Annotated in this window: 113 protein-coding genes and 5 other annotated features (1 of these 118 only partly in view); of the genes, 98 read left to right on the top strand and 15 right to left on the bottom strand. The window is 40.5% G+C overall.

Annotated elements, in window-relative coordinates; genetic code table 11:
- The 6 genes from pdxR to AC4HCY_RS18105 form a co-directional block, all read left to right on the top strand.
- Positions 1 to 148, top strand: the end of a protein-coding gene (pdxR, locus tag AC4HCY_RS18130) for a MocR-like pyridoxine biosynthesis transcription factor PdxR (RefSeq protein ID WP_491094816.1). It extends 1,304 nt beyond the left edge of the window; the window shows 148 of its 1,452 coding nt (coding positions 1,305-1,452); its start codon lies off the left edge, out of view; the stop codon is at positions 146 to 148.
- 70 nt (positions 149 to 218) lie between these two features.
- On the top strand, positions 219 to 785 hold the full coding sequence (locus tag AC4HCY_RS18125; RefSeq protein WP_491096146.1) for a biotin transporter BioY: 567 nt from the start codon (positions 219 to 221) through the stop codon (positions 783 to 785).
- Between the two features lie 221 nt (positions 786 to 1,006).
- Positions 1,007 to 1,996 (top strand): acyl-CoA dehydratase activase-related protein, encoded by a 990-nt coding sequence (locus AC4HCY_RS18120; RefSeq protein ID WP_491094815.1) that lies wholly within the window; start codon positions 1,007 to 1,009, stop codon positions 1,994 to 1,996.
- Positions 1,997 to 1,998: 2 nt separating this feature from the next.
- Positions 1,999 to 3,090 carry a hypothetical protein gene (locus AC4HCY_RS18115; protein WP_491094814.1) on the top strand — a complete coding sequence of 364 codons (1,092 nt, stop codon included), beginning with the start codon at positions 1,999 to 2,001 and terminating at the stop codon, positions 3,088 to 3,090.
- 12 nt (positions 3,091 to 3,102) lie between these two features.
- Positions 3,103 to 4,068 (top strand): acyl-CoA dehydratase activase, encoded by a 966-nt coding sequence (locus tag AC4HCY_RS18110; protein ID WP_323430565.1) that lies wholly within the window; start codon positions 3,103 to 3,105, stop codon positions 4,066 to 4,068.
- 63 nt (positions 4,069 to 4,131) lie between these two features.
- Complete coding sequence (locus AC4HCY_RS18105) at positions 4,132 to 4,584, top strand: hypothetical protein (protein ID WP_323430566.1); 453 nt, start codon at positions 4,132 to 4,134, stop codon at positions 4,582 to 4,584.
- A 150-nt stretch (positions 4,585 to 4,734) separates the two neighbouring features.
- On the opposite strand, the gene perR is transcribed toward AC4HCY_RS18105, so the two are convergent.
- Positions 4,735 to 5,151 (bottom strand): transcriptional regulator PerR, encoded by a 417-nt coding sequence (gene perR / locus AC4HCY_RS18100; protein ID WP_491094813.1) that lies wholly within the window; start codon positions 5,149 to 5,151, stop codon positions 4,735 to 4,737.
- A gap of 335 nt (positions 5,152 to 5,486) precedes the next feature.
- Here perR and AC4HCY_RS18095 point away from each other — a divergent pair, with 335 nt between their 5' ends.
- From AC4HCY_RS18095 to AC4HCY_RS18085, 3 genes are all read left to right on the top strand, one after another.
- Positions 5,487 to 6,734 carry an argininosuccinate synthase gene (locus AC4HCY_RS18095; protein WP_323430567.1) on the top strand — a complete coding sequence of 416 codons (1,248 nt, stop codon included), beginning with the start codon at positions 5,487 to 5,489 and terminating at the stop codon, positions 6,732 to 6,734.
- Positions 6,731 to 8,119 carry an argininosuccinate lyase gene (gene argH / locus AC4HCY_RS18090; protein WP_323430568.1) on the top strand — a complete coding sequence of 463 codons (1,389 nt, stop codon included), beginning with the start codon at positions 6,731 to 6,733 and terminating at the stop codon, positions 8,117 to 8,119. The genes AC4HCY_RS18095 and argH overlap by 4 nt, the downstream gene beginning before the upstream one ends.
- Positions 8,120 to 8,278: 159 nt before the next feature.
- The gene (locus tag AC4HCY_RS18085) at positions 8,279 to 8,788 is read left to right on the top strand and encodes a GNAT family N-acetyltransferase (RefSeq protein WP_323430569.1); all 510 of its coding nucleotides are present in this window, start codon (positions 8,279 to 8,281) and stop codon (positions 8,786 to 8,788) included.
- 38 nt (positions 8,789 to 8,826) lie between these two features.
- Here AC4HCY_RS18085 and AC4HCY_RS18080 read toward each other — a convergent pair whose 3' ends face one another.
- Positions 8,827 to 9,711 carry a nitroreductase family protein gene (locus AC4HCY_RS18080; protein ID WP_491094812.1) on the bottom strand — a complete coding sequence of 295 codons (885 nt, stop codon included), beginning with the start codon at positions 9,709 to 9,711 and terminating at the stop codon, positions 8,827 to 8,829.
- A gap of 315 nt (positions 9,712 to 10,026) precedes the next feature.
- Here AC4HCY_RS18080 and AC4HCY_RS18075 point away from each other — a divergent pair, with 315 nt between their 5' ends.
- The 3 genes from AC4HCY_RS18075 to AC4HCY_RS18065 all read left to right on the top strand — a co-directional run bounded on the left by AC4HCY_RS18075 (position 10,027) and on the right by AC4HCY_RS18065 (position 12,441).
- Entirely contained in the window at positions 10,027 to 11,010 is a 984-nt protein-coding gene (locus AC4HCY_RS18075) for a tyrosine-type recombinase/integrase (RefSeq protein WP_323430571.1), read from the top strand.
- Between the two features lie 87 nt (positions 11,011 to 11,097).
- Complete coding sequence (locus tag AC4HCY_RS18070; RefSeq protein WP_491094811.1) at positions 11,098 to 11,433, top strand: hypothetical protein; 336 nt, start codon at positions 11,098 to 11,100, stop codon at positions 11,431 to 11,433.
- A gap of 63 nt (positions 11,434 to 11,496) precedes the next feature.
- Positions 11,497 to 12,441 carry an IS982 family transposase gene (locus AC4HCY_RS18065; protein WP_491094810.1) on the top strand — a complete coding sequence of 315 codons (945 nt, stop codon included), beginning with the start codon at positions 11,497 to 11,499 and terminating at the stop codon, positions 12,439 to 12,441.
- 438 nt (positions 12,442 to 12,879) lie between these two features.
- Here AC4HCY_RS18065 and AC4HCY_RS18060 read toward each other — a convergent pair whose 3' ends face one another.
- The 4 genes from AC4HCY_RS18060 to AC4HCY_RS18045 all read right to left on the bottom strand — a co-directional run bounded on the left by AC4HCY_RS18060 (position 12,880) and on the right by AC4HCY_RS18045 (position 16,416).
- Entirely contained in the window at positions 12,880 to 13,428 is a 549-nt protein-coding gene (locus AC4HCY_RS18060; protein ID WP_491094809.1) for a flavodoxin domain-containing protein, read from the bottom strand.
- Complete coding sequence (locus tag AC4HCY_RS18055; protein WP_491094808.1) at positions 13,403 to 13,867, bottom strand: MarR family winged helix-turn-helix transcriptional regulator; 465 nt, start codon at positions 13,865 to 13,867, stop codon at positions 13,403 to 13,405. Before AC4HCY_RS18055 ends, AC4HCY_RS18060 begins: the two co-directional genes overlap by 26 nt.
- A 211-nt stretch (positions 13,868 to 14,078) precedes the next feature.
- Complete coding sequence (gene pdxS / locus AC4HCY_RS18050) at positions 14,079 to 14,957, bottom strand: pyridoxal 5'-phosphate synthase lyase subunit PdxS (protein WP_323433926.1); 879 nt, start codon at positions 14,955 to 14,957, stop codon at positions 14,079 to 14,081.
- A gap of 340 nt (positions 14,958 to 15,297) precedes the next feature.
- Entirely contained in the window at positions 15,298 to 16,416 is a 1,119-nt protein-coding gene (locus AC4HCY_RS18045; RefSeq protein ID WP_491094807.1) for a DUF4932 domain-containing protein, read from the bottom strand.
- Positions 16,417 to 16,587: 171 nt separating this feature from the next.
- On the opposite strand from AC4HCY_RS18045, the gene AC4HCY_RS18040 reads away from it, so the two are divergent.
- The 21 genes from AC4HCY_RS18040 (at position 16,588) to lpdD (ending at position 37,500) form a co-directional block, all read left to right on the top strand.
- Positions 16,588 to 17,274 (top strand): response regulator transcription factor, encoded by a 687-nt coding sequence (locus AC4HCY_RS18040; protein ID WP_491094806.1) that lies wholly within the window; start codon positions 16,588 to 16,590, stop codon positions 17,272 to 17,274.
- Positions 17,271 to 18,401: a sensor histidine kinase gene (locus AC4HCY_RS18035; protein WP_491094805.1), complete on the top strand. Its 1,131-nt coding sequence runs from the start codon at positions 17,271 to 17,273 to the stop codon at positions 18,399 to 18,401. The genes AC4HCY_RS18040 and AC4HCY_RS18035 overlap by 4 nt, the downstream gene beginning before the upstream one ends.
- Before the next feature lie 147 nt (positions 18,402 to 18,548).
- Entirely contained in the window at positions 18,549 to 19,460 is a 912-nt protein-coding gene (locus tag AC4HCY_RS18030; protein WP_323433930.1) for an NrtR DNA-binding winged helix domain-containing protein, read from the top strand.
- Positions 19,461 to 19,474: 14 nt separating this feature from the next.
- Complete coding sequence (locus AC4HCY_RS18025) at positions 19,475 to 20,146, top strand: cysteine hydrolase family protein (RefSeq protein WP_323433931.1); 672 nt, start codon at positions 19,475 to 19,477, stop codon at positions 20,144 to 20,146.
- Positions 20,147 to 21,589: a nicotinate phosphoribosyltransferase gene (locus AC4HCY_RS18020; protein WP_323433932.1), complete on the top strand. Its 1,443-nt coding sequence runs from the start codon at positions 20,147 to 20,149 to the stop codon at positions 21,587 to 21,589.
- A 47-nt stretch (positions 21,590 to 21,636) separates the two neighbouring features.
- Positions 21,637 to 22,653, top strand: a complete 1,017-nt coding sequence (locus AC4HCY_RS18015) for an SPFH domain-containing protein (protein ID WP_491094804.1) — start codon at positions 21,637 to 21,639, stop codon at positions 22,651 to 22,653.
- Positions 22,653 to 23,594 (top strand): diacylglycerol kinase catalytic domain-containing protein, encoded by a 942-nt coding sequence (locus AC4HCY_RS18010; protein WP_491096145.1) that lies wholly within the window; start codon positions 22,653 to 22,655, stop codon positions 23,592 to 23,594. The genes AC4HCY_RS18015 and AC4HCY_RS18010 overlap by 1 nt, the downstream gene beginning before the upstream one ends.
- Before the next feature lie 185 nt (positions 23,595 to 23,779).
- Entirely contained in the window at positions 23,780 to 25,030 is a 1,251-nt protein-coding gene (locus tag AC4HCY_RS18005) for a hypothetical protein (RefSeq protein ID WP_491094803.1), read from the top strand.
- A gap of 291 nt (positions 25,031 to 25,321) precedes the next feature.
- The gene (locus AC4HCY_RS18000; RefSeq protein ID WP_491094802.1) at positions 25,322 to 26,209 is read left to right on the top strand and encodes a DegV family protein; all 888 of its coding nucleotides are present in this window, start codon (positions 25,322 to 25,324) and stop codon (positions 26,207 to 26,209) included.
- 243 nt (positions 26,210 to 26,452) lie between these two features.
- A complete protein-coding gene (locus tag AC4HCY_RS17995; protein ID WP_323433934.1) occupies positions 26,453 to 27,217 on the top strand; it encodes an IclR family transcriptional regulator in 765 nt (254 codons plus the stop codon).
- Positions 27,218 to 27,392: 175 nt separating this feature from the next.
- Positions 27,393 to 28,172: a 2-keto-4-pentenoate hydratase gene (locus AC4HCY_RS17990; protein ID WP_491094801.1), complete on the top strand. Its 780-nt coding sequence runs from the start codon at positions 27,393 to 27,395 to the stop codon at positions 28,170 to 28,172.
- Between the two features lie 19 nt (positions 28,173 to 28,191).
- Positions 28,192 to 29,070, top strand: a complete 879-nt coding sequence (locus AC4HCY_RS17985; RefSeq protein WP_323433936.1) for an acetaldehyde dehydrogenase (acetylating) — start codon at positions 28,192 to 28,194, stop codon at positions 29,068 to 29,070.
- Positions 29,063 to 30,073, top strand: coding sequence for a 4-hydroxy-2-oxovalerate aldolase (dmpG, locus tag AC4HCY_RS17980; protein WP_491094800.1), 1,011 nt, complete (start codon positions 29,063 to 29,065; stop codon positions 30,071 to 30,073). The genes AC4HCY_RS17985 and dmpG overlap by 8 nt, the downstream gene beginning before the upstream one ends.
- Before the next feature lie 32 nt (positions 30,074 to 30,105).
- Positions 30,106 to 30,900: a quinolinate phosphoribosyl transferase gene (locus AC4HCY_RS17975; protein WP_491094799.1), complete on the top strand. Its 795-nt coding sequence runs from the start codon at positions 30,106 to 30,108 to the stop codon at positions 30,898 to 30,900.
- 18 nt (positions 30,901 to 30,918) lie between these two features.
- Positions 30,919 to 31,806, top strand: coding sequence for a molybdopterin-binding protein (locus AC4HCY_RS17970; RefSeq protein ID WP_491094798.1), 888 nt, complete (start codon positions 30,919 to 30,921; stop codon positions 31,804 to 31,806).
- Between the two features lie 23 nt (positions 31,807 to 31,829).
- On the top strand, positions 31,830 to 32,456 hold the full coding sequence (locus tag AC4HCY_RS17965; protein WP_491094797.1) for a 4Fe-4S binding protein: 627 nt from the start codon (positions 31,830 to 31,832) through the stop codon (positions 32,454 to 32,456).
- Positions 32,449 to 33,891 (top strand): hypothetical protein, encoded by a 1,443-nt coding sequence (locus AC4HCY_RS17960; protein WP_491094796.1) that lies wholly within the window; start codon positions 32,449 to 32,451, stop codon positions 33,889 to 33,891. Before AC4HCY_RS17965 ends, AC4HCY_RS17960 begins: the two co-directional genes overlap by 8 nt.
- Positions 33,892 to 33,930: 39 nt before the next feature.
- Positions 33,931 to 35,277, top strand: a complete 1,347-nt coding sequence (locus tag AC4HCY_RS17955) for a UbiD family decarboxylase (protein ID WP_323431543.1) — start codon at positions 33,931 to 33,933, stop codon at positions 35,275 to 35,277.
- An 11-nt stretch (positions 35,278 to 35,288) separates the two neighbouring features.
- Complete coding sequence (locus AC4HCY_RS17950; RefSeq protein WP_491094795.1) at positions 35,289 to 36,395, top strand: M24 family metallopeptidase; 1,107 nt, start codon at positions 35,289 to 35,291, stop codon at positions 36,393 to 36,395.
- A gap of 116 nt (positions 36,396 to 36,511) precedes the next feature.
- A complete protein-coding gene (locus AC4HCY_RS17945) occupies positions 36,512 to 37,087 on the top strand; it encodes a UbiX family flavin prenyltransferase (protein WP_323431541.1) in 576 nt (191 codons plus the stop codon).
- Positions 37,088 to 37,131: 44 nt separating this feature from the next.
- Complete coding sequence (gene lpdD / locus AC4HCY_RS17940; RefSeq protein WP_491094794.1) at positions 37,132 to 37,500, top strand: prenylated flavin chaperone LpdD; 369 nt, start codon at positions 37,132 to 37,134, stop codon at positions 37,498 to 37,500.
- A gap of 194 nt (positions 37,501 to 37,694) precedes the next feature.
- Here lpdD and pheT read toward each other — a convergent pair whose 3' ends face one another.
- Positions 37,695 to 40,076, bottom strand: a complete 2,382-nt coding sequence (gene pheT, locus AC4HCY_RS17935; protein WP_491094793.1) for a phenylalanine--tRNA ligase subunit beta — start codon at positions 40,074 to 40,076, stop codon at positions 37,695 to 37,697.
- A 12-nt stretch (positions 40,077 to 40,088) separates the two neighbouring features.
- The gene (gene pheS, locus AC4HCY_RS17930; RefSeq protein ID WP_491094792.1) at positions 40,089 to 41,120 is read right to left on the bottom strand and encodes a phenylalanine--tRNA ligase subunit alpha; all 1,032 of its coding nucleotides are present in this window, start codon (positions 41,118 to 41,120) and stop codon (positions 40,089 to 40,091) included.
- A gap of 67 nt (positions 41,121 to 41,187) precedes the next feature.
- Positions 41,188 to 41,521: a binding site (T-box leader), on the bottom strand.
- 601 nt (positions 41,522 to 42,122) lie between these two features.
- Between pheS and AC4HCY_RS17925 the strand changes: the two genes are divergently transcribed.
- The 18 genes from AC4HCY_RS17925 (at position 42,123) to AC4HCY_RS17840 (ending at position 61,603) form a co-directional block, all read left to right on the top strand.
- Complete coding sequence (locus AC4HCY_RS17925; protein WP_491094791.1) at positions 42,123 to 43,181, top strand: M24 family metallopeptidase; 1,059 nt, start codon at positions 42,123 to 42,125, stop codon at positions 43,179 to 43,181.
- An 85-nt stretch (positions 43,182 to 43,266) separates the two neighbouring features.
- Positions 43,267 to 43,647, top strand: coding sequence for a DUF6809 family protein (locus AC4HCY_RS17920; protein ID WP_323431536.1), 381 nt, complete (start codon positions 43,267 to 43,269; stop codon positions 43,645 to 43,647).
- Positions 43,648 to 43,723: 76 nt separating this feature from the next.
- A complete protein-coding gene (locus tag AC4HCY_RS17915) occupies positions 43,724 to 44,257 on the top strand; it encodes a nucleoside-triphosphatase (RefSeq protein WP_491094790.1) in 534 nt (177 codons plus the stop codon).
- Positions 44,247 to 44,996, top strand: a complete 750-nt coding sequence (locus tag AC4HCY_RS17910; RefSeq protein ID WP_323431534.1) for a class I SAM-dependent methyltransferase — start codon at positions 44,247 to 44,249, stop codon at positions 44,994 to 44,996. Before AC4HCY_RS17915 ends, AC4HCY_RS17910 begins: the two co-directional genes overlap by 11 nt.
- A gap of 21 nt (positions 44,997 to 45,017) precedes the next feature.
- Positions 45,018 to 46,031, top strand: coding sequence for a FecCD family ABC transporter permease (locus AC4HCY_RS17905; RefSeq protein WP_491094789.1), 1,014 nt, complete (start codon positions 45,018 to 45,020; stop codon positions 46,029 to 46,031).
- Positions 46,022 to 46,819, top strand: a complete 798-nt coding sequence (locus AC4HCY_RS17900) for an ABC transporter ATP-binding protein (RefSeq protein WP_491094788.1) — start codon at positions 46,022 to 46,024, stop codon at positions 46,817 to 46,819. The genes AC4HCY_RS17905 and AC4HCY_RS17900 overlap by 10 nt, the downstream gene beginning before the upstream one ends.
- Before the next feature lie 14 nt (positions 46,820 to 46,833).
- On the top strand, positions 46,834 to 47,922 hold the full coding sequence (locus AC4HCY_RS17895; protein ID WP_323431531.1) for an ABC transporter substrate-binding protein: 1,089 nt from the start codon (positions 46,834 to 46,836) through the stop codon (positions 47,920 to 47,922).
- 187 nt (positions 47,923 to 48,109) lie between these two features.
- Complete coding sequence (locus AC4HCY_RS17890; protein WP_323431530.1) at positions 48,110 to 49,057, top strand: ROK family protein; 948 nt, start codon at positions 48,110 to 48,112, stop codon at positions 49,055 to 49,057.
- Between the two features lie 266 nt (positions 49,058 to 49,323).
- The gene (locus AC4HCY_RS17885; protein ID WP_323431529.1) at positions 49,324 to 49,908 is read left to right on the top strand and encodes a manganese efflux pump MntP; all 585 of its coding nucleotides are present in this window, start codon (positions 49,324 to 49,326) and stop codon (positions 49,906 to 49,908) included.
- 83 nt (positions 49,909 to 49,991) lie between these two features.
- Complete coding sequence (locus AC4HCY_RS17880) at positions 49,992 to 51,209, top strand: 2,3-bisphosphoglycerate-independent phosphoglycerate mutase (RefSeq protein ID WP_491094787.1); 1,218 nt, start codon at positions 49,992 to 49,994, stop codon at positions 51,207 to 51,209.
- 18 nt (positions 51,210 to 51,227) lie between these two features.
- Positions 51,228 to 51,509, top strand: coding sequence for a YkvA family protein (locus AC4HCY_RS17875; protein WP_255226387.1), 282 nt, complete (start codon positions 51,228 to 51,230; stop codon positions 51,507 to 51,509).
- A gap of 13 nt (positions 51,510 to 51,522) precedes the next feature.
- A complete protein-coding gene (locus tag AC4HCY_RS17870) occupies positions 51,523 to 52,593 on the top strand; it encodes a CapA family protein (protein ID WP_323431527.1) in 1,071 nt (356 codons plus the stop codon).
- A 138-nt stretch (positions 52,594 to 52,731) separates the two neighbouring features.
- A complete protein-coding gene (locus AC4HCY_RS17865; protein WP_323431526.1) occupies positions 52,732 to 53,439 on the top strand; it encodes a PrsW family glutamic-type intramembrane protease in 708 nt (235 codons plus the stop codon).
- Positions 53,440 to 53,622: 183 nt separating this feature from the next.
- Entirely contained in the window at positions 53,623 to 56,601 is a 2,979-nt protein-coding gene (locus tag AC4HCY_RS17860; protein ID WP_323431525.1) for an AAA family ATPase, read from the top strand.
- Between the two features lie 119 nt (positions 56,602 to 56,720).
- The gene (locus tag AC4HCY_RS17855; protein ID WP_323431524.1) at positions 56,721 to 58,046 is read left to right on the top strand and encodes a YjiH family protein; all 1,326 of its coding nucleotides are present in this window, start codon (positions 56,721 to 56,723) and stop codon (positions 58,044 to 58,046) included.
- A 64-nt stretch (positions 58,047 to 58,110) separates the two neighbouring features.
- Positions 58,111 to 58,779, top strand: coding sequence for a class I SAM-dependent methyltransferase (locus tag AC4HCY_RS17850; protein WP_323431523.1), 669 nt, complete (start codon positions 58,111 to 58,113; stop codon positions 58,777 to 58,779).
- A gap of 147 nt (positions 58,780 to 58,926) precedes the next feature.
- Positions 58,927 to 60,306, top strand: a complete 1,380-nt coding sequence (locus AC4HCY_RS17845) for a TldD/PmbA family protein (RefSeq protein ID WP_491094786.1) — start codon at positions 58,927 to 58,929, stop codon at positions 60,304 to 60,306.
- A gap of 1 nt (position 60,307) precedes the next feature.
- Positions 60,308 to 61,603, top strand: a complete 1,296-nt coding sequence (locus AC4HCY_RS17840) for a TldD/PmbA family protein (protein ID WP_491094785.1) — start codon at positions 60,308 to 60,310, stop codon at positions 61,601 to 61,603.
- Between the two features lie 11 nt (positions 61,604 to 61,614).
- Here the strand turns inward: AC4HCY_RS17840 and AC4HCY_RS17835 are convergent, their stop codons facing one another.
- From AC4HCY_RS17835 to AC4HCY_RS17820, 4 genes are all read right to left on the bottom strand, one after another.
- On the bottom strand, positions 61,615 to 62,694 hold the full coding sequence (locus AC4HCY_RS17835) for a CoA protein activase (protein ID WP_491094784.1): 1,080 nt from the start codon (positions 62,692 to 62,694) through the stop codon (positions 61,615 to 61,617).
- The gene (locus AC4HCY_RS17830; protein WP_491094783.1) at positions 62,691 to 63,650 is read right to left on the bottom strand and encodes an acyl-CoA dehydratase activase-related protein; all 960 of its coding nucleotides are present in this window, start codon (positions 63,648 to 63,650) and stop codon (positions 62,691 to 62,693) included. Before AC4HCY_RS17830 ends, AC4HCY_RS17835 begins: the two co-directional genes overlap by 4 nt.
- 253 nt (positions 63,651 to 63,903) lie before the next feature.
- Positions 63,904 to 64,437 carry a chromate transporter gene (locus AC4HCY_RS17825; protein ID WP_323431518.1) on the bottom strand — a complete coding sequence of 178 codons (534 nt, stop codon included), beginning with the start codon at positions 64,435 to 64,437 and terminating at the stop codon, positions 63,904 to 63,906.
- Entirely contained in the window at positions 64,437 to 64,970 is a 534-nt protein-coding gene (locus AC4HCY_RS17820) for a chromate transporter (RefSeq protein ID WP_491094782.1), read from the bottom strand. The genes AC4HCY_RS17825 and AC4HCY_RS17820 overlap by 1 nt, the downstream gene beginning before the upstream one ends.
- Before the next feature lie 394 nt (positions 64,971 to 65,364).
- Between AC4HCY_RS17820 and AC4HCY_RS17815 the strand changes: the two genes are divergently transcribed.
- The 20 genes from AC4HCY_RS17815 (at position 65,365) to AC4HCY_RS17720 (ending at position 89,196) form a co-directional block, all read left to right on the top strand.
- Complete coding sequence (locus AC4HCY_RS17815) at positions 65,365 to 66,615, top strand: adenosylhomocysteinase (protein WP_491094781.1); 1,251 nt, start codon at positions 65,365 to 65,367, stop codon at positions 66,613 to 66,615.
- Positions 66,616 to 67,911, top strand: a complete 1,296-nt coding sequence (locus AC4HCY_RS17810) for an amidohydrolase (protein ID WP_491094780.1) — start codon at positions 66,616 to 66,618, stop codon at positions 67,909 to 67,911.
- Between the two features lie 13 nt (positions 67,912 to 67,924).
- Positions 67,925 to 69,637: a glycosyl hydrolase family 18 protein gene (locus AC4HCY_RS17805; RefSeq protein WP_491094779.1), complete on the top strand. Its 1,713-nt coding sequence runs from the start codon at positions 67,925 to 67,927 to the stop codon at positions 69,635 to 69,637.
- 269 nt (positions 69,638 to 69,906) lie between these two features.
- Positions 69,907 to 71,112 (top strand): DUF401 family protein, encoded by a 1,206-nt coding sequence (locus AC4HCY_RS17800; RefSeq protein ID WP_323431513.1) that lies wholly within the window; start codon positions 69,907 to 69,909, stop codon positions 71,110 to 71,112.
- 13 nt (positions 71,113 to 71,125) lie between these two features.
- Positions 71,126 to 71,392 (top strand): GIY-YIG nuclease family protein, encoded by a 267-nt coding sequence (locus AC4HCY_RS17795; RefSeq protein ID WP_323431512.1) that lies wholly within the window; start codon positions 71,126 to 71,128, stop codon positions 71,390 to 71,392.
- A complete protein-coding gene (locus tag AC4HCY_RS17790) occupies positions 71,389 to 71,763 on the top strand; it encodes a CoA-binding protein (protein ID WP_323431511.1) in 375 nt (124 codons plus the stop codon). Before AC4HCY_RS17795 ends, AC4HCY_RS17790 begins: the two co-directional genes overlap by 4 nt.
- A gap of 20 nt (positions 71,764 to 71,783) precedes the next feature.
- Positions 71,784 to 72,545: a class I SAM-dependent methyltransferase gene (locus AC4HCY_RS17785; RefSeq protein WP_491094778.1), complete on the top strand. Its 762-nt coding sequence runs from the start codon at positions 71,784 to 71,786 to the stop codon at positions 72,543 to 72,545.
- Positions 72,546 to 72,608: 63 nt separating this feature from the next.
- Positions 72,609 to 73,157 carry a hydrolase gene (locus tag AC4HCY_RS17780; protein WP_491094777.1) on the top strand — a complete coding sequence of 183 codons (549 nt, stop codon included), beginning with the start codon at positions 72,609 to 72,611 and terminating at the stop codon, positions 73,155 to 73,157.
- Positions 73,158 to 73,168: 11 nt separating this feature from the next.
- On the top strand, positions 73,169 to 73,486 hold the full coding sequence (locus AC4HCY_RS17775) for an MGMT family protein (RefSeq protein WP_491094776.1): 318 nt from the start codon (positions 73,169 to 73,171) through the stop codon (positions 73,484 to 73,486).
- Between the two features lie 79 nt (positions 73,487 to 73,565).
- The gene (locus tag AC4HCY_RS17770; protein ID WP_491094775.1) at positions 73,566 to 74,498 is read left to right on the top strand and encodes a DMT family transporter; all 933 of its coding nucleotides are present in this window, start codon (positions 73,566 to 73,568) and stop codon (positions 74,496 to 74,498) included.
- Between the two features lie 19 nt (positions 74,499 to 74,517).
- Positions 74,518 to 75,828, top strand: coding sequence for a patatin-like phospholipase family protein (locus tag AC4HCY_RS17765; protein WP_323431506.1), 1,311 nt, complete (start codon positions 74,518 to 74,520; stop codon positions 75,826 to 75,828).
- 103 nt (positions 75,829 to 75,931) lie between these two features.
- Complete coding sequence (locus AC4HCY_RS17760; RefSeq protein ID WP_323431505.1) at positions 75,932 to 77,590, top strand: Na/Pi cotransporter family protein; 1,659 nt, start codon at positions 75,932 to 75,934, stop codon at positions 77,588 to 77,590.
- A 31-nt stretch (positions 77,591 to 77,621) separates the two neighbouring features.
- Entirely contained in the window at positions 77,622 to 78,368 is a 747-nt protein-coding gene (locus AC4HCY_RS17755) for a YwaF family protein (protein ID WP_323431504.1), read from the top strand.
- Positions 78,369 to 78,483: 115 nt separating this feature from the next.
- Positions 78,484 to 78,678 (top strand) — a binding site (T-box leader).
- Positions 78,679 to 78,876: 198 nt separating this feature from the next.
- On the top strand, positions 78,877 to 80,139 hold the full coding sequence (gene leuC / locus AC4HCY_RS17750) for a 3-isopropylmalate dehydratase large subunit (RefSeq protein ID WP_491094774.1): 1,263 nt from the start codon (positions 78,877 to 78,879) through the stop codon (positions 80,137 to 80,139).
- Positions 80,136 to 80,636 carry a 3-isopropylmalate dehydratase small subunit gene (leuD, locus tag AC4HCY_RS17745; protein ID WP_323431502.1) on the top strand — a complete coding sequence of 167 codons (501 nt, stop codon included), beginning with the start codon at positions 80,136 to 80,138 and terminating at the stop codon, positions 80,634 to 80,636. Before leuC ends, leuD begins: the two co-directional genes overlap by 4 nt.
- Positions 80,629 to 81,702 (top strand): 3-isopropylmalate dehydrogenase, encoded by a 1,074-nt coding sequence (gene leuB / locus AC4HCY_RS17740; protein ID WP_491094773.1) that lies wholly within the window; start codon positions 80,629 to 80,631, stop codon positions 81,700 to 81,702. The genes leuD and leuB overlap by 8 nt, the downstream gene beginning before the upstream one ends.
- Positions 81,703 to 81,757: 55 nt before the next feature.
- Positions 81,758 to 81,953: a binding site (T-box leader), on the top strand.
- Between the two features lie 51 nt (positions 81,954 to 82,004).
- The gene (locus AC4HCY_RS17735) at positions 82,005 to 83,552 is read left to right on the top strand and encodes a 2-isopropylmalate synthase (protein ID WP_323431500.1); all 1,548 of its coding nucleotides are present in this window, start codon (positions 82,005 to 82,007) and stop codon (positions 83,550 to 83,552) included.
- A gap of 27 nt (positions 83,553 to 83,579) precedes the next feature.
- Positions 83,580 to 83,812, top strand: a binding site (T-box leader).
- Positions 83,813 to 83,867: 55 nt separating this feature from the next.
- Positions 83,868 to 84,866 (top strand): tryptophan--tRNA ligase, encoded by a 999-nt coding sequence (trpS, locus tag AC4HCY_RS17730; protein WP_491094772.1) that lies wholly within the window; start codon positions 83,868 to 83,870, stop codon positions 84,864 to 84,866.
- A 447-nt stretch (positions 84,867 to 85,313) separates the two neighbouring features.
- On the top strand, positions 85,314 to 87,272 hold the full coding sequence (locus AC4HCY_RS17725; RefSeq protein WP_323431498.1) for an endonuclease MutS2: 1,959 nt from the start codon (positions 85,314 to 85,316) through the stop codon (positions 87,270 to 87,272).
- Positions 87,273 to 87,423: 151 nt separating this feature from the next.
- Entirely contained in the window at positions 87,424 to 89,196 is a 1,773-nt protein-coding gene (locus AC4HCY_RS17720; protein WP_491094771.1) for an S-layer homology domain-containing protein, read from the top strand.
- 32 nt (positions 89,197 to 89,228) lie between these two features.
- Here AC4HCY_RS17720 and AC4HCY_RS17715 read toward each other — a convergent pair whose 3' ends face one another.
- Positions 89,229 to 89,474 (bottom strand): hypothetical protein, encoded by a 246-nt coding sequence (locus AC4HCY_RS17715; protein WP_323431496.1) that lies wholly within the window; start codon positions 89,472 to 89,474, stop codon positions 89,229 to 89,231.
- 175 nt (positions 89,475 to 89,649) lie between these two features.
- Between AC4HCY_RS17715 and AC4HCY_RS17710 the strand changes: the two genes are divergently transcribed.
- Genes AC4HCY_RS17710 through AC4HCY_RS17695 form a run of 4 tightly spaced genes read left to right on the top strand, consistent with a single transcriptional unit; the run spans position 89,650 to position 92,521 of the window.
- The gene (locus AC4HCY_RS17710; RefSeq protein WP_323431495.1) at positions 89,650 to 90,315 is read left to right on the top strand and encodes a histidine phosphatase family protein; all 666 of its coding nucleotides are present in this window, start codon (positions 89,650 to 89,652) and stop codon (positions 90,313 to 90,315) included.
- A gap of 48 nt (positions 90,316 to 90,363) precedes the next feature.
- Complete coding sequence (locus tag AC4HCY_RS17705) at positions 90,364 to 91,269, top strand: EamA family transporter (protein WP_491094770.1); 906 nt, start codon at positions 90,364 to 90,366, stop codon at positions 91,267 to 91,269.
- Positions 91,270 to 91,281: 12 nt separating this feature from the next.
- Positions 91,282 to 92,082, top strand: a complete 801-nt coding sequence (locus tag AC4HCY_RS17700) for a hypothetical protein (RefSeq protein ID WP_323431493.1) — start codon at positions 91,282 to 91,284, stop codon at positions 92,080 to 92,082.
- 22 nt (positions 92,083 to 92,104) lie between these two features.
- Positions 92,105 to 92,521 (top strand): VOC family protein, encoded by a 417-nt coding sequence (locus AC4HCY_RS17695; RefSeq protein ID WP_491094769.1) that lies wholly within the window; start codon positions 92,105 to 92,107, stop codon positions 92,519 to 92,521.
- Between the two features lie 24 nt (positions 92,522 to 92,545).
- Here the strand turns inward: AC4HCY_RS17695 and AC4HCY_RS17690 are convergent, their stop codons facing one another.
- Positions 92,546 to 93,010 (bottom strand): superoxide dismutase family protein, encoded by a 465-nt coding sequence (locus AC4HCY_RS17690; RefSeq protein ID WP_323431491.1) that lies wholly within the window; start codon positions 93,008 to 93,010, stop codon positions 92,546 to 92,548.
- A 103-nt stretch (positions 93,011 to 93,113) separates the two neighbouring features.
- On the opposite strand from AC4HCY_RS17690, the gene AC4HCY_RS17685 reads away from it, so the two are divergent.
- The 5 genes from AC4HCY_RS17685 to AC4HCY_RS17665 all read left to right on the top strand — a co-directional run bounded on the left by AC4HCY_RS17685 (position 93,114) and on the right by AC4HCY_RS17665 (position 97,261).
- On the top strand, positions 93,114 to 93,443 hold the full coding sequence (locus tag AC4HCY_RS17685; RefSeq protein ID WP_323431490.1) for a DUF6054 family protein: 330 nt from the start codon (positions 93,114 to 93,116) through the stop codon (positions 93,441 to 93,443).
- Positions 93,444 to 93,555: 112 nt separating this feature from the next.
- The gene (locus tag AC4HCY_RS17680; RefSeq protein ID WP_323431489.1) at positions 93,556 to 94,071 is read left to right on the top strand and encodes a GNAT family N-acetyltransferase; all 516 of its coding nucleotides are present in this window, start codon (positions 93,556 to 93,558) and stop codon (positions 94,069 to 94,071) included.
- 139 nt (positions 94,072 to 94,210) lie between these two features.
- Positions 94,211 to 95,260, top strand: coding sequence for a M42 family metallopeptidase (locus AC4HCY_RS17675; protein WP_323431488.1), 1,050 nt, complete (start codon positions 94,211 to 94,213; stop codon positions 95,258 to 95,260).
- On the top strand, positions 95,251 to 96,279 hold the full coding sequence (locus AC4HCY_RS17670; protein ID WP_491094768.1) for a M42 family metallopeptidase: 1,029 nt from the start codon (positions 95,251 to 95,253) through the stop codon (positions 96,277 to 96,279). The genes AC4HCY_RS17675 and AC4HCY_RS17670 overlap by 10 nt, the downstream gene beginning before the upstream one ends.
- Positions 96,272 to 97,261, top strand: coding sequence for a M42 family metallopeptidase (locus AC4HCY_RS17665; protein WP_491094767.1), 990 nt, complete (start codon positions 96,272 to 96,274; stop codon positions 97,259 to 97,261). Before AC4HCY_RS17670 ends, AC4HCY_RS17665 begins: the two co-directional genes overlap by 8 nt.
- 85 nt (positions 97,262 to 97,346) lie before the next feature.
- Here the strand turns inward: AC4HCY_RS17665 and AC4HCY_RS17660 are convergent, their stop codons facing one another.
- Entirely contained in the window at positions 97,347 to 98,237 is an 891-nt protein-coding gene (locus tag AC4HCY_RS17660; protein WP_491094766.1) for a LysR family transcriptional regulator, read from the bottom strand.
- Positions 98,238 to 98,430: 193 nt separating this feature from the next.
- Here AC4HCY_RS17660 and ilvD point away from each other — a divergent pair, with 193 nt between their 5' ends.
- The 18 genes from ilvD to AC4HCY_RS17570 all read left to right on the top strand — a co-directional run bounded on the left by ilvD (position 98,431) and on the right by AC4HCY_RS17570 (position 114,939).
- Positions 98,431 to 100,125 (top strand): dihydroxy-acid dehydratase, encoded by a 1,695-nt coding sequence (gene ilvD / locus AC4HCY_RS17655; protein ID WP_323431484.1) that lies wholly within the window; start codon positions 98,431 to 98,433, stop codon positions 100,123 to 100,125.
- Positions 100,126 to 100,155: 30 nt separating this feature from the next.
- The gene (locus AC4HCY_RS17650; protein ID WP_323431483.1) at positions 100,156 to 101,034 is read left to right on the top strand and encodes an alpha/beta hydrolase; all 879 of its coding nucleotides are present in this window, start codon (positions 100,156 to 100,158) and stop codon (positions 101,032 to 101,034) included.
- A 36-nt stretch (positions 101,035 to 101,070) separates the two neighbouring features.
- Positions 101,071 to 102,180, top strand: coding sequence for a YkvI family membrane protein (locus AC4HCY_RS17645; RefSeq protein WP_323431482.1), 1,110 nt, complete (start codon positions 101,071 to 101,073; stop codon positions 102,178 to 102,180).
- Positions 102,181 to 102,193: 13 nt separating this feature from the next.
- Complete coding sequence (locus AC4HCY_RS17640; RefSeq protein ID WP_323431481.1) at positions 102,194 to 103,009, top strand: carbon-nitrogen hydrolase family protein; 816 nt, start codon at positions 102,194 to 102,196, stop codon at positions 103,007 to 103,009.
- Positions 103,010 to 103,087: 78 nt separating this feature from the next.
- Positions 103,088 to 103,957, top strand: coding sequence for a DUF6282 family protein (locus tag AC4HCY_RS17635; RefSeq protein ID WP_491094765.1), 870 nt, complete (start codon positions 103,088 to 103,090; stop codon positions 103,955 to 103,957).
- A gap of 46 nt (positions 103,958 to 104,003) precedes the next feature.
- Positions 104,004 to 105,284, top strand: coding sequence for an aconitase X catalytic domain-containing protein (locus tag AC4HCY_RS17630; RefSeq protein WP_323431544.1), 1,281 nt, complete (start codon positions 104,004 to 104,006; stop codon positions 105,282 to 105,284).
- Positions 105,284 to 105,709 (top strand): aconitase X swivel domain-containing protein, encoded by a 426-nt coding sequence (locus AC4HCY_RS17625; protein ID WP_323431479.1) that lies wholly within the window; start codon positions 105,284 to 105,286, stop codon positions 105,707 to 105,709. Before AC4HCY_RS17630 ends, AC4HCY_RS17625 begins: the two co-directional genes overlap by 1 nt.
- 131 nt (positions 105,710 to 105,840) lie before the next feature.
- The gene (locus AC4HCY_RS17620; protein ID WP_323431478.1) at positions 105,841 to 106,314 is read left to right on the top strand and encodes a MarR family winged helix-turn-helix transcriptional regulator; all 474 of its coding nucleotides are present in this window, start codon (positions 105,841 to 105,843) and stop codon (positions 106,312 to 106,314) included.
- A complete protein-coding gene (locus tag AC4HCY_RS17615; protein ID WP_491094764.1) occupies positions 106,305 to 107,696 on the top strand; it encodes an MATE family efflux transporter in 1,392 nt (463 codons plus the stop codon). The genes AC4HCY_RS17620 and AC4HCY_RS17615 overlap by 10 nt, the downstream gene beginning before the upstream one ends.
- Positions 107,697 to 107,744: 48 nt before the next feature.
- Positions 107,745 to 107,957, top strand: a binding site (T-box leader).
- Positions 107,958 to 108,142: 185 nt separating this feature from the next.
- Entirely contained in the window at positions 108,143 to 109,534 is a 1,392-nt protein-coding gene (gene asnS / locus AC4HCY_RS17610; RefSeq protein WP_491094762.1) for an asparagine--tRNA ligase, read from the top strand.
- Between the two features lie 349 nt (positions 109,535 to 109,883).
- Complete coding sequence (locus AC4HCY_RS17605) at positions 109,884 to 110,132, top strand: HD domain-containing protein (RefSeq protein WP_323431475.1); 249 nt, start codon at positions 109,884 to 109,886, stop codon at positions 110,130 to 110,132.
- 122 nt (positions 110,133 to 110,254) lie between these two features.
- On the top strand, positions 110,255 to 110,836 hold the full coding sequence (locus AC4HCY_RS17600) for a GNAT family N-acetyltransferase (RefSeq protein ID WP_491094761.1): 582 nt from the start codon (positions 110,255 to 110,257) through the stop codon (positions 110,834 to 110,836).
- Positions 110,837 to 111,139: 303 nt separating this feature from the next.
- Complete coding sequence (locus AC4HCY_RS17595; protein ID WP_323431473.1) at positions 111,140 to 111,898, top strand: sugar phosphate isomerase/epimerase family protein; 759 nt, start codon at positions 111,140 to 111,142, stop codon at positions 111,896 to 111,898.
- A 310-nt stretch (positions 111,899 to 112,208) separates the two neighbouring features.
- Positions 112,209 to 112,514 (top strand): hypothetical protein, encoded by a 306-nt coding sequence (locus AC4HCY_RS17590; protein ID WP_491094760.1) that lies wholly within the window; start codon positions 112,209 to 112,211, stop codon positions 112,512 to 112,514.
- A 176-nt stretch (positions 112,515 to 112,690) separates the two neighbouring features.
- Positions 112,691 to 113,326 carry a DJ-1/PfpI family protein gene (locus tag AC4HCY_RS17585; protein WP_323431471.1) on the top strand — a complete coding sequence of 212 codons (636 nt, stop codon included), beginning with the start codon at positions 112,691 to 112,693 and terminating at the stop codon, positions 113,324 to 113,326.
- A gap of 151 nt (positions 113,327 to 113,477) precedes the next feature.
- Entirely contained in the window at positions 113,478 to 114,008 is a 531-nt protein-coding gene (locus AC4HCY_RS17580; RefSeq protein ID WP_491096144.1) for a penicillin-binding transpeptidase domain-containing protein, read from the top strand.
- 131 nt (positions 114,009 to 114,139) lie between these two features.
- The gene (locus tag AC4HCY_RS17575) at positions 114,140 to 114,388 is read left to right on the top strand and encodes a hypothetical protein (RefSeq protein ID WP_491094759.1); all 249 of its coding nucleotides are present in this window, start codon (positions 114,140 to 114,142) and stop codon (positions 114,386 to 114,388) included.
- 98 nt (positions 114,389 to 114,486) lie between these two features.
- Entirely contained in the window at positions 114,487 to 114,939 is a 453-nt protein-coding gene (locus AC4HCY_RS17570) for a hypothetical protein (protein ID WP_491094758.1), read from the top strand.
- Positions 114,940 to 115,343: the final 404 nt, after the last annotated feature.

The raw sequence follows: 115,343 nt of genomic DNA, 5'->3' as shown, positions 1-115,343 counted from the left end.
TTATAACGACGGCAGGGGACAGGACCATATCAGAATGAGCTTTGCCGCTTCAGATATCGACAGGATATGGGAAGGCATATCCGTCATAAGCATGGAAGCTGAAAAGATGAGGAATTCTATTGTTAACCAAAATAGAAGTGGGAGTTGACAAATCTAAACTAAAGTCGTATTCTCATAATGTAAACTTATTTAAAATAGAACGGTTAACAATAGAAAGGATGGTCAATTTGAAATTTACAACAAAAGAAATCACTCTGGTATCCCTCTTCGTTGCTCTTATCACTATAGGCTCCAAGATCACAATACCATCGCCCATAGTACCCTTTACCATGCAGTGGATGTTCGTTGCATTATCCGGCCTGCTGCTGGGGTCCAGACTCGGCAGCATCAGCGTAGCCGTATATGTTATTTTAGGGCTTATAGGATTGCCTGTTTTCACAAAAGGAGGAGGTATAGGATATATATTGTCCCCAACCTTTGGATACCTGGCAGGCTTCATAGCTGCTGCGTATATTATTGGAAAAGCCGCTGAAAAGATGAAAGGCAATATGAGCTTTATAAAGGCTTTGGGTGCTATGCTTTTGAGCTTGCTGCTGGTATATGCCATAGGTGTCACCTATATGTACCTCATAGTCAATGTTTACCTTGGCAGGTCTATACCGTTAGCAAAGGCTGTCTGGACTGGTGCGTTGATTTTTATGCCCACTGATGTGCTTTCGGCGGTGCTGTCATCTTTGCTTGGGGTGCGAATTGCCCGTCAGGTTAAAACAATTATACAGAATTAATTTCCTAACATTTTTTAAGACTTCAACAAAATTTTATTGAAGTCTTGATATATAGAGATTAATTGAATTATATCGCAATACACGAAGCAACCGTCATGCCATTTGCTATTAGAAGCGCAATATACAATATTTGTCATGATATCAGTCTTAATCTCAGTTTGTAGTTTAATTAGCCAGAGTATAGAATTGATATATATTGTATTAGAAGGGGGGTAACTTCCTTGAAGATAGGTATCCCAAGAGCGCTATTATATTATTATTATCATCCTTTATGGAAAACATTTTTTGAGAGACTGGGTTTTGAGGTAGTTACATCAGGAAAGACCACTAAAGATCTTATTGATAAGGGAATCAAGGCGTCGGTGCCTGAAATATGCGTTCCCATCAAGATATTTAACGGTCATGTTCTGGAGCTTTTGGATGCAGATGCAGACTATCTTTTTGTACCCAGGATGATGAACATAAGGAAGGGTGAATTTTTTTGCCCTAAATTCATGGGACTTCCCGACATGGTCAGATATAGCCTGCCGGGGACTCAGGACAAAATCCTTTTTCCCAAGATTGCATCATCGTCCGATGATATTTCGGATGTCCATATATACTCCGAGATGGGAGAAGCTCTGGGCGTATCACACAAGCAGATAAGGGATGCTCTTCTGGACGGACAGAAATCCTGGGAAGAGTTCAGGCAAATATCAAAAAAAGGCTATACCGCCCTGGAGGCTTTGGATTATGTTGAGACGGGAAAGAAGCTTGATAAGCCGATGGAAGCTTATAAGGTGACCATAGGGCTTATGGGCTATGTATATGATGTGTATGATGAATTTGTAAGCATGGGAATAGTAGACAGGCTGAGAGAGATGAATGTAAGGGTCATAACCTTCGAGATGATGGACGAAGAACTGCTGGACAGAGAATTGACGGATATGAATAAAAGGCTTTTTTGGACATTTTCAAACAAGCTCCTTGCATCGGGCTATAAATTTCTCAAAGATGATGAGGTGGACGGCATCATTCATGTCACAGCCTTTGGATGCGGGCCGGACTCATTGATAGGGAAGCTTATGGAGCTGGATTCCGCTGAATACGGCAAGCCCTTCATGACCATCAGAGTGGATGAGCATACAGGAGAGAATCACCTTCAAACCCGTATTGAGGCGTTTATAGATATGATCTACAGAAAAAAGGCAAAGGCTAAGAAGGAGGCATAAACATGAAAGTAGCGTTTCCCTACATGGGAACCACAGTGATCTATAAAAAACTTTTAGAGCTTTTAGGACATGATGTCATTGAGCCTCCTGAGCCCACTCAGAGAACCATCGATTTGGGTGTAAAATACAGCCCGGAGTTTGCCTGCTTTCCTCTCAAGGTTGTCCTTGGGAGCTATATAGAAGCCGTTGAGCTGGGAGCCGAGACACTGGTAACATCCGGGGGACATGGGCCTTGCAGAGCCGGTTTCTATGGAGAAACCCACAAGAAGATATTAAAAAACCTGAATTACGATGTGGATATAATTATATTTGATGATTACAAAAGGGATGTTTGGGGAACAATTAAAAAGGTGCTCAAGATAAAAAACGGCAGATCATGGCTGTACCTGTGGCGAGCCATTAAAACAGTGTATTCCATGGCTAAAGCCCTGGATGATATAGAGAAAAGAATTGAGAGAATGAGAGCCTATGAAGTGCATAAAGGCGAGTGCACCAAAGCATGGGGAACCATAAAAAAATGGTTCGATGAGGTTAAGAATGTTGAAGACGTGCGCAATGCTGAGGCGGAGAGCAATAAGCTTTTGGACGGCATAAAGCTTATTGAGGTTCCCGACGCTGATAGGATCAGGATAGGCATAGTAGGCGAAATTTATGTTGTAATGGAGCAATCCATCAATTTGAGGATAGAAGAGATGCTGGGAAACCTCGGCGCAGAAGTTGAGAGATCCCAATATCTTTCCCAATGGATAGATTTTAATCTGATACCCGGGGCTTCGGCCAAAGCCCATGAGCTGGAAATACTGAAAAAGGGTGAAAAATATATACAGGAAATCATAGGCGGCCATGCAAAGCAAACCGTGGGCCATATAGCAGATTATGCGGAAAGAGGCTTTGACGGGGTAGTCCACCTTATGCCTTTTGCCTGTTTGCCGGAGCTCATAAGCCAGAGCATAATACCGGCCATCAGCAAAGAGCATAATATTCCGGTCATAACCTTGTCTATCGATGAACAAACCGGGGCTGCCAATACCCTGACCAGGCTGGAAGCCTTTATGGATCTCATAAGAAATTTTAAAAGGACAAAAATTGCATGATGGAGGAAGCATATGGATAGAGTGTTCGTAGGTATTGACGTAGGTTCCGTCAGTACCAATGTAGTTGCTTTGGATGTAGAGGGAAAGATTGTTTCGGTTCAGTATCTGAGGACCAATGGGCAGCCCATAGAAGCAGCAAGATGCGGCCTAAGGAATTTAAATGATGAATTCAATAAAGAGATCGAAGTCCTGGGAATGGGGACCACGGGCAGCGGCAGACAGCTTACCGGAATAATGGTGGGCGCCGATGTGATAAAAAATGAAATAACCGCTCATGCGACTGCAACCATAACGCTTGTTCCGGAAACCAGAACCATATTTGAAATAGGGGGACAAGATTCCAAGATAATATTTCTAAGGGACGGGATGGTCACCGATTTTGCGATGAATACCGTATGCGCGGCAGGCACAGGCTCCTTTTTGGAGCATCAGTCGGAAAGGCTTGGGATTCCCATTGAGGATTTTGGGGATCTGGCTCTGACGGCCCAAAAAAATGTGCGAATCGCAGGACGCTGCACCGTATTTGCGGAATCGGATATGATAGCAAAGCAGCAGTATGGTTTTTCTAAAGCAGAAATAATCAATGGGTTATGCGAAGCCCTGGTGAGAAACTATATCAATAATCTGGGCAGAGGCAAAAAATTAGAACCGCCCTATGTCTTTCAAGGCGGAGTGGCCGCCAACAAAGGCATAGTTGCCGCCTTTGAAAGAGAGCTTGGCCATGAGGTCATCGTGCCGCCCAACTTCAATGTCATGGGCGCTGTGGGAGCAGCGATTCTGGCTAGGGAGCATATCGAAAGGACCGGTAAGGGCACAAGCTTCAGAGGATTTGAATGTGCAGATCTGGAATTTACCCCCACCAGCTTTATATGCAGCGGCTGTGATAATTCCTGCGAGGTAATAAAGGTTCAGATGGCCGGAAGGACCATGGCGATGTGGGGAGACCGCTGCGGCAAATGGACAAATTCAGTAGTGTAAAATAACATATTGTATGCATATATTAAGCCCTTCCATAATAACTTATATAAGAGATAGAGTTAGATGGGAGGGATTTTTATTAAACATAAAATTATATTGCTGACCAGAAAAAGAATAATGATTTATGCACTGATTATTGTTGTCCTTATTTTAGCAATTATTGCGCTGACAAACTTAATGAGAAATAGAGAAGAACCCGCGGCATCTTCAAACAGCTTTATTTATTTGCAATATAAAGATGGGAAATACATAGGCAATGAGAAAACGGATAAAGGGAATATTCAAGTGGAGGTTACAATAAAAAAGAATAAGATCAAGGATATAAAAATATTGGAATTTCCCCAGGAATACCTGTCGGCTCGCAAGGAACTAAAGGATGAAACGGCTAAAGTGATAGAGAAAATAATAAAAACTCAGGAGATAACCAGCATTGAAGGTATGGAAGAGTCATCATACATAGTGAACAAGCTCTTGAAAGCCGTAAGAATTGCGCTTGATCAATCCTTGCTGCAATAGCTGATTTTTAGCAGCTATGTTGTGCTAACTGATAACGATTTCACTCTTATATCAGTCAGGACAACAAACTCCAATCAGAGTTATCACAAGTAAAATAAATGCTAAAAAACCCTGTCAGATCGTGCTCTGACAGGGTTTTATTCTGCGCTTTTAATGGGTCTGCTGACAGTGAGGGCAATAGCCGTAGAAATAAAGCTGCTGCTTTACGAGGGTATAGCCGGTTCTTGCCTTAACATTATCCAATAAGTCATATATCATGTCGTCATTGACATCATCCACTCTGCCGCATTTTAAGCAATGTATATGAGGATGCTGTGTAGTGTTGGCATCATATCTGAAGCTTCCTTCCCCAAGGTTAAGCTCCTGGACCAAACCGATGCTTTTGAATACTTCCAAGGATTTGTATACCGTAGCCAGGCTCATGGTGGGGTACATGGGGAGCAGCTTGTTATAAATCGCTTCAGCTCCGGGATGGGCTTTTGTTTCCTTTAAAGCACTATATATAGCCAACCTTTGCGGTGTTACCTTAAAACCGTGATCTTTCAACATTTTAGTGACTTTAACCATGATATTCCTCCAGGAAAATATACTATACTAAAAGAATAGTTTAAATAAAAGTTTTTGTCAAGGGTCTGTTTGGATGCAGCATTAATAAGTATACTAAAGCTATGAATATATTAGCCTGATGTTCACTCATACATATGCACAAGTTATATCTGAGAAAAACTGAATAACGGCTAAAACTCTTGGAATAAAAGAAATCATGGATATCTGGGATATAAATATTATTTAATATTTATACATATATATAAAAAAATATAGAAAATTTATGAAATGTACTTGCATAAATATACTGAAATCATTATAATTATAATTAACTTTAAAGATGGGGAGTAGATATCATGAAAGTGTCAAAGAAAAAAGTAATCCTGGCTTATTCGGGCGGTTTAGATACTTCGGTCATTATACCATGGCTAAAGGAAAACTATGACCTGGAGGTCATTGCCTGCTGTGTTGATGTGGGCCAGGGCGACGAAACAAAAATAGTAAAAGAAAAAGCTATAAAGAGCGGAGCATCAAAAGTTTATGTAGAAGATGTAAAGAAGGAGTTTGTGGAGAATTATATATTTCCCACTCTCAAAGCAGGTGCGGTATATGAAGGCAAATACCTGTTGGGCACTTCCTTTGCAAGGCCGTTGATCGCAAAGAAACTGGTTGAAGCAGCCGAAAAAGAAGGGGCTGAATACATAGCTCACGGCTGTACAGGAAAAGGCAATGATCAGGTTCGATTTGAACTTTCGATAAAATCCATGAGACCGGACATTAAGATAATTGCTCCATGGAGGATCTGGGATATAAAATCCAGGGAGGATGCGATAGATTACGCCGAAAAAAGAGGAATACCGGTTCCTGTTACTAAGGCGAAGCCGTACAGTATGGACAGGAACCTATGGCATCTGAGCCATGAGGGCGGAGACCTGGAGGATACCTGGAACGAGCATCCTGCCGACATGTATCTGATGACAACGCCGCCGGAGAAAGCACCGGATAAACCCAGCTATGTGGAGATCGGATTTAAAAAAGGCATACCCGTGTCAATAAACGGCGTATTTTATGACCCTGTAGCATTATTGGAGAAGCTGAACAAGATAGGCGGAGAGAATGGGATAGGTATATCGGACATGGTGGAGAACAGGCTCGTGGGCATGAAATCCAGGGGCGTATATGAAACTCCCGGAGGCACACTGCTGTATACTGCCCACAAGGAATTGGAATACCTGACATTGGACAGGAACACCATGCAGTTTAAGGATATGGCGGCTCAGAAGTATGCCCAATTGGTATATGACGGCCTTTGGTTCACACCCTTAAAGGAAGCCCTGGATGCCTTTGTAGATTCCACACAGGAGTGTGTTACTGGAGTTGTTAAGCTGAAGCTTTATAAAGGCTTGTGCTCCAGTGTAGGCTCCAAGTCCCCGTATTCCTTATACAACAAGGATTTTGCCACATTTGGAGAAGATGAGGTATATAATCAGAAGGATTCAGAGGGCTTCATAAATCTATTCGGGCTTCCTTTAACCGTAAGAGCTTTGATGAACAAAAAAAAGATGGAGGAAATGCTTGAAGCTTCAAGCAAAAAGGCTATATGAAATTATGGGGCGGCAGATTTGAAAAGAATACCAATGAGATTGTAGATTCCTTTCAAAATTCCATAAAGTTTGATTACAGAATGTATAAGCAGGATATAAAGGGAAGCATGGCTCATGCCAGGATGCTTGGATATAAAGGAATAATCAGCCAGAAGGATGCAGAAGCCATCATCAAGGGGCTGGCTGAAATATTGGAGGATATCGAGGCAGGCAAGGTAGAATTTAAGCAGGAGGCCGAGGATATTCATATGAATATTGAAAGCCTCCTCATAGAAAAGATCGGCCAGATAGGGAAAAAGCTGCATACCGGAAGGAGCCGAAACGATCAGGTGGCATTGGATTTCAGGATGTACCTGAAGGAAGAGATGGATGAAATAATATATCTGATAAAAGAACTCTGCAGCCTGCTTTTAAGAAAAGCAGAAGAAAACGCTGAGCTCATAATGCCCGGATATACCCATATGCAAAAAGCCCAGCCCATAACCTTAGGCCATCATTTGATGGCTTATTTCTATATGTTCTGCCGGGATATGAATAGATTTCATGATTGCTATGGGAGGACGGATGTGATGCCTTTGGGCAGCGGTGCGCTGGCCGGCACCACCTACGACCTGGATAGGGAGATGGTAGCAAAGGAGCTGGGCTTCGGCAGCATCAGCGGCAACTCCATGGATGCGGTGGGAGACAGAGACTTTGTCATAGAATTCATAAGCGGCTGCTCGATACTTATGATGCATCTGAGCAGGTTCTGCGAAGAGCTGGTGCTATGGAACAGCCATGAATTTGGATATATAGAAATGGATGACTCCATGAGCACGGGCAGCAGCATAATGCCCCAGAAGAAAAATCCCGATGTGGCTGAGCTTATCAGGGGCAAAACAGGAAGAGTATATGGGGATCTGATGGCTATCCTCACGATCATGAAGGCATTGCCTCTGGCCTATAATAAGGATATGCAGGAAGACAAGGAAGCCGCTTTTGATGCGGCAGATACGGTAAAAAACTGCATAGCTGTATTCATACCTATGTTTGATACCATAACCTTTAATAAGGAAAAGATAAAAGAAAAGCTCAAAGGCGGATTCCTCAATGCGACGGATGCGGCAGATTACCTGGTATATAAGGGAGTTGCCTTCAGGGATGCCCATGAAGCCATAGGCAGCATGGTCAATTATTGCATCAAAAATAAAAAAGCTTTGGAAGATTTAAGCATGGAAGAGATGAAGGCCTTCAACTCCTTTTTCGAATCAGATATATATGAATATATAAGCATGGAAAGCTGTGTGTTGAGAAGAAATACAGCCGGAGGACCTTCGCCGGAAAGAGTTCTGGAAGCCATAGAAGAAGGAAAGAGGTATTTAAGTATCATTGCTTGTAAGGATTGAGGGAAATGGCAGCATAATAATATATTTGGCATAATATAGCGATATGGATAGTTGAAAAGTAGCGGCATATAGGATAATATTAACTATGAGGATATTTTTCATGATTATTTGAGCTATATTTGAAGCAAATGCATTATTATGATATGGAGGCCTATTATTGTGGACAATAATATTATCGGTCAGAAATCTGTCCTTATCCCGATGACCCAGGAGGACTTAAAAATGGTGCATGCGTGGGCATGTGATCCTTTGGTATGTCAGAATTATCATAAATGCCTGACGGATGAAGAGTCTATGTTGAAGCAGCTGCTCTGCAAGCCTAATGGCAATATTGAACTGTATACAATAAATACAAAAGACAGCGTATCCATAGGCAAGCTTTCAATAGAGATAGCGGATGATAATACTGCAAACCTTGATATGCTTATTGGAGAAAAGATATATACAGGAAAAGGCTATGGCAAGGATGCGCTGAAAGCAACAGTAAAGCATTGCTTTGAGGATCTAAACCTGGATGCGGTCAAGATGGTTATCAAACAGGATAACATGAGGGCAGAATATTGCTGCTGGTCCTGCGGCTTGAGAGAAGATAAGTATTATGTTTCGGAGAAAGAAAACAATAATACATCCAGAATGGTAATTTATAAAAAAGATTACACAGGATATTAAAAAGGATATTAAAAATAGCAGGCGTGGGCCTGCTATTTTTAAAGCTCTATTTTGGCTATGATGCGATATTCCTTATTATAAGCGCTGTCTTCAACGAAGCTCCATTTTCCCGGAATCCCCAGGTCCTTGGACAGGCCTTCCGCCGTGTACATCATTATGCCTGCATCCACATAGTTTTCTTTGTTTTCCGGGCTGAGGATGGCCAAATATGCTTCCCCGTCCTTTAGTATGAAGCGGCATGGCTGAATATTCTTATAAGAAGGAGCATTTCTCACATATAAGAATAAGTCTGCAATACCTCTGGTCTCCAGCTCCTCATAGGAAGCCTCATTCCCCCATTCATGCATATAAACGACTTCTCCTACTGCAAGCCTTGCATTATCAAGGCCGGTGGTCTCGATGATCTGAGTTCCATAAGGGTCCGTCTTATGTGATGAAGATACATTCTGTACAAACATGGACGGGGCTTTTTGCTTCAGGGCTTTTTCATCTACTTTTCCAAAAGCCAGCAAGTAGTTTATATTATTCTTATCATCCTTCAAGATATCAGCTTTTACTTGGGAGGGCACATTCCTTATATTTATCCAGCAGCTTCCCAGATCCGTTTCAAATAGCTTTTTTACTATGGACTGCATAAAATATGCGCCTAAAAACTCGGTTTCAAGCTTTTCATTTGCCAGAGAAAGGCCTATATAATATGGGCTTTTGATCATTACACCGCTGTAACCGCCCACCCCTTCAAGCTTTTTAAAAATATCTGAACCATTTTCAAACAATATGAATGAAAAGCCTTTTTCTCTGCCGACAGTAGTATTTATTTCGCCCAAATATGCTCTAATATCGCCGAGAACAATGCTTTCTACACTGCTTTCTTCATAATCTCTGATAGACTGAAGATTGGCTAAAAATTCTCTAAAATTCATAGTTGCGCCTCCTTGTTAAACATTTCTAATTTATTATATATTAATCCATCTAATAAAAAATATCAACAAATTTGAAAGGCTGAGCATTCAAAGGGCTATGTAAATAAAAGGAATAATATGTTGAAAAATGGTGAACGATATATAAAGGTAAATAATGATTTATATAGAAAATGTTAGTATATCGAAAAATGTATTTGACCATTGTATTACAAGCTTTAAATTGACAAAAACTTATAAATTATATATTTAAAAACCATAATTACCCAGTGTGTTATATTGGATATGTATATTATTAATCGATTTGGAGGGGCAATTATGGAGAAAGAAATCAAAAACTTTGGGTATCATCTGTCTATTGAAAAAAACTTAAGCAAGAAAACTGTAACTACATATACGAATTGTCTCTATTGTTTCACTTCATATGTAACAAATATAGAAAAACTCGAAGAAATCACTATTCCGGATATCAAAGCAGAAATGGTTAAAAGATATTTGATATATCTAAAGGATGTAAAAATAAATCAAATATCAACGATCAGCTTGAAAATATCTGCGCTAAAATCCTTCTATACATACCTGGTTGAACAAAAAAAGATAAAAAACTATGAAAATATAATGCTGGAAATAAAAAAGCCTAAGCTTCCTAAAACTTTACCTACATACCTGACAGTTGATGAAGCTGAAAATTTTTTGCTCGGCATCAAGCTGTTATCTAATAATGTGGTTAGAGATTATGCCATATTTTCACTATTCTTGCTGACCGGGGCAAGGCTTTCTGAATTGCAGCATTTGCGGCTTGATCAAATAAACTATAGAAATCATACAGTAACCTTCTATGGTAAAGGCAGCAAAGAAAGAACGGTGCCGCTGCCCGAAAGAGCAGAAAATGCTTTAAAAGATTACATAAATGACTCAAATATATATAAAGCCAAGAATATGCATGGACGCGTACCAAAAGAAGAAACAAACATTGTATTTCTAAACAAGTATGGTTTGCCATTCAGCGAAAGAGGAGTACAGGATTTGTTTATACGGTTAGCAAAAAAAACCGGCATCTATCGCAAAGGGCTATCCGTGCATAAGCTGAGACACACTTGCTTTACCTTGCTATATGCGAGCGGTATGGAGCTCTTAAAGCTGAAATCGATAGCGGGCCACGAAAACCTTAGAACAACTGAAATCTATACGCATATCGATACTACTGACCTGTATAAAGATATGCAGCATCACCCATTAAACCATAATAATATTGATACTGCAGCAATTTATCGTATAAAAGAGACGCTTTTAAAGAAATAAAAATGGAAATTTTCTAAGAAATGGTGAAGCATAAATATTCATACAAGAATTGGCAAAAAATCTTCATCTAATAAACATTTTCTACAGTTGGGGATAGGGGAGGTTGAGGCAGCTGGAGAGTGGATTAAAGTAACTGATTCTAATTATCTTAAAAATACTGAGTATTTTAATGGAGCAGGGGTAGGGCGCGGAGAAGAATATTATTATGTATTAGAAAATAATTATTTAAAATATAAACGTGCAGAATTATACTCAACTACGAGTACTACAATTGATTCTTATCGTATTGATAATAATACAGAGTATAAATTAGTTGTAACAAATTTTTCAAATCCTTATTATAATTCTTATGGCATCTGGACAAATTTATTTGTTAACTTAACTCGTTGTGCTAGCTTTGATTTACCAAAAATCTACGAATGAAAAACTCCAACATATTATGTAACCTATCATTAATAGCGACAAAAATGATAGGGGGTCACATATATGCTGGAGCTTGATAGAACTTATTCTATCAAAGAAATTGGAGATTTAAAAGACTTTGTAACTGTCGCTTATGTCATAATTGACGACATTTGCCAGGATGTTACTCCAACACATATTAAAAATCGTTGTAATATCAATACTTCTAAGATGAGTGATAGTGAAATAATTACCTTAAGTATTGTTGCTGAATTACTAACCATTGATTCCGAAAATGCCTGGTTTGGTTTCTGTAAGAAGAATATGAGAGACTTGTTTCCAAGGCTCTGCAGTAGGTCTAGGTTTAATAGAACAAGAAGAAACCTTCATGCAGTAATAGAAGAAATCAGAAAGAAGATTTCTGCTCTTACAGAACATATAAACCAGCCATACAGGATTATTGACAGCATTCCTATTCCAGTATGCAAGTTTGGAAGAGCGCATTTTCATAAGACATTTAAAGGATTTGGCGCTACTTATGGTAAATGTGCCTCCAAAAAGGAAACATATCTGGGATATAAACTACACATGCTTGCAACCATAGATGGTTTCATAACTGATGCTGTAATTACCTCTGCTAACATTGATGACAGAGCAGCTACCTGGGATTTAATCAGTGGCTATAGCAATATCACTATGTTTGGTGATAAAGGTTATATAGGTGATGATTTTGCTGCAGACCTAAAAGCTGAAAAAGATATTAATATCTTGCCTCTTAAAAGGAATAGCAGCAAAATCCAATTCCCTAAGGAACTGCGTCAAACCATCTTTAGATTAAGGCGAAGGATTGAAACATCAGCGTCCCAACTAGTTTGCCAACTCAATATTGAAAGAGTACTTGCGAAGTCTTTTTGGGGGCTGCAAACAAGGATTAAAACCAAGCTATTAGCGTATAACTTGTGTTATTACATCAATAAACTTATAGGCCGTGAGTCACATTCAAGAATCAAAGAGTTAGTATTTGGATAATTAATCCACATAGGTACTATCTATCAGGGATTTTATATCCTCATTCATTGGTATAATATTCCTTTAGTTGAAATCAAATTACCTAGCACAAGAGGTTAATTTATTATATTTTTATAGATTAAGATGTTTTTGTTTATAGAGACTTGGGGGCATGCCCCCAGAGACTGTGAAAAAAATGGACCTTAACGTTACGTAACCGGGGTAAGGTCTATGGGGAGCTGTCCATCATGTATGAAGGCAGGCTTTCTGAGTAGCAAAAAACAAACGGCATATCAAGAGTAAATAAACGCCCTTTCCAAGGGCGCTCCTGGCATGCCATTCGTTTTTCACTAAAGTGTAGTTAGGGATTGCATGCCAAACTCTGGCCTGCAAACTCACACAAATATTGTCATAAAAAGCTATTTACAGAGAAAATTTCATACCGCCATGAAAATGTGATTACGTTCGGGCTTTTATTGCATCAATCATGTCACCGATGGCGGATTTGTCCGTAAAATCCACAACTTGACCATAGGTTGCCAGCATATCTTTCTCTTCCGTACTCAATTCGCTTTCCGATTTCTTTCTGATCGTTTTCACCATCATACTCATCATGATGCGATGAATAAAATTGAGCCTCGGGTAATCAATGCCGCCTCTAAAATGGAAGATATTAATTTTGCTCTCCATTTCAGGAGTAAGCACCTTCGATAACGAACTGCGGATGCTGTTTATATTCTTTTCATCGCTTACATCAGCAGCGCCTACAGTAAAAAGGTACAGCGACTTATTCGCAATAGATTGAAACGACTTGGTGATCAACGAAACGCCGTTTACGCCGCCCGCATAAAGGCCGCCGCCATAAATAATGACATCATAATTTCGTAAATCCGAAGGTTTTATCCTTCCGGCTTCCATTAGCTCCGCGCCTAACTCCTGCGCAATCCACTGCGCATATTTTTTGGTAAAGCCATACTTGGATTTATATATGACGATCGCTTTTTCCATATTGCATTTTCATCCTTTCGAGATTGTTAAAAAGTGTTTCCATCGTGATTCTGGCGCTTTCCTGAAGATCAGCGTTAATTCCATCAAAAAGCTGTTCTAAAAAGGCAGCACCCTTGGTCTCAAACTGGGTGAAGAACAGAAATGTCTTTTCAGTCAGAGCTACGGATAAATTCCGTTTATCCTGTTTGTTTACGCAAAGCGTAACATAGCCTTTAGCAGAGAGAACCTCCAGCATTTTTCGTACATTCTGCCTGGTGCTGCCAATAAACTCTGCTATTTCTGTTACGGATGGCTGTTTCTTCTCCATATTAAAAATCATGATAAGCAGTAACCATTGCTTTAATGTCATATGCTCCAAGACAGCGTCTCCCAAAGTTTGCAGCTTATTTGCGAGAAGAAAAATACTGCCAAAGAGGTATTCTTTGGTCGGAATATCCATATTGTAATCCTCCAAATCATTACGCAACTTATTGCTTATTATTATACGCAATAAGTTGCGCTTTGTCAAACATATTGAAGGGTCAATAATTTTAAGAAGCATTGGGGACGGTTATTTTTGCTTCTGATCATATATGCATATTCATGACGGCAGTATTATTACCTGCCCTATGTCTTTAAAATTGAACATATACAATAGTTACAATTACCCTTTACCAACCTCTATTGGCAAATTGGTTCTCTTGAGATAAGGTATTTATTTCAATGCCTGACATAGCTTCTCCCAAATCCTCCGAAACTTCTGCCAAAACCTTAGCATCGTTAAAATGTGCTGTGGCTTTTACTATTGCTTTTGCTCTTTTTTCTGGATTACCTGATCTGAATATCCCTGAGCCAACAAATATTCCATCACAACCAAGCTGCATCATGAGGGCTGCATCAGCAGGTGTAGCAATACCGCCGGCTGCAAAATTTATAACGGGCAATTTGCCTTTTTCTGATACGTATTTTACCAAATCATAGGGAGCGCCCATTTCTTTTGCAGCTGTCATCAATTCTTCATTTGGCATTAATTGAAGTTTTCTGATATCTGACATGATTGTCCTCATATGTCTTACTGCTTCAACAACATTTCCAGTCCCTGCTTCACCTTTTGTTCGTATCATTGATGCTCCTTCTCCGATACGCCTTAGGGCTTCACCCAAGTTTCTTGCGCCGCAAACAAAAGGTGTCTTAAAACTTTTTTTGTGTATGTGATATAATTCATCAGCAGGTGTTAATACTTCGCTTTCATCAATATAATCAATGCCTAAATACTCTAATATTTGTGCTTCAACCAAATGACCGATGCGCACCTTAGCCATTACAGGAATTTTTACTGTATTCATAATTTCTTTAATCATTTTAGGGTCTGACATTCTAGATACTCCGCCTTCTTTTCTTATATCTGAAGGAACCCTTTCCAAAGCCATAACAGCTACAGCCCCCGCTTCTTCGGCAATTCTTGCTTCCTTTGCATTTGTAACATCCATTATGACTCCGCCCTTTAAAAGCTGAGCTAAGTCTTTGCTTGATTCATTAATTTTATCCATTTGTATTCTCCTCCTACATTACTTGTAATTCAATTATATTCAAAGGGTGGTATAAAACAATATTGTAATGCCACATTATGGGAGAAAGGCTCTGGTATTCCATAAGTGTATCGGTACATTATAGGATCAAAAATGTTCTTAAGCGCAGACAGCGGGGTATTAGGGCGAAAGTTGAGGATATATTGGCTTCCCCGGGTGCCAATTCTAAAATTGAATAGCAGCCATATGTATTTCGTCCACAATCATTACAGGCGTTATCCTCTGCTCACAGTATAGATTCTTGATGCAATTTTGTATTTATTGAAACAATGTAACCTTTTTGCAGGGTGGCCTTTTATATTCATTGTGGATATGTGACAATCAAATCTTCAATAATTACAGGTATAAACGTATTGAAATTTTTATATATGGCACGGTTGGCAAGATATTTGTTAATGCTTTTGCAAACGGTATCGATATAAATAAATCCATTTTCTCGCTCTTCTATCAACAATTGCTCTGCTCGTCTCGGATTGTAATATTTCATCATCTCAATTACACAAGCTCTCAGAATCAGTTCTTCCAGAACGGTATCCCAATTAGAATAAGCGAGGCCTGCCATCTCTCTGGAAATTGGCTCCAATAAATGCTCGCTCTTTTCAATCCATTCGGCAAAATGCTCTTCACCGGAAATCGGGATAAAGCTGTGGCCAAATTCGTGGGCTTCCAGTTCCGTAAAATAGTCACAATCCCAAAAGGCAGGGATGCGGTCTGCTACATCATTGGGTCCCAGCAAAGAATAAATAAATCGCTGCTCGCCTTTGGCTATTGAGGGACCAAAGCCTCCGGTGTGGAACAGGGTGACCAGCACCACATTATACTCGTCAAACTTCTGACCATAGAACTCTTCCATATAGCCAAGCAGGTTTTCTTCGGGCAAAATCGCCAGAGTATTGTTCAATATAGTTTGGTAGTAATCTATATGCTTTTTAAAGAATGATTCAAAATCGCTGGCTAAATAGAAATCTTTCAGCAGGTCGAAAAACTCCTGCAGTTTTTCTATTTCATCAAAGTAGAAGTCATTTGAGTCAAACTGTTTGATATAGCTCCGATAAGCTTCTTCATCCACCGTAAAGTCCGGTCTCATAAACAGAATCATGGCAGGCGGTTCATCGATGGCACTAAAGGCGGCATTTTCATAATACTGCACGGCCGGATGATTATCATATTTTCGAAAATGGTCGTCAATGTCCTTTTTATAATTCGTATAAAAACGGCTGATCAATCCATAACGGATATTCATATTATCCTTGCCCATGTATTGGACAATTGTCAGCAATTCCAGCTCCGGCCTTACCGACATAATGAGACCATTGCGGGTAACGGTAATAGGCTTCGGCAGCTGCGGTTCTCCGCTGGCTTGTATGCTTCCAGAAAAAAGCAGAGTAAAGCAGCAAATGGCTATTATCATTTTTTTCATTATAAAACCTCCTCGTAAATTTTTAATCTTTAAAAGTATTATATAAAACAGCAGGTTAAGAAAAGGTTAAGCTCAGAAATGTTTTGGTGTCTTAACTCAAAATTAACCATGGCACTGCTATACTATAATTATGATATTGTAAAGGATAGTCTTGACAAAGGAGGAAAGAAAATGCGGCTATTGATTATAGAAGATGAAAATGATTTGCGCACTGCTTTGCTGCGAGGATTTCGGAAGCTGGGATATCTGGCGGATGGAGCGGCAGACGGAGTGGAGGGGTTGGAACTGGCTCAAATAAATTCATATGATCTTATTATACTTGACTTGAACCTGCCGGGTATGGATGGTTTGGAAATATTGCAGGCCATCCGTAAAACAGATTGGCAGCAGAGAATTATCATTCTTTCAGCCCGTTCCGGCTTTACCCACCGTATTGAAGGATTGAATTTGGGTGCTAACGATTACCTGATAAAGCCCTTTGATTTTGGCGAATTGGAAGCCCGTGTGCGCAATTTGCTAAGACGGTCCTTCGTGCAGAAGGAAAGCGTACTGCAATGTGAGGGGATTTTACTGGATACGGTGAAGCGTATTGTTAGGACTGCCGCAGGTGCAGTAGTCGAACTTCCACCCAAGCAATACGCAATTTTGGAATACCTGCTTTTAAATCAAGACAGACCGGTCAGTGCCGAGGAATTGCTTGAGCATGTGTGGGCCGAGGATGATGTTTTATTTTCCGGCACTGTCAAAGTACATATAAGTTTGCTGCGGAAAAAAATGAGTGATACCGTGGGATATAATATCATTCAAAATATACGAGGGGCGGGCTATCTGCTGGGAAAGGAGAGGGATCAGGGATGAAAAGACTTTCTTTACGCATGCGGCTGACGCTGGTTACGGTCGTAATCATAATTATTTTAGCCTTTATCTTGACCGGCAGCTCTATTTACAATGCAAGTTCCATATTCAAAGCGGCCCAATCCTCTGATAATTCCAGTACAATATATAATGTCAATTCGGCTAATGAGAGCGGTTATGCAGGCGAATATACAGATCAAGATACAATAACCATAGCTCAGGCCAGTGAAGAATTTAATGATCAGAGCATCATGCTTATGTGTGTCGTAATTGTGATGGGCGGCTTTTTTACTTATTTTGCCTTAGGTTATGCTCTGAGGCCTGTGCATGAATTGAGCGAAAAAATCAATAGCATAAGCGAACATGATCTCTATGTGCGCATCGATAATTTTCAAGCCGGGGATGAAATCAACCGGCTGGCGGATTCTTTCAATATGCTTTTATCACGTTTGGAAAAAGCTTTTCACATGCAAAAAAGTTTTGCTTCTGCTGCCGCACATGAATTGAAAACGCCGTTGGCTGCTATCAAAACCAGCTTGGATGTGCTGGGACTGGAAGAAAACCCTTCTTCGGAGGAATATGCCTGGACGGTACAGGTAGCAGAGAAGCAGACCGAACGAATGATCAAACTGGTAAACGACTTATTTACGATGTCTATGCAGCACGATTATAGTTTTGAAGACAATGTGGATTTGAATTTGATGCTTCAGGATATTTTATGGGATTTACAGCCGCAAATAGAAGAAAAACAGCTTACTACAAGTATAACCGACAAATTCCAACGGCTTTTGCCTGCTAATGCAGCCATGCTCTATCGCGCTCTGGCCAACTTGGTGGAAAACGCAGTCAAATACAATGTTAAGGGCGGCAGTGTTGAAATTTGCCTTGCTGCAGAGGAAAGGCACGTGTCCGTCAGGATCGCCGATAGCGGCATTGGCATCAGTCAGCAGCAGCGAGAGCGGATATTTGAGCCTTTTTATAGGGTGGATACTTCGCGTTCCCGCAAAACCGGTGGGGCCGGACTAGGTTTGGCGATTGCTAAAGATACTATAGAGCGCCACGGCGGTCAAATCGGGATTGAATCCAATGGCAACCAAGGTACAGTATTTGTGGTGCGCCTGCCTATTTAGCAAATCAATAAATATCTTTATTTATGATAAATGCAGGTATTTTTATTAGATAATAAAAGGGTATTGACAAGAAAATACACATAGTATTATAATGATAATAACAAAATGATATTATCATTATAATAAATAAAAAATGTAGGTGATGTAATGTCGGATAATGTAATAAAAAATAAACAAGGTCTTACCGAAGAGCAATTCTTAGCCACATATGATGCGAGTAAATATGAGAGGCCTTCGGTGACAGTAGATATGCTGATTTTTACAGTGACTGATGAAGAAAAGAAAAACTACAGGAAGCTTCCTGAAAAAGTCTTAAGGCTTTTAATGATTAAAAGAGGAGACCATCCATACATAGGACAATGGGCTCTGCCCGGTGGGTTTGTAAAAATGGGTGAAAGCTTGGATGAAGCTGCTATAAGGGAATTAAAAGAGGAGACCAACATTGATGATATATATATGGAGCAGCTTTATACATGGGGGGATGCAGCCAGAGACCCGCGTACAAGAGTGATAAGCACCTCCTATATGTCATTGGCTGATAGTTCGACGCTTGAAATCAGAGCCAGTGATGATGCGGATGATGCAAAATGGTTTACGGTTTCCTGTAAATTGTATCAAGAACAAAAGACAGTAACTGAAAAGGGATATATCCTTCAAAGACTATTCAAATTGAGTTTGTCCAGCGATGAGGATAGCCTTTCTGCAATTCTAAAGATTATAAAGACTGTCGAGGGGAAAGTAACAAGAGTGGAGAGAGAAGTAGTTGAATCAAATGGAATAGCTTTTGATCATGCAAAAATCATAGAGTATGGAATTGAAAGGCTGCGCAGCAAAATTGAGTATACGGATATAGCATTTAATCTAATGCCGGAACTATTTACTCTTACTGAGCTCCAGAAAGTATACGAGGTTATCCTTGATGCGGAGCTGTTAAAAGCAAATTTCAGAAGGAAGGTCGCCGAAATGGTGATTGAAACCAATGAATATACCAAGGATGCAGGCCATAGGCCTTCAAAATTATTCAGGTTTAATCCTAACTGGTCTAATATTTCGAAGTGAGAGGAGAAATCTATATGAGAATAATGAATAGAGATGAGTTTTTGAAAAGAAGCGGTGAGACTCTTGAAGAAATATATGCTATGCTGGCAAAACTCCCTGTTATCCGATTGAAAGATTTACAGGGGAAACAAACAGCCATTGTAATAATTGATATGGTAAATGGCTTTGCCAGGGAAGGGGCGTTAAGGAGCCCGAGAGTGGAAGGCTTGATCCCGGAAATAGCAGGATTGTTAAAGGCTTGCAACGAATTGCAGGTTGCAAAGCTTGCATTTGCAGACTGCCATACAAAAGCTTCGCCGGAATTTGATGCTTATCCGGCACATTGCATGATAGGAACCAGCGAAGGGGAAATCGTTGATGAGCTTAAGGAGATCGGAGGTTATACCCTTATCCCTAAAAATTCTACAAACGGTTTTCTTGAAGAAGAATTTCAGAAATGGCTTAAGGAAAATGAACATATAAATACCTTCATAGTTACCGGTGACTGCACAGATATTTGTATACAGCAATTTGCGATAACATTAAAGACCTGGTTCAATATGCAGAACAAAAAAGCAAGAGTGATCATTCCTGTAAATGCGGTTGAAACTTATGATTTCGGCTTGCATAACGGTGACCTGATGAATGTATCGGCCCTATACAATATGATGATCAATGGAATAGAAGTGGTTAAGGGAGTGAAATAAATGGATAGGATGAACTTGGCCATGCTGACGGATTTTTATGAATTGACCATGGCAAATGGATATTTTCAGAATGGCTTAAAAGATAAAATTGCATATTTTGATATGTTTTTCAGAAAGGTTCCCGATAATGGAGGTTTTGCGATAATGGCTGGAGTTGAGCAGCTTATACAGTATCTGAAAGACCTAAGATTTGATGATGAGGATATCGAATACCTAAGGAGTAAAAATCTGTTCAGTGAAGAATTCTTGCGATATCTTAAAGCTTTTAGATTAAGCTGTGATGTCTGGGCTATACCTGAGGGCACTCCGATATTTCCCAATGAGCCTGTAGTAACAGTCAGAGGACCTGTTATAGAAGCTCAGTTTATTGAAACAATGATTCTATTGACAATAAATCATCAAAGCCTGATAGCTACAAAATCAAATCGCATCGTCAGGGCTGCCCAAGGAAGGGATGTCATGGAGTTTGGCTCAAGAAGAGCTCAAGGCTATGATGGGGCTATATACGGTGCAAGGGCTGCATACATAGGCGGGTGCGTTGGCACTGCATGTACGATCGCAGAGAAAGAATTTGGTATTCCGGCTATGGGTACGATGGCGCATAGTTGGATTCAGATATTTTCAAATGAATTAGAGGCGTTCCGTGCTTATGCAAGAACATATCCTGATAATTGCACACTTCTTGTAGATACCTATAATGTATTGAAATCCGGTGTTCCCAATGCAATAAAAGTATTTAACGAGGAAATACTTCCGAGAGGCTTCAGGCCTAAGGGGATCAGGATCGATAGCGGGGATATCACATATCTTTCGAAAGAGGCCAGGAAGATGCTGGATGAAGCCGGGTTTCAGGATTGCAGAATCGTTGCGTCGAATTCACTGGATGAATTTATTATCAGGGATATACTTATACAAGGCGCACAGGTGGATTTGTTCGGTGTCGGGGAGCGCCTGATCACTTCCAAGTCAGATCCTGTGTTCGGCGGGGTTTACAAGCTGGTAGCAGTTGAAGAAAATGGTGAAATTATTCCTAAAATAAAGCTTAGTGAAAATGTAGAGAAAATAACCAATCCGGGATTTAAACAAATCTGGAGGCTTTTTGACAAGGGAAGCGGAAAAGCAATTGCAGATGTGCTTACAAAGAATGATGAGACTATAGATGAAAGTGAGCCTTATGAACTCTTTGACCCTGAATATACATGGAAAAGGAAGACTGTATCTAACTTTATTGCGAAAAGGCTTTTAATCAGGATTTTCGATAAGGGCACTTGTGTATATGCAAGTCCAAAGTTAGGGGAAATAAAGAGTTATTGCAAAGAGCAAATCGATACATTGTGGGATGCGGTAAAAAGATTTGAAAACCCGCATAAATACTATGTCGATTTGTCAAAGCCATTGTGGGATATAAGAGAAAGGTTACTGCAAGAGTGTTCGGCAAAATAGAACGGGAGAGTTTGCCATTCAACATTTAAGTAAAGGAGGGTCAAAGCATGTTTGGTTTCAGATTTATTAAGTTCCAGCCAAGTGAGTATGTCCTGAAGTACAGAAACGGTAAGATAGTAAAAGAAGGTGCAGGAATATCGTTTTACTACTATGCTCCTGCTACGTCAATTGTTGTTGTACCTGTAGGAAGCGTAGATGCGCCTTTCATTTTTGAAGAAGTAACCTCAGATTTTCAAACTGTAACAGTTCAAGGTCAGATTACATTCAGGATAGTTGATCAAAAGAAGATTGCACAATTTCTCAATTATACCCTTGATATGAAAGGGAAGGGGTATATCTCCGATGATCCTCAAAAGCTGTCGCAAAGGGTTATAAACATAGTAAGAGTGCTTACAAAGAAGATGCTGGAGGGTTTGCAGCTAAAGGATGCTATTAAGTCCAGCGAAGCTCTGGCAAAAGGAATATTGAACGAAATAAGAAAGAATGAAGAGATAAACCTTCTTGGAATAGAGATATTAGGCCTTTCAATACTTGCCATCCTTCCCAATAAGGAAACTGCCAGAGCCCTTGAAGCCCAAGCAAGAGAACAGATACTTAAAAAAGCCGATGAAGCTATTTATGAAAGGCGGAATGCATCAATTGAGCAGGAAAGGCGTGTAAAGGAAAATGAATTCAACACAGAAATTGCAATTGAAAATAAGAAAAAACAAATAAGGGAAACTCAGCTAGAGGCAGAAAGATCTGTTCAGCAGAAGCAAAACCAGCTTAAAGAAGAACAATTGAATTTTGAAACTACTCTGGAGGAAAAGCGAAAAGACCTTATTGAGCTCACAGTCCAGAACTCAAAGGCAGAAGCAGATGCAAAAGCCTATGAATTGTCTGCAGTTATGAAGGCCTTGCAAGGGATAGACACAAATGTAATACAATCTCTTGCAAGCATAGGTATGCAGCCCAATAAGCTTATTGCAATAGCATTCCAGGAGTTGGCTGAAAAAGCGGGGCAGATAGGCCAGCTTAATATATCACCGGACTTGCTTCAGCAATTGATGAAGGAATCAAAATGATTATAGAAAGATTAACTGAAAATAAGATAGTGTTGGTAAAAAGAAAAACAAGACTCGAAGATTTGATTGCCAGATATAACACCATAGCTCAAGCTAAGTTTTATATTGAACATATGGGTAGTGATTTTTCAGACTATATCCTTGAGGACGAACAGTATAAGAGAGCGATATCCCAAGCTCATATCCAGTTAGAAGCACTTGGGAGGATTCAGGTCGTTGATAGAGAATATGTGCCCAATTTCATATTCGGAGATAATGATATCGTAGTGGTTATAGGCCAGGATGGACTTGTAGCAAATACATTAAAGTATCTTTCAGATCAGCTGTTGATTGGGATAAACCCGGACCCTGCCAGATGGGATGGCGTATTGCTTCCATTTACGGTGGGTGATTTAAAACTAATCGTCCAGGAAGTTTTTAAAAAGAGAAGGCAGATTAAAGAGGTTTCTATGGCAAAGGCTACTTTAAATGACGGGCAGACTATTTTCGCAGTTAATGACCTTTTCATAGGTCAAAGGACGCATGTATCTTCAAGATATCATATTCAATTGGGAAATCGGCATGAATATCAGTCTTCAAGTGGAATTATTGTATCAACAGGACTTGGCTCAACCGGCTGGTTAAAGAGTATCCTCGCAGGTGCTGCGAACATAGTAAACGAAATCTCAGATAAGAAAATAAAGGTGCAGCAGGAAAGAAGCTTACCGTGGAATAGCGATTACTTATATTTTTCTGTGCGTGAGCCTTTTCCGAGCAAAACATCTAAAGCAGATATTGTCTTTGGAAAAGTAACCAAAGCAAGTCCTCTTAAGATATTATCTCAAATGCCGGAAAACGGAGTGATATTCAGTGATGGCATTGAAAGGGACTATCTCCAATTTAATTCTGGTATAGAAGCAACGATTACGGTTGCCGAAAAGAAGGGGCATTTAGTGGTCTGATCATATATGGCGTCAGGCACCGCACTATCGCACTTAATTTGTATAATTGATGTTATTAATTATGTATAGGATGATAGGCTCCTTATAGATTTCTATATAAATCTTTACTAAATTAAATGTTAAAATTGTTAGGAAACTTTTTCAAGGGGCTTTCGTCATAATGATAGAATGCTGGGGGTGGATGTATGAAGAGATTGACTATATTATTGACTGCTTTTTTTATGTTTTTAGCAATGGCGATCAGCTGTTCTAATTCAAATGAAGGAAATAATAAGGTATCATCGGATTTTAAGATATATTTAGTGAAGGAAACGGACTTTTCAAATGCAACTGAAATTGAAGAAAGTATGCTCAAAGATCAGGAATTAATCAGAAGCTTGGATGACTTGTACAAATCTTATCACTCTTTGAAGATCCAGAAAAATAGCGAAAACGCTGTCTATAGTGCAGCCAAACCTCTCGTATACATATTTGATGATATGCTTTCAAAGGTTCAGGAATCGAACATGAATCTACAAGAAGAAGGGGAACTGACAAAGGGATTTGATTACACATATTGGGATTATCGGTTGAAATTTGAAGGAGCAGCCGACATATTGTTTACATTAAAAGGAAATATATTTCACTTTGAAGGGAAAAAACAGCTTTATACTCTGTGGGGAGACAGCAAGCCCTTATGGGACAGCCTTGTTTTTGATAACAGAAATAAGACCGTTAATATTTGTAAAGAGAAAATACAGGTGATGGTTAAAACCTATACAGAAGATATAAATGGTGATGGAATAGATGAAAATATTGAATTGTCCTATGAAAGAGGCAGAAGAGAAGATCTAAAGGGTGATTTAACCGTAAGCATAAATGGAAGCAAAGCTATTGCATTGAAAGATGAAGAATGGTTTACTAAGCCTTATCGTACTACTGGAGAAATGCCTGAACTAAAGTTTCAGCAGGAGCAAAACGGAAAAAGAAAAGCAGTACTGTTGATATACTCTTGGGCTACCAATGGAATAGGCTCTACAGGGATAATAAATGCGTATGAGTACATCGAGGGGAGTATTAGGGAGGTTCAGATCAAGGATGCGGAACGAGCTATAAAGTATATGGGAGAAAATAATGTGAATGTCAGCTTTCCAGCTCTTAATAGGGATATTATCGTGAAGATTGACACAGATGAATTTAAAAGGTTTTTAGGAGAGAAGGACTCTTTTAAACAGCAATTAGAAGCAAAGGATACATTCTATTCCCATCCGCTTTGGTACATTGTTAAGGACTATGATGGAGACGGACAGCCAGAACTTTGCAGTGTTTCTATTTTACGTTGTCCTCCTCTTGCATTGTGCAGGTTGTATACTTATTATAAATATGAAAATGGGGAGATTAAACCTGTTCAGGTGTTTGCTGCTTCGCCTTATAATGATGAGAACGAATTTAAGTGATTGCATTCAAGAATAAAAGCATTGGGGATGGTATTTTCGCTTCTAAGTTATATATGCAAGTGCTTAAAATGTGAAAAACAAAGTGTATTCATATTTTTGCTCTGCCTCTGTTTAACAGGGAGAATACTTATACAAATTTTGAAAAAGTAGAAAATTTTACATTGATGTGTTATAATAACTTACTAAAACCAATTAAGTTTCCGGCATTAATGTACACTTATTAACAGAACAAAAATATCGTGTATAAAAAGTATAAAATAATAATTACCGTGGTATAAAGGAGCATTGAATATGTCTGATTATGTTCTTACTTGTTGTTCTACAGCAGATATGCCATATGAATACTTTCAAAAAAGGAATATCCCATTTGTTTGTTTTCATTACAATATAGATGGGAAGGAATATTTGGATGATTTGGGACAAACCATGTCTTTTGAAGAATTTTATGGTAAAATTGCGGCAGGAGCGATGCCAACTACATCCCAGGTGAACGTGGAGCAGTTTATTAGATTTTTTGAACCGTATTTAAAGGATGGCAAAGAAATCTTACACATTTCTCTTTCCACGGGTTTGTCCGGAGCTTACAATTCAGCTTGTGTAGCGAGGGAGGAGCTTTTAGAAAAGTATCCGGATCGGAGTATCCTGATTGTGGATTCGCTGGGTGCATCATCGGGTTATGGACTGCTTACCGATGCGGCTGCTGACATGAGGGACAATGGTGCAACACTTGAAGAGGTGTACGCTTGGGTAGAGGAAAATAAACTGAATGTGCATCATTGGTTTTTTTCCACCGACCTTTCACATTATAAACGCGGCGGCCGTATATCAGCTGCATCTGCAATTGCGGGAACTTTGCTGAACATATGTCCCCTGTTAAATATGAGTTATGACGGAAAACTAATTCCTCGCATGAAGATTCGCGGGAAAAAGCACGTCATCGCCCAGATTGTGAACATGATGGAAGTGCATGCGCAAAATGGTACCGAATACTCTGGCAAGTGCTTTATATCCAATTCAGCATGCTATGACGATGCACGCAAGGTGGCGGACCTGGTCGAGAAAAAATTTCCCCACCTCAACGGCCCGGTCATGATCAACAGTGTGGGCACCGTAATCGGTGCACATACAGGACCTGGGACTGTTGCACTTTTCTTTTTCGGTGACAAGCGCAAGGATTGATCTTTCTTTCAGAGAATTCTATATGTTTTTGTTTATAGAGACTTGGGGGCATGACCCCAAGTTTTTTTAAGTTTACAATTTATATAAATCTATACTAGATTAAATGCTTTTGCTGCTTTGCCTTAGCAAGAGTATTCGGCAAAATAGAACGTCGTTCATTATTGTAAAATTTTTTGGATTTTTCCGTTTACTTTTTGAGATGTACATGGTAAAGTTTAATTGAGAAAAACAAGGAGTACGACAATGGAAAATTATAAACGAGTACAATCGATTGACAGAGCGGTTTCAATTTTGAAATGCTTTTCTAAACAAAGAAAAGAAATGAAATTGTCAGAAATTGCAGATGAATTGAGTTTGAATAAGAGCACAGTTCATGGGATAATCAGCACATTAAAATATAATGGATTGATAGATCAGGATGAAGAAACGCAAAAATACAGGCTCGGACTATATCTTATGAAATTAGGAGATACAGTTGCCAGCTCAATAGATATAAGAGATATAGCCCATCCGATCATAAAAGAAGTTTCGCAGCAATTAAATGAAACTGTTCATCTTAGTAAGTTAGATGGTGATGAACTTATATATTTGGACAAAGTAGAGTCTAACCAATCCATGAGGATTTTTACCACCATTGGCTCCAGGATGCCTGCCTATTGCACCGGCATGGGGAAGGCTATGCTTGCTTATATAGACGATGAAAAAATCAATAATTTGTTGCCTGATGCTTTGGAGCCTATGACAGAACATACCATAACTGACAAGAACGAGCTTTTGAAACGATTGGCAGATATAAGAGAAAAAGGATATGCTATGGATAATGAAGAGAATAGCATTGGCTTAAGGTGTATTGCCGCGCCAATATTTGATCATAAAGGGAATGCCAAATATGCCATAAGTGTATCCGGACCAACAGTTAGAATGACAGATAAAAGGATGGAGAATATCATCAGCATCATAAAGGATTCAGCACGAAAAATCTCATATAAGCTTGGCTATGAAGAATAATAAGGCGTTTGCCTTTATTATTATAACCACAAATGAGAACGCCGTTCAGCAATGACAAACTTCAAAACTTATATCATTGACTCAAACATAAATCACTGGTCTATCACAACTAATAAAATCCAAAAGGAACATGTTCATCCTGAGCTCTAAGATCTATTTTAAGGAGGAAAATATAGTGAATAATTCAAAGTTTGAGGAGATTGCATCATCTCTCAAAGAGGCAGAAAAAACTTGTATGGCAATAGATGCAGTATCGAAGTCAAATCCAGAGCTGGAAATTAAAGATGCCTATAAGATTCAATTAATCAACGTCAATAAGGAAACCTTGTCCGGGAAAAAAGTAACAGGGAAAAAAATTGGCCTGACATCCTTAGCCATGCAAAACTTGCTTGGTGTAGACCAGCCTGATTTTGGTCATTTGCTGGACTATATGGAGGTAAAAAGCAACAAAATAGATAGAAGTACGATGCTGCAGCCGAAAGTAGAGGGTGAGATTGCATTTGTTCTAAAAGATGATATTCAAGGTCCAAATGTGACTATAGAAGATGTAATCAATGCAACCGATTATGTAGCAGCAGCTATTGAAATAGTGGATAGCAGAATCACAAACTGGAAAATCAATATTATTGATACAATTGCTGACAATGCATCATCCGGCAGGTATGTTATCAGCGATAAAAAGGTAAACCCTAAGGATATGGATTTAAAGAAAGTAACTATGAAATTGTATAAGAATGGTGAAAAAATCAATGAAGGTGTTGGAGCTGATGTGTTAGGCGATCCGGCATATGCTGTTGCCTGGCTGGCCAATACTTTGTATGAATATGGAGTTGTTCTCAAAAAGGGAGAAGTGGTATTATCCGGGGCAATTACGGCAGCATTGCCTGCAGAATCCGGTGAAGAATATAAAGCAGTATTTTCAGAATTAGGAGATATAGCAGTAAGATTTATATGAAAAATGGGAGGCAGCTAAATTGGAGAAAGTTAAAGTCGGCATAATAGGACCTGGGAACATTGGTCTGGATTTATTATATAAAATAAAAAGAAGCCCTTATTTGGAGGCTGATTGTATAGTTAATGTCAGGCATTCAAAAGGAATTGAATATGCACAGAAGATGGGAATTGAAACATCGACTGATGGAATTCAACACATTATAAATAAAGGAGATATTAAGATTGTATTTGACTGCACGTCTGCTGCAGCTCATTTAGTCCATGCTCCTATCCTAAAAAAAAGCGGTAAGTTTGCAATTGATTTGACACCGGCTGCAGTGGGGCCTTATGTTGTTCCTTCGGTTAATTTAACACATGAGATACTGGAAGGAGACAATGTAAATTTAGTCACTTGTGCAGGACAAGCCACGGTACCGATAGTAGCGGCAATAAATAATGCAGCTGATGTCACATATGCTGAAGTGGTCTCATCGATAAGCAGTAAAAGTGCAGGATCGGGAACCAGAAAAAACATAGATGAATTTACTGTGACAACGAGGAAAGCGTTAATAGATGTTGGAGGTGCTGATGAAGCTAAGGTAATAATAATACTTAATCCCGCCGAACCTCCAATCTATATGAGAAATACGATTTATACAAGGGTAAAAAATACGGACATAAACGTAATAAGAGGAGCAATTAACGAATGTATAGAAAGAATTAAGAAATATGTGCCCGGATACAAAATATTATTAGAGCCAATCATTCAAGATGATATTGTAACGACAATGGTTCAGGTCGAGGGACTGGGGGACTACTTGCCCGTATACTCGGGCAATCTCGATATAATTAATGCAGCAGCGATAAATATAGCTGAAAACTATGCGAAAAAATTGATTGGAGGTGCTGCAAATGCCTAAAATATTTTTAACGGATACGACTCTTAGAGATGGCAGCCACACAGTGTCCCATCAATTTACACCGGATGATGTGATGAGGGTAGTGTCAGCATTGGATGATGCCGGGATAGATATGATTGAACTTGGACATGGTGACGGACTTACAGGTTCAAGTATAAACTATGGTTTTGGGAAATATGATGACTATTCCTTAGTAAGAGCAGCAGCATCAGTAATAAAAAATGCAAAGCTGACAGTTCTCTTAATACCGGGTATTGGAACGGCAGAGACGTTGGAAAAGGCAAGGGAATGCGGTGCAACAGCAGTAAGGGTAGCTACCCACGTGACAGAGGCGGATATTGCAGAGCAACATATAAAAGCTGCAAAAGATATGGGATTATTTACGGTGGGATTTTTGATGATGGCTCATATGGCAGATGTTGATAGAGTGGTAGAGGAAGGGTTAAAGATGGAATCCTATGGAGCAGATGTGGTATATGTAACCGATTCAGGCGGTGCAATGCTTCCAAAGGATGTCACAGAAAAGATTTCTGCCATGAGGCGTAATCTAAAGGTGCCGATAGGACACCATTCACATAACAACCTGGGCGTTTCTATTGCTAATAGCTTGGCAGCCATTGAAGCGGGTGCCACATATATAGATGGGTCCCTGTCGGGATTGGGGGCAGGGGCCGGCAATACATCGACAGAAACATTGGTTGCGGTATTAAACAGAATGAATATAGAGCATAATGCAGATCTTTATAAGACAATGGATGCAAGCACAAAAGCATTAATCCCCATATTAGAGGAAAAAGGGGTCAGAACTCAATTAAACCTGGATGCGATGATGATAGGCTATGCCGGAGTTTATTCAAGCTTTTTACTGCATACTAAACGTGCAGCAGAGAGATTTAATGTTGATGTAAGGGATGTTTTGGTAGAGCTTGGCAGGCGTAGAGCAGTGGGCGGCCAAGAGGATTGGATAATAGAAGTTGCATACGAGATGAGCAAGAAAAAATAATAACTGCTGGTGGCAAATATGGGAGGAAGCACATGAAGGACATAAGAGATGTGATCTTTAAAAACATTATAGATAAGAAATTTCAAGCCCAGTTAATCCCTGAGAAGGATGGGTGCCTTTCAGGAATTGATGATGCTCTGCAGCTTGCAAAGGAAATCGGTGCGGAGCTTGAAATTTATCACAAAGACGGAGATTGGGTTGAAAAGGGAAAGATCATCGGCATGATAGCAGCCACTCCCAAAAACATGGCATTAGCCGAGGAAAAAATCATAGGTACTCTATCCAAGTTTTCCGGTATAGCAACTGCTGCACGAAAAGCGGTAGAGCTTTCAGAGGGAAAAATCCAAATAGTGTCGGGAGCATGGAAAAAGATGCCCCCGGCGATTAAAAACAGCGTAAGAATGGCAGTTGCGGCAGGAGGTGCTTCCTTTAGAGTCACTCAAGATGATATGATCTATTTAGATAAAAATTATATAAAGATGTTGGGGTCTATTCCGGCAGCTTTGAGTTCTGTAAAAGAATTTACTCTGCATACTAAGGTAATTCAAATTAAAGGAAAGCAGTATACCGTAGAAGAGGAGACAATACAAGCCCTAGAAAATGGCTGCACATTTTTGATGGTGGATACAGGAAATGCAGAGGATGCCAATGCTTGCTCCAAAATCGTAAAAGCTATGGGCTTAAGAGAACAAGTAAAAATTGCCTTTGCTGGAGAAGTGAAATTGAGTCAAATAAAAGAGCTGACTGAGCTTGATATAGATGTTATTGACATAGGTAAAGAAATTATTGATGCACAATTATTAGATATCAGGCTTGATGTTATATAGAAGGATAGGGGTGAGGAAATGGGATTAAATCTGTTGGAAAAAACAGAATTATGGATAAATAATATAAGCCTGGACAATGTCAATCTTACCCAACTGGCAGAAACTGCAGCAAGAGTTCTGGGTTTCGATAGTGCTAATGTTCTGGTTGTGGATGTACGTCCCCGTCATATCACCCTGGATATTCTTGAAAGAGATATTGTAGAAGAAAAAATTATGGGAAAAGAGACAGTTCTTCTGCAGGAACTGTCAAAATTAGAAGGAGTCAATATTACAAATGAAACTTACATTCATTCCAATGGCATTTTAGGGATGATTTGTCTGGATGTAGAAAACCCAAAAGAAGTCATCGATAAGATTAAAACAATGACCGGTGAGATGAAAGAAAAAATTTCTAAGCGGGCTATTGTATTTCCTACCGGTTTTGAATTGAAGCAAAATCTGATAGAAGATACCAATACTCCATACTTGAAAAATCTTTTAGAAGAAGAAGGTTATAATGTTACTCCAGGAGATATCATCGAAGATGATATTGATGATATGGTATATAAACTCTCAGATGCTGTTTCCAGGGCATTTGGCCTCATTATCACTACCGGAGGGGTTGGTGCTGAGGACAAGGATATATCTGTGGAAAGCGTTTTAAGGATTGATCCGGATGCTGCAACACCCTATATTGTTAAATTCCAACAGGGAACAGGCCGGCATGTAAAGGATGGGGTAAAGATTGCTGTAGGGCAGGTTGGACCTGCTTATATCATTTCTTTACCAGGGCCTAATGATGAGGTCAGAGTCGCTGCTAAGGTTTTGACGGATTGTTTAAAAAATCATTGCAGCAAGGCAGAAATCGCACAGCAGATCGCAAATGCTCTGGCAAAGAAATTATCACAGAAAAAATTTCATCACTGAAGCGAAAAAGGAGGTTTTATGCAATGAAACAAGTTACACTTGCAGCAAAAGTAGACAAAGATAAATGCACGGGATGTAAAATTTGCACAAAAGTCTGCCCTGTATTATCCATAACGGTGGAAAATAAAAAGGCTGTTGTTAATGAATCTGATTGCAGAGCATGTGGTAACTGTGAGCAACGTTGCCCTTTCTATGCCATCAAAATGGTACCGCGGGAGACACCGATGAAAATTGGGATAGATGTATCAAAGTTTGACAAGGAGAAGATTAAAGAAATTTGTACTAAGGCTCATTTTAATCCGGAGCAGGTTCTTTGCTATTGTACGGGAGTCAGAGCTGATGAAGTGGCGGCTTCTATATTAGCTGGAGCGGATACGCCTGAAAAAGTTTCACTTATGACCGGTATCAGAACAGGCTGTACGATAGAATGTATCCAACCAATTTTAAGGATATTGGATGCAGCCGGCCATGAATTGAAGCCTGTTGAAGGTGGCTGGCAATGGTATGGGAAAACCGCAACCGCATGGACGGTACCAAAGGATGTGACAGAGAAATATAACAGCAGAGGATTTTATTTTGAAGAGGACAAAGAACTTTTAGATGATATTGCAAAAATTGATATGGAAGGGAGAAAAAGTAATAATGCATAAACCAATCACTCCAATACCGGCAAAACCTTCTCAATATGGAATTGAGCCATCATTGGTAAAAAAGAGAGCTTCAGAATTACCTGATATCCGTTCTCTTAAATTGCAGGATTTGTTTCCGGATCTCCCAAAAGTCATTTATCCGGACGGAGAAAACGGCATTAAGGCTGTAAGGGAAGCTGCAATTGACTCTTTAAGAAAAGTAGATATGAGCATGATCAAGCCTGAAGATTCTGTAAACGTTCTTGCATCCCATCATGGTTTTACTCTTTTCGGAGGAGAACCCTATGCAGAATTGCTGAAAGCCATTAAGGATGTTGTAGAAGAAAAAACAGGCAGCAAGAACATTAGGCTTCGTGCCGGAGTGGGGATGAGATTCCGTGAAACCGAAGAATATATAAAAAGCTACGGACTGGATACCTATTATAATGGTAAAGCTATAGGCTTAGCGCCGGTGGATGAAGGGATTCCCATTGAAACTGAAATTGGAACATTATACGGGCTGAAAAAGATTTATGATGCAGATTGGGTTATCCATGCTCACCATACTGATGTCCGGGAAGTTCATTTCCACAGGCAAGTAGATAAAGCAGTAAAACCCTTTGGAATGTCCTATGCCCGTATCGAGACCAGAAGCACTTATCATCAAAATTTAGGGCCAAGAGCTGCTAACTTTACCGCAAGAGCTATATTTGAGTCTGATTTTGTCCAAAGCAAATTTGCATTTGCTTCATTTTTGGATGTAGGGCCCAATGGAATTGTTGGAGTAGATTCTGATAATGATTTATACGCATTAAATGACAGAGCTACCTTTATCGGATGCCAACGCTATGGAAAGGTTATGACCTTGTTCGGAGAAGTGGATGAATGTATCGCAGTGCTTGATTTCCCCTGCCCTGTACCATATGTATTTTCCGCAGGAGTGATCTATGCTAATTTTACGGGAGCTAATGTAGACCTCTATGATCTTAAAAGTCCCTTGCCGCCCTATACATGGTATACAGAAGCATTCTATGGAAAGAATGACAAGCCAATATTAGAGGATACTCCGCCAATTAATCCTGCTATAAAGATGTGCGTTCATAATTATGCCTGGACTGGTTATCCTTCTGCATTTTTCTCCAGGCATATACCTACCGTAGTAGTTGGCCGGGATCAAGGGGAATTATTTGACAGAGACCCCATGAACCTGGAATATATGGATTATGCTGTGATCAATAGAACCCTGGAGGGGGCTATGGATTTTGCATATAATGCCACAGGGACAGATAAGGTCATTATTTTTGATGGAGCTATGGGTGGAATGAATGTAAGCGAATCCATGGCTAAGCTATTGATAGAAAAAGCACCGATAGTAAGTAAAAAAGTTGATGAGGAATTGCTTCCGAAGTGGTTGAAGCAAAGAGGCGTGGATATTTCAATATTAGATATGTTATAATAACATGTTCAATTGATATAAAGAAATGGAGGAATATTAATGCGTTACAAGTCGATGCGTGAATGGTTGGACATCTTAGAAGATATGGGCAAGCTTAAACATGTAAAAAAAGCAGTTTCGATTGAGCATGAAATTGCTGCGGTAGGGAAAAAAGCATGCGGCCGATATGCGATAATGTTTGACAATCCTAAAGGGAGCAATATTCCTATTGTTACAGGTCTAACAGGATCAAGAGATTTCTTTTCAAAGGCGTTAAATGTACCTGTGTCAGAACTGGCATCTCATTTTGAAAAAGCTCAAACAAACCCTAGGGAATGCAAAATAATAGAAAAGCATCTTTCGCCTGTAAAAGAGGTCATTACCAAAGACGTTGATCTTGGTAAGCTTCCAATTCCTGTACACCATGAGAAGGATAGCGGTCCATATATAACTGCGGGTCTTTTAATTGCAAAAAATCCTGAAACCGGAGAAAGAAATGTTTCGATACATAGACTCCAGGTTACTGATAAGAACCATCTGGGAATACTTATGCTGCCCAGACACCTGATGCATTATTATAGACTTGCTGAAAAGAAGAATCAACCCTTAGAGATTGCGATAGCAATCGGGTTGGATCCGATTGCTATGCTGTCCTCCCAGGCGTTAACACCATTGGGACAAGATGAATTTTGCATAGCAAGTGCCCTTTATGGAGAACCTATGGAACTTGTTAAGTGTGAAACAGTTGATATTGAGGTTCCTGCTCACGCAGAAATAATACTTGAAGGCGTAATTCTTCCAAATGTCAGAGAGCTTGAGGGGCCTTTTGGCGAATACCCCAAATATTACGGTCCCCGCGGCAAGCGTGAATATATAGAGCTTACATGCATGACAACAAGAAAAGATCCAATTTTCCAGACTATAGTTCCTGCCACTGATGAACATCTTTTATTAGGTGGAATTCCCAGAGAAGGGGGTATTTTGCAGCTGGTTAAGAATGCAGTACCTACTACTACCGCTGTGCATCTTACTCCAGGGGGCACAGGGAGATATCATTTGGTCATACAAATGGAAAAGAAGAATGAAGGGGAAGCAAAGAATGCAATGTTTGCGGCGTTCGGCAGCAGCCAGGAAATAAAACATGTAGTCGTAGTGGATAGGGATGTTGATATATTTAATCCGGTGGAAGTTAACTGGGCAATAGCAACACGATGTCAAGCTGCGAGAGATGTTATGATCATAAGCGGTGCGTGCGGAAACAAGCTTGATCCTTCAACAAAGGATGGATTAAGCGATAAGATGGGCATTGATGCTACAGTTCCATTGGGCGAACCCGAAGGGAAGTTTGAAAAGATCAGAATACCCAATGAGGAAAATATTGATCTTGAGGATTATATAGAAGGATAGGAGGCATGAAGATGAGAGAAGAGATTGCTAAAAGGATAAGCGCTTTGCAAAAAGAATTGAAGCATCTGCAAATGGATGCAGCTATAATCATGGATAGAGAAAACCTGATCTACTTTGCAGGCATTGAAGACTTAGAAGGTGGCTCTTTGGTTATTCCTTCAGAAGGAGAACCCCAGCTTTTTTGTTTATGGCTGGAGGCAAGCTATGTAAGAGAAGCAAGCGGAATAAAGAATGTTATTCCCTATATGTTTCCAAAGGAAAATGTTAGTTTAAAAACAGCCCAGTGGCTTAAGAGCTTGAACATCGATAATCCCAAGGTAGGTTTTACCCGCTACTTCATAAGCTTGAAGGATTTTCAATGCTTGAAACAAGAAGTACCGGAAATCATTATAGGAGATATTGCAGAAACTTGCTATAAAATCCGTTCTATTAAAAGCGAAAAGGAAATTGAATATATAAAAAAATCGTCGGAATTTTTATCCCATGGAATGAAAGCCGCAATCGATGCAGTAAAGCCTGATGTAAAAGAGACAGATATCCTTGCGGAAGCAGAGTATGCCATGAGAAAAGCGGGTTCAGAGGGTTCCAGCTTCAGAATGCAGGTGCTCCGCCATGACAGGCAGCTCCTAGTTCACCCCTATGCGGGAGATTATATTATTGAAAATAATCAACCTGTAGTTATTCACTTAGGAGCCTCTTATAAGGGATATACGGCGAAGATGTGCCGTACGGTGTTTATGGGAGATGTTAAAGAGGAAACCATAAAGATATATGAGGCGCTGATCAAAGCACAAGAAATTGCGATTAATGCTCTGGCTCCCGGGGTGAAAAGTTCACAGGTCTATGATGCTGTATATCGATATATAGACGAACAGGGATATGGCAAAATGTTTATCGAGCATATCGGCTATGGTGTGGGAATCCGACAATCAGAGTTTTATCCTATTTTAGGAAAGAACTTGGATCAAACAATAGAAGAAAATATGGTAGTAGATATGCTGCTTCCCACTATATATAAACCTGGAATAGGAGGACCAAGGATTACGGATACTATTCTGGTAAAAAAAGACGGATGTCAGTATCTGACTGATTTTGATAGAAGGCCCATATGTAAATAATGGTCGGAACTCAGGATTTAAAGCTCAGGATTTGCAGATCCTTCATTCCTCTTGCATTCATTCAGGATGACTAAGAGGTCTGGTCTGTAACTAAATGATTAAATATGAGGTATAAGATGAAAATAGTAATTGGAATAACCGGAGCAACAGGAACTATTTATGCTGTAAAGCTATTAGAAGCACTAAAGTATATGGAGCATATAGATACTCATCTTATTATGAGCACATGGGCTATAAAAAATTTAGAAATTGAAACCGACTATTCTTTAGATTATGTAAAAAGCTTGGCAACAATTGTGCATGACAATCAAAATCTGGGAGCAAGCATTTCCAGCGGATCATTCTTAACAGATGGAATGATTATCCTGCCATGCAGCATGAAAACACTTAGCTCCATTGCGAATGGTTATGATGATAATTTGATTTCAAGAGCAGCCAATGTCATGATAAAAGAAAATAGAAAATTAATATTATGTCCGCGTGAAACCCCATTAAGTGTAATACATCTTGAAAATATGCTGAAGCTATCAAGGCTCGGGGTTAAAATGATACCGCCAATGCCTGCATTTTATAGCAAACCGGAATCTATAGAAGATATTATAAATCATACAGTTATGAAAATTCTTGACCAATTTGGTGTTGACTATGATAAAGGGAAAAGATGGCGGGGCATCTTGAAAGAGGACTTCTAAAAGTTGTGGATAAATCGATCATAATTTAAAACAGAGGTGAATGTATGAAAGTACTTTCATTAGAAAAAGAAAGAATTAAGATCACTATGCAGCTAATTGGGGTGGGAGAAGACATGTGTGTAATCATCACGGGAGGCGATAAGCCCCATATAGGCTGCGTGACCTTAAGCACTCCAAGGCAAAGCTTAGCGGATAAAAACATTATCAGTGCCACAACCTCTGTACTCAATTTAATTGGACATAAGGATGATGAGGTAGCAAGGTATGTTTCACACAAATTATCTTCCGCATTAAATAAAAATGTGGCCGCTTCCTGCGGAATACATGTAGATAATGCTGAGAAACGAGAAATAGAACTGATAATGAAAATTACGGAAGAATTGACAGAAATGATAATCAATGAGTCATTATAGAAGGCGTTGGGCGGCTCTTTTTGAAATTTTTTCAAGGGGCGGACAGGCAGAACTTTGCAGCGTTTCTATTTTAAGCTGTCCGCCCCTTGCATTGTGTAGATTGCATGCTTATTATGAATATGAAAATGGGGAATTAAATCTGTTCAGGTGTTTGCTGCTTCGCCTTATAATGATGAGAATGAATTTAAGTGATTTTACCTCAACGGATAATCTACTGCTCTCATATAATCTATAAAACTCTCTGAAAATGCGTTTATATCATCACTGGACAAGGTCTTTTCATTTGAGCCGATGACAAATCTGAAGGTCACGCTCTTCTTTCCCTCCGGGAGACCTTTTCCAGTGTAAATGGTTACGAATTCAAAGCCATTGAGCAGGTCCGACTTGTATGCGCTTATATCTTCTTTCAGCTTATCAAAAGTGATTCCGTTATCGACAAGGAAGCTATAATCCAATACAACTTCAGGGAATTTCGAGGGCTCCCTGTACTTAATTACCTCTGAATTTATGGCTTGAAGCGCATCTCTATTGATCTCAAGAACGGCGATATTAAGCTTCTTGCTTATATTATTTTTAATAAGGGGATGCACAATCGTAATATATCCCATCAGATTTCCATTATGGCTTATATCAACGGACTTCAAAGGATGCACCCAATTATATTCGCTTGTGCAGGGCGCAAAATCAAGCCGGGTATTCTTTATAGCTTTTAAAGTAAAGGTGATCATGCCCTTCAAATCATAGAAAAGCTCATCTTCGCTTTTGATTTTGCTGGCAGCAAGAACACATATATTTTTATGTTGTTCACATTTATCCTTTGGAGAAGTTGCCTTAAATACGCTGCCGATTTCAAACAGCGAGAAATTATCATAAGCTCTCTCGTTCTTTTCTGCAAAAGCCAGCATTCCAGGAACCATGCTGTCTCTCAGGGTGTTTGAGTCCTGGGACTGGGGATTTAAGATCTTGACCTGACCGTTGGTCTCTATGCCTGCTCTGCTGTTGAAGGCATTGTCATACCAGATGTAGCTATTTACCTCACTGGCACCGAACCTTTCTGACAGCAGCTCTTTTATTTTGTGGTCTGTCAGCCTTCCCTCATTGTATTGAAGGGGTTTTAATGCAGTATCCAGGGTTTGTGGCTGAATATTGTCATAGCCGTATACTCTGGTGATTTCCTCTATGATATCCACCTTCATAGTGATATCCTTAGTAGCTCTGAAGGTTGGAACTTTGATATTCAAGGTATCATTGTCAACATCAACCTTGAAATCCAATGATCTTAAAATATCAACCATCTTTTCCATGTCCAAGGTGTTTCCTATATATCTGTCAATGTATGCTTTTGTGATTTCAATATCAATAGGTTCAAGCTTGTTGCAGTAGATGTCGGTTAAAGCAGATGCAAACTGAACATCTGGCTGTATATCCTTCAACAGCTTGATAAATCTCTGTATTGCAGCAACAGTCATATTGGGGTCAAGCATTTTTTCGAAGCGGGAGCTTGCCTCGGTGCGAAGGCCTATTCTTGTTGAGCTCTTTCTGGTGGAAGAGCCTTCAAAGGCAGCGGATTCCAAAAGGATAGAAGTAGTTTTATCATGTATTTCTGAGTTTTCTCCGCCCATTATTCCTGCTATCGCCACAGGCTTTTCCTTGTTGCAAATAAGCAAAACATCTTCGGGCAGCATTCTTTCCGAGCCGTCAAGGGTTTTAAAAGCTGTAGCTTCCTTTGTGGTCCTCACAACTATACCGCTTTCAACCTGGCTGCTGTCAAAAGCGTGCATCGGCTGACCCATTTCGAGCATCAGATAATTCGTCAAATCGACAAGGGGTGAAATGGACCTCATGCCGCAGTAGAACAATCTTACTTTCATATTCATTGGGGTTTCAAGCTTCTTGATCCCATCAATTTTCAAACCTGAATACCTCAGGCATTTCTTCGTATCCTCGACAGTTATATCAAGCTTTGGTTTATCCTTTGCAGCTTCCAGACTATCCAGCTGCATGGGCTTCAATTTCTTGCTGCATATCGCTGCAATTTCACGGGCGATACCGTAGTGCCCCCACAGATCGGGCCTGTTTGTAAGCGATTTATTATCAATCTCCACAATGACATCATCAATATCTATTATTGACTTGATGTCGGTTCCGGGCGCATGATTGCCATCCAGTATAAGGAGACCGCTGTGGTCATCGCTGATGCCCAATTCCTGAGCTGAGCACAGCATTCCAAAGCTTTCCACTCCGGCTAATTTAACTTTCTCCAGATTTGGAAGCTTCTTTACCGAGCCGCCTATCTTTGCCAGAGGGACTAAAATACCTTCAGCAATATTTGGAGCTCCGCAAACTATCTGTAGTATTTCATCACCTGAATCAACCTTAGCTATTTTAAGCTTCTTTGATTCGGGATGAGGAACAACTCTCAAAACCTTGCCGACGACAACATTCTGTATATCCTGACCCATGAATTCAATCTCTTCAACTTCAGCTGCAGACATTGTAAATCTGTACCACAGCTTCTTTATATCGATGCCTTCCAAATCAACATAATCTTTTAACCAATTTAATGATATCTTCAATTTACTTCCCTCCTACCTTACCGAAAATTGTTCCATTGTCCTCAAATCACCCGAATTGAGAACGCGTATATCATTTATTCCATATTTCATCATTGCAAGCCTGGTAAGTCCCAGGCCAAATGCAAAGCCTGTGTATTCCTCGGGGTCGATGCCGCCGGCACGCAGAACATTTGGATGGACCATTCCGCAGGGCAGCAGCTCTACCCAGCCTGAGTGCTTACATGTGGGACAGCCTTTGCCGCCGCATATCATACAGTTCAGATCCAGCTCAAAGCCTGGCTCGACGAATGGGAAAAAGCCCGGCCTGAGCCTTATTTTCACATCTCTATTAAATACCTCCGACAGTAAAAGCTTCATAACATATATGAGGTTGGCGATAGATATATTTCTATCTATCATCATGCCTTCCAGCTGAAAGAATGTGTTCTCGTGGGAGGCGTCGGTGCTCTCATTTCTGAAGCATCTGCCCGGTGCAATGATCTTTAACGGAGCTCCGTATTTCTGCATTGCTCTGACCTGGCAGGGAGAAGTATGCGTCCTCAGCAGCGAGCCGTTCTCAAGCCAGTAGGTGTCCTGCATATCCCTTGCGGGGTGATGCTTGGGTATATTTAATGCTTCAAAGTTATAGAACTCTTCTTCTGCTTCAGGCCCATCAACAATATTGAAGCCCATTCCTGTAAATATTTTTTCAATTTCTTTCTGGACAATAGTTACAGGATGCAGTGAACCCAACTTGAACTGAGTGCCCGGTAATGAGATATCGAAGCTTGAGCTGCTGTTCAAGGATCTTTCCACATCATTTGCGCTTAGCTCCTTAAATTTTATCTCCAAGGATTCACTTAGCTCATTTTTCAACGCATTTGCTTCTTGACCGAACAGTTTTCTTTCCTCTATAGCCATGTTTTTGAGATCTTTAAGCATTTCTGTCAATTCACCTTTTTTTCCCAGAAGCTTTACTCTGAGTTCTTCAACCTCTGCATTGCTGACGGCTTCTTTGATTTTACAAAGAGCAGTTTCTCTTAAAATACGGATTTTCTCGATCATGTCTATTATCCCCTTCCATTAATCCAATTGGTGTAATTCAAAAATAAATAAAGCCTTCATCCCCAAAAAAAGGGACGAAGGCATTTTTCGTGGTACCACCCGGATTCTTCAGATAATACTGACGGTTTTCTTCTATCTCCGGTATAAATACCCTGTGATTTATGAAAACGGTTATATTCTCCAAACTCTCTGCAATATAACGGTTTTTACCGGCAGCTCCTACATTTGAAAGACTGCTTGATACTTACAAATAGTTTTTCACAGTCAATCCTGATAACAGTTCAGAGCAGCAGCTCAGGAGGGAACTTGGGCAAGCAGTCTGTTAAAGGTACTTTCAGCCGATGATACCTTCTCTCTGCAATAAACTCTTCTTGCTTACTTTTCTCCGTCATTGCTTTTAATGCATATAATGTTCAATAATCTTAGTATTTTGATAGTTATTATAGCAGTATGAGATAGATTATTCAAGGAAAATCTCATACTTCATTCCGGACCTCCGCTGCCAGTTCTTTAAAACTTGAATAGCGTTTTGCATTTGGGTCACGTTTTATTCTATTGGCTTTGTTATTGTTTCAGCGTTGGAAATATTTAAAGAAATTTCAAAAGGTATCTTTTCCTACCGAACAGCCTGTCGAACGAGACCGGTGAATGCCGTTGTCATTTCATGCCCAATTCAGAAAAAAGCTGTTCTGCCTGTTCCCTGAGTCCTCTGTCCATGCGAATGGTTAATTTTTTCCTTTCAGAAGCTCGATTACTATTTGTGATTTCACTTTGCCAGGTAAAATGTAAGAACTTTGGTAAAGTTTTGTATTATAGGGTCCCTTATTTTTGGGCATGTTGTATAATGCTGTTAGAAGCATTTGTGTCATACGATGATTGCCTTTGTGACCGCGGCGCTTTTTAAGCTGAAGTTAGTGGTTACTAATATAGGATTACATACTTGAAGCCAAGGTCGTACATATAGTTTTGGGCCTTGAGCGAAATGAAAGGAATGATATAAATATGATGAAACGTGTAGAAAAGCTTAGAAAATTATTGAGAGACGAAAAGATTGATGCGTATTTATCTGTAAATCCAATCAATAGGAGATATATAAGCGGCTTCACAGGCAGTACAGGCTATGCCGTTATAAGTGAAAAAAGCAGTGACTTTGCAACGGATTTCAGGTATTTTGAACAAGTAGCCAAAGAGTGCCCCGGATATGAGCTTATTGAAATCGGAAAGGACTATACGATTTATGATTATTTAAAGGAGAAATCTTACAAAACTGTAGCTGTTGAAGAAGATTTTATGACTGTTGAAGCCTTCAAAAGCTTTGAAAAAAATGTACCTGAGACAGAATTTATACATGGAGCAAAGATGCTAAATAAATTAAGAGTGATCAAGTCGGAAGATGAGCTGGAGCTATTTAAGGAAGCATGCAAGATCACAGATGAAATCATGATGCATGTAATCAAAACAATAAAAGCAGGAATGACTGAAAAGGAAATCAATGCGCTTATATTATCCAAGATCATAGAGCTTGGAGGCGAGACCTATTTCTTTATGCCTATTGTAGCATCAGGCGAAAGGTCTTCCATGCCTCATGGGAAACCTACGGATAAAAGGCTTGAAAACGGAGATTTCGTTATAATCGATATGGGAATCATATATGAAGGATATTTTTCCGATATGACGAGAACAATAGTCATTGGGAAGGCTACGGACAAGCAAAGGCAGATATACGATACGGTCCTTAGGGCTCAATTGGAAGCAGTCAAGCTTATCAGAGCAGGCATGACGGGTACTCAAGCTGATAGAACAGCAAGGGATGTGATTGAAAAAGCGGGATATGGACAATATTTCGGACATGCTTTGGGTCACGGCTTTAATGATGGGCTTGTATTGTCAAGGGATTCTAGAGGAGATACCGTACTTGAAGAAAATATGGTGTTTACGATAGAGCCTGGCATATATATTGAGAATTATGGCGGTGTAAGGATTGAAGACACGGTGATCCTAACGAAGGACGGCTGCATTCCACTTTATAACACGTCAAAGGAATTGATAGAAATATTGTAAAAGATAAGAGCATGATGACCTTATGATTTATGCAAAATACCAAAAAAAGAGTACGCTTTAAAACGGAGCCTCTGACAGCATTGAGTTGTTCAAGGGATTTTTTCAGTCTTGCCTGATTTTTTTCCGAATAAAAAGGATCGTCACTGGCTGCAATTTCAAATGGAATGCGTCTTTCACGGATGACCGCCTTTGCAAAAAGATTGATGGCAATATATATCCGGATGAATCGATCATTTCTAAAGATCTGGAATATTGGCCATTAAATCAAAAAATATCCGATACTATGGAAGTTTGGAGAGAAAAGCTATCAAAGGATGACTACTTAGCTCTTGAAGAATTGCTGGACATACGTTTTCAGATCGATCACATGCACTCTGCATCCTCATTTATGTATGGCTTCAAATTGGGGACAATGATTATGCTTATTGAAGCACTAAGGCGGCTGCTGGTTAGAAAATCCCCTTAAAGGTTTACAAAGCTTTGACTTTGCGTTATACTTTCATTAGTATAACGAAGTATTATTTGACTCAGGAGGATAAAGGTTGAAGAACATATTTTTAGCGGGCAGCATACATATCGGCAAAACTACAGCATTAAATGCTTATTTAGACAGCTTCAGGGGGACTGTCGGAGGATTCAGTACATTTCGCATGACCCATGACGATAAGTTGATAGGTTTTTCAATGAAGCCTTTAAGCATCAGCGGTACTGCCATGCCCGCATATATTGCAAAGCAGGATGAAAAAGGCAACTGGATGCCTATACCGGACACCTTTAATGATATGGGCGTCCGTATATTAAAAAAAGCTTTAGAGGATAAGGTTGACCTAATCATAATGGATGAATTAGGTTTTTTTGAGGAATATGCCTATCCTTTTCAGGAAGCGGTTTATGAATGCTTGGACTCGGACATACCTGTATTGGGAGTGATTAAAACGGCGTCATCAAGCTTTTTAAATCATTTAAGGGAAAGAAAAGATATACAAATACTTGAAATAACAAAAGAAAACAGAGGCGAAATACCGAATAAAATTTCAAAATTGTTAGGATATGAAGGACATGTTTGTGTGGAATGAATATAAAATCAAATGGTTTGAGAAGGCAGCCCATTTGACGGATTTCTATGAAGGTATAGCAAGGAAGTGCAATGAGAGAGACCTTCTGAACAAGAGCTCGAATGTATTGGATGTAGGATGCGGCTTAGGCTATTTGTCCGTAGCCTTGTCTCCTTATGTAAATTCTGTTACGGCTTTGGATATCAGCGAAGAAGCCATTGGATTCCTGAATAAAAAGTGCAGTGAACAAGGGACGAGCAATATAAAGCCTATAACCTGCGATTGGAAAAAACACAAGCCTGAAAAAAGATACGATATAGTTTTTATATGCTACTGCGGCGGATTTGGTACAGAGGAGTTTTTTAAATTGGCCAGGCTTAGCAGAAAGTATGTAGTAGGCATCATTCCTACTAGCTCATTTGGAGATAACTTTGGCATTAGCCGCTTTTTTAAGCCGGTTAAGGCCCATATGAAGAGAGAAAACTTAAGCAGCGTATCTGATTTTCTTGAACAGAACAATATAGTGTTTGATAATATTGAGCATAACTGCGAATTTGGCCAGCCTATTGACAGCATGGAAGAGTACAAAAGCTTTATGGAGCATTACTTTGATATAAAAGATGATGATTTGTTGAAGAAGCATTCTGAAGCTTGTCTGAAGAAGAAAGGAAAGGCCTACTATCTTCCTAATATTAAACGCAGCAATATAATAATAGTCGAAAACGGCTTATGCTCTGATAATTATAAAGCTTTTCAGTGAAAATGGCTAAAGGAGTATAGTATGTTGGATGAAGCTTATAAAAGGAGAAAATACTTTCTGATACTCATACCTATCATAGTTTTTATAATGTCTATAATCCTTGGAAGATATCCCATGAGCTTGAGAGACATATGGAATGTGCTTGAAAATAAACTATTCGGTCTCAACAAGCCTGTTGACGAGGCATTGGAGACTGTTATTTTCCAAGTCCGCCTGCCAAGGGTTACAGCAGCATTTTTGGTTGGAGGCGCATTAGCTGCTTCAGGTGCTGCATATCAGGGCATGTTCAGAAACCCGCTGATATCCCCTGATATACTTGGAGCTTCTGCAGGTGCAAGCTTTGGGGCCTGCATAGGGATTTTGTTTTCCTGGTCAATTGCAGCTATACAGCTTTCTGCATTTGTATTTGGCCTGGTATCGGTTTTTATTACTTATATCATAAGCAAAAGCATAAGAGGAAGGGATGCCGCCCTTATGATAGTGTTGACAGGCATTTTGGTAGGGACTATTTTTTCATCTTTAGTCTCATTGACCAAGTTTGTTGCAGATCCTTATGGGAAGCTGCCGGAGATAACCTTTTGGCTTATGGGAAGCCTGGCTGCCGTAAAAGACACAGATGTCTATATGCTTCTGCCTTGCTTTATTATTGGGATTATGCCTCTTTACCTGCTGAGATGGAAGCTTAATGTCCTATCTTTCGGGGAAGAGGCTCAAACAATGGGCTTAAATATAAACAGATTAAGGATGATCGTGATCATCTGTGCAACTCTAATGACAAGCTCCTGCATCGCGGTAAGCGGATTAATAGGCTGGATAGGCCTTGTGATACCTCATCTTGCAAGAGCCGTTGCAGGCCCTGATTATAAGAAGCTTCTGCCTTATGCTGTCGTAACCGGGGGAACATTCCTGCTCATTATCGATGATATAGCAAGATGCGCAAGCTCTCTTGAGGTTCCTCTCGGTATATTGACCTCGATCTTGGGGGCGCCGTTTTTTATTTACCTTTTGATGTATTCAAGGAGGGGATGGAATTGAAGCTCGAAATAAGAGATTTGACCTTCGGCTATGGTAAAAAGGTTGTAGGACGCAAGTTGAATATCAATGTTGATGAAGGCCAGTCTTTATGTATTTTAGGATCAAATGGAGTAGGGAAAACAACGCTTTTAAAAACAGTATTGGGCATATTGAAGCCTATGGAGGGAGAAATACTGATCGATGGCATAAGCACCGGGGGATGGTCGCCCGCAGAATTCGGCAAAGCTATAGCCTATGTGCCGCAGCAGCATATTCCGCCTTTTCCTTTCTCTGTTTTGGATGTAGTGTTGATGGGAAGAACAGTACATATGAGCACTTTCGGAATGCCTAAAAAGCAAGACAGAGATATAGCTTGTGATATTTTAAGGAAAATGGGAATCGATGATCTGAAAGACAAATCCTATACGGAGATCAGCGGAGGGGAAAGGCAGATGGTATTGATTTCCAGAGCCCTGGCTCAGAAACCTCAAATACTTATATTGGATGAGCCCACATCGAATCTTGACTTCGGTAATCAGGCAAGGGTGCTTGAATATATTATAAAGCTGGTAGAAGAGGGGTTGACTGTGGTTATGACGTCCCATCGACCGGAACATGCCCTGGCTGCTGCGTCTAAGGTTGTTCTGATGAAGGGAGGGGATGCAATAGATTACGGACCGCCGGAGAATGTGATCACCGAAGAAAGCATGAAAAGCCTTTACGGCATAGACGTGGTGATGGTGGATGCAGACATGCCCAATAGGAGAAAAGCAAAGCTATGCATACCTCTTATGAATTCTTATAATTAGGAAGGAGAAGAAGAATGAACAAAAAATCAATCAAAGCATTATCCTTATTGATAGCGTTTACACTTATATTCTCTGTTATTACAGTCAATGCATCTAAAACTGAAAATCAAACCCGAACCATAGTTGATATGGCGGGAAGAAAGGTAGCTGTTCCTGAAGCAGTAAACAAAGTATATTCAATGGGTCCTTCAGGCACTATACTTTTATACACTCTGTGTCCCGATAAGATAGTGGGAGTTAATTATGAATTTACCCCAAGGGAGCTGAAATTCGTACCGGACAAATACAAAAAATTGCCTGTCCTCGGCGGCTGGTTCGGCAAAAACAATACCGGCAATATCGAGGAGATACTGAAGGCCAAGCCTGATTTTATATTGTCATATGGCACTATCAATAAAACCGCGATCTCTACTGTGGAGAAGATCCAAAAACAACTTAACATACCTATTGTGATGGTCGACTCCAACCTTGAAAAATCCTATAAGGCCTATGAATTTGTAGGCGATATTGTAAATGAGAAGGAAAGAGCAAAGGCTTTAGCTGATTATTCAAAAGCGATAATCAATGAAGTTAAAGAAAAGGCCGGCAGGCTGCCGCAAAAAAAGGTGAGGATATACTACGCCGAAGGCGCTGAAGGCTTGCAGACAGAAGGAAGAAACTCCATAAGAACACTGGTTTCCGATATGGTAGGCGGCCTGAACGTAGCGGGAATAAGCACCACAACGGATTATGGCAAGAGCCCTGTATCCATTGAGAATGTGTTGGCCTGGGGCCCTGAGGTGATACTTGTAGGGTCAGATCCAAGCGGCGAGCATAAAGTTCAGAGCAAGATAATGAATGACAAAAGATGGGCAGGAGTAAAAGCGGTAAAGAATAAGAAGGTCTATGAGATCCCCCATGGCCCCTTTAATTGGTATGACAGGCCCGATTCAGTCAATAGGCTTATCGGCCTGAAATGGATGGGAAATCTATTTTATCCTGATGTATTCGACTATGATATGAAAAAAGAAGCGAAGAAATTCTACAAAGAGTTCTATCATATAGATTTGACGGATGACCAGTTGAAGGACTTGCTGGGTAACGCATATAACCCTATAAGATAATTTTGCAATATATAAGAGTTTCTAGCCTTTAGGTAAAATTATTGCAAGTAAAATACTATATGAAAATGCTTAATGTTTAGATACAATGATATTGTAAGCAAAAGCCGGAAGTTGAGGAGCCGGATGAAATGAGCTTGCTGATTATATCGGAAATATTATTTCCGGGCATTAGACAAGAGGTGTAAATATGAGTAAGATCGCTTGCGGCATAGACTTAGGGGGAACAAAGCTGGAAGTAGGCATCGTAGATGACAAGGGCAATATTATAGCCAGAGTGAAAAGGCCTACGGATGCACATAAAGGGCCGGAAGGTGTGATAGACAAAATAAATGACAGCATAATGACCGCTCTTGAAAAATCCAATATCAAACAAAAGGATTTGCTGGGCATTGGAATAGGTGTACCCGGATTGATCCATGCCGATATAGGGAAGGTAATCTTTCTTACAAACCTTCCGGGATGGAGGGATATACCTCTTGCAGAAATCATTGAAGAAAAGTTTCATATACCTGTTAAGCTTGCCAATGATGCCGATGCGGCGGCCTATGGGGAATATTTATTCGGCTCAGGGCGGGATGCAAGAAACTTTGTGTATATGACTGTTAGCACTGGGATAGGCGGAGGCGTGATAATAGAGGGAAAGCCTTACCATGGAGCCAGCTCCGGTGCGGCAGAGATTGGTCATGTTGTCATCGATATACACGGGGAAAAATGCAACTGCGGGAATTATGGCTGCTTTGAAGCCCTGGCCTCCGGTACGGCCATAGCAAGATTTGCAAAGCGGGCTATTGATATGGGCAGGCATTCATTGATAGAAGAATTGTCAGGGGATGGACCTATAAAGGCGGAGCATGTTTTTGAAGCCGCCGGACGGGGAGACAGCCTTGCACTGGACATAATCAATGAAGAGGCATTTTATCTGGGCATAGGAATATGCAATATAATGGCCATGTATAACCCGGAAAGGATAGCTATAGGCGGTGGAATATCAAATCAGTGGGATATGTTATATCATAAGGTGATGGAAACTGTTAATGATAGGGCCCTAAAGCAAAATGCAAAAGTGTGCAGGGTAATAAAGGCAAAATTAGGAACAGATGCCGGCGTGGTGGGTGCAGCTGCATTGACAATCTAATCAAGAATTGATTTGAGGAAGCACTCTTGACGTATTGACTATATGATACATATAGTTTAATATAGCTATAGACAAAAGGATATGCATGCATGCCGATCATTGCTTATATAAGCATAGGGGAGTAATTGCCGCAAATACTTGCGGGGTAATGTCAACATACTGATGGAAACATCTGGCATACCTGAAACAATGAGACTTATGCGCAGCTATTGCTGCGCCTAAGTCTTTTTTTATGCGTGCAGGACAAAGTATGGAAGGGGATAGAAATGGATATTTTAACTATTGTAATGATCGCTTTGGGACTGGCTATGGATGCCTTTGCCGTATCTGTGAGCAGCGGCATAACGATCAAGGAGCTTAAGCCGAGACATGGAGCCAAGATAGCTTTATTTTTCGGAGGCTTTCAAGCTTTGATGCCTATATTGGGCTGGCTGCTGGGAATAGGATTCAAGGATTATATCGAAAAGTATGACCACTGGATAGCCTTTGTGCTGTTAGGCTTTATCGGAGCAAAAATGCTCAAGGAATCTATGGACGACGATTGCGAGTATATTTCCGATCCGTTGCAGAACAAAGTACTTTTCATGCTTGCAATAGCCACAAGCATAGATGCTATGGCAGTAGGAGTAAGCTTTGCCTTTTTGAAAGCTTCCATACTCAGTTCTTCTCTGATCATCGGTGCGATAACCTGCGTGATCTGCTTTGGAGGGGTATACTTGGGCAATAGATGCGGTTGTGTATTTAAGAAAAAAGCGGAGATCGCAGGCGGTGTGGTGCTCATGCTGATAGGCTTCAAAATTTTAGCCGAGCATTCCGGCTTCACCACCGTGGTGCTCAACCTGTTTAAATAAAGAATAAATTTGCTGACTAATGTACAAAATTAGAGAGTATATTGTTATAATGTAGACAGCAAGAATGAAAGAAGGGGTACCATATGGACAACAATGATAAATTGGTAGAAAAGTTGATTCAGCGCAATAATGCCAACATAGTGCTGCTTGTTATGGATGGGCTTGGAGATATACCCAATAAGGATTTCGGACGAAAAACCCCCTTAGAGTATGCAATAACTCCAAACCTGGATAAACTGGCCAAGGAATCTGCATTAGGCAGGCATATACCTGTGCTGCCGGGCATCACGCCGGGAAGCGGCCCTGGGCATTTAGGCTTGTTTGGCTATGATCCCTTGGAGTATGAAATAGGAAGAGGGATGCTGGAAGCTGCGGGCATGGATATGGATATAAAGGATGGAGACGTAGCGGCAAGATGCAATTTTGCATCGGCAGATGAAAACGGAGTAATAACCGACAGAAGAGCAGGCAGGATTCCTACGGAGAAATGTGTTGAAATATGTGAGATATTGAGCAATAATATTAAAACCGTAGACGGTGTGGAGGTAATAATCAGACCGGGCTTGCAGCACAGATTTGTGGTCATGTTCAGGGGTGAAAACCTTTGCGATAAGCTTACGGACTCAGATCCTTTGATGGAGGGGAAAAGGCCTCTGGATGTTGAACCTCTGTCAGAGAATGCAAAGTTTACTGCAGAGATAGTAAATAAGTTCTTCAGGGAAGCACGAAAGGTGATAAAGGATCTAAAGCCGGCCAACTCTCTTCTGATGAGGGGATTTTCTGCAAAGCCGAGGATCCCAAGCATGTGCGACAGATTTGGACTTAATACTGTTTGCATAGCTCATTATCCCATGTATAGAGGACTCTCAAAGTTTGTCGGCATGAATGTTTTGGATGCAGGCAATACTCCTGAGGATGCATTCAATGTATATAAAGACAATTGCTCTAAATATGATTTCTTGTTTATACATATAAAATATACGGACAGCTTCGGAGAGGACGGAAATTTCCAGGGAAAGGTTAAGACCATTGAAGCCGTTGACAAAGCATTGCCCATTCTTCTTGAGAAGAAGCCCAATGTGCTGTGCATTACGGGTGATCATTCAACACCTGCGGCAATGAAAGGGCATAGCTGGCATCCGGTGCCTGTTATGATACATTCGGACTTCTGCGGTTTTGACGATGCTTCCAGATTTACTGAGAATGACTGCAATAAAGGAAGCTTAGGGATGTTCCAAAGCAAATACCTAATAAATTATTTGCTTGCCAATGCCATGAAGCTTTCAAAATTTGGAGCCTAATAGAAGGAGTTTTCTTTTATGAAAAAAATCAAGCTTTTGATCAGGTATATAAAGGATAAAGAAGTTTCTATTTTTAAAAAGCTATTGATTTTTGGGGGCTTATTTTATCTCATATTCCCTATGGACATTGTTCCTGACTTCATAATAGGTTTAGGCATATTGGACGATGCTGCGGTGCTGCTGTTTGTCTGGAATGCCATAAAATCTGAACTCAGCGAATATGAAGAAAAAGTTATCAAGACTGGTGTAGACCCATCCAGGGTCATCGAGGTGGATTTTAAAAAGGAAGATGATGATTAACAGGGGTGTTTTTGTGAAGAAGTCATTGCTCATATTATGGCTTTCGATATTTGTTTTTGCTATAGTATCATGCGCCGGATTTGCAGGGCCTGATGACGGCATCCTTCCTCCCGATGATGCAGAAGCTGTGTCGCCTGAAGAAAAAAATGAAATTACAATTTCTATGGTAGGTGACATGATTTTTTATTGGAATGTAGAGGCTTCCATGAAAAAATATGGAGACGGCTATGTATTTGAAGGCTATGGTCCTATAATGAAAAAAAGCGATATAGTGCTGGGCAATCTGGAGACCTCCATATCCAGACGCGGCAAGCCTGCAGAGGATAAGCAGTATACCTTCAGAGGCAGGCCGGAGGTTTTGAAGGCATTAAAGGCCAACAATTTCTCTGCTGTCAGCATAGCTAATAATCATGTATTGGACTTTGGCATGGATGCTTTTTTGGATACCTTGAGCAATCTTAAAAAGCATGAGCTTTCCTATGCAGGCGGAGGCATAAACAGGGAAGAGGCGGATAAAGGAACGATAATAGAGAGGAAAGGTATAAAGGTAGGATTTTTGGCCTTTACAAAAGTGGTGCCTGTGGTTGAGTGGTATGCGAAAAGGAATAAGCCTGGTATAGTGGGCGCATACAAGGTTCACGAACAGGAATTTGTAAGGGCTATCAAGGAAATGAAGGCAAATTGCGATGTGCTGGTCGTGTCCGTACATTGGGGGAAGGAAGCATCAACAGAAATAAGAGATGAGGAAAAGTACATAGGCCGCAGCATGATAGATGCAGGGGCTGACATAATCATGGGGCATCACCCTCATGTAGTTCAGGGGATTGAGATATACAAGGATAAACCCATCTTCTACAGCTTAGGGAATTTCATTTTTACAAAATCAAAGCTTGATATCAGCAACAAAACTATAATGGCTACTGTTACAGTTGATGATAAAGGCAATATATCCAACATTGAAATTATTCCCGGAAATATTGTCAATGGCAAGCCTACTCCTATGGAAGGCATTGAAAGAGACGAATTCATCAAATATTTCAACGGTTTAAATGTAAATTATACAGTAGTGAATAGTGAAAAGTGAAAAGCTAAGAGACAAAGCTTATTGTAAATTGTTAAAAAAATAATAAAATGAGCATGTGTAAAATATAACAACCTTTTAGTGAAATTTAGTGAAAGATTCGGTGACCTTCAGTGGTTAAATAGAAAAAGGAGGTAAGGCATGGTTCTATTATTGGCATCTATAGCTCCATCGATAGCGTTAATGTATTTTTTCTATGTAAAGGATAAATATGAAAAGGAACCCAGACATCTTTTAGTCAAGGCTTTTTTTCTTGGAGCCCTTGCTGTTATTCCTGTATTATTGGTGGAGATGCGCTTGAATATATTTGATGCGGCAGCAAATAGAAACCTGGTGGCTGCAGGCTATACGGCTTTTATTGTAGCGGGTCTGGTGGAAGAAGGCTTCAAATTTCTTATGTTCTATCTTCTTATATGGCGCAATCATGAGTTCAACGAGATGTATGACGGCATAGTTTACAGTGTTTTTGTTTCTTTAGGATTTGCCACTATAGAAAATATAGGATACGTATTATCTACCGGATTTAGTGTTGCGCTTCTGCGCTCGCTTACAGCTGTCCCTGCCCATGCCATGTTTGGTGTGGCAATGGGATATTACCTAGGGATAGCGAAGTTTGCCAGAACGCCCTATAGAGAGAAATATTTCAGGTTAGGCTTGATAGTTCCTATTGCTTTGCATGGGATTTATGACTTTATTTTGCTTTCTCAAAGATACTATATTATGTCTGTGTTTGTATTTTATGTTATATATCTTTGGAGGCGAGGCATGAGCAATGTGAGGGAGCTGGTGGAATGTTCACCTTACAAGGATTTGCCTGATGAGGATTATGACGATGACCAAAGGCGATGATATTTAAATAAGATTCCACTGCATAAACTGTGGTGTGCTGACTGATAGCGATTGCAAAAGCCCCGGGGCCAAGAGCTTGTAAGGGTGCATAGGGTTAATGAACTCTTATATCAGTCGACACAACAGATCAGCAATGAATTATTGCGGTAAAATCAAATAGAGATTTTTAAAGGAGAATGCCGAATGGACAGGATTTATATACATTTTTTCGGGACTCCAATGATTTATCTTAACGAAAACAGGACAAGCTTTCCCTTCAAAAAAGCAGAAGCACTTTTTTATTATTTGGTTATTAAAAAGAGAGCCTTGAAGGATGAACTGTCCGCACTTTTTTGGCCGGATGTTGAATCAGAGAAAGCAAGGAAAAATTTACGAAATTCAATATATAATATTAGAAATGTATTAGGGAAGGATGTTCTGCTTTCACCTCAGAAAGATTTTGTAGCATTGAATCCCAATATAGAAATACAAGCAGATATACAAATATTTACTTTAACCAACAATGAAGAGGCCTTGCCTTTATATAAGGGTGAATTTTTAGAGGGCTTTTCCATTAAGGATTCAGATCTTTTTGATTCATGGATATTTGAGCAGAGAGATTACTTTAATGAATTATACAAGTCAAAATTAGATAATATAATAACCAGCTCGATCAACAAAAAAAATTACAAGGATGCAAAGCAATATCTTAAGCAGTACATATCAATAGACGAATTTAATGAAGAGGCTTACAGGACCTTGATGAAGGTTTATGAAGCGGAAGGTTTGATAAATGACGCTTTGGGCTTATACGGCAAATTGAAATACAGGCTGGAAACGGAGCTTTCAGTTAAGCCGGATGCGGAGACCGCTATGCTGTATAAAAAACTCCTGGAGGCCAAAAATCACCGGCCGGAATATCTTAGAACCAATGGGAAAAGTTTTTTCTATGGAAGGCGAAGAGAATTATCTTTTATGCAAAATCTCTTTGCTTCATTTTTAAATGGTACAAATGCTCAATCCTTTATGCTCGTAGGCGAAGCAGGGGTAGGCAAAACCGCCCTCCTTCAGCATTTTTTAAATAAAATAGATATAGAGGATATGATTCTGCTCAGAACCGATTGCAATGCCAACGAAGAGAAATATTCGCTGAGGGCCTGGACTCCCATTTTAACAAAAATAATTAAGGTATATGAGGGAAAAAACATTAAGATACCCGAAGCCTGGGTCAATATAATTGCAAGCCTCTTTCCCGGAGTATTGGAAAATGTAGAAAACTATCGCAGTGAAGCATTGCTAAATCCAAATACTATTGCTTATGGTATAGTGGAGGAAGTAATGTCTGGTATTCTTTCTATTTGGAGCCGGGATAATAAGCTGCTGATCATAATTGAGGACATTCAATGGATCGATAGCCTAAGCCTTAACATTATTTCAAAGATTATTTCTGTTGATAAAAATAAAAAAATATTGTTCATAATGACTAGTCGCAATGAATATTCAAAACGCACTTCATACTTTGTATCCGAGCTGTCCCGGCATCATCTCATAACCAAGCTTGAAATTCAAAGGTTTACCAGGAATGAGGTGGCGGAATTTTCTGCTGCCACGTTGCCCCAAGGCATGGCAGATAAAGAATTGACGGATAAAATATATGCCGAAACCGAAGGCAATGCATTTTTCATAACCGAATGCCTTAATTTGCTAAAGAGCGGTGAAGGTTTGACAGCTTTGTCCCGAGGTATGGAAGCTATTTTAAGCACCAGAATATCTTATTTATCCGATGAAGCGCAAAAGATATTAAATATATTATCGGTATTCTTTTCTCATATTAATTTTGATCTTATCTTATCTTTAAGCGATAAAAATGAAATGGAGCTTTCAGATATTATGGAAGAGCTTCAAAACAAGTTTATCATTGAAGAAATTTCTTCAGAACATTCGGGATATCCCTGTTATAGGTTTACACATGCAAAAATTCGAGAATTTGTGTATTCAAAGCTTTCCTCTTCAAAGAAGAGCATAATGCATAATAAGGCAGGACTCATTATAGAGACCGGCTTGAAAAATGAATTTACAGACAGCTCTATTTATCCTTTGCTGATATATCACTTTATTAATGGGGGCAACAAGGCAAAAACTCTATATTATAGAGTGAAGCTTATATATACATATTTCCCGTTGAAAAATGAGTTGTTTCCCACACTGAATGATATTTATCTGGGCATTAACGATTGTTATATGACGCAGCAAGAGATGGACAACCATTTAAAAGAAATCAATGCTCTCATAGAAGCAATCAGGATTGAAGGAGGAAACCTTGAAAATCAGTACGAAACAAATATGATGGTTATGCACATAAAAGGCCAATATTGTATATGGCAAGGGGATTATAGAAATGGAACAGGTTATATCAATAAAATGATACAATTATCGTATAAGATCCATAATGTTGAATATGCCGTAAAAGGCTATCACCAAATGGTTTACTACGGCATACAAATAAACAATGCTAAAACCGTAGCCTTCTACTCCAATAAAATTCTTGACGCGGCCAAAGAACATAATATAGAAGAGCTCATAGGCATTGCTTATAGATTTCTTGGAGTATATAATTCAATGATATTGAACTTTGAAGAAGCTAAGAGTTTCTTTAGACGATCAATATCATTATTTAAAAAATTAGAATTAAGCGGTAAGCATTATACTTTAAGTATAGCTGCTTGCTTTAATTACATTGGTGAGATAAACCGGCGGGAGAAAAATTATACTAAAGCCATAGAATGCTTTGAACAAGCAATAAAGCTTTGCGAGCAAAAAAACATATTTATAGGCTTGCAGGTTTTTTATACAAATGCCGGCCGCGCCGCCTTCGATATGGAGTATTATTCCAAAGCTAAAGCTTATCTTGTCAAGGCTCTTGATTACTGCAAGCATTGCAATTTCTTAGGAAGCCAATCCATTGCCAATGGAATAATGTGCATGGTATATATCAATGAGGGAAAATATGATGCTGCCTTGGACAGCTTTGTAAAGGCCAATGAATATGCCGGGCGTTATAAAAACGATGATATATACAAATTGCTGAATGATATAAAATCCCGTATTAAGGATATGATGCTGTCAGATGTGAGGTTAAAGAATGTTTTCTTATCATATATACCCCCTGATAAGCCGAGCTAGAATACAAAATATTCATAATAATATGGGAATTTGACGTAATTTAGACGTTGCTGATATATAATCTATGTGATGTTCTATAGTATTTACGAACATCAAATTAAAAAAAGAAGGGGGATATTATGAGCAACGTAAATATCGAAAGCAACCTGAAAAAACCATACAACGGGGTTAAGGCTTTTAAGTTTATACTTTACAGCTTAATAGGTATTTTTATGTTTTTTGTACCTATTGAAGTAGGAGGTAAAAGTTCAATTCCTCTTGACCACATCGTAAACGCAATCAAAGCAATACCTCATTATGGCACTATATATGGAGGAATAATCGTAGTAATAGGGGGTATTTATCCTTTTATTACAAAAACATGGAATAAAGACAAAGTGACCACTGTATTTTCTATTCTTAAGCTATTAGGTGTAGTTTTTGTTTTTATGGCAATTTTTAAGATTGGTCCTGCTGCTTTCTTCGAACCTGATATGATGCCATTTATATATGATAAAATCGTAGTGCCCGTAACCACTATAGTACCTATAGGATCTGTATTTCTGGCATTCCTTGTAAGCTATGGATTGATGGAGTTTGTTGGTGTTCTGATGAAGCCCATAATGAGACCTGTATGGAAAACACCGGGACGTTCGGCTATAGATGCGGTTGCATCCTTTGTAGGCAGTTATTCATTAGCACTTTTAATCACTAATAGAGTTTATAGAGAAGGCAAGTACACGGCTAAGGAAGCTTGCATAATAGCTACAGGTTTCTCTACGGTGTCTGCGACCTTTATGATCATAGTTGCAAAAACCCTCGGAATAATGGAATATTGGAATAAATATTTCTGGGCTACCCTTGTAATTACATTCATAGTTACCGCAATAACAGCAAGGATATATCCTCTGAGCAGGAAATCCGGCAAATATTATAACGATCAACAGGGGATTATTGAACCTGAACCAAAAGGCAATAGATTAAAAATGGCCTGGGAAGAAGGCATGGAAGCTTTTGATAAAGCCCCTTCGGTTATTCAGAATATAATTATAAATCTTAAAGACGGTATAAAATTGGCTATATCTATAGGTCCCACTCTTATGTCCATCGGATTTCTTGGCTTGATAATAGCTAATTTTACTAACTTCTTTGATATCGTAGGATATATATTCTATCCATTTACACTTCTTCTCAGAATTCCGGAGCCTCTTTTAGCCGCAAAGGCCAGTGCCATCAGCATAGCAGAGATGTTTTTGCCTGCTCTTGTTGTAGCTGAAGCTCCCATGGTTACCAAGTTTATAATCGCCATAGTTTGCGTATCTGAAATATTGTTTTTCTCGGCTTCGATACCTTGCATGCTATCAACAGACATTCCTTTAACGGTAAAGGATCTTATTATAATATGGATTGAGAGAATCATATTCTCCCTAATACTGGCAACGCCTATAGTCCATCTAATATTATAGATTAGAGGCGGCACGGTTTATCAAATGTATGGACTATAATTTTGTATTTAGCTGAGGTGTGCTTATGTCTAACTATTACGTTCATAACTTGAATTCAACAAAATTATTTCAAGTCTATCAGACCAAGTATCCTAGAGTTGAGCGCTATTTTGACGAGGAAATCAATTTTGTGCGGAGGAATTTGCATGGCGGCGAGAATGTGCTGGAGGTGGGGGCCGGATATGGGCGTATCATGAAGGAATTGGCACAATTTGCAGCCTGCATCGTGGGGATTGATATTTCGGCGGAATCAGTTGAATTTGGCAAGGATTATATAAAAGAATGCCGGAATTGCAGCATTCAAGTGATGGATGCCCATAATCTTGAGTTCGGTGAGGAATTTGATGTTGTAATGTGCTTGCAAAATGGTTTATCAGCCATGAAAGGACAACCAATGCATCTGATCAGACAATGCATGAAGGTGCTTGTTCCCGGGGGAAAGGCTTATTTCAGTACATACAGCGATAAATTTTGGGAGCATAGGCTGGCTTGGTTTTACGAGCAGGCAGATAAGGGGCTATTGGGAGAAATTGATACGGAAAAAACGCAAAATGGTATTATTGTGTGCAAGGACGGCTTTACAGCCATCACCTTTTCTGAGGATGCGCTTAGAAAGCTGGGAGAGGAGTCCGGTTATCCTTACAGCATTGAGGAAGTGGATGAATCCAGCCTCTTCCTAATACTTGAAAAATAAAATTATTATGTAATCATATGCATAGGCCCATATTATGTAGTATTTATCACACAATATGGGCTTATTTGCATCTCCCCACATATATTGTCACATTATTGCAAATATATTCCTTCAAGAGTACAATTATTTTAAAAGGGGGTTGAATCAATGATACAAAGAAATCTTAGTGCTTACTCGGGGCTTATTCCTCGCTATACAGAGCTGAGGATGCAGGAAAACAGAAGCCTGAAGATAGCATTTGTCAAGGGAAATCTTATCCGCAACATTAAGGATGTGGGGAGCGGCATCAGTGCGAGAGTTTGCAAGAATGGCTCCTGGGGGTTCGCATCCAGCCCTGAATTGGACTCTGAAAATATCAAGTCTGTCGTTAAAGCAGCAAATGAAAATGCAGCTTTCCTGGATTCGAGAGAGAACAAAGGCAAAAGCATGCCGGAGCAAGATGGAGTATCCCTTGAAAAAGATCTTTCAACAAAAAAAACAAGGCTGAGCCAGAAGCAAATCATGGATTTCATCAGAGAAATAGACAGCCATATAGAAAAGAAATACCCGGGACTTAGCAACAGAGCGGTATCGTTGGAGTGCCTTGATATGGAAAAATCCCTTATAACCTCCGAGGGGGCATCCCTTTATTCCATGCTTCCCAGGAGCATAGTGCGCATAGCGCTTACCATGGACAAAGGAGGAAGCCCTATTGAGGTGAATGATTCCATGGGAGGATTGGGACAATTTGAAGACATATTCAATTCTCCGTCGGATCTGTATGGAAGGATTGATGATCTATACCGGCATCTTCTAAACAAATGCGAAGGCATTTATGCCGAAGCCGGCACCAAAACCTGTATCCTAGATGCAAAGCTGGCAGGTATTTTGGCTCATGAAGCCATAGGTCATACCACAGAGGCTGATCTGGTTTTGGGCGGCTCTGTAGCGGCAAATTATATGAACAAGGAAGTGGCAAGCCCTCTTATAACACTTGTAGATTTTGCTCACACCGCATTGGGCAGCAATTGTCCCGTTCCCATATACATAGATGATGAAGGGACCCTTGCAGAGGACGCTGTTATAATCGATAAGGGTATCCTGAGGAGCTATATGCACGACAAGGAAAGCGCAGCGCTCTTTGGTGCAAAGCCTACCGGGAACGCAAGAGCCTTTCAATTCTTTGACGAGCCGCTGATCAGAATGAGAAACACTGCAATACTCCCCGGCACCAGCAAGCTCGATGACATGATAGCTTCTATAGATGATGGGTATTACTTGATTCAGCCGAGCAACGGGCAGGCCGATACTACAAGCGAGTTTATGTTTGGGGTGACTTTAGGCTATGAGATAAAGAAGGGAAGGCTTGGAAGGGCGATTAAGGATATAACTATTTCGGGCGTTGCCTTTGATGTATTGAAGACGGTCACAATGGTTTCCGGCGATATGAAATGGATTTCAGGAGGCTACTGCGGAAAGAAGCAGTTGATCACCGTTGGCATGGGCGGACCGGCAATAAAATGTAAAGTAAATATAGGGGGCAGATAAAATGAAGAATAGGGAATTAGCGAACTATTGTATTAACTCCCTTCGGGAAGCCGGAATAGATAAGGCTGAATTTTATTTGGCAACCAGCAAGAAGTATGAATTGAATACATCTGGCGATGAATTATCCCTTATGCGCACTACTTTTGATACAAATGTAAATATTACGGCTATTAAAAACGGCAAAAAAGGCGTAATAAGCTTAAATAAAACTGATGAGAAATCATTAAAGGATGCTATAGACAACGTAATAGAAATTTCCGATGATTCGGAGGAGGATGCTGCAAATGATATTTCTCCTATGCAGCCTGTAAAAAGCTTCAGCCGCGGAGAAAGTGAGCCGGATCTTGATAAAATGTATATAAGATTGAAGAATTACCTCACTGAGATCAAGACATCATATCCTAAAATAAGTTTAATGGAGAGCTATTTAGACTTTACACATAGATGCGACTATTATGTTAACTCCAATGGAGTGGAATTGAGCTCAGCCAAGGGTAATTATAGCTTCCAAACGATGTTTTCATCAAAGGATGGAGAAAGATCCTCCTCATTTAACTACACAAGCTTTTCCGCTGATGATATAGATCGAGAATTGTTGGACTGCGCTTCTATAAAGCTTTTGATTGAACAATCCGTTGAACAGCTTGGTACAAAACCGTTTGAAGGTAAATTCATCGGAGATGTGGTGATCGCTCCGGATTGTCTTGAGGCCATGATAGAAATGTATCTTGGAGTTTACCTTAGAGATATGGCGCTGATCTCCGGTACAAGTGCTCTAAAGGACAAAATCGGCCGGCAGGTAGCCAGTGAAAAGCTTACGCTGCATTCAAATCCTGTGTCCGATGAAATTTCAGGCGGCTATTTTATAACGCCTGATGGATTTGAAGCAAAGAATATGACTATAATCGATAAGGGCATATTAAAAACCTTTATGCTCAGCCTTTATGGGGCAAACAAAACCTCAAGGGACAGAGCGCTGAATCCTGGCGGCGCATATATCGTAGATCAGGGAGATAAGTACCTTGATGAAATTCTGAAATCAGTCAAAAAAGGCATATTGGTAGTCAGGTTTTCCGGAGGGAACCCCAGCAGGAGCGGAGACTTCTCCGGCGTAGCAAAGAACAGCTACTATATTGAGGATGGAGAAATCAAATATCCGGTAAGTGAGACTATGATCTCGGGAAATCTATACGAATTGTTTAACAACATTACAGATATATCAAATGAAAGAATAGACTATGGAAGGGCGATTCTACCATGGATTGCGGCATCCGGGGTCACAATATCGGGCAAGTAAGACGAAGCACATTAGCTTCGTCTTCTTCTATTATCCACATAATCATAAAACGCTTCCAGCCGCGTCTGATAGCCTGCCTCCCCTGTTTGTTCGTCAACTATGAGATAGAGAATCGGTATTCCGTAATCCTTTTCCACTTGAGGGAGTATTGAACGGGATACTATTTCCGGCATGCAGCTCAAAGGATATATCTGAATAAGACCGTCATAGCCGGATCTGGCGTATTTTACAGCATGCCCTATGCATTGCTGGGTGTGGCCTCCTATCATTACGGGGAGATAGGGCTTTGATAACCTTTTTTCAAGCTCATAGGGCTTTTCTCTTTTAAGGGGCTTTATGAGATTATTTTCCGCCCAATCCTTGACAGTCATGGAACGATGCACCTCTGCCCCCAAATCTCCCAGCCTATCCTCTGCGTTGAGGTTGGAAAAGGGATCTATGATAGTATATATCTCTCCGATTATTCCTAGCTTGATGGGCTTCAAATCCATGTCTATATCAAGGGATAAAAGCTCATCCTTAGTTTTATCGATGAGCTGGGAAATTTCCTTTGAGCCCTTGGCATTCAACACCTTTGCCCTAAAATTGTGCATTATGCCGTTAAGCTTTGCCTTATCCTTGGTTCTTGGCCTTACAAAGTATTGGATCTCATTTAACTCATCTATTTTTTCGCATACCCTGTAAGCCTCTTGAAATATCCTATAGGCTCTAATACCAGCTCCCCTGCTGAGCTTTCTTATGTTGTTGAAAAATTTGGATATGCCTTCTCGCGGGGGATCAAGTATTATCATATCTACATCATAGCCCATATCTTTTAGAATTAGTTTTTGAAGGGGGCCGTAGTAGCCAAAACGACAAGGACCGCAGCTTCCTGTTATCACTATTGTATCTGCCCCTTCTTCTATGCTCCTTACGTAGTTGCCAAGCATGATCTTAAAGGGCAGGCAAATGCTCTCAGGAGACTCCTTGGCGCCAAGCCTTAGTGTATTCTCTGTGCTGAAAGGGGGGATTATGCTTTCTATTCCTAAATCGTCAAACATGGCCTTAACTGCAATATATGCCTCTCCCATGTGGGGATAAGTGAGCTTCAAATTTTTTTCCTCCTATCTACAAGATCCAAAAATGCTTCCAGCCTAGTATTGAAATTGGCATCACCGGTGTGTTCATCAAGCGTTATAACCATGAAAGGCTTGCCATAGGCCTTCTTTTCCAGCCGCTTTATAAGGTCAATAGACAGTGAGTCGATGCCGCATCCAAAGGCTGTCAGCATAAGCACCCCGTCAATTTTATCATTATCAATCATATACAAAGAGCTGCCTACCAGATCCTTGCTGCTGCTCCAAAACATCCTTTTCTCAAATGCTTCGCATTTTCCTTCTATTACTTTTTTCTCAAGCATTTCAGGCAAAAAGAATTTAAAGCCTCTATTGGAAAGCTTCTCTAATAGCTTCATATTGATAAAGCTGTCATATATGAGATAAGGGTGAGCCGCAATGCCTATCAAAGGGCCGCTGTTATTGGAGATAATATCATCGCCGTCTATATATTTCCCGGGAAGATTACCTTTCATCAGGCTGGTTTGGTATAGGTTATGCTCTCTAACCGCTTTATCGGCGGCCCTCTTTATGCGGTATAGATTCTTGGTGAACATTTTTCCGGCTTCATAAAGCGATTTGATAAGATTGCTTTTGCTCTTGTACAGATCGATTTCTACATCAATTATGTGAGGAAGGTCAGCGACTGAGTATTTCACCATTTCCGGGAGGCCTCCGAACTTAGGGCATATGTACTCTCTGGGAACTACGCTGGTCAGCCTGGGAAGGAGCATATGGTCAACCTTATCCTTGAGATAATGGGCGTGGCCGTGATATACCTTTACCGGCAGGCAGGCATCATCTATGCAGTATCTTGAACCCATATCCAGTATCTCTTTGTTGGTCTGGGGAGACGGCACTACCTCTGCGCCCAGCTCCGTGAGAAATGCTTTGGTAAAGGGATAGTATTTATAGAAGTACATGCCTCTGGGAACACCAATTTTTACACTCAAAAAAATCACCTCTCCACAGCTAGTATTATTTACTGTGAAGAGGTTTTTTAAACATAGATATGGTTACTTGCACATATGCTTATTCTTTAGCTAAAGTGTCTATAAAATCAATACTCCTCCGTGAAAATCCGTGAAAAAATCAGTGCCTTTCCGTGTTTCCCGTCCTCCTATGACTCCAGAGCCTCGCCCTAATCCCCTGAGTTCTGAGTTCTGAAGCCTGAGCTCTGGACTCATACCCAAGCCCATTTGCCCATCAGCCTATCAGCCCATAAAAAACCAATCCTAGCCCGCCGGATATGACGATCGCTAAAATAGGATTGATTTTAAGCTTATATACTCCCAAGAAGACCAGCACTCCTATAACTATGCTCTTGTAATCCGTAAAGGATACCTTGCCGATGGTATAGCAGGCTGCGGCAATGATGCCCAGCACAGCAGGCCTGATGCCTTTGAGTATCCATTTCACCCAGCTTAAGTGCTTGAATTTATTGAAATATATGGAAACAATCAGGGCCAAAATCGTAGGAACTAAAAGCACTCCCACAGTCCCCACTAAAGAGCCCCAAAATCCTGCTACTTTGTAGCCTACATATGTAGAAGAGTTTACGGCAATGGGCCCGGGAGTCATCTCAGCCACTGCAACTATATCGATGAACTCTTTGGTATCAAGCCAGCCCTTTCCCTGAATTATTTCCTTTTGTATAAAGGATACGACGGCATAGCCTCCGCCAAAGCTGAAGGCACCGATTTTTAAGAAAGAAAAGAATATTTGCAATATCAAATTCATTATTTTCCCTCCTCCTCTCTGAAAAAGAAGAAGCCGATGATTCCGGACGCTGTAACCGCTATAAAGGGATGTATATTCAGAAATATCATGCCTAATAAGGTACCAACAGATATGATCACATTTTTCGTCTTAAAGCCTATGGACTTTGCCAGCTTTATAACGGCGTAAACGATGAGGGACACGACTGCCGGCCTTACACCGCTGAAAATATGCTGAACCATTATGTTATCCTTTATGCTGGTAAAGAAAATCGCGATGGTCAATATGATCAGGAAAGAAGGCAAAGCGGTAGCAAAGACTGCAGTAAGAGTGCCTGGTATTCCTGCCATTTTGTAGCCCACATATGTAGCTGCATTTGTGGCAAGAGGCCCTGGCAGACTGTTGGTCAATGCTATGGCGTCTAAAAATTCATCCTGAGTTATCCACTTTTTATTCTCAACAATTTCCCTTTGTATTACAGGGACCATTGCATAACCGCCGCCTATGGTAAAACATCCTATTTTGAAAAAGGTATTGAAAAGTTGATAAAGCATAATCTCACCTACTGTCATTAAAATATAATTTTATATTACGTTATTTATAAAAATCGTGCAACAAGCAAATGGGGAACGAGGAACACGAAAAGTCACTGAAACTGCACAGAGAATCACTAAAATTTTATAATATTAAAGTTGCATGAAATTATTAATTTAAATTCTAGCGGAATACTCAAATGATAGAATCAGTAGTAAAAGCCAGAGATTAGCGATTAATAAATAAAAAATCCTTCTGTGTTTTTTCGTGAAAAATTCCGTGCCTTTCCGTGACTTCCGTCTCCTCTTTTGTCGCATTTGCTTAATATTACGAATTGAAGAAGAAAAGGATGCACAGTATAATATAATTATCCGAGCACAAAAATAATATTTAAAATGCAGGAGGTTTTTACATATGAAGAACAATATAATAAGGAATATAAATCTGGCTCCTTCGGGTCATAGAAAGATTGAATGGGTAAATAGGAATATGCCCGTGCTTTCAAAGATTGAAGAGGAATTTAAAAGGGAAAAGCCCTTCACAGGCAAAAGAATAGTCATGTCAATACATCTTGAGGCTAAGACGGCTTATCTTGCCAAGGTATTGAAAGAAGGCGGGGCTGAGGTCTCAATTACCGGCAGCAATCCCCTATCCACGCAGGATGATGTAGTTGCGGCATTGGCAGAGGACGGATTGCATGTATATGCCTGGTACAATTCAACAAATGAAGAGTACAACGAACATCTCAATGCGGCGTTGGACATAAAGCCCCACATAGTAATAGATGATGGCGGAGATCTGGTGCATCTGCTGCACAGCACAAGATCGGAGCTTGTTCCTGAAGTGCTGGGAGGCTGCGAGGAGACCACAACAGGGGTGCTGAGGCTAAGGGCGAGGGATAAGGCAGGCCAGCTTTTATTTCCCATGATTTCTGTAAACGATGCTTACTGCAAATATCTCTTTGACAATAGATACGGTACCGGTCAATCTGTATGGGACGGTATAATGAGGACCACAAACCTTATCGTAGCCGGAAAAACGGTAGTGGTCATAGGCTACGGGTGGTGCGGCAAGGGCGTAGCCAACAAAGCCAAGGGCCTGGGCGCAAACGTGGTGGTTTGCGAGGTAGACCCTATCAAAGCCATAGAAGCCTATATGGATGGCTTCAGAGTGATGCCTATCAATGATGCGGCTTCAATGGGAGATTTTTTTGTCACTGTCACAGGATGCGCCAAGGTTCTTACAAAGGAGCATTATGAGAAGATGAAGGATGGGGCCATACTTGCTAATGCAGGCCATTTTGATGTTGAGATATGGAAGCCGGACCTTGAAGCCCTGGCGGCAGAGAAAAAACTCATGAGAAACAACATAATGGGATATGTGATGAAGGACGGAAGGGTCATAAATGTTTTAGCCGAGGGAAGATTGGTAAACCTGGCTGCCGGAGACGGGCATCCTGCGGAAATAATGGATATGAGCTTTGCTCTCCAAGCTTTTTGTGCAAAATATATAAATGATAATCATAAGGCTATGGGTAAGAAGGTATATGAGGTTCCTGAAGAAATAGATAGAAAAGTAGCATTCATGAAGCTTGAAGGAATGGGCCTTATGATTGATAAACTCACACAAGAACAAGAGGAATACCTTAAAGGATGGGGTGAATAGATGAGTCTGCTTTTGAAGAGTGCTTCCATAATCACCTGTGATGATAAAGGCACGTTCATAGAGGGCGGAGCCCTTGGAATCAGGGATGGTTTAATAGATTATTTAGGAAAATATGAAAATGAATTGCATAAAAAATATGACAGAGTCATAGAGCTTAAGCATAAGACTATTATGCCGGGCTTTGTAAACGCTCATAACCATGCTGCAATGACTCTGTTAAGAAACTATGCGGACGATATGAAGCTGATGGATTGGCTTTTCAATAAAATATTTCCCATGGAGGATAAGCTTACGGAGGAAGGGGCATATTGGGGCTCCTCCCTTGCCATGCTGGAAATGATAAAGGGAGGAACCACAGCCTACTGCGACATGTATATGTTCATGGATAAGGCTGCAGAAGCAGCTGTCCAATGCGGGATTAAGGCCAGTTTGGGCAGGGGTCTGCAAGGCGAATCGGGTGACGATATGGATTATAGGATATCGGAGGCCCTTGAGCTCTACAGAAGCTTTCATAAAGGCTGTGAAGGGCGGATAAGGGTGAACCTGGCTCCTCATTCGGTTTATACTTGCTCACCCGCTTATCTGGAGAAGGTTGCCAGGGTTGCCAGGGAAATTCAGGCTTCCGTACAGATACATCTTTCCGAGACGGGAGATGAAGTGACAAATTGTGTGGAGAAGTACGGAATGTCTCCGGTGAAGCTGGCTGATAGAGCAGGACTGTTGAATGAAGGAACAATAGCTGCCCACTGTGTTGCAGTGGATGATGAAGATATGGAAATCCTCAAGGAAAGAGGAGTGAATGTAGTGCATAATCCCGGCAGCAATATGAAGCTTGCCAGCGGTATATCGCCCGTAAAAACAATGGCTGATATGGGTATCAATATAGCGTTGGGAACTGACGGGGCTTCCAGTAACAATAACCTGGATATGCTTGAGGAAATCAGAGCAGCATCATATCTTCAGAAAGTCGTCTCAAAGGATCCCACGGCCCTTCCTGTGGATCAGGTCCTTAAAATGGCCACCGTAAACGGTGCCAAAGCTTTGGGCTTTGAGAATACAGGGGTCATAAGAGAAGGTATGGCCGCGGATCTGATAATAATAAATACGCAAAAGCCATGGTATTATCCCAGATACAATACAAAATCTGCCATAGTATATTCGGGAAACTCTTCCGATGTTGAATACGTCATAATAGATGGACGCCTTATCATGGAGAAAGGCGAGATAATAACCATGGATGAAGAGCGAATTTTATATGAAGTCCAGAGGATAGCGGAAAGGATGTCATCCATGTAAAGGGGGAATCCGGTTGAAAAAATTTACAGCTGTTTCTTTATCTATGATAATAATAGCAGGCGCAGCAATATTCTATATCACATCTATATGGACACAGGTCCCATATGAGGCGGACAAAAACCATCTCATAATAGGGGGAGACATTATCACAGATGTTGAGGAACCTTTGCTGGAGGATGGCAATATACTTCTTTCCTTCAATGCAATAAAAAAGTATCTGGATCCTAACGCGTATTGGGATGAAAAGCTGGGGAAGGTGGTTTTTACTACTAAGGACAAGCTTATCACCATGAAGACGGACAAGCTGAGTGCCATGGTAAATCAGAAACCGGTAGATTTGAATATCCCGGCCAGAGATGTTGATAAAATTCCCTATATACCTATAGAATTTTTGCAGGAGATGCTGGATATTACCGCCACCTTAGCTTCGGGGAGAATTGCGGTAATAGATTACAATAAGGAGCCTATAATAACGGGGAAATTGCTGGAGCAAAGAGGTGTAAAAAGAGACAGCAGCATATTTTCACCCTTTGTGGTAAAGAACCTTGATGCCGGAGAAAAAGTGAGAGTATTTGATCGGACCGGGAAGTGGTGCAAGGTCAGAACCAAAGATGGTGTGATGGGATATATAGAAGACAAATATCTTGAAATCGGCGAAGAAGCCAGACCTGAGCCTCTGCCTGAGGAGCCTGTCATAGAACCCTTTAGGCCGGAAAAAGGGAAGATAAACATGGTATGGGAGCATGTAGTTAATAAGAATCCGGACATAAGCAAGCTAAAAAAGATGGAAGGCCTGGATATAGTATCTCCTACATGGTTTGCCGTAACGGACGCAGAGGGTAATATAGCCAACAAAGGCGATATGGAATATGTGGAGTGGGCTCATCTGAACGGTTATCAGGTTTGGGGGCTGGCCACAAATGGTTTCAATCCTGATAATACCCATATATTTTTAAACAATACGGATACCAGGGAAAAGATCATAAACCAGCTTCTTATTTATGCAAATCTGTATAAACTGGATGGAATCAATATAGACTTTGAAAACATATATGTAAAGGATAAGGACATGTTCACCCAATTCATGAGAGAACTGTATCCCTTGTGCAGAGAGCAGGGGCTCACATTATCCGTAGACGTTACCATGATATCGGGCAGTGCAAATTGGTCCCAATCCTTCAATAGAAAAGCTCTGTCCGAAGCCGTAGATTATATGGCGGTCATGGCCTATGACCAGCACTGGGCATCAAGCCCCAAGGCCGGCTCCGTAGCTCAATACAAATGGGTGGAATATGGGCTGAAGAGGATACTGGAAGAAGTTCCTGCAGAGAAGCTCATACTGGGGATGCCGTTCTATACAAGGCTTTGGCAGGAACAAAAAGTGGATGGAAGCATAAAGGTGAGTTCAAAGGCCTTATCCATGAGCGGTATACAAAAAATATTAAAGGAGAAAACCCCTGAGGTCAAATGGGATGCAGAGAGCGGCCAGTATTATGCTCAATATAAAGAAAATGATATGACCTATAAGGTTTGGATAGAAGATGCCAGGTCTATAAACCTGAAATCTTCTCTTGTACACAAATATGGCCTGGCCGGAGCCGCCGCGTGGAGGAGAGGCTTTGAGACTGAAAACATCTGGGCTGTGATCGCTGATAATCTCAAGGATAAGGAAGATTATCAGCAGTGGGCACAGGCGAATAATTTTGATCTATTATCATTGGAATAAGCATAAGCATCCATGTATAGCCACGTATAGTATATAAGCATACTTAGTCTATACATGGATGCTATTTTACTGTAGCGTAATATATAAAAGTTTCAAGTTATTAGTTAAAATAGATAACCGTGCTAATCCGTGGAAAAATCCGTGTTCTCCGCATCCCCTTCCGTGTCTTTCCGTTCCCCTCCTTAATTGTATTCAGCGGTGACTGAAGCTGTGGTATAATACTTATAAAGACGCTGACATCATATGCAGATATAGAAAGGGGTCACTTAATGGACATAATAAAATTGCTTTTAATTTTTGCTTGCATAGCCCTGGTAATGAAATTCAATAAACCTCTATACATGTCAATAGCTGCAGGTATAGCAGCGGCAATAGTATTATATGGTATAAATGCTATAGAAGCTTTGAGACTCATGGCAATGGGCACATTCAGCAAAGATACTTTATATCTTGTTTTAGCATTTTACTCCATTACATTTTTGCAAAGAATGATGGAAAAAAGGGGACATATAGTGCTGGCGGAGAAATCCTTGAACAATCTATTTAACAACAGAAGGATAAATGCAATGATTGCGCCGTTCATAATCGGCTTACTCCCTTCTGCCGGCGCTGTTTTAATCGCAGCTCCCATCGTTGATAATTCTGTAGGAGATTATTTAAACAAAGAAGAGAGAACATTTGTAACAAGCTATTACAGACATATTTCAGAAGCTTTTCTTCCTACATATTCCTCCATTCTGCTGGCATTGAACCTATCCGGAGTTGATATGACATCCTTTGTATCGGCAATGCTGCCCATGGTTGTTGTGCTATTTTTATTAGGTTATTGGCTTTATATCAGAAAGATTCCCAGGGACACCGGAATGCCGCCATCTGATGACAAAATAAAAGAAATCAAGAATATAATTGTCAGCCTTTGGGCGATAGCATTATCAATAATAATTATCCTGGTGTTTAAAATCACTGTGCATTTAGCAGTGATACCGGTTATTATTTTATCCTTCCTGTTGAATAAGTTCAGCTTTGAAGAAATAAAACCAATGTTCAAATCGGCTTTTGAAGCAAAGCTGATCATGAATACCATCATAATAATGATATTTAAAGAGGTATTGGCCTTTACAGGACTTATAGAAAGATTGCCTGAACATCTTTCCATGCTGCCTGTCCCATCGATAGTTATTTTCGCATTGGTAGCTTTTTTAGGCGCTTTGGTTGCAGGATCTCAGGGAAGCATAGCCTTGGCAATACCCCTGGCCTATGTTGCCATACCCGATGGGGGGGTGGTATTGCTGGTGCTTATTATGTCCATGATATATATATCTATGCAGATTTCACCCATGCATATATGTCTGTCTATTATCACAGAACATTATGGCACTCCGTTTATTGATCTGGTTAAAAAAACTATGCCCATAGTGATAGCATTTGTGATAATAAGCTCGGCATATAGTTATTTATTATATTTAATTCTTTAGAAAGAGTGATAAGATGGCTTATACATATATGCTCAAGTGTTCCGACGGAACATTATACACGGGCTGGACAAAGGATTTGGATAACCGCCTGAAGGCTCACAACAGCGGTCAGGCATCAAAATATACAAGGGTGAGGCTGCCTGTTTCCATTGCATATTACGAGTACTTTGAATCAGACAACGATGCTATGAAGCGTGAAGCGGCGATAAAAAAACTGTCCCGCAAGAAAAAAGAGGAGCTGATCAAGCTAAGCATAAATTATAAGGAGGAAGATGCATGATTAAAGACACAATGCTTGAAAAGAAAGTCTGGGCAGTGATAGGAGCTAATCAAAACCCTGAAAAATTCGGTTGGAAGATATACAAAAGATTAAAGGATAAGGGTTATGAAGTATACCCTCTAAATCCTGCTTATGAAACGATTGACGGCGACATTTGCTATAAAAGCCTTTCTTCCATGCCCAGGGTTCCTGAGGTCATTAATATGGTGGTAGCCCCTGAAAGGGGAAAGCCGTATATAGAAGAAGCAGCAAAGCTGGGTGTAAAATACATTTGGTTTCAGCCGGGCACCTTTGACAAAGAAATATTTGTTCTTGTAAAAGAGCTTGGCATGGAAGCGCTGCAAGCCTGTGTTCTTGTAGCAACGAATTGATAAAAAAAGGAGGATTTGAAATGTCAGAAGCTCTTTATAAAAATCCGGATATATATGACATAGCCTATACAGAAAAAGTGGATGAAATAGTTATGGAGCATTATAAGAATGTGTTTGCAGGTAAGGATATAGAGACGATCCATGACTGCAGCTTTGGAACAGGAAGCCTCTCAATTGTTTTGGCCAGAATGGGCTATAAGCTTTCCGGCTCCGATATAAGCGAGAGCATGCTTAAAAAGGCAGGAGAGAAGATAAAAGAAGAAGGATTGACCATCAAGCTGGTTCAGAGTGATTTCAGGGAATTAACGGCCAATATAAACGATACTTATGATTGTGTGATGAGCACAGGAAATTCACTGGCGCATGTGAATAATGCCGATGTCATAAAGACCATATACGAGATGAGCAAGCTGGTCAATGAAAACGGGTATATCTATATAGACTCAAGAAATTGGGATAAAATAAGGGATACAAAGCAAAGATTCTATTATTATCCGCCGTTTTTTAGAGACGGCGAACGCATTAATTTAGTTCAGGTATGGGATCACAATATTGATGGCACTATAACATTTAATTTCTTATACTCCTTTGAAAAAGACAACAAAATTTTGAGGCATGAGGAGTTTGCGGAGACTTACCATCCCCTTAGTATAGAATTGATAGTAGAATCTTTAAACAAGCTGGGCTTTGGTAATTTTGAGATACACAACTTCGGCAATGCCAAAATACACAAACTTGAGGATATGCAATGGTATTCAATCATTGCACGGAAGCTGTCATAGGCATATGATAGTTTTCTTAGCTTCCTTTGAGATTAGCATTATTATATTGTGAGGAGTGTAAAAGTGGATAAATATTATTTGAATAGGGAAGAAGCCGTTTTGGTCATCATTGACATTCAAGAAAGGCTGGTCCCGGCAATGGATCGGGGGGAGAGGGCCATAAGGAATACCAACGTACTGATTTCTATGGCTAAAGATATGGATATACCGATCATCGCAACTGAGCAGTATCCGAAGGGGTTGGGCAGCACCGTGCCTCAGATCGAGGAAAATCTGGAGGGGGCCAGGAAATTTGAAAAGAACACCTTCTCAGGCTGCACAGAAGGGGTAATGGCTGATTTGCATGAATCAGGAAGAAAAAAAGTGATAATAACGGGCATGGAAACCCATGTGTGCGTGTTTCAAACAGTTAGAGAACTGCTCAAACAAGACTATCAGGTATTTGTAGCTGCTGATGCGGTATGTTCCAGGACCGAAGAGAATTATAACAACGGATTGTCTCTTATGAGAGAAATGGGAGCGGTGGTAAGCAATACAGAGACCATATTGTTTGATCTGCTGAAGGAATCAGGAACGCCTCAATTTAAAGCCTTATCCAAACTGATAAAATAGGGTGGCATAATATGAATGGCTTTTTTTCAAGGGTTTATGAAATAGTTGCTCAGATCCCCAAGGGAAAAGTGGCTACATACGGCCAGATAGCTTTATTACTGGGTGAGCCGAGAAGTGCAAGAATAGTAGGCTGGGCCATGAGGGTTGCACCGGAACATCTCAAACTGCCTTGCCACAGGGTAGTGAACAAGCTGGGTGAGATGTCGCCCGACTATGTATTCGGCTCCTCAAAAATTCAAAAGGCGATGTTGATTTCAGAAGGAATCACCTTTAAAGCCAATGGATGTATAGATATGAAGAAGCATTTGTGGAATTTATTAAAGTTGTGATGCTGCTTATTAAATGTGGTATAATTTAGTGTGTAGGCCTGGTATTTTTAATCCGATATAATGGGATGGGGGAATTGAGATGAATAAGGAAGAAGTCAAGTCCAGCGTGCTGTTGCTGCTGACAGCGGCTATTTGGGGATTTGCTTTTGTTGCCCAGAGGGTAGGCACAATGCATGTGGGGGCTTTTACATTTACGGGACTGAGATTTGCATTGGGAAGCCTGTCCATCTTGCCCATGCTGCTTATTTCAGCGAAGAAGACGGATGAGGAAAATGAAAGGGCAGAAGACAGGAAAGATGTCATTCGTGCCGGTATAATGGCAGGATGTGCTCTTTTTATAGGTGCATCGTTTCAGCAAATAGGCTTGATTTATACAACAGCAGGCAAAGCCGGTTTCATAACAGGCCTTTATATTGTTTTTGTACCTGTATTCGGCATTTTCCTTAAGCAAAAGACTCACGCAAGTACCTGGCTCGGTGTCTTTGTTGCAATCATAGGCTTGTATTTTTTAAGCGTTAATGAGGGCTTTTATATCGAATTAGGAGATTTGCTAGAAATAATAGGAGCGGTTTTCTGGGCTATCCATATACTTATCATAGACCATTTTGCAAAGAAGGTTTCTGTTGTGAAATTATCCCTTGGGCAATTCATCACCTGTTCTGCTCTGAGCTTGACTGCCGCATTCATTTTTGAGAAAATCAGCCTGGAGGCATTGTCTCAGATCATAATACCCCTTCTTTATGGCGGTATCTTGTCGGCTGGGGTTGCCTATACTATTCAAGCCATAGCCCAAAAACATGCAAGACCTTCCCATGCGGCCGTGGCATTGAGCATGGAAGCAGTATTTGCAAGCATAGGCGGATTATTGATGCTCAATGAAAGGATGGCGTTGAGAGGCTATACAGGTTGTGCTCTTATGTTGACCGGGATGCTTTTATCCCAATATGAGAGCCTTGCCAAAGGCAAGAATGAAGCCCCAATAGAAATTGTGAATCAAGAAAAATCCAGTTAATAGCAGGTGATTTAGATTTATGAGGGGATACGGTTTAGTTTTAGGAGGCGGGGGAGCAAAGGGTTCCTACGAAATAGGGGTATGGAAAGCCCTTCGTGAGCTTGAGATACCTCTCATCGGTGTGGCCGGAACTTCTGTAGGCGCTTTGAACGGGGCTATGGTAGTGCAAGGGGATTACGACAAAGCCTTTGACTTGTGGACCACTATCTCCGTAGAAACTGTCATAAGCATGAACAAGGCTATATCGGAGCTTGACAGGGGGAAAAAGGCAGAGGAAATAAAAAAACTCATAGTAGCTGCTGTCAATTCAGGAGGATTGGATGTAACTCCTTTAAAAAAGCTGCTGGCGTCAACTATAGATGAAGATAAAATCAGAGAATCAGGCATGGACTTTGGTGTTGTGACTTTTTCGCTGACGGATCTGAAGCCCGTGAGCATATTTATAGAGGAAATACCTGAAGGGCGGCTGGTGGACTATTTGCTCGCCAGTGCTTCTTTCCCAGCCTTTAAGCCTATGGAGATAGACGGAAAGAAATATATTGACGGGGCTCTTTATGACAACATACCTGTATCTCTTATGCTGCAAAAGAAGATATACAATGTAATATCCGTTGATATATCAGGAATAGGAATTGTTAGAAAGATCAAGGATAAAAATTTGAAGCTCATTGAGATAAAAAATTCAGAGAATCTTGGCCCTGTACTGGAATTCAGCATAGAAAGCGCAAAAAGAAATATAGAAATAGGCTATTATGACGCTATGAAGGCGTTTGGCAGATATAAGGGGAAATACTATTATCTCACCGATACAAGCAGCAATATGGAACTGGATGAAAACGACATCAAGCTGGTTTACCAATGCTTAGGAATAGATTGGACTAAACGATTCAGCCCCCAAAATAGATTCATTATATATAAACTCATAAGAAATCTAAAGAATTATTGCAGAGATAAAAAGTTTAGAAATACTGACGGTGTAATTTCTGCAGCGGCTGAGATTACCGCAGAAGCTCTGGAGATTGAGAGGCTCAAGCCTTATTCATTGCAGAGCCTTATAGATGCTATCATAGACAAGTATAATTGCGAAAAGAAGGATATATCTTATGAAAACTTTTCAAAGCTTCTGGATGATGAAAGCTGGATTGCCGATAAGGGGAGTCTTAATGAAAAACTGAAAAAAGCAGCTTTTCAAAGCAAACATGCAGCTTTATATAAGGCCGATATAAATGACATATCCGATAAAGCGATACTATATCGCCGCCTTTTGGCTATTGCATTTCCTAAAATTTGTATTGCAAATATTTGTATTGCTTTATTGATGAATAAATAAAAATTTATCTGACCATTGAGGAGGACTTACGATGGAAGATGAAGAATACTTTTTATTCTGCTGTCAGCGAAGGCAGTAAAAAAATTTCACTTTGGGGGCACGTATGAAAGATTTAATTTTTGGGCTTATCGGCGGAACTGCTTTGCTCATGTATGGCGTTGATACTATGGGTGAAGGTTTAGAAAAAGCATCCGGAGAAATGATGAAAAAGATGCTGTCTATACTGACAGGAAGAGTATGGAGTGCTTTCCTTGTAGGTGCTTTTTTAACAGCGCTGGTACAAAGCAGTACCGCCATTACAGTTCTTACAGTGGGATTTGTTAACGCGGGTCTTATGAAGCTGCCTCAGGCTATCGGCATAATCTATGGGGCCAATATCGGCACTACGATTACCGCTCAATTGATGGCTTTCAGTTTCAGCTTCAAACTCACAGAAATTGCTCTGCCCGTTTTGGGAATCGGATTCGGGATAAGCTATTTCGCAAAAAATAAAACCGCAAAGAATATAGGAAATGCCCTTATGGGATTTGGCATGATGTTCCTTGGATTAAAAATACTTAATCAGGGAGTGCCTTTCATGAAGGAAAGTGAAACTCTCAGGTACTTTTTTGAAAAGTACGCTTCTATTCCCATCATAGGCATATTGCTGGGCATGGTTGCAACTGCCCTTGTGCATAGCAGCGCCGCTACAGTCGGGCTGGTAATGGTTTTAGGACAAGCAGGACTTATTGACCTTCAAGCGGCGATTTGCATAATGCTGGGGGATAATATAGGAACCTGTGTGACTGCTCAGCTCGCAAGCCTTTCCGGAAATATACATGCAAGAAGGACCGCCTGGGCTCATACTCTATATAATATCATTGGTGTCATAGTCGTAGCATTGATCTTGCCATACTTTGTACGTATAGTTGAAGCTACGACTATCTATTTGCAGCCCAACGGTGATATAGGCTCCCAAATAGCCAATTCACATACCTTTTTTAATCTATTCAGTGCATTGGTATTTCTGCCTATTACAAAGTATTATGTCAAATTTCTTGAGACTGTCATTAAAGGAAAGGGTGTGGATCATGAGAACAGGTCCATATATCTGGATAAATTGCTTTTAGACACACCTGCCGCTGCAATAAAAGCATCTGTTTCTGAACTCATAAGAGGCGCTGAAATCGCCAAGATCATGCTGAATAATGCGGCAGAAGCCTTATTTGAAAACGATGAGAAAAAGCTTGAACTTGTTCACAAGGATGAAGAAGTCGTCAATCAGCTCCAGAAGGATGTAACCGTTTATATGGTAGAATTATCGAAACGCCTTCTTTCCGATACAGAGTCTATCACCGTAACTGCCATGATCAATAGCATAAACAATATAGAAAGAATGGGAGACCATACAGAAGATATTGCAAGACTGATTAAAAGCAAGATTGACAAGAATCTAATTTTCTCCGATGAGGCAACGGATGAATTAAAGCATCTGCTTGAATTGGTCACCTGGATGTATGATAATACTATAATTCTATTGAAGGATAAAAATCCTGAGCTGGCTAAATCCACAGCAGAGCTGGAGGATAAGGTGGATGAATTGTGCAAGGATTTGGCAAACCATCATATAGCAAGGTTGGAAGCCGGCAAGTGCAATGTAGAATCGGGGGTAGTTTTCCTGGATATAATAAACCACTTTGAAAGGATAGCAGACCATATTTATAAGGTTTCCCTTTTGTCAAAGGATGAGCTTCAGGGCGTTTTCAGGGCGGGCGCGAAATAGTCATTTCAAAGTTCTCAAGGAGATGTTTTGCATGGGGAAATGGTTTAATGGTGAGCCCTTCAGGCTCTTTTCAAGGGTACATATATCAGCCCTTTTGATAATATTCGTTTTAAACCTGATGATTTACTTTTTTTCTGATAGACTGAGAGAGGTGAAGACAGATAAGCTCTGCAGGAATGCCATAGCTTTGGCCCTCATAGCCACAGAGCTTTCCTTTCAAATTTGGTGTGCCGCTATAGGTGTGTGGACGGCTGAATACAACCTGCCTTTTCATCTTTGCTCCGCCGCCACAATAATCTGTGCGATCATGCTATTCATGAAGAGCTATAGAATATATCAGATAGCATATTTCTGGGGCCTGGGAGGAGCTTTGCAGGCGCTTCTGACCCCTGACTTGAGCGGATATAACTATCCGCATTATGTCTTTTTTAAATACTTCATACTGCATGGACTCATAATAGTCTCAGTTCTTTACATGGCCTTTGTGCATTCATATAGGCTTGATTTCAGATCTGTTTTAAATGCTTTTGCCGTCACGAATCTATTCGCTGTAATTGTGATACCTGTAGATATCCTGACGGGGGGCAATTACCTTTTTTTGTGCAGAAAGCCGGAGGCTATGACCTTGCTCGATTATTTAGGCCCCTGGCCGTGGTATATAATCCCTATGGAAGCAGTGGTATTTGCGATGTTCCTTATATTGTACCTGCCTTACGCCATAAGCGATTTTGTGCAAAAGCACAGGGATATAAATTCAGGCATAAGCCCGGGCGCATAGAAACATTTATAAATAATTAAATAATTTATAAATATGTATTGACAAAATACTAATGAGATAGTAACATGTAGAGAATTAATCTTTCTCTAGAGAATGTAATTGAATATATATACACATAAAAGCTAGGATAGGGAAAAGTAGACATGAAAAGCATTTATCAGAGAGTGGGATAAGGTGGGAACCCATAAAGGCCTAATGTCGAAACTCGCCCTGGAGCTGCAGGCTGAACTGGAGTAAGCTGAGCCGGCATTAGCCGTTATTGAAATGAGTAAAAATTGGGTGGAACCGCGACAGATTTCTCGCCCCAGGCAGAGGTCTGTTTTTTTTATACCCAAATTTAGAACGCATTGACTGTTAAGTAAAAATTATTACTAGCTGCAATCATCCAACCATGCCAATACCCAATTATATCTCAAAAGTGAAAGGCATGATTATGATGGAGGATAAGCTGAACAATAGATGGTGCAGCAAGTTAAATATTAACGGTAAAGGAGAGTAGGGAAATAATATGGGAATGACGATGACACAAAAGATTTTGGCGGATCACGCAGGCCTTGAATCTGTAAAGGCAGGCGATTTGATAAAGGTAAAGCTTGATTTGGTTTTAGGAAATGACATTACTGCTCCGGTGGCTATAAAAGAGTTTAAGAACATAGGAGTCTCCAAAGTATTTGATAAGAAAAAAATTGCTATAGTGCCCGACCATTTTACCCCTAATAAGGATATAAAGTCTGCAGAGCAGGTCAAATTTATTAGAGAGTTTTCAAGGGAAATGGGAATAGAGAATTTCTTTGAAATCGGGCAGATGGGCATAGAGCATGCCCTTATCCCTGAAAAAGGCCTGGTTGCAGCGGGAGATGTAGTTATAGGGGCTGATTCCCACACCTGTACCTATGGTGCACTTGGAGCTTTTTCAACAGGCATAGGGAGTACGGATATGGCAGCGGGGATGGCAACGGGAGAGGCTTGGTTTAAGGTTCCGGATGCAATAAAATTTGTGCTTGCAGGGAAACCGTCCAAGTGGGTGAGCGGAAAGGACATTATACTTCACATCATAGGCATGATAGGAGTGGATGGTGCCTTGTACCAGTCCATGGAGTTCACGGGAGATGGTCTGAAGCATTTATCCATAGATGACAGATTTACCATTGCCAATATGGCCATAGAGGCAGGGGGTAAAAATGGGATATTTGAGGTCGATGAGAAGACCATAGATTATATGAAAGAGCATTCAAGCAAAAAATACCGTATATTTAAAGCTGATGAGGATGCGGAATACAGCAGGGTTATCCAAATAGATCTCTCAACATTAAAACCTGTGGTGGCTTTTCCTCATTTGCCGGATAACACAAGAACCATAGATAAAGTAGGCCATGTAGCTATTGATCAGGTAGTTATCGGCTCTTGCACCAATGGCAGGATAGAAGATATGAGAATAGCGGCAGAGGTGCTTAAAGGGAAGAAGGTAAATGAAAGGGTCAGGCTCATTGTTTTCCCTGCTACTCAAAAGATATACCTTCAGGCGTTGAGGGAAGGATTGCTGGAGATATTCGTAGAAGCGGGGGGCGCAGTTAGCACGCCAACCTGCGGACCATGCCTGGGAGGCCATATGGGTATACTGGCAAAGGGAGAAAGAGCATTGTCCACGACAAACAGGAACTTTGTAGGCAGGATGGGACATCCGGAGAGTGAGGTCTATCTTGCAAGCCCTGCAGTTGCAGCAGCATCTGCAATAACAGGCAGAATATCATCACCGGAGGAGGTAGTATGATGATGACTGGAAGAGCATTCAAGTATGGAGATAATATTGACACAGATGTTATTATACCTGCAAGATATTTGAACAGCAGTGATGCCCAAGAGCTTGCAGAGCATTGCATGGAAGATCTGGACAAGAATTTCGTAAATGAGGCAAAGCAGGGAGATTTCATTGTAGCCGGTAAAAACTTCGGCTGCGGCTCATCAAGGGAGCATGCTCCAATAGCAATCAAGGCCTCAGGTGTGAGCCTGGTCATTGCAGAAACCTTCGCAAGGATATTTTACAGGAATGCCATAAATATCGGGCTGCCAATAATGGAGTGCCCTGATGCAGCAAAGGAGATAGAAGCAGGAGATGAGATCTCTGTGGACATAAAAACCGGGGCCATAAAAAACATCACTAAGAGTAAAGAGCATAAAGCAGCTCCTTTTCCTGAATTTATGCAGGATATAATCAATGCGGGCGGGCTTATAAACTATATTAAGAAGGAGCAAGTAGGCGATGAATAAGAAGATTGCATTGATACCCGGTGATGGAGTAGGCCCTGAGATAGTGAAGCAAGGCATAAAAGTCTTGGATGCTGTTTCCGCTAAATATAATTGTACATTTGAGTATAAAGAATTGGTTATGGGCGGCATTGCAATAGACAAAACAGGACATCCTCTTCCAGAGAAAACTATCAAGGCATGCAAAGAAAGCGATGCTGTATTGTTAGGGGCTGTAGGAGGGTGGAAATGGGATAATCTGCCGGGACATCTAAGGCCTGAGGCAGGACTCTTGGGCATCAGGAAAGCATTGGGGGTATATGCAAATCTAAGACCTGCCATCCTTTTTCCCCAGCTAAAATCTGCCTCATTTCTGAGAGAAGACGTTTTAGAAGGCGGAATAGATGTAATGATAATAAGAGAGCTTATTGGAGGCATATATTTCGGTGAAAAAAAGAGAGTGGATATTGAAGGCGGTGAAAAAGCCTGGGATGTGATGGCTTATTCGACCCATGAGATAGAGAGGATAACCAGAAGAGCCTACGAAATAGCCAGAAAGAGAAGCAAAAAGCTTACAATGGTGGATAAAGCCAATGTTCTTGAGAGCTCCAGGCTATGGAGAGAGGTTGTAATGGGGATTTCGGGCGAATACCCGGATGTGGAGACAAACTGTATGTATGTCGATAATGCGGCCATGCAGCTTATCCGAAACCCTAAGCAATTTGATGTAATTGTTACGGAGAATATGTTCGGAGATATACTGAGCGACGAAGCTTCAATGCTGACAGGCTCTCTCGGAATGCTTCCGTCAGCAAGCATGGGAGAAGGCAAAATAGGCCTGTACGAGCCTATTCATGGCTCTGCTCCTGACATAGCAGGGCAGGATAAAGCTAATCCCATAGCAGCTATAATGAGCATCGCAATGATGCTGCGTTACAGTCTTGATATGGAAGCTGCAGCTTCAGATATCGAAAGGGCCGTATCAAAGGTTTTGGATAAAGGATACAGGACAGCAGATATAATGCAGGAAGGGATGGATCTGGTCGGAACGGAAAGAATGGGAGACTCAATAGCTGAGAATATATGTTAATTACTCTTATATATAAATAATACGACAAAAGAGGAGACGGACAATAAACTTAATATTTAATACTATGAAGAGAAATAGTAGACCTCTTAATATTTCAAAGAGAGTGAGGGTATGGTGAAACCTCATAAATATAAGATGTCGAACTCGTCTTGGAGTTGCAGGCTGAACTTCAGTAAGCTGTGCCGGTTATAAACCGTTAATGAACTGAGGATAAATTTGGGTGGTACCGCGGCAGACCTTTCGCCCCATTGGGTGAGGTCTGCTTTTTTATATACTGAATAAACTTTAAGGAGGCAAACATAATGTCAAAAAGAATTTATATATTTGACACTACTTTGAGAGATGGAGAGCAAACTCCCGGGGTAAGCTTGAATATACAGGAGAAGCTGGAAATTGCAAGACAGTTGGAAAGGCTGGGAGTGGATTGTATAGAGGCTGGATTCCCAATAGCCAGCAATGGAGATTTTGAAGCTGTAAAAGCTATAGCTCAAAGCATACGCAGACCTGTTATTACGGCTCTGGCCAGGGCATCAAAGAAAGATATGGATAGAGCATGGGAAGCAATCAAATTTGCAGAAAAGCCAAGAATACACACATTTTTGGCCACTTCTGATATTCATATGGAATTTAAATTGAAAATGGCTCCCCGGGAGGTCAAGAAAAGAGCCATTGAGGCAGTAGCCTATGCGAAATCTTTGAGTCCCAATGTGGAGGTTGAGTTTTCGCCTGAAGATGGAACCAGGACAAGGCCGGAATTTTTATATGAGGTTTTGGAAGGAGTAATAGCTGCAGGCGCGGATGTGGTAAATATACCTGATACAGTTGGCTACTCAACTCCCGGTGAGTATGGAGCCTTTATCGCAGGTATAAAAAGAAATATTCCCAATATTGATAAGGCAGTTATAAGCCTTCACTGTCATAACGACCTGGGCCTTGCTGTTGCAAACTCTCTGGCAGGCATTGAAAATGGTGCACTTCAGATCGAATGTGCTATAAATGGCCTTGGAGAAAGAGCAGGAAATGCATCCTTGGAGGAGATTGTCATGGCATTGAAGACAAGAAAAAACTATTATGATTTTGAAACGAACATCATCACCGAGCAGATAGCCCGAACAAGCGGCCTTGTGAGCAGGACTACAGGTATCCATATTCAGCCTAATAAGGCTATAGTAGGTGCTAATGCCTTTGCTCATGAATCAGGAATACATCAGCATGGAGTCCTAAACAACAGATTGACCTATGAAATAATGACGCCTGAGTCAGTGGGACTCAAGAAAAATCTTATGGTGCTGGGCAAGCACTCAGGAAGACATGCCTTTGAGGAGAGGTTGAATGAGCTTGGATACAGCGATTTATCCCAAGAAGAAATAAATAAAGCCTTTGTTAAATTTAAAGATCTTGCAGACAAGAAAAAAACCGTATCCGACGGAGATATTGAAGCCATTATCACGGAGGACATCCATCAAATACCTGAAGCCTACAGCCTGGAATATATGCATATATCCTGCGGCAACAAGGTGGTCAGTACAGCGACGGTAAGGGTTAAAAAGCCCGACGATAATGTTGCGGAAGAAGCTGCATGCGGAACAGGGCCGGTTGATGCTGTATTTAGAGCGATAGAAAAGGCGGCAGATATAGATGTGAATCTTAGGGATTACTTTCTGAAAGCAATAGGAAGCGGCGAAGATGCTCTGGGAGAAGTAACGGTAAAGATAGAAAAGGGCAGCAAGATTTATGTCGGCAACGGTATAAGCACTGACATAATAGAGTCAAGTGCAAAAGCTTTCATCAACGCAATAAATAAGATGAGCTATGATAGCTGCTGTTTTGCCGTTGACAAAATTTCGTAATAGTCATATAATATATAAAAATAATATTAAAATCCGTTGAAGGGAAGCAAGTAAGCTTGAAAACAGGTTCAAAGAGAGCTGCCGATGGTGGGAGTGCAGCAATTATGCTTGAGCTGAATGGGTCCTTGAGGATTTTGGTGAAATCAAAGTAGCCAATAACGTGAGCTTCCCGTTAAAGAAGCAGGATATGAAGTATCTGTTATGAGGAGAGGCTTTAAGCTTCTTGGATTAGGTGGCACCGCGCATTATACGCCCTATAGGTTTTCTATAGGGTTTTTAATTTTTTTGAGCACAATAATTATGGAGGTGTAAAAAATGGATGGGAATAAGAAGGTTATATTCAGCGGGATTCAGCCTTCCGGTGATTTGACCATAGGTAACTATTTGGGGGCTTTAAAGAATTGGGCGGCCCTGCAGGATCAATATGATTCATACTATTGTGTCGTTGATTTGCACGCTCTGACCGTAAGGCAGGACCCGGCAGAATTGAGAGCCAGGACTTTAAAAAACATTGCGATATACGTGGCTTCAGGTCTCGATCCCAAGAAGAATACATTGTTTATCCAATCCCATGTGCCTGCGCATAGCGAGGCCTCATGGCTGTTGAGCTGCTTCTGCTATATGGGGGAGCTGAGCAGGATGACCCAATTTAAGGATAAGTCTCAGAAAGTCGGTGAAAGCGTCAGCTCGGCGTTATTCACCTATCCTGTGCTGATGGCGGCGGATATACTCTTATATAATACTGATTTGGTGCCGGTAGGCAGCGACCAGAAGCAGCATATTGAATTGGCAAGAGATCTGGCTATCAGATTTAATAATTTGTATAGCCCTACCTTTACAATACCGGAGCCATATATTGGGGATACAGGCGCCAGAATAATGGATCTTCAGGAGCCGGATAAAAAGATGTCCAAATCCGCCGATAACCCCAATGCCTATGTACTTATAATGGACCCGCCGGATGTCATCAGAAGGAAAATAAGCAGGGCAGTCACAGATGATTTGGGTGTGGTTAAATATAACGAATCTCAGCCGGGTATATCAAACCTTATCAGTATTTTAAGTACTATTGCAGGCAAGAAGCCTGAAGATATCGAGAAAGAGTATGACGGCATAGGATACGCCAAATTTAAATCCGATGTGGCGGAGGCACTGGTAGAAGAGCTTCAGCCCCTTCAAAACACAGTAAAGCAGCTTTTGGATGATAAGCCATATATGGAGAGCATTTATAAAAGCGGAGCAGAAAAAGCAAGCTACGTTGCAAATAAGACCTTGAGAAAGATGCAAAAAAAGCTTGGGCTGATACCCAGATAAGCTTTGTATGAAAAAATGTTTGACTTGAGGGCTTGTCATATAATATAATGACATCGTCATAAGTATTCTAAAGGAGTTTGTTTTATGATAGAGGTTGTTCTTAACTAAGCAATTTAATAAGGGACGAAGAGTAGCATTTCACCTACACAAATAGGTGGTTTTCTTGTTGCCTTCGGATACTATTAGTTAAGAACATCGGCTTCAGTAAAAAATTAAGTATAGTGCATGAATTTCTGCCGTGCTCTTATTGCACGGCATTTTAATATTCAAATTTTATTGGTTTTGCAGATTCACCGATTCGGGGAAGCATTTGCATTAATCAGATAGATCTATACGGAGCTGCAGGTAAACAGATGTTTGCTTGCAGTTTTTTTGATTTGGAAGCGGTAGGCGCAGTGTCCGGAGAGCAAAATATTTAGAAATAGAAGAAAGATGGAGGAATAAAAATTGAAAGAGACTGCGATAAAACTGCTGGAATATGACAAGATTAAAGAAAAACTGGCTGAATATGCTGTTTCAGATCAGGCAAAAGGGGTCATAAAAGAATTAAAGCCGTCAACAGATATAAATATAATAGAAGGATGGCTACATGAAACAACAGAGGGCTGCATGATCATGGACAGATGCTCCAGTGTGCCTTTATACAGCTTGACAGGCATTGATAAGGTGGTAAGCAAGCTTGGCAAAGGCGGGATACTATATCCTGAGGAGCTGTCGGCTATATTGGAGCTGCTGGAGAGCGTCAGGCGCATCAGAAAGTTTATGATCCCAATGCAGGATATAGCTCCAGGCGTGTCATCCTATGCCCTTTCTATGCATGAGCTCAAAGATTTGGCTGAAGAGATCTCAAATTCCATTGAATATGATATGGTAAGCGACAAGGCAAGTCCCGAGCTGAACAAGATAAGAAAGAAGATAGCTATTACTGACGATCGGATCAGGCAAAAGCTGAACAGCCTGCTAAATTCGTCAGCATATGCCGCCTATATACAGGAAGCCTTTGTGAGCATGAGAAATGGAAGATATGTGATACCTGTGAAGAAGGAATACCGCAAGAATATAGAAGGAAGCGTGCTGGACACTTCCGCCAGCGGCTCTACTTTGTTTATTGAGCCGGCCTCAGTAAAAAAGCTCCATGAGGAATTGAACATGCTAAAGCTGGAGGAAGAAAACGAAGTTTATAAAATATTATCTTTTTTAACCGGCATAGTTGAATCCTATAAGCGTGAATTGTCTATAAATATAGAGGCTATGATACATTATGACTTTGTATTTGCAAAGGCTAAGTTCAGTAAATCCCTGGATTGCAGAGAGGTCAAGCTCAATACCAAAAATCATATCAGCATTCATAGCGGAAGGCATCCGCTGATAGGCAAGGATGCTGTGCCCATTGATTTCCTTATAGGTGATGATTACAGAGCTTTGGTGATCACAGGGCCGAATACCGGAGGCAAAACAGTAGCCCTAAAGACCGTCGGGTTGATGACCATGATGGTGCAGTCCGGCTTGCATGTATCCGTTGGAAGCGGAAGCGAGTTCGCTGTGTTTGAGGATATACTGGTGGATATCGGAGATGGCCAGAGCATAGAGCAGTCCTTGAGCACATTCTCATCACATATAAAAAATATTTCCGCTATCTTGGAATGTGCCGACTCCGGAGCTCTGGTAATAATTGATGAGCTGGGCTCTGGGACAGATCCCAGCGAAGGTGTGGGCTTGGCTGCTGCAATACTTGAAGAGATATATGACATAGGAGCAACGATAATTGCAACTACACATTATAGTGAAATAAAGTCCTTTGCTGCAGCAAAGGATGGCTTTGAGAATGGCTGCATGGAATTTGACATAGAAACCTTAAGCCCCATGTACAAATTGAATATCGGCAAAGCGGGAGAAAGCAATGCTCTGCTGATAGCTTTACGGCTCGGGATAAGCAGAAATATCGTTGAAAGGGCTCATGAAATAACATATAAGGAGAAAAAGGATTACAGCAATATTTATAAAGAGCCGGATGCGAAGAACGCCAATGCTAAAAGCTTTATAAAGCCACGCATTCAGCAGGCTGCAAAATGCACTGAATCGATCTGCGGCAAAAAAGAAGATCAGGAACAAAAAGCAAAGAAGACTTTCCAAATAGGTGATTGTGTCTATATCAGCAGCATGGGCAGGACCGGGATAGTTTGCGAATCCGAAAACAGCAAAGGCGAACTGGGTGTAATGGTCATGAAAAAGAAGCTGAAAGTCAATAAAAAGCGTCTTTCGCTCTATATTCAAGGAGATGAGCTGTACCCCAAAGATTACGACTTCGATATAGTATTTGAAACTAAGGAGAACAGGAAGAAGAGGCATATTTTAAGCAGAAAGCATGTTGAAGGCCTTGAAATAACAGTTCCGAATAAAGAATAATAAAGCCTTCAATGTCAAACCTATGGAATATTTATGTCCATGTGTGAGAAGTTGACTTTATTAGCTATTATTTTTACTATATTTCTCTTTGTTTATATAATATAATGATTTCGAAATTACATTATGTAAACTAAAAATCGGGAGGAGAAATATGATAAATAATCAAAAAGGGAAGAAACTATTAAGTGTATTCCTTTCTGTTGTGCTAGCATTATCAAGCTTTGGCATCGTTTTTGCAGAATCCTCTGAGATCAGAGGACACTGGGCTGAAAAGCAGCTTGGCGATTGGATCGACAGAGGTTTGATGACGGGATATTTGGATGGCTCATACAAGCCCAATAACAATATCACAAGATCTGAGTTTGTTGCTTTGGTCAACAGAATATATCAGTTTGATGAAAAAACTGAGCCGGGTTTCACCGATGTTTCTGCCGAAGCAAACCAATGGGTCTATGATGAAGTTTCCAAAGCAAAGAAAGCAGGCTACATCAATGGCTTTATAGACGGAAGCTTTAAGCCTAATGACAGCATCACAAGACAAGAAGTGGCGGCTATAATTTCCAGGATCGAGAAGCTCGAACCAAATCCGGATTCTGAAATTTTGAAAAACTATGTTGATGCAAATGATATACCGGAATGGAGCAAAGCTGATATAGGTGCTGTTGTAGTCAAAGGATATATGAGAGGCACACCGGAAAATCAATTTAAGGCTTTAGCCCAGATAGCAAGAGCGGAAGTTGTAACAGCATTGGATAGAGTAGCTACAAAGGATCTCACTGCAGCAGATGCAAAACCATTGTTTGATGCGATTAGAAAACAGCAGGAAATCAAGACCATGGAAAGCAAGGGGAGCTTGTACCTTGCCCTGAAGGCTGACGGTCTTTCAGAAGAGGAACAGGCAGTATTTGATGAAATAGCTGATGTTGTGAACAGCACAAAAATAGATGCTGCTTCCAAAGCCGTTATGAATGATGACGGTACAAAAGTGACAGCGGAGACAAGCCTTTCTGCTAAAGCAAAAGGTTTCGATGTAAATACTACAATATGGGTGGACATGGATATGTCCGGCCACACACAGAAGCTTACAGAAGTGGTCAAGGTCCCTGAAATACTTGCCGGTTTTATGCCTGAAGAGCTCCAGGGAAAAGAATATCTTGTAATAGATGATCAAGGGGCAAATCAGTCAAATGCGGGCAATCCGAAGGAGCTCATGGAGGCAAGCAAAAAACTTCAGGACAGCATGATGAAGATAATAGAAAAGTATATGGATGAAGCCAATACTGATTTCGGCATTGTTAAGGACAGGGGCATCAAGGTCATCAATACTTCTGAAGGAAAAGACTATGCGAGGATCTATCAAATCAGATTGGATGATGCAACACTAAAGGCAGTTATAAAGAACTCTGTAAATGATTTGGCTCAGGATAAAGATTTTATAAAATTGGTCAAAGAATATATGCTGATGATGGCAGAGTTTGAGACAAATCCGGAAGTAAAGGCTGAGTTGGAGAAAGCGGCAGCAGAGCTTGAAAACAATACAGATGCTTTCATAGCCAGCTTCAACAAGGCAATGGATATTCTTGACGATGTGAAATTGATAGGGCAAAGAGGTATAGCAATAGACTATACTGTAAATAGCCAGGGCTATATTATAAATGAAAAAGGCAATGCTGATTTTGTGGTAGATACAACCAAGCTTGGCAAAGCAATCGCTGAAATAGCCGGTGAAACTGCAGCGGAAGAGCCGACAACTGCCGGTGTATATTCAATAGGAATTGATTTTGATACTGATATATTCAATATAAATGGGGACATAAAGGTAGAAATGCCCACAATCACAAAAGAAAATTCAATGACGGTTGAAGAACTGGCAGCAGCCTTGGCTGCACAAGCAGAAGCAAATCAGGATGATACAATAGAATAATAAAGAAAAGCCGGGGATTTTCCTCGGCTTTTTTATCTCAATTTGCTTTTTAAGCTTTGCAATTGCTGTTCCATATCGTTGATTTGCTGTTTTATGTCGTCTTGTTTTTCTTTGCTCGCTATTTGAGCAGCTTTGGTTAAAAACAATGAACCGAGAGCTGTGAAAAGATTTCCCAAAACATTATTATCATCTTCGCTTGCATTGTCGGCAATGGCGAGAGTTATCAATACGGCTATTATAATAAAAGAATTTGAATTAATGCAGGAAGAACTCAACATAACCCAGCCCCCTATCTCAATAACATAATATGGACTCGTGCACAAATTGTTACATGTACATACTTCTGACCTTTAGAAAGCATTTTACCGGCATAATCTGAATTGGATAGTGAAATATTGTTAAGGTATGTTATTATATTATTGATGAATATTAGGAGCAGGAGGAAGAAAATCAGTGAGGTTATATTTGACGAGACATGGACAAACTGTATGGAATATAGAAAGAAGGCTTCAAGGCTGGAATGATTCGGAGCTCAGCGAAAAAGGCATATCAAATGCAAGAGCCCTGAGAGAGAGGTTGACGGATATCGATTTTTATGAGGTCTATTCAAGCCCCGTAGGAAGGACTATGAAAACTGCAGAAATTGTAAGCGGTCTGGAAGCTGATAAAATAATACAGGATGAGAATCTGAGGGAGATTCATTTGGGTTCCTGGGAGGGAAGGCTGACGGATGAGATAGAGCTGGAATATCCGGAAGAATATTCAGCCTTCAGATGCAGCCCCCATCTATATAAAAGATCGGATGCGGAATCCTATTATGATGTGCAAAAAAGGGCTTTGATTTCGGTAAACAATGTGATTAAAAAGCATGGGAATACGGATAGGAACATTTTGTTTGTGACTCATACGGTTACGCTGAAAACAATAATGGCTTATTTTGAGGACAGAGAGTTTGCTAGATTATGGGATCCGCCTTTCATATATGACACAAGCCTAAGCATGGTGGAAATAAAAAATGGTACCGGCACAATAGTAATGCATGGAGACATCTCGCATTTTTCCGACTTAAAGGGTTATGAGTTTGTCAAAGATAATCATGTTATTAAGAAGGATGAATAGACGTATCGGGCACCTGAGCAAGAATATTGTTAATAAGGGGGAAATACCTTGGAGAAGAAAAATTACGGATTACTGGCCTATATATTGGTATGCATAATCTGGGGCTCTACCTATCTGGCGATCAGAGTCGGCGTCCAGAGCTTTCCTCCTTTTCTCTTCGGAGGCATCAGATTTATAACAGCCGGCACCGCAATTTTATTATTCGGCTATTTTAGAAAACTGGAATTTCCAAAAGAAAAAATTGACTATCTTAAGATTTCCGTGGTGGGCATCTTCCTTCTGGCAATGAGCAATAGCCTTGTTCTGACTGCAGAGATGAGGGTCAACTCAAGCACCGCAGCATTGCTCATAGCCACCATACCGATATTTATGTCATTGATAGAGCTGTTTATCCCCGGAGGCAGCCGCATAAACCTGTCCGGATGGATTGGGATGCTCATAGGCTTTGCCGGAGTGGGCATATTATCTCTAAGCGGCAGCGGCGAGCTTGATACCGATATGATAGGCATTATATTGCTGATACTGGCAGGCTTTGCATGGGCTGCCGGCTCTGTATATTCTAAGAGGACAGCATTCAAAGGCTCCATCGTTGTCCAGATAGGTGTTCAGATGCTATCCGGCGGATTGCTGCAGACCCTCATGGGAATAGCTACGGGGGAAGCGGCGAGACTAAACCCTGAGCCTTCAGGGATTTGGGCCTTGTTATATCTGATAATGATGGGCTCTTTGGTGGGCTATACCTCGTATATTTATCTCATAAATGTGTGGCCTATCTCAAAGGCAGGCACTTATGCCTATATAAATCCAATAGTTGCAATGTTTCTGGGCTGGCTGCTCCTTGGAGAACCGGTGACCGCCAGAATGATCGTTTCCGCTGTTTTCATACTGGCAGGAGTATTGGTAGTTCAGAAGTCCAGGGTGGTAGAGAAGGCAGAGGAGAAAATAGAAGCTTAGGAGGGTTTTGCAATGCCTATAGATATATATGATAGGAATCAAGAGCATATAGGGATCATAAGAGAGCGATATATTGACACAGATAATGTTTATATGGTAGCTATCACCGATTTAAATTCAGCTGACATTGCCATTGATGAAGAAAAGCTGAAAAAATATATGGCAGGTATAGTAAAAGTTAAAAGCATATTCGGTAAAATCGATGAAGACAGATTAAAGGAAGAAATTGAAGAGCTCCGCATTTCTGAGAAGTATGAACAGCTATCCTATGACGATTTCATAAAATACCTGTTCTTAAAAAATTATTCAGGTAAAAGCATAGAGAATTATTTGGAGATCAATGGGTTTCGCGAAGAACTGATCAAAGGATACATACTTTTAGATATCAAGAAGATTGAAATAAAGAATGGGAAGCTTTGCATTGATGATGAGATGGATTATATATTAAATGAAACAATAGATTATGACCTGATACCCAAAAATAACTCTCCATATCTCATTGATCAGAGAAAAGACGAAATAACAGATAAAATTAAGCCTATTTTTGCAAAGATTACAGGCTATCCAATTCTTCAAACGGATATAATGGGCTTCGGAGAAGGCTTTATATTAGGGGGAGACCTTGCAGATTTGGGCGGAAGAAATCATAGCCATGAAACCATCCTGAGAATAAAATCCGGCAGTTATGAGGATAACATTGTGTTGCCGATAATTGTTTTTGCTAAGGCAGGTATGCCGATTCAATTATATATTGATGAAAAGAAGATAGAGAAGGTCTTCTGTGATGGAGTGATATATAAGCTTTGGCAGTAAAAAGATTTGAGGAGGTGTGCATATGGCTGTAGACAATAGTAAAGCGATGATGCTTATAATCTATGTAGAAAATCAGGAGAAGGCCAGGGAGTTCTATAAAAAAGTTCTAGCTATGGAGCCTCTTATGGATGTCCCCGGGATGACTGAATTTGAATTGGGTGAAAATGTCCTTCTGGGCATCATGCCTGATGAAGGAATTGCAAGGATATTGGAAGGCAAGGTGAAAAACCTGGGCAAGTCCGCGGCTGTGCCAAAATGTGAACTATATCTTCCCGTGGATGATCCGGATGAATATTACCATAGGCTGATTGAAGCAGGCGGAACGGGAGTTGTTGAGGGAAAAGCAAGGCCATGGGGCGACTATACTGCCTATGGTATGGACCTGGACGGCAATCTGCTTGCCTTCTCAAAAAATATGAATAGACAAGGCGGCATATGATTGCCGCCTTGTCTGCTAAAGATCTTAGCGCATCAGTCTTATTACACCGCAAGCTAATTTTTTGCCTGAATTGCCAGCAGGCTGAGTTCGATAATCATCCGGATTTTCATGGATGACTATAGATTTGTCTACTATATCCCGGACCATGAATCTATCGGTAAAAAAGCACATCAAGGCTCTGCCGTTGTTAGAGAATAGCACGGGGAAATCTCCCGCGTGATTGCCATGGGGCTGATTGTCCGGGTTCCAGTGCTCTCCGGTGGATGGGAAAGGATTTTCTGCAGTGCCCGGGCTGCAGTCACCAGTTTGATGAATATGGAAACCGTGAGGGCCTATAGGGGACTGGTTATTCACAGCAGGCTTGTATCTTGGAAGACCGCGTACAGAAACGCATACTTGAACGCCGCCTGCAACGTCTGTAAAATATATGGAGCCGGATAAGGATGGCGCTAAAGGCCCTCCTCTTATAATGGCGGATGCAGTTGCCATAAATTTGATTCACCCTTTCTTTTTAATGCTGCATATAATCATAATATGCAGAATAGAGCCATATGTGTAAGTAAAGCAAAAATGAACTGGAGGAGATTTAGTAATGGCTGAAATTAATTTCAAAATAAGCATAACCCCTAAGGCAGCATGTGATATGCTGCAGGAATTAGACAGTGCAGAGCTTATATATGATGAGCTGAAACGCCCTGCGCCGGGAAAGGAAATTGCTATTTTAGTCTTCGAAAAATACTATTTCAGATCTGAAAACAGAGCGGCAATGACCGTTATAATAGATAATTTCGAAGGCGTCACATATGTAAAGGCAATAGCTGCCGGAAGCTCCCAGGGCTTCATATTTAACTTTGACTGGGGTGCTGCGGATAATTTTGTGGAAAGCGTAAGGAAAGTTTTCAAAGAATATATTTTAGAATAAATTTTGAATATGTAAAATCCTATTATATAATTCACTTGTAATTCATTGAACAATGGTAGGGAATTATGAACCAGCTAATATTTAGATTTAAGCAATGAAAGGCGGATAAGAAATGATAGAGAACTTAACTATTAGAAATGCAGAAACTAGTGATGCTGAAAAAATTTTGCTGTTAGTTAAGCAAGTTATGAATGAATCACCATTTTTTCCAAGGACATCTGATGAATTTAATCTAACTATTGCTCAAGAAGAGGATTACATAAAAAATACTGCACTTTTTTTAGTTGCAGAAAGTAACGGAAAAATAATAGGCTCTACTACTTTAGACAGAAGCAGCTTAAGTAAGTTAAATCATACTGTAAGTTTTGGCATAACGATTTTAAAAGCATATTCTGGACAAGGTGTAGGCAGCTTATTGATGAAAAAGATTATTGAATGGGCAGAAGCAAATAAAGTTGAAAAAATTGATCTAGAAGTTTTTGAAGATAACACGCCTGCAATTTCACTCTATAAAAAATTTGGCTTCGTTGAAGAAGGTAGAAAAAGAAAAGCTATAAAGACAAATAATGGTTACACGGATATTATTTTAATGGCTAGATTTTCAAGTGATCTGTATAGTGTAAAATGATTTGTGCTTTTATGAGAAAAAATTTTGAATATTTCACAAATTACTTTTGATATTATCATCAAATTATATTAACATTAAATTATATTGACATTAAATCTTTGGGGTTGAACGATATTATAAAAGGAAAGAGGGAGATAATTTGGTTAGGGAATTGCTAAAGGAATTAGTGGAAACTCATGGCTTAACCGGTTATGAAACTGAAGCCGGTAAAGTTGTGGAAAAATATTTCAAACCCTATTCCGATGAAATCAAGCTGGATAAAATGGGAAGCCTGACAGCGATCAAAAGAGGAAGGGCTGAAAACCCGAAGAAGATCATGCTGGCGGCTCATATGGACGAGATAGGCCTTATGGTAAAAAAGATCGACGAAAATGGCTTTGTGTCATTCACAAATGTAGGCGGGGTTGACCAGAGGACTTTGCTCACCCAGGAAGTGACAATACACGGCAAAAAGGACTTGTTTGGGATAATAGGGAGCAAACCGCCTCATATCCTTGAAGCCATCGAAAGAAAAAAATCCGTAAAGATGGAAGATATGCTGATAGATGTAGGACTTTCAAAGGAAGAAGCGGAAAAATATATTGCAGTAGGGGACCCTATTACAATAAAGCGCAGGATGCTGAATCTGCAAAATGATATGGTTGCAGGAAAGGCCTTAGATGACAGGGCCGGAGTTGCCGTAATGTATGAATGTCTGAGGGAACTCCGCAAGATGCATCATGACTGTGACGTCTATGCGGTAGCAACAGTTCAGGAAGAGGTAGGCTACAGAGGGGCTGTTCCCGCTGCCTTTGCCATATCTCCCGATATAGGGATTGCCATAGATGTAGGATTCGGCTCAACACCCGAACTTCCCAAGGATGAAACATCAGATTTGGGGAAGGGTCCCGCCATCGGTTTTGGCGCCAATATACATCCAAAGGTCTATGAAAGGCTGACAGAGGTTGCTAAGGAATACAACATACCATGGCAGCAGGAGGTATATCCGGGAGCAACGGGCACAGATGCATGGGGAATGCAGGTAACAAGATGCGGAGTTGCCACAGGACTCCTGTCCATACCGCTGAGATACATGCACACCTCGGTAGAAACAATTCACATCAATGATATTAAAAACGCCGGAAAGCTGCTCGCATATTTCATTGTCAGCTTGAACGGCGAGGATTTGGAGGGAATGCTATGCTATTAAAAAAATTGACAGAAGCTTGCGGCATGCCCGGAGGAGAAGGCGAAGTAAGAGAAATAATACAAGAAGAGATCAAGAGATATGTAGACGATATAAAGATTGACAGGCTGGGAAATATAATAGCAACAAAGAATGGTAAGCCCGGATTTCCAAAGGTCATGATAGCTGCCCACATGGACGAAGTAGGGATGATGGTAAAATCCATAGACGACAGCGGTTTTATCAAATTTACTCAAGCCGGCGGTATGGATGATAGGATCCTTGTATCCAAGCCGGTTTTGGTGGGCAAAAACAAAATACCGGGTGTAATAGGAGCCAAGGCCATACATTTACAAGAACCTGAGGAGAGAGAGACACCGTTAAAGACAAAGCAATTATATATAGATATCGGTGCCAAATCAAAAGAGGATACGGAAAGATTAGTAAAAAGAGGAGACTATGTGGCATTTGATAGCGACTATGTGGAATTCGGCAATAATCTTGTAAAGGCAAAAGCCCTGGATGATAGAGCAGGCTGTGCAGCTTTGATCGAAATACTGAAGCATCAGTATGATGTTACTATTGTGGCTGCATTTACGGTGCAAGAGGAGATAGGACTCAGGGGTGCTACAGTGGCAGCCTATAATATAAATCCGGATATTGCATTGGTCCTTGAAGGAACCCTATGCTCAGACGTTACAAATGTTCCGGAGGCTTCCTTTATAACAAGGCTGGGGGAAGGCCCTGCACTGTCGCTGATGGACTCCAGAACTTTATTTCCAAAGAATCTGGCCAAGAGAATATATGAACTGGCAGTAAAAAACGGGGTTAAAATTCAATATAGACTGCCCTCAGCAGGAGGAAATGATGCAGGGGCGATACATACTACAAGAGAGGGCGTGCCCTGTGCCGCTGTTTCTGTGCCATGCCGCTACATCCACTCAGCCTCTTGCGTTATGAGCATGGACGACTTTGAAGGATGCAAAAAAGCAGTAAAACTTTTCCTGAAAGATATAAAAGAGGGGGAATACATTCGTGAGTAAGATAAATAATGATTTATTAAAGAAATTATTAGAAACCTTTGGACCTTCAGGCAATGAAGAAGCTATAAGAGATGTGATAAAAGAAGAAATAAAGGGCTATGTTGATGAAATAAAGGTTGATGCATTGGGCAATCTCATCGGCATCAAAAAAGGCAAGGGCAAAAAGATCATGGTGGCCGGACATATGGATGAAATAGGCATAATGGTGACCAATATAGATGAAAACGGCTTTATCCGCTTTACAAGCATCGGAGGGGTATCACCCTTTACGGAACTATACCAAAGAGTCATGTTTGCTGACGGTACTTTGGGCGTTGTGGGTATGGAAAAGCTGGATGATATGAAGGATTTGACTTTGAGCAAGATGTTTATAGATATAGGTGCAGGCTCAAAGGAAGAAGCATTGAAGAAGGTGAATGTCGGAGACGTAGCCTGCTTCTATGGCCCTTTTGTTCAGAATGATGACTATATAATGTCAAAGGCCCTTGATGATAGAATAGGCTGTTATATAGCCATTGAAGCTTTGAAAGCCTTAAAGAATTGCCCTAATGAGGTTTATTTCGTGTTTACCGTACAAGAGGAAGTGGGCCTTAGAGGTGCCAGGACGTCCGCTTATGGTATTGACCCGGATATGGGGATTGCAATAGATGTAACGTCAACAGGAGATACTCCTAAATGCAAGCCTATGGACATGAAAATGGGAAGCGGTGCGGCTATAAAGGTTAAGGACAACAGTGTGCTGGCTCACCCTGAAGTGAAAAAGCTTATGATAGAAACAGCTAAGGAGAACAATATACCTTACCAGCTGGAAGTATTGGAAGCCGGCGGCACGGATTCGGGCGCCATACATATAACCCGCTCTGGAGTTCCTTCCGGAGTTATATCGGTGCCATGCCGCTATGTGCACTCTCCGTCAGAAATGGTATCGGTAAAGGACGTAGAGAGCGCAATAGAATTGCTCTGCAAAGTGCTTGAAAAATAAATAAACCTATAGAAAAATAAAAGCAGTCCCAGGTGAACTGCTTTTATTTTATACAAAACCTATTTATTGCAGATGTCCAGTATGATTAACATTGAGACATTTGTTTTATCAGCACGTCGATAAACTTTTTAATATAGATAGGCTGGAGCACATTGCTGTGATGTATTATTTCTATGCGAAGTTTCTGTTGCAACCCCTTAAGCGAAAATATGTGGATATATTCAGAAGGGGAGCAGAATAAGTTATGATTCGAAACGCGTGCAAGCAGCATTTTTGGGCATAAGGAAGCACATAGACCCGAAGCGCATAGCGAAATTTGTGTATCGCTATCGCTTATACTATATATGGTTTTAAGAGTGATATGATTGTTATCAAGATACTGCTGCATCACTTGATTGATTGCGCCGGTTTTAAAGCTCTCTGTAAAAGGAATTTTGGAAAATTGAGATAAATCTGCTTCAGATTGCAATATTTTTTCAGTTTGGTCTCCAAAATGACTTCTTAACAGTGAGTCAGAAATAATGAGACAAATCTCATCATTGCAAAGTTGTGTGACACAAAATTCTTCCCTGGTGTGTGTATTGACTCCTACAAATAAATCGACCTTGCCTTTGAGAAGCTTTTCTTCCAGAACACTCGTATCTTCCATAAAAAAAGCAACCTTGACTTTGGGGAAATATGAATAATATTGAGGGAGGACACGAGGAAGAATTATCTGCGCACGTGAAGCGTTGATGCCTACCGTAAATTCCCCAATTTCACCGGTTGACATCTGATGCAAATTCGAACACATATTGGTTTCCAGTATTTTCATATTGCGGAGCGACTGCAGCATGGCTTCACCGGCTGGAGTCAATTGAAATCGCGGGCGACGCGTAAACAGCATAATATTATGCTGCTGCTCCAGTCTTTTAATGTGGTCGCTGACACACTGCTGGGTCACAAAGGCGCGTTCTGCGGCTTTGCTGATGCTCATTTCTTCTGCAACCAGCATGAATATTTCATAATTCGTCTGCATAATTATCTCCTATCCTTTTTTACCATTATAATACATGTGATCTTTAATAACAAGAATAAACTTGTAATATTAAAAAATATACTTGTTTTACATTGAGCATAGACAAATATATAATGGAATAAACGAAAAAAGTAACAACTAGGAGGTAATTATGGACGAATCTAAGATGCAGTATAGTCAATACCGCAGTGGTATGCTGACAAATGGCATCGAACGCTCCGCTCATCGTGCGCTTTTGTACAGCACTGGTCTTGATACCGATGATTTGCACAAGCCGCTTGTTGCCATTGTAAATTCATTTACAGAGATGGTTCCAGGTCATATTCACCTGCGCGAGCTTGCTGATCATGTGAAACAAGGTGTTCTGCAGGCGGGAGGTATTCCCAGAGAGTTTAATACCATCGCACTATGTGACGGTATTTGTCAGGGGCACCGAGGTATGAGCTATCCCTTGCCGAGCCGTGAAAATATTGCCGACTCTATTGAAATGATGATAGAAGCCCATCACTTTGATGCAATGGTTATGCTTCCCGGTTGTGACAAGATTGTCCCCGGCATGCTGATGGCGGCGGCTCGTGTGGATATTCCCACCGTTTTTGTTCCGGGCGGCCCTATGATGGCAGGCAAGTATAAGGATATTGATGTTATCACCCTTACCGATATGCGTGAGTTCATAGGAAAAGTGCAGACAGGCAAAATGCAGCTTGAAGAGCTTCTTGAAATAGAAAAAAGAGCTCTGCCTACATACGGCACCTGTGCAATGCTTGGAACAGCAAATTCAATGGGATGCTTGACAGAGATTTTAGGGTTTACGCTGCCTTATTGCAGTACGACACTTGCAGTTTCTGCAGAAAAAAGACGAATTGCGAAGCAGTCGGGCAAACGAATAGTTGAAATGATCGCTGAGGATCTGACAGCAAGAAAAATTCTTACCCGCGAAGCATTCCTTAATGGTATCTCTGCAACTATGGCAATGGGTGCCTCCACAAACACAGTGCTGCACCTTATGTCGATCGCAAACGAAGCGGGTGTAAAACTAAATTTGACGGATTTTGATGCAATCAGCAGAAATGTACCGTATATTTGTAATGTCAAGCCTTCAGGAAAATATCCCTTGTCTGTTGTCCATGACAACGGTGGTGTACCTGCGGTGCTTAAGGCTATTGAGAGCAAGCTGGAAAAGAATCATCTTACTATAACAGGTGAGACCATGCTTGAAAATATTAGGGAGACGCCTTTAGTTGAAAACGACGTTATTTTTCCGCTGTACCAGCCCAAAAATGAAGAAGGCGGAATCGCAATTTTATACGGCAGCCTTGCTCCAGATGGTGCAGTAGTGAAAAAATCCGGAGTTAAACCCTCAATGTATCGGTTTACAGGGCGTGCACGTGTATTTCATTCGATGGAGGATGCAAGCTATGCCGTCTCCAATGACCAGATCAAGGAAGGCGATGTTATTGTTATCCGCTATGAGGGGCCAAAAGGAGGACCGGGAATGCGTGAGATGCACATGACTACATCACTCCTCGTTGGGCGAGGTATGGATGAAAGCTGTGCGCTGGTGACAGATGGGAGATTCTCAGGCTCAACTCGCGGACCGTGTATTGGCCATATTTCGCCTGAGGCAGCTGCTGGCGGCCCAATTGCAGCGGTAGAGGACGGTGACCGCATCATCATTGATATTCCAAATCGTCGGCTTGATTTGGATGTGCCGCCGGAAGTGATCAAGGAGCGCCTGGCAAAGGTAAAGCATATTGTCAAACCGCGTACTCCAGCATTGGCAAAATATGCGGCGCTTGTTACTTCTGCGGATAAGGGAGCTGTACTCAAGGTTCCCAATGAATAAATCAGTAAAAGATAAGAAAGAGGTTTTAAAATGATTACCAATGACATGTATTTTTTCAGCAATGGATATCGATTGGCTAGCAGCTTGTATCTCCCAGATGATTATAAAAAGGGTGACAAACTTCGCTGCATCATTCCCAACTCCGGCTACATGGGACTTAAGGCTATATATCCCTCACTATTCGCCCGTGCATTGACCAAGAAAGGCTATGCCGTGTTTGGGTTTGATTATAGAGGATTTTTGGACAATGAAGGCCCTGCAGGCGTGTGCAAACTTGATGAACAAGTTGAGGATATCCGCAATGCGATAACCTTTTGCAAAACACTTCCCGAGGTGGATGCAGAGCACATCGGCTTGCTCGGCTGGGGTATGGCAGCAGGACTTGTGGCAAAAGCAGCAGCCCAGGATAAGCGCGTAAAAGCTGTTGCAGGACTCAACGGTTTTTATTGCGGTGCAAGATGGCTGCAGCAAGTTATGTCTTATGCTGATTTTGTAAAAATCCAGAATGAAATAGAAGTAGAAAAAAGGCGTTTCGTACTTGAAGGTACTAGAAGATACAGCGATCCATTCCGCTTTTACCCATTGGATCCTTCCACAGACTCTGTGGTACGCGATAATCTATATACTGTGGAGGGCTACGGCCAAGAAATCTCATTGGAAGTAGGCCAGTCCCTGTTAGAATTCAACGCAGAGAAGAATATTCACGACATCACCGTGCCTATGTTTATTGGACATGGGAAAGATAATCTGCTGCACCCTATAACTGAAGCAGAGTTGTTTTTTCAAAAGCTTCGCTGCGAAAAAAGATTTTATGTAATTGATGGCAAACACAATGATTTCATGTTCGATGATCACCCCGTATTTTTGGAATTGGTAGATGCTCTTGCTGACTTTTTTAAGATTCTTTAAGTATAGCGCGCACAAAAAATATAAGGAGGTTTCATTATGTCTAGCACACCCGTTTCAGTTACCCAAAATGAAAGAATAAGTTGGTTAACAGTTATTAAAATTGCAGGTGTCTTTGTATCTTGGGCAATAGGTTCAGGTTTTGTAACAGGACAAGAAACATTACAGTATTTTTGTGGTTATGGCATTTACGGTTATGCAGGGATTGCCATTGCTATGCTATTGCATGCTTATCTTATTGTATCATTTTTTAAATTAGGCTATGAAAAAAGATTCAGCAGACCCTTAGAAATTTTTACTTATTATTGTGGTGAAAAGATAGGCAAGGTTTTCCAAGTTTTAGCATTAGGTCTTATGTTTTCTGCACCGGTAGTTATGATTTCAGGCTTTGGTGCAGCCCTAAATCAACATTTCGGAATCTCATCTTCTCTTGGGAGTATTATTTTAGGTGTGCTTTGTTTGATCACGATTATTCTAGGATTGCGAAAGCTGGTGGATATAATAGGAACCATGGGGCCATTTATTATCGTACTTGCACTTGGCACCGGTATGTACTATTTATTTAATAATATTGATGGCTTGAAGCATGGTATTGAAATTGCACCTACTTTGAAAATGAGCCGTATTGCACCTACATGGTGGCTAGCGGGACTCTATTATACTACTTGCACTCCTATGCATTCTGCACCCTTCTTTGCGGCGACGGCAACTACTGTAAAGGTGAAGAAAGAAGCAGTTTATGGTGGTATTCTTGGTGTTATTCTTTATGGTCTTGGTGGAACAACGATGTTTAGCGCAACATTTACAAATATTGAAGTTCTTAGTCAGCAAATGATTCCAAATCTATATATTGCAAATAGCATTTCTACTATTTTGGGTTATGCATTTATACTGGTAATTTTCCTTGGCATATACTCTTCTTGTGTTCCATCTATGTTTGCACTTTGCGTTTCCTTTAGAAAGGAAAAAACCCATGATTATAATGTTTTTGCAACAGTGCTGGTAACAGTCTCTGTATTGTGCTCACTGCTACTTCCTTTTGATAAGCTTTTAGGCTTGGTTTATGGAGCTTATGGTGTAATTGGTGGTGTATTTGTTCTATTTATTATTGCAAAGCAATACCAAGAAAAAAAGGCGAAATACAACTAGAAAGGTATATATTATGAATAAATTTAAAATGGCACTGATTCAAATGGAATGCAAATTTTGCGATATCCAATATAATGTTGGAAGAGCAGAAGAAAAGATTCGCGAAGCCCATGCCAATGGAGCTCAATTTGTTTGTCTTCCCGAAGGATTCAATACCGGATATTATTGCTTTGGATATGAAAAAATGAAGCAAATTGCCGAACCCATAGATGGAGATACCATTACTCGTATGAGGTCATTGGCAAAGGAGTTAAATATTTATATAGTTGCTCCAATTATGCTCGCTGTAGCTACAGGGATAGTGCAGAATTCTGCAGTTATGATTGATGATGAAGGTAAGATCCTAGGAGACTATTCCAAAACTCATCTAGTGGGACAAGAGCAGCTTTATCTGCAAAGGGGGAGAGAGTATCCAGTTTTTCATACTAAATATGGAAAGTTTGGAATTGTAATATGTTATGATATATGTTTTCCTGAAACCACAAGGATACTTGCACTCAAAGGAGCTGATTTAATTATTTGTCCTGCTGCATGGCGTGATGGCTCCTATTTTAAAGACTGGATGAATAAGGTTTCTATGGTTCGAGCCCTGGATAATACGGTTTATATAGCTCTCATTAATTGTACCGGGGTATTGCCGGATTCGCCGTTTTGTGGCTCTACACAATTTGTGGATCCTATCGGAAATGTTATGGCAATGTGTTCGGTTGATAAGGAGGAGATCCTATATCAGGATATTGATATGGGTCGCGTGTATAAGGAAAGGATGGACAACACAATACTGATTGATCGTCATCCTGATGATTATGAATTGCTTGCCAAATTGTAATAATTAATCAAGACCACAAATATTTACTATTGAGTCGAAGAAAGCTTTGGCTCAATAGTTATTTAAGGGGATTGAATAATGCGAAATTGTAGTAGAACTCAAGCTGCAGAATTATTATATGGTGCTTACGATTTGCATGTTCATACAGCACCATCACATTTCCAGCGTTCTTTGGATGATTTTGAGCTTTTGGAACAAGCCGAGGAATACGGTATGGCGGGAGTTCTTATAAAATCACATTATGAGCCTACAGGTGCCCGTGCGGTGTTGGTAAACCGCAGGTACTCCGATTTTAAGGCGAGAGCATATGGTGCTGTGGCACTGAATCATCCTGTCGGCGGGTTAAACCCCTACGCGGTGGAAAGTGCACTAAAGATGGGGGCCTCCTATGTGTGGATGCCTACACGGGATTCATATCACTGCCTTTTAAGCGGCAATATGCCGGGAGACTTCTTTTCTCGCCCTGGAATCCGTGTGATGGATGAAAGCGGCTGTCTGCGAAGTGAGGTTTACGATATTTTTGATGTTGTAAAAAAGTATGATGCCTGTCTCGGGACAGGCCATTTAAGCCCGGAGGAATCTATGCTGCTTTGCTCCCAGGGAAGAAAGCGCGGAGTCCGGATGGTGCTGACCCATCCCGAATGGCAGCGTACGGTTGTTTCGCTTCCAGTTCAGAAGCAGTTGATGCAGAAGGGTGTGCTGATTGAGAAGAATTGGATTAACATTTGTGAAGGAGCATGCACCGCAGAATATATGGCTCACACCATACGAATTCTTGGCTCGAAGCATGTCTATCTGGCTACCGATAGAGGACAAGCTGGCTTCGAGAGTCCTGCAGAGGGAATGCTGCGTTTCATTGAAACGCTTTTGTCCTGCGGTATTACTGAACCGCAAATTACCGACATGATCGTTCGTGTTCCTCAGGAAGTGATCCACCCCACTCTTTAAGGACAATGGATATGTGCAATGAAGTAGAAGGGAGGAAGATATTTTGGTGCATTTAACCGATTATGAAAAACAAATGCTGGACGGTCAAATGGGAAAATTCAAACAAAAGGCTATGCAGTTTATAGTACGTTATGCAGAGGTGCTTGGCGCCGAGGAGTTGTGCCAGATTTCCCGTGCGACATTGTTTATTGGTGCGCAGCATTATCTGGATTGCTATGCAGAGGACACCGACTACAAAAAGATATTCTCGGAGTTTTATCTGTGCAGTGATGAAATCGTAGAGCTCGGGGAGGTATCTGAGTGCTGTAAGACACAGACCTGTGCGGCCTGCTGCGATTTGAGAGAGTATGAGCGTACCCATCTATCCAGGGAATTTCATGAACGAAATCGCAAATATCTGGAGGCAACAAAAGAAATGGGAGTAAAAATAGTAGATTCCTGTACTCCCTATTACGTGGGTTGGGTGCCGATGATGGGGGAGCATTTTGTTACGACAGAGTCGAGCAATGTGGTCATCAGCAATACGATCTTTGGAGCCTGCGGTAATTCCGACGGAGTTGAAGCTGCAGTATGCGCGGCTATTACCGGCAGAATTCCGAAATGGGGAATGCATATCAAGGAGAATCGCTATGCGACTTGTGTATTTACCTTGGATTTTGAAGTGGAGACACAAATGGAGTGGGATCTGCTGGGCTTTACACTGGGCCGTCTGCTTCCCAAGCATGAGGTGCCTGTGATCGTAAATGGATTAAAAAATGCTGAAATCAATAGGATGCGCCAATTGTGCGCATCACTTTCTGTGACAAGTGCTGCGGAAATATGTCACATCGTCGGCCTTACACCAGAGGCTCAAACACTGGATATGGCACTTGGAGGGAAAAAACCGAGGCATCAAATCCATGTTACCGAAAAGGATATGGAGGAATCACTCTCTATTCTGTGCGACAAGGGAAGCAGCAAGGTCGACTTTGTCAGCATAGGCTGCCCGCATATTTCTCTTGATGAAATTCGCGAGATTGCCCTTTATGTAAAAGGAAAAAAGCTGCCTGAGGGTGTTGAACTGCAGATATGGACAGACTATGCAACCAAGGAGATGGCAGCAGTCAACGGTTACACCAAGCTGATTGAGGACACCGGAGCTGCGCTCCTGACAGGATCCTGCCCCATTGTCATGCGTGAAGACAGCCACAGGCATGCGACTGCTATGGTAATGTTCGGTGCGAAACAGGCTTTCGGCATAAGACATCAGACAAAAGTGCCTGTCTACTACGGAGAGGTTTTCAGCTGCATTGATGCTGCATATAACGGCAGATGGGAGGAAGGCTAATGAACACATTTAGATTGAAAGCCCGCGGTGCATATCCAGGAATCGCAGAAGGTCCTGCTGTTGTTTGCCCCGACAGTATAGCCGGAAATTCCGGTGCATTGGGAGATACCGATGGTGTCATCTACGAGAAGGGTAATGTCAATTACGGAGTTTGCATCAACGATGCGATTTTGGTTGTCCCGTGTGCTAAGGGTTCCAACGGTTTTTCAGCACACTTTAAGGGCGCTCAGATTGCAGGCGTAAAGCCTGCGGGATGGATTTCCACCCGCATGGATGCCCGTCTAGGTGTTGCAGTTGCAAGTATGGGTATTCCTGCTGTTACCGATTTTGCCGATGATGAAGATCCGGTAGTAAAAATCAAAACAGGAGACTGGATAAAAATTGATGGTGCTACAGGAGAGGTGCTCATTACGTTTAAATATTGAAGAATTAATTAGTTGAAAATGAATATAGAAGTATAAATAAAATAATATCATTGAGCATATTGACAAATAGCGATAAAATAGTTAGAATTCTAATAGTAAGAATTCTAACTATTTGTTTTTGGAGGTAACCAATGAAGCACGAGAAGCTTAAAGAACTTTTTTATCTGATGTTTGAATTTATGCCTCTATATAACCAGACCATGGGGAGTATATATCGCAAAGACTATGATGTTGAGCCGCGTTTAAACAAAAATCAGAAAAAAGCGCTTTTTATGATTAAAAAACAGGGGAAAATAATACCGTCTGCGCTCGGAAGGGCCCTGGATATGCAAAGGGGAAGCCTGACCACCTTGGTGGATTTACTGGAAAAGCATGAATTTGTAAACCGTGCAACTGATAATGATGACAGGCGAAAGCTCTGGCTTTTTTTGACTCCGAAAGGAGAGGAATATATCTCGGCCTTGATGAGCAACTATGAAAAAGAGTTCGCGCAGATGTTTGACAAGATCGATCAGGAAGACATCTCGAAGATGATCGACAGCATCGGTTTCAGCAGAAATATCTTAAGAGACATAAAAGAGACAGGAGGAGTATTATGCAGATAGTTGAAAGAGAAAAATTACTGGGAGAAAGCGAAATACCCAAGCTGCTGCTCAAGTTTTCCATACCGGCTATAGTGGGAATGCTGGTCAATGGACTTTATAACTTTGTTGATATGGTTTTCATAGGAAATGGAGTAGGCCCTTTAGGTATAGCCGGGGTTAGAATGGGCTTTCCCATAATAGTTATTAATATGGCTTTCTCCATGTTGATCGGTATAGGTGCTAATTCACTTATATCTATAAGATTGGGGCAGAAGAGGAAGGAAGATGCAGAGCTGATATTAGGCAATGCTCTGGTAAGTATGATAATCATAGCTGCTTTGCTGACTATAGCTGGATTGATATTCATGAATCCCCTTCTCAAGATTTTTGGAGCCAGTGAAGATGTAATGCCCTATGCTCAAGGCTATTTGAGCATAATACTTTATGGAGCAATATTTCAGATGATCGGAATGGGAATGAATAATTTCATCAGAGGGGAAGGCAATCCCAAGATCGCAATGATCACAATGCTTATTGGAGCAATACTTAACACCATACTCGATCCCATTTTTATATTTGTATTTAAATGGGGAATACAGGGGGCAGCCCTTGCGACTATATTATCTATGGCCGTTTCTGCGATCTGGGTGCTATATTACTTCCTTTATGGCAAAAGCCTTTTGAAGATTAGAAAGCCTAACTTGAAAATAAGAAAAGATATTATTAAATCCATAGTCACCATAGGTTTAGCGCCTTTCTCCATGCAGCTGGCCTCCAGCGTATTGATAATTTTCATGAACAAGGGCCTGTCATATTATGGAGGAGATATTGCAGTATCAGCTATGGGTATAATCAATAACGTAGCCATGATATTCATGATGGTGGTATTTGGTATAAATCAGGGAGCCCAACCTATTATAGGCTTCAATTATGGAGCCCAAAAATATGATAGAGTGAAAACCGCCTTAAAATATGCTATAGGGGCTGCGACGATAGTTGTCACCATAGGCTTTATATCGACCAGGCTGTTCTCAGCTCAGATAATCGGGATTTTCAGCAATGATCCTGAGTTGATCGCTCTTGGCGCTAAAGGCTTGAGGAGAGTTTTATTATTTATGCCCATAATAGGCTTTCAGGTAGTGAGCTCCGCCTATTTCCAGGCTGTAGGAAAGCCAAAGCAGTCCATGCTCCTGAGCCTTTCACGTCAGGTGCTCATACTGATACCTATGATATTGATATTGCCTAAGTTTATGGGTCTGGAAGGCCTCTTTACGGCAGGTCCCATATCTGACTTATTTTCATCGATACTGACCGCCTTATTCTTGGTCTTTGAGCTGAAGCATTTGGACAAACAGCATGAAAATGAAAGGGTAAATACTGATCCGCGATTGGGAGACATCTAGGTGATTGACAAGTGCGGGTATCAATATTATAATGTTTGTTAATACTATTTACAGGCTATGAAGGGAAGCAAAATACAGCTTTTGTTTTAGAGAGTCGGCGGAAGGTGGGAGCCGATACGAGGTTGTATGGAGGAACGTCCCGGAGCATCTGACCGAAATCCAATGGAGAGTAGGCTCAGACGGTGCCCGCCGTTATTGGGTTTGAGCAGGCCTAGCAGGCAAGCAGGGTGGTACCGCGGAATATTATCTTTCGTCCCTTTATGGGGGGGCGAGAGATTTTTATTTTTTTGTTAAAGGGAGACGGAGACCAGGCCAAGACACGGAATATTTCACGGATTTTCACGGCAGGTATATTATGTTGATCTATCAAGATAGTGCAGAGGAGATTGAAAACCATGTTAATCCGTGTTAACCGTAACCAAAATCAAATTAGGAGGTTATATAAAATGAAAACAGTATATGTAAAAAGCTTATACAGGGATACCGAAAGCTATGCAGGAAAATCCATTACAGTAGCAGGCTGGGTAAGGAATATAAGGGTATCAAAGAATTTTGGCTTTATAGAGCTTTACGACGGAAGCTTTTTTAAGAGTGTTCAAGTCGTATTCGGCGAAGAACTGGATAACTTCAAAGATATAGCAAAGCTGAACATAAGCTCATCTCTTTATGTCGAAGGCAAGCTTGAGCTGACTCCGGGAGCAAAGCAGCCCTTTGAGATAAAGGCAGAAAAGATTGTGATAGAAGGGCTGTCCACACCGGATTATCCTTTGCAAAAGAAGAGGCATACTATGGAATACTTAAGGACGATAGCTCATCTAAGACCCAGGAGCAACACCTTTTCTGCCGTATTCAGGGTGAGATCCCTGGCAGCCTTTGCAATACACAAATTCTTCAACGAAAGAGGCTTTGTGTATGTTCATACCCCACTCATAACCGGGAGTGACGCCGAAGGGGCAGGCGAGATGTTCAGAGTAACTACCCTTGATCTTGATAACCTGCCAAGGACCCAGGACGGCAAAATAGACACTAAAGAAGACTTCTTTGGCAAGGAAACCAATCTGACAGTTAGCGGACAGTTGGAGGCAGAGACATTCGCTTTGGCTTTCAGAGATGTATACACCTTTGGACCGACTTTTAGGGCAGAAAACTCCAACACTGCACGGCATGCAGCAGAGTTTTGGATGATAGAGCCTGAAATAGCCTTTGCAGATTTGGAAGACAACATGGCATTAGCAGAGGACATGATGAAATATGTGATAAGCTATGTATTGGAGAATGCCCCCGAAGAGATGGCATTTTTCAACCAGTTTATAGACAACACCTTGCTGGAAAGGTTAGATAACATAGTGAACTCTGACTTTGGCAGAGTGACCTACACAGAAGCTGTGGATTTGCTGAAAAAATCGGGCAAGGAATTCGAATATCCGGTAGAATGGGGAATAGATCTTCAGACAGAACATGAAAGATACCTGACAGAGCAGATATTTAAAAAGCCGGTGTTTGTTATCAATTATCCTAAAGAGATCAAAGCCTTCTATATGAGGCTTAATGACGACAATAAGACGGTAGCTGCTATGGATCTGCTGGTGCCCGGAATCGGAGAAATCATAGGAGGCAGCCAGAGAGAAGAAAGATACGAAGTCCTGGAAAAGAAAATGGAAGAACTGGGATTCAATAAGGAAGACTACTGGTGGTATATGGAGCTGCGCAAATACGGCGGAACCAAACATGCTGGCTATGGTTTGGGCTTCGAGAGAATGATCATGTATCTGACAGGAATAGGCAACATCAGAGACGTAATACCCTTCCCGAGAACGGTAGGAAGTGCAGAATTTTAATATAGTGTAGCGGAGAATTAATTCTCCGCTATTTTGTTTTATTTAGGAAAGCATGTTGAAGAGCTAACATATATGGTATAATATGGACAATATGTTGCAATATTTTGACAACGAATGAATAGGGACAGCTGTCAGTAAAATGGCCCAACGACCGGCACAGGATGCATTTTATATGAAATGTCTATTTCAAAAGATGAGTGGCAAATAAAAAATAAGTAGTCACATACCTTCACCGGGTGCGAGCACCGGCAAGGGGTATCCCTTATAAGGCCGGTTCAGATATGGCGGCAAGCCGAGACATTATCTGCAATACTGATGAAAGGAAAAATAGAACGGGGTTGAATTTAAGATGGGTGAAACAGATATAAGAAAACATATACCTACTTTAGAAGAAGCAAAAATCCTATTAGACCATGGACGAAAATTAAATCCAGGTAAATGGATAGAACATTCAATGTATGTAGGTAAAGCCGCACAATTAATTGCACAGGATTGTTATAATCTGGACCCTGAGACGGCACTCATTTTAGGTATATTACACGACATTGGGAGAAGATTTGGGGTTACAAGCATGAGGCATAGTATAGTAAGTAAATGAAACGTTGACCATGCGTAAACGTTAGGCGTAATCGGCCGGTGAGCCACTGTGTCATGCGTGGATTGCTGGGGAAGGTATCACAATAAATTTATATTATATTTGGCGGAGAAGAGAGGTTAATTATGAGTATACGAATATGTAGGCTTACCCCCGAACTGTTAGATGATTATCTGTATTTTTTTGAAAATGTAGCCCATACAGATAATAAGGAATGGGATCGTTGTTATTGCCTTAATTACTGTAGTGAAGCTAATGCGGGTAGGGATTTTTCATCTCTGGATGTAAGGAGAGAATATGTAATAAAGTATGTTAAAAGCGGAAAAATACAAGGCTATTTAGCATATTGTGAGAATAAGGTTGTCGGATGGTGCAATGCTAATCGCAAATCAGACTGTTTGAAATGTGGGGGTTGGCAGCTAATATCAAAGAATGATAAAGCTTATGATTCAAATTTAAAAATTAAATCAATATTTTGCTTTACTGTGGCACCCGATATGCGAAGAAAAGGTATTGCGATACAGCTTTTAAGCTGCGTCTGTGAAGAAGCCATACAAGATGGTTTTGATTACATAGAAGCTTATCCAAATAAAAGGGAAAGCAATGTATATTATGATTATGTTGGCCCATTAGATTTATATAAAAAGTTTGGATTCGCTTTATATAAGGAGACAGACCAAAGATTTGTGATGCGAAAACGCCTGTAGCTTTATAAGGCACCACACCGCTTATTGCGAAGCAATTTTTTTTGGGTACGAGGTGCGTAGCCTAGGGTCACTTCTATGTGGTCTTGGTACGAGTGTTATAGCAGAGCTCTGGGGTCTGACCCAAAAGGAATACCCTAACCCTCGTACCCCGTACCCCGTGCCTCGCAGCCATAAAAAATACTGCGTATTTTTTATATATTGTACAATAGATAAACAGGACTTTGTGAGGTTTGGAGGAGCGATGTTTTGGCGGCCTCTTAATAGGTAAGGCCTCCAAGATTATATATAAACTAGGAGGTATTTATGAAGGAAATAATTTTGTGTGATGATACAGATTTATTGGACGTTATATTATTATGTCAGGAATATTCTTTAGGTATTGAGGTACAATCATTTTATGATCCAGAGTACCTTGAAAAAGAGATTGATGGATTAAAAAAACATATTGATGCTATAAAAAATGTTAAAAGCAAATCAGTCCATGGTCCTTTTGCGGATTTATGTCTGGGTAGTTCTGATAAGATGATTAGAGAGGTAACAAGGAACAGATTTGAGTATGCTTATGGTGCCGCTAAAAAATTGAAGGCTCAAAATCTTGTGTTACATCATGGGTATGTGCCTAAGACAAGCTACCCACCAAATTGGATAAAAAGAAGCTTTAAGTTTTTTGATGATTTTTTTGCAAATAAGAGTAATGATATTAAAATACATTTGGAAAATGTTTTAGAATTTGATAGTGATATGTTATTTGAGGTGGTTGAGGGACTACAAGGTAAAAATATTGATGTTTGTTTGGATATAGGTCATGCTCATTGCAATTCTAAGATTTCAGTTGTTGAATGGATAAAGAGGTTAAAAGGTAAGATAGGTTATGTACATATGCATGATAATAATGGTTTTGAAGATGAACACTTAGGATTGGGGATGGGGAATATTCCTTTAGATGAAGTATGTGAGGCTTTAGAACAATATTCTCCTCAAGCTATTTGGGCAATTGAGTCTAAAACTGATCATATACAAAAAAGTATAGATTGGATGGTGACGCGAGGATACATAAAATAAAGAGTTTACCATGCGTGACTACCCTAACTTAATGGGGTATGGTCAATCGCCCAAAACCAATATTCTTGCAAGGACGCTGGAGAAAAGGCTTTAGAATGGGTGCTGCCAAACGTGAGGTAGAGGTACTACAAGGTACAAGGAATTATGAAAGACTCATAGTGCTTTGAGGCCGAAAAAGCTGCCTACATAAGGAAGGAGTCGTCGGCAGGTAACTTGGCTGTCTTACCTTAACTGTGCAATCCCGCGCTATAGGTGAGAGCTCATTCGCAAGCCGGCAAATTTACTTATAATATTAAAAATGGAGATAAATATGAAGCTAAACATAAAAAGGATGAATTATGAAGAAGCAAATGAAATTTCAAAATGGATTTACCAAGAGCCATATTCAATTTATAGCTATGATGGAAGTGATAGCTGCATAAGAGAACTACTTGATGGTAATTACTTTTCTGCTGCTGACGAAGAGAATAAGCTTTTAGGATATTATTGTTTTAATGAATCTGCTCAAGTTCCAGCAGGTAAACAATTTGGTGTTTATGATGATGAAGATTTAATCGACGTTGGTTTGGGAATAAGGCCTGATTTATGTGGGCACCGTAAGTTGGTATTTGAGTAAATATTCTAGATGAAGAATTATATCAGATGAGGTTAGATATATGGGCAATATCGTTGGTAAGTTAATTATAAAGTTAAGCTGCATTCATCTAAATTGATTTACATTAATAGAAAATGCGATTTATGAATTAAGCATAACAAATCCGATAAATCGAAATCTGAAGGGGGAATTTGAGTATGAAAAAGATAGCAGTAGTTATTTACCCGTACTTTTCTTTACAAGAAATCACTACACTAACTTCTTGCTTAAAAATATGGTTTGGTAAAGATATAGATTATTTGGGTAGTGAGCTAAATATTTATGAAAGTGAAGAAGGCTTTCAGGTCACACCTACAAAAACTTTTAATGATGTAGATTTAGATGATTACAGCTGTGTTATATTGCCTGGAATCATTAATCCTTTGCCTGCTTTATATGATAACCGGCTTATTAATTTTCTTTCCGGATTGAAAGACAAAGACATTTTAATAGCATCAATATCAAGTTCTCCGCTTTTGTTAGCTAAAGCAGATCTATTAAGTGAAGTAAAATTTACAGCCGGTATCTTTATGCAAATGGTTGATGTATTCTCATTCATTAAAAAGGAAAATTTCATTCATCAACCTATAGTAAAAGACAAGAATATTATTACTGCAATCGGTTTTGCTTTTAGAGAGTTTGCACAGCTTGTTTTAAATGAATTGGGGTTAGATGTAGGTGAGTCATTTATGCTCCCTGTTACTAAAGAATATACAGAAGATGAACTAACGTTTTACTGGGAAAATGATGATTATCAAGAATTTTTAGAGGAATTAGAAGGATATCAAAATTAATAGGGATTAAAAATTCCAAGTTATGGAGCAATATTAGAATATTGAAGGGATGTGTTTGTGATCAGAAAAATAATGCTAACATTTTTATTTCTCACTTTTTTAGTTGCTACTATTGGGTGTAGCAGTGCCACTAATACTCCTAAGAAAATAAATAGTACAGAAACAAGTTCCGCCATGTTCAACCTTCAAGATTATTAACTCCTTAATTGGTCTTGAGACCAAAGTGTTGGAGGATGAAAGCACCAGTTTTAAATGGGATGGAACAGATTATTCAATTGAGTCATGGAATAAGGACCAAACGTTGAAATCTGCTGTTTCCAACTCAGTAGTTTGGTATTTTCAAATCCTTGCATCAAAGATTGGCGAAGACAAGATGCAGGATTATATTAATAGAACGGACTATGGAAACAAAGATATTTCTGGCGGTATAACAAAATTTTGGCTTCAATCCTCTTTGAAGATATCACCCATAGAGCAAGTAAATATCTTAAGAAAATTTTACGATTATCAATTGCCTTTTTCCAAAAGGAATATAGATATTGTTAAGGATGTTATCGTTTTAACTACTGAAAATGGAATTAAGTTATCAGGGAAGACGGGTTCAGGTTCAAAACCGGAAAATAACACACCGGAATCAAAATATATAAATGGTTGGTTTGTCGGGTACATTGAAAATTCTTAAGGATAAAAATTATTTATAAACAACTTGGAGGAATAGATATGTCTTTAACCATTTTCAGGTGTGGGATAAGATATATTGAAGGGCGAATATGGCCGACATCCAGCCTGGGTTTTAAATAAGAGGTGTATGAAATGTATACTGTAGTAGAAAGAAAAGATGCTTTAGAAAAATTGATTGAAATCATTTCATCTATGCCAAATGTTGAAGGCTGTCTTTTGGTTGGCTCTGGTGCAATTGGGTTTACTGATGAATGGTCGGTTATAGATGTATCTGTAGTTGTTTATCCGGAAGAGAATACACGAGCAGTTTGGGATGAGTTAAACAAGAAGATATTAGATAGGTTTAGCATTTACAAGTATTTGCTTAATGAGTATGGATAAATAATTACATTACAGTTATTCTGCTTAAAAATTTTTTAGAGATTGATGTTGGCGTGATATCGTTAAATAACCTATCTGCTAAGCGGGGATACTGGAAGGTGCTGTTTGATAAGTCCGGCAGAGTAGCAGATAAAATGAAGAATACATGGGAGAATGGGAAGTATCCTATTCTAAGTGTTGAGATTGAACAAAGTCTTAGCAGCTTTCGGGACCATTTTAAGAATGCTGCCTTTGCAATTAAAAGAAATAAATCATACAGAGCAGTGAAAGAATTAGAAAAGATCCGGAATGAAATTGTTCGGTTGAAGGCTATGCAGGAAGATAAGATATCCAAGCACTACAGGGATGTGGATGAAATGGAATCCTGGTTTATTAAACGGTTTGAAAATACTTTTTTTGGGGAAATAGATATTGCAAGCCTTACTAATTGTTTTGTTAGTTTATTATACTTGTACTTTGAGGTGGTTAAAGACATGTATGGAAATTGTGAAGTTAATGAATATGAGGCAAAATTAAGGGATTTTTTATATGAATTAGGAATAATGAATTAAAAAATTGACATCGGGGTCAGGGACATCAAGACGTTACAGCACAGACCGAGCAAATGATGTGTCGTTTTGCCGCAATTTATGAAAGGTTTAGGTTTTATAAAATATTGCTTCATATAGTAAAAAATGCGACACAGTCCAAGGTTACGGAGAACACGGATTTTCACGGAATCTTTCACAGATTTACACTGAAGGGATGGCACAAGAGCAAACAGAAAGTGAACCCCATAATCCCGAACATGAGGCATACCATGCTATTTAAGGAACCTAAATGTTGCATATAAAAAAATTATTCCGTGTAAATCAGTGCTAAATCAGTGTTAATCCGTGTTCACCGTTTCCTGTCGTATTTTTGATATGTTCTGCCACAACAGTAAGATATTATGGCGTATTAAATAATAGGGGGA

Source organism: Lutispora sp. QWL-02 (assembly GCF_058315355.1).
This window is presented reverse-complemented; position numbering and strand designations above follow the sequence as displayed.

Bases quoted from the DNA above. Each gene is read 5' to 3' on its own strand.
- AC4HCY_RS18125 (WP_491096146.1), top strand. From the start codon at position 219: ATGGTCAATTTGAAATTTACAACAAAAGAAATCACTCTGGTATCCCTC.
- AC4HCY_RS18115 (WP_491094814.1), top strand. From the start codon at position 1,999: ATGAAAGTAGCGTTTCCCTACATGGGAACCACAGTGATCTATAAAAAA.
- AC4HCY_RS18110 (WP_323430565.1), top strand. From the start codon at position 3,103: ATGGATAGAGTGTTCGTAGGTATTGACGTAGGTTCCGTCAGTACCAAT.
- AC4HCY_RS18105 (WP_323430566.1), top strand. From the start codon at position 4,132: ATGGGAGGGATTTTTATTAAACATAAAATTATATTGCTGACCAGAAAA.
- perR (WP_491094813.1), bottom strand. From the start codon at position 5,151: ATGGTTAAAGTCACTAAAATGTTGAAAGATCACGGTTTTAAGGTAACA.
- AC4HCY_RS18095 (WP_323430567.1), top strand. From the start codon at position 5,487: ATGAAAGTGTCAAAGAAAAAAGTAATCCTGGCTTATTCGGGCGGTTTA.
- argH (WP_323430568.1), top strand. From the start codon at position 6,731: ATGAAATTATGGGGCGGCAGATTTGAAAAGAATACCAATGAGATTGTA.
- AC4HCY_RS18080 (WP_491094812.1), bottom strand. From the start codon at position 9,711: ATGAATTTTAGAGAATTTTTAGCCAATCTTCAGTCTATCAGAGATTAT.
- AC4HCY_RS18075 (WP_323430571.1), top strand. From the start codon at position 10,027: ATGGAGAAAGAAATCAAAAACTTTGGGTATCATCTGTCTATTGAAAAA.
- AC4HCY_RS18065 (WP_491094810.1), top strand. From the start codon at position 11,497: ATGCTGGAGCTTGATAGAACTTATTCTATCAAAGAAATTGGAGATTTA.
- AC4HCY_RS18060 (WP_491094809.1), bottom strand. From the start codon at position 13,428: ATGGAAAAAGCGATCGTCATATATAAATCCAAGTATGGCTTTACCAAA.
- AC4HCY_RS18055 (WP_491094808.1), bottom strand. From the start codon at position 13,867: ATGGATATTCCGACCAAAGAATACCTCTTTGGCAGTATTTTTCTTCTC.
- pdxS (WP_323433926.1), bottom strand. From the start codon at position 14,957: ATGGATAAAATTAATGAATCAAGCAAAGACTTAGCTCAGCTTTTAAAG.
- AC4HCY_RS18045 (WP_491094807.1), bottom strand. From the start codon at position 16,416: ATGAAAAAAATGATAATAGCCATTTGCTGCTTTACTCTGCTTTTTTCT.
- AC4HCY_RS18040 (WP_491094806.1), top strand. From the start codon at position 16,588: ATGCGGCTATTGATTATAGAAGATGAAAATGATTTGCGCACTGCTTTG.
- AC4HCY_RS18035 (WP_491094805.1), top strand. From the start codon at position 17,271: ATGAAAAGACTTTCTTTACGCATGCGGCTGACGCTGGTTACGGTCGTA.
- AC4HCY_RS18030 (WP_323433930.1), top strand. From the start codon at position 18,549: ATGTCGGATAATGTAATAAAAAATAAACAAGGTCTTACCGAAGAGCAA.
- AC4HCY_RS18025 (WP_323433931.1), top strand. From the start codon at position 19,475: ATGAGAATAATGAATAGAGATGAGTTTTTGAAAAGAAGCGGTGAGACT.
- AC4HCY_RS18020 (WP_323433932.1), top strand. From the start codon at position 20,147: ATGGATAGGATGAACTTGGCCATGCTGACGGATTTTTATGAATTGACC.
- AC4HCY_RS18015 (WP_491094804.1), top strand. From the start codon at position 21,637: ATGTTTGGTTTCAGATTTATTAAGTTCCAGCCAAGTGAGTATGTCCTG.
- AC4HCY_RS18005 (WP_491094803.1), top strand. From the start codon at position 23,780: ATGAAGAGATTGACTATATTATTGACTGCTTTTTTTATGTTTTTAGCA.
- AC4HCY_RS18000 (WP_491094802.1), top strand. From the start codon at position 25,322: ATGTCTGATTATGTTCTTACTTGTTGTTCTACAGCAGATATGCCATAT.
- AC4HCY_RS17995 (WP_323433934.1), top strand. From the start codon at position 26,453: ATGGAAAATTATAAACGAGTACAATCGATTGACAGAGCGGTTTCAATT.
- dmpG (WP_491094800.1), top strand. From the start codon at position 29,063: ATGCCTAAAATATTTTTAACGGATACGACTCTTAGAGATGGCAGCCAC.
- AC4HCY_RS17975 (WP_491094799.1), top strand. From the start codon at position 30,106: ATGAAGGACATAAGAGATGTGATCTTTAAAAACATTATAGATAAGAAA.
- AC4HCY_RS17970 (WP_491094798.1), top strand. From the start codon at position 30,919: ATGGGATTAAATCTGTTGGAAAAAACAGAATTATGGATAAATAATATA.
- AC4HCY_RS17965 (WP_491094797.1), top strand. From the start codon at position 31,830: ATGAAACAAGTTACACTTGCAGCAAAAGTAGACAAAGATAAATGCACG.
- AC4HCY_RS17960 (WP_491094796.1), top strand. From the start codon at position 32,449: ATGCATAAACCAATCACTCCAATACCGGCAAAACCTTCTCAATATGGA.
- AC4HCY_RS17955 (WP_323431543.1), top strand. From the start codon at position 33,931: ATGCGTTACAAGTCGATGCGTGAATGGTTGGACATCTTAGAAGATATG.
- AC4HCY_RS17950 (WP_491094795.1), top strand. From the start codon at position 35,289: ATGAGAGAAGAGATTGCTAAAAGGATAAGCGCTTTGCAAAAAGAATTG.
- AC4HCY_RS17945 (WP_323431541.1), top strand. From the start codon at position 36,512: ATGAAAATAGTAATTGGAATAACCGGAGCAACAGGAACTATTTATGCT.
- lpdD (WP_491094794.1), top strand. From the start codon at position 37,132: ATGAAAGTACTTTCATTAGAAAAAGAAAGAATTAAGATCACTATGCAG.
- pheS (WP_491094792.1), bottom strand. From the start codon at position 41,120: ATGATCGAGAAAATCCGTATTTTAAGAGAAACTGCTCTTTGTAAAATC.
- AC4HCY_RS17925 (WP_491094791.1), top strand. From the start codon at position 42,123: ATGATGAAACGTGTAGAAAAGCTTAGAAAATTATTGAGAGACGAAAAG.
- AC4HCY_RS17905 (WP_491094789.1), top strand. From the start codon at position 45,018: ATGTTGGATGAAGCTTATAAAAGGAGAAAATACTTTCTGATACTCATA.
- AC4HCY_RS17900 (WP_491094788.1), top strand. From the start codon at position 46,022: ATGGAATTGAAGCTCGAAATAAGAGATTTGACCTTCGGCTATGGTAAA.
- AC4HCY_RS17895 (WP_323431531.1), top strand. From the start codon at position 46,834: ATGAACAAAAAATCAATCAAAGCATTATCCTTATTGATAGCGTTTACA.
- AC4HCY_RS17890 (WP_323431530.1), top strand. From the start codon at position 48,110: ATGAGTAAGATCGCTTGCGGCATAGACTTAGGGGGAACAAAGCTGGAA.
- AC4HCY_RS17885 (WP_323431529.1), top strand. From the start codon at position 49,324: ATGGATATTTTAACTATTGTAATGATCGCTTTGGGACTGGCTATGGAT.
- AC4HCY_RS17880 (WP_491094787.1), top strand. From the start codon at position 49,992: ATGGACAACAATGATAAATTGGTAGAAAAGTTGATTCAGCGCAATAAT.
- AC4HCY_RS17875 (WP_255226387.1), top strand. From the start codon at position 51,228: ATGAAAAAAATCAAGCTTTTGATCAGGTATATAAAGGATAAAGAAGTT.
- AC4HCY_RS17865 (WP_323431526.1), top strand. From the start codon at position 52,732: ATGGTTCTATTATTGGCATCTATAGCTCCATCGATAGCGTTAATGTAT.
- AC4HCY_RS17860 (WP_323431525.1), top strand. From the start codon at position 53,623: ATGGACAGGATTTATATACATTTTTTCGGGACTCCAATGATTTATCTT.
- AC4HCY_RS17855 (WP_323431524.1), top strand. From the start codon at position 56,721: ATGAGCAACGTAAATATCGAAAGCAACCTGAAAAAACCATACAACGGG.
- AC4HCY_RS17850 (WP_323431523.1), top strand. From the start codon at position 58,111: ATGTCTAACTATTACGTTCATAACTTGAATTCAACAAAATTATTTCAA.
- AC4HCY_RS17845 (WP_491094786.1), top strand. From the start codon at position 58,927: ATGATACAAAGAAATCTTAGTGCTTACTCGGGGCTTATTCCTCGCTAT.
- AC4HCY_RS17840 (WP_491094785.1), top strand. From the start codon at position 60,308: ATGAAGAATAGGGAATTAGCGAACTATTGTATTAACTCCCTTCGGGAA.
- AC4HCY_RS17825 (WP_323431518.1), bottom strand. From the start codon at position 64,437: ATGAATTTGATATTGCAAATATTCTTTTCTTTCTTAAAAATCGGTGCC.
- AC4HCY_RS17820 (WP_491094782.1), bottom strand. From the start codon at position 64,970: ATGCTTTATCAACTTTTCAATACCTTTTTCAAAATAGGATGTTTTACC.
- AC4HCY_RS17815 (WP_491094781.1), top strand. From the start codon at position 65,365: ATGAAGAACAATATAATAAGGAATATAAATCTGGCTCCTTCGGGTCAT.
- AC4HCY_RS17810 (WP_491094780.1), top strand. From the start codon at position 66,616: ATGAGTCTGCTTTTGAAGAGTGCTTCCATAATCACCTGTGATGATAAA.
- AC4HCY_RS17800 (WP_323431513.1), top strand. From the start codon at position 69,907: ATGGACATAATAAAATTGCTTTTAATTTTTGCTTGCATAGCCCTGGTA.
- AC4HCY_RS17795 (WP_323431512.1), top strand. From the start codon at position 71,126: ATGGCTTATACATATATGCTCAAGTGTTCCGACGGAACATTATACACG.
- AC4HCY_RS17790 (WP_323431511.1), top strand. From the start codon at position 71,389: ATGATTAAAGACACAATGCTTGAAAAGAAAGTCTGGGCAGTGATAGGA.
- AC4HCY_RS17785 (WP_491094778.1), top strand. From the start codon at position 71,784: ATGTCAGAAGCTCTTTATAAAAATCCGGATATATATGACATAGCCTAT.
- AC4HCY_RS17775 (WP_491094776.1), top strand. From the start codon at position 73,169: ATGAATGGCTTTTTTTCAAGGGTTTATGAAATAGTTGCTCAGATCCCC.
- AC4HCY_RS17770 (WP_491094775.1), top strand. From the start codon at position 73,566: ATGAATAAGGAAGAAGTCAAGTCCAGCGTGCTGTTGCTGCTGACAGCG.
- AC4HCY_RS17765 (WP_323431506.1), top strand. From the start codon at position 74,518: ATGAGGGGATACGGTTTAGTTTTAGGAGGCGGGGGAGCAAAGGGTTCC.
- AC4HCY_RS17760 (WP_323431505.1), top strand. From the start codon at position 75,932: ATGAAAGATTTAATTTTTGGGCTTATCGGCGGAACTGCTTTGCTCATG.
- AC4HCY_RS17755 (WP_323431504.1), top strand. From the start codon at position 77,622: ATGGGGAAATGGTTTAATGGTGAGCCCTTCAGGCTCTTTTCAAGGGTA.
- leuC (WP_491094774.1), top strand. From the start codon at position 78,877: ATGGGAATGACGATGACACAAAAGATTTTGGCGGATCACGCAGGCCTT.
- leuD (WP_323431502.1), top strand. From the start codon at position 80,136: ATGATGATGACTGGAAGAGCATTCAAGTATGGAGATAATATTGACACA.
- leuB (WP_491094773.1), top strand. From the start codon at position 80,629: ATGAATAAGAAGATTGCATTGATACCCGGTGATGGAGTAGGCCCTGAG.
- AC4HCY_RS17735 (WP_323431500.1), top strand. From the start codon at position 82,005: ATGTCAAAAAGAATTTATATATTTGACACTACTTTGAGAGATGGAGAG.
- trpS (WP_491094772.1), top strand. From the start codon at position 83,868: ATGGATGGGAATAAGAAGGTTATATTCAGCGGGATTCAGCCTTCCGGT.
- AC4HCY_RS17720 (WP_491094771.1), top strand. From the start codon at position 87,424: ATGATAAATAATCAAAAAGGGAAGAAACTATTAAGTGTATTCCTTTCT.
- AC4HCY_RS17715 (WP_323431496.1), bottom strand. From the start codon at position 89,474: ATGTTGAGTTCTTCCTGCATTAATTCAAATTCTTTTATTATAATAGCC.
- AC4HCY_RS17700 (WP_323431493.1), top strand. From the start codon at position 91,282: ATGCCTATAGATATATATGATAGGAATCAAGAGCATATAGGGATCATA.
- AC4HCY_RS17695 (WP_491094769.1), top strand. From the start codon at position 92,105: ATGGCTGTAGACAATAGTAAAGCGATGATGCTTATAATCTATGTAGAA.
- AC4HCY_RS17690 (WP_323431491.1), bottom strand. From the start codon at position 93,010: ATGGCAACTGCATCCGCCATTATAAGAGGAGGGCCTTTAGCGCCATCC.
- AC4HCY_RS17685 (WP_323431490.1), top strand. From the start codon at position 93,114: ATGGCTGAAATTAATTTCAAAATAAGCATAACCCCTAAGGCAGCATGT.
- AC4HCY_RS17680 (WP_323431489.1), top strand. From the start codon at position 93,556: ATGATAGAGAACTTAACTATTAGAAATGCAGAAACTAGTGATGCTGAA.
- AC4HCY_RS17670 (WP_491094768.1), top strand. From the start codon at position 95,251: ATGCTATTAAAAAAATTGACAGAAGCTTGCGGCATGCCCGGAGGAGAA.
- AC4HCY_RS17660 (WP_491094766.1), bottom strand. From the start codon at position 98,237: ATGAGCATCAGCAAAGCCGCAGAACGCGCCTTTGTGACCCAGCAGTGT.
- ilvD (WP_323431484.1), top strand. From the start codon at position 98,431: ATGGACGAATCTAAGATGCAGTATAGTCAATACCGCAGTGGTATGCTG.
- AC4HCY_RS17650 (WP_323431483.1), top strand. From the start codon at position 100,156: ATGATTACCAATGACATGTATTTTTTCAGCAATGGATATCGATTGGCT.
- AC4HCY_RS17645 (WP_323431482.1), top strand. From the start codon at position 101,071: ATGTCTAGCACACCCGTTTCAGTTACCCAAAATGAAAGAATAAGTTGG.
- AC4HCY_RS17640 (WP_323431481.1), top strand. From the start codon at position 102,194: ATGAATAAATTTAAAATGGCACTGATTCAAATGGAATGCAAATTTTGC.
- AC4HCY_RS17635 (WP_491094765.1), top strand. From the start codon at position 103,088: ATGCGAAATTGTAGTAGAACTCAAGCTGCAGAATTATTATATGGTGCT.
- AC4HCY_RS17625 (WP_323431479.1), top strand. From the start codon at position 105,284: ATGAACACATTTAGATTGAAAGCCCGCGGTGCATATCCAGGAATCGCA.
- AC4HCY_RS17620 (WP_323431478.1), top strand. From the start codon at position 105,841: ATGAAGCACGAGAAGCTTAAAGAACTTTTTTATCTGATGTTTGAATTT.
- AC4HCY_RS17615 (WP_491094764.1), top strand. From the start codon at position 106,305: ATGCAGATAGTTGAAAGAGAAAAATTACTGGGAGAAAGCGAAATACCC.
- asnS (WP_491094762.1), top strand. From the start codon at position 108,143: ATGAAAACAGTATATGTAAAAAGCTTATACAGGGATACCGAAAGCTAT.
- AC4HCY_RS17605 (WP_323431475.1), top strand. From the start codon at position 109,884: ATGGGTGAAACAGATATAAGAAAACATATACCTACTTTAGAAGAAGCA.
- AC4HCY_RS17600 (WP_491094761.1), top strand. From the start codon at position 110,255: ATGAGTATACGAATATGTAGGCTTACCCCCGAACTGTTAGATGATTAT.
- AC4HCY_RS17595 (WP_323431473.1), top strand. From the start codon at position 111,140: ATGAAGGAAATAATTTTGTGTGATGATACAGATTTATTGGACGTTATA.
- AC4HCY_RS17590 (WP_491094760.1), top strand. From the start codon at position 112,209: ATGAAGCTAAACATAAAAAGGATGAATTATGAAGAAGCAAATGAAATT.
- AC4HCY_RS17585 (WP_323431471.1), top strand. From the start codon at position 112,691: ATGAAAAAGATAGCAGTAGTTATTTACCCGTACTTTTCTTTACAAGAA.
- AC4HCY_RS17575 (WP_491094759.1), top strand. From the start codon at position 114,140: ATGTATACTGTAGTAGAAAGAAAAGATGCTTTAGAAAAATTGATTGAA.